Annotated in this window: 80 protein-coding genes and 2 pseudogenes; 33 read left to right on the top strand and 49 right to left on the bottom strand. The window is 75.3% G+C overall.

The window, feature by feature from the left end; genetic code table 11:
* Together ACFQH9_RS17195 and ACFQH9_RS17190 are read right to left on the bottom strand one after the other, a co-directional pair.
* Positions 1-1140: AAA family ATPase (locus ACFQH9_RS17195; RefSeq protein WP_379567146.1), on the bottom strand; the 1140-nt coding region annotated here is incomplete at its 3' end.
* A gap of 3 nt (positions 1141-1143) precedes the next feature.
* Positions 1144-2412, bottom strand: coding sequence for a metallophosphoesterase (locus tag ACFQH9_RS17190; protein ID WP_379567145.1), 1269 nt, complete (start codon positions 2410-2412; stop codon positions 1144-1146).
* A 210-nt stretch (positions 2413-2622) separates the two neighbouring features.
* Here ACFQH9_RS17190 and ACFQH9_RS17185 point away from each other — a divergent pair, with 210 nt between their 5' ends.
* Together ACFQH9_RS17185 and ACFQH9_RS17180 are read left to right on the top strand one after the other, a co-directional pair.
* Complete coding sequence (locus ACFQH9_RS17185; RefSeq protein WP_379567144.1) at positions 2623-2904, top strand: hypothetical protein; 282 nt, start codon at positions 2623-2625, stop codon at positions 2902-2904.
* Positions 2905-3105: 201 nt separating this feature from the next.
* The gene (locus ACFQH9_RS17180) at positions 3106-3768 is read left to right on the top strand and encodes an RNA polymerase sigma factor (RefSeq protein ID WP_379567143.1); all 663 of its coding nucleotides are present in this window, start codon (positions 3106-3108) and stop codon (positions 3766-3768) included.
* 98 nt (positions 3769-3866) lie between these two features.
* Here the strand turns inward: ACFQH9_RS17180 and ACFQH9_RS17175 are convergent, their stop codons facing one another.
* The 3 genes from ACFQH9_RS17175 to nhaA all read right to left on the bottom strand — a co-directional run bounded on the left by ACFQH9_RS17175 (position 3867) and on the right by nhaA (position 9709).
* A complete protein-coding gene (locus ACFQH9_RS17175; protein WP_379567142.1) occupies positions 3867-6920 on the bottom strand; it encodes a helix-turn-helix transcriptional regulator in 3054 nt (1017 codons plus the stop codon).
* A 217-nt stretch (positions 6921-7137) separates the two neighbouring features.
* Positions 7138-8373, bottom strand: coding sequence for an MFS transporter (locus ACFQH9_RS17170; protein ID WP_379567141.1), 1236 nt, complete (start codon positions 8371-8373; stop codon positions 7138-7140).
* Between the two features lie 55 nt (positions 8374-8428).
* Positions 8429-9709 (bottom strand): Na+/H+ antiporter NhaA, encoded by a 1281-nt coding sequence (gene nhaA, locus ACFQH9_RS17165; RefSeq protein WP_379567140.1) that lies wholly within the window; start codon positions 9707-9709, stop codon positions 8429-8431.
* A 148-nt stretch (positions 9710-9857) separates the two neighbouring features.
* On the opposite strand from nhaA, the gene ACFQH9_RS17160 reads away from it, so the two are divergent.
* On the top strand, positions 9858-11081 hold the full coding sequence (locus ACFQH9_RS17160) for an ROK family transcriptional regulator (RefSeq protein WP_379567139.1): 1224 nt from the start codon (positions 9858-9860) through the stop codon (positions 11079-11081).
* Here the strand turns inward: ACFQH9_RS17160 and ACFQH9_RS17155 are convergent.
* Entirely contained in the window at positions 11065-11781 is a 717-nt protein-coding gene (locus tag ACFQH9_RS17155) for a GNAT family N-acetyltransferase (RefSeq protein ID WP_379567138.1), read from the bottom strand. The genes ACFQH9_RS17160 and ACFQH9_RS17155 overlap by 17 nt on opposite strands.
* Positions 11782-11872: 91 nt before the next feature.
* Between ACFQH9_RS17155 and galT the strand changes: the two genes are divergently transcribed.
* Genes galT through ACFQH9_RS17140 form a run of 3 tightly spaced genes read left to right on the top strand, consistent with a single transcriptional unit; the run spans position 11873 to position 14488 of the window.
* Positions 11873-12973: a galactose-1-phosphate uridylyltransferase gene (gene galT, locus ACFQH9_RS17150; protein ID WP_379567137.1), complete on the top strand. Its 1101-nt coding sequence runs from the start codon at positions 11873-11875 to the stop codon at positions 12971-12973.
* The gene (gene galK / locus ACFQH9_RS17145) at positions 12970-14094 is read left to right on the top strand and encodes a galactokinase (protein ID WP_379567136.1); all 1125 of its coding nucleotides are present in this window, start codon (positions 12970-12972) and stop codon (positions 14092-14094) included. The genes galT and galK overlap by 4 nt, the downstream gene beginning before the upstream one ends.
* A 25-nt stretch (positions 14095-14119) precedes the next feature.
* On the top strand, positions 14120-14488 hold the full coding sequence (locus ACFQH9_RS17140; RefSeq protein ID WP_379567135.1) for a YchJ family protein: 369 nt from the start codon (positions 14120-14122) through the stop codon (positions 14486-14488).
* 75 nt (positions 14489-14563) lie between these two features.
* Here ACFQH9_RS17140 and ACFQH9_RS17135 read toward each other — a convergent pair whose 3' ends face one another.
* Together ACFQH9_RS17135 and ACFQH9_RS17130 are read right to left on the bottom strand one after the other, a co-directional pair.
* Positions 14564-15118 (bottom strand): Rv1733c family protein, encoded by a 555-nt coding sequence (locus tag ACFQH9_RS17135; RefSeq protein ID WP_465269533.1) that lies wholly within the window; start codon positions 15116-15118, stop codon positions 14564-14566.
* A gap of 183 nt (positions 15119-15301) precedes the next feature.
* The gene (locus tag ACFQH9_RS17130) at positions 15302-16513 is read right to left on the bottom strand and encodes a PucR family transcriptional regulator (RefSeq protein WP_379567133.1); all 1212 of its coding nucleotides are present in this window, start codon (positions 16511-16513) and stop codon (positions 15302-15304) included.
* Positions 16514-16717: 204 nt separating this feature from the next.
* Here ACFQH9_RS17130 and hpnC point away from each other — a divergent pair, with 204 nt between their 5' ends.
* The 8 genes from hpnC (at position 16718) to ACFQH9_RS17090 (ending at position 26628) form a co-directional block, all read left to right on the top strand.
* The gene (gene hpnC, locus ACFQH9_RS17125) at positions 16718-17692 is read left to right on the top strand and encodes a squalene synthase HpnC (protein ID WP_379567132.1); all 975 of its coding nucleotides are present in this window, start codon (positions 16718-16720) and stop codon (positions 17690-17692) included.
* Positions 17689-18738 carry a squalene/phytoene synthase family protein gene (locus ACFQH9_RS17120; protein ID WP_379567131.1) on the top strand — a complete coding sequence of 350 codons (1050 nt, stop codon included), beginning with the start codon at positions 17689-17691 and terminating at the stop codon, positions 18736-18738. Before hpnC ends, ACFQH9_RS17120 begins: the two co-directional genes overlap by 4 nt.
* Positions 18735-20150, top strand: a complete 1416-nt coding sequence (gene hpnE / locus ACFQH9_RS17115) for a hydroxysqualene dehydroxylase HpnE (RefSeq protein ID WP_379567130.1) — start codon at positions 18735-18737, stop codon at positions 20148-20150. Before ACFQH9_RS17120 ends, hpnE begins: the two co-directional genes overlap by 4 nt.
* Positions 20147-21187 carry a polyprenyl synthetase family protein gene (locus tag ACFQH9_RS17110; RefSeq protein WP_379567129.1) on the top strand — a complete coding sequence of 347 codons (1041 nt, stop codon included), beginning with the start codon at positions 20147-20149 and terminating at the stop codon, positions 21185-21187. The genes hpnE and ACFQH9_RS17110 overlap by 4 nt, the downstream gene beginning before the upstream one ends.
* Positions 21188-21230: 43 nt before the next feature.
* The gene (gene shc / locus ACFQH9_RS17105) at positions 21231-23141 is read left to right on the top strand and encodes a squalene--hopene cyclase (RefSeq protein WP_379567128.1); all 1911 of its coding nucleotides are present in this window, start codon (positions 21231-21233) and stop codon (positions 23139-23141) included.
* Positions 23138-24676 carry a 4-hydroxy-3-methylbut-2-enyl diphosphate reductase gene (gene ispH / locus ACFQH9_RS17100; protein ID WP_379567127.1) on the top strand — a complete coding sequence of 513 codons (1539 nt, stop codon included), beginning with the start codon at positions 23138-23140 and terminating at the stop codon, positions 24674-24676. The genes shc and ispH overlap by 4 nt, the downstream gene beginning before the upstream one ends.
* An 89-nt stretch (positions 24677-24765) precedes the next feature.
* The gene (gene hpnH / locus ACFQH9_RS17095; RefSeq protein ID WP_379567126.1) at positions 24766-25770 is read left to right on the top strand and encodes an adenosyl-hopene transferase HpnH; all 1005 of its coding nucleotides are present in this window, start codon (positions 24766-24768) and stop codon (positions 25768-25770) included.
* Positions 25771-25968: 198 nt separating this feature from the next.
* Complete coding sequence (locus tag ACFQH9_RS17090; protein ID WP_379567125.1) at positions 25969-26628, top strand: VC0807 family protein; 660 nt, start codon at positions 25969-25971, stop codon at positions 26626-26628.
* A gap of 77 nt (positions 26629-26705) precedes the next feature.
* Here the strand turns inward: ACFQH9_RS17090 and ACFQH9_RS17085 are convergent, their stop codons facing one another.
* Complete coding sequence (locus ACFQH9_RS17085) at positions 26706-27836, bottom strand: MGDG synthase family glycosyltransferase (protein ID WP_379567124.1); 1131 nt, start codon at positions 27834-27836, stop codon at positions 26706-26708.
* A 56-nt stretch (positions 27837-27892) separates the two neighbouring features.
* Here ACFQH9_RS17085 and ACFQH9_RS17080 point away from each other — a divergent pair, with 56 nt between their 5' ends.
* The 3 genes from ACFQH9_RS17080 to ACFQH9_RS17070 all read left to right on the top strand — a co-directional run bounded on the left by ACFQH9_RS17080 (position 27893) and on the right by ACFQH9_RS17070 (position 32138).
* Positions 27893-30280, top strand: coding sequence for a WS/DGAT domain-containing protein (locus tag ACFQH9_RS17080; protein WP_379567123.1), 2388 nt, complete (start codon positions 27893-27895; stop codon positions 30278-30280).
* A gap of 48 nt (positions 30281-30328) precedes the next feature.
* On the top strand, positions 30329-31273 hold the full coding sequence (locus ACFQH9_RS17075; RefSeq protein WP_379567122.1) for a DMT family transporter: 945 nt from the start codon (positions 30329-30331) through the stop codon (positions 31271-31273).
* 139 nt (positions 31274-31412) lie between these two features.
* Positions 31413-32138 carry an SDR family NAD(P)-dependent oxidoreductase gene (locus ACFQH9_RS17070; protein WP_379567121.1) on the top strand — a complete coding sequence of 242 codons (726 nt, stop codon included), beginning with the start codon at positions 31413-31415 and terminating at the stop codon, positions 32136-32138.
* A gap of 61 nt (positions 32139-32199) precedes the next feature.
* On the opposite strand, the gene nusB is transcribed toward ACFQH9_RS17070, so the two are convergent.
* The 3 genes from nusB to ACFQH9_RS17055 all read right to left on the bottom strand — a co-directional run bounded on the left by nusB (position 32200) and on the right by ACFQH9_RS17055 (position 34549).
* Entirely contained in the window at positions 32200-32619 is a 420-nt protein-coding gene (nusB, locus tag ACFQH9_RS17065; protein ID WP_037044388.1) for a transcription antitermination factor NusB, read from the bottom strand.
* Position 32620: 1 nt separating this feature from the next.
* Positions 32621-33184 carry an elongation factor P gene (gene efp, locus ACFQH9_RS17060; protein ID WP_379567120.1) on the bottom strand — a complete coding sequence of 188 codons (564 nt, stop codon included), beginning with the start codon at positions 33182-33184 and terminating at the stop codon, positions 32621-32623.
* 228 nt (positions 33185-33412) lie between these two features.
* Positions 33413-34549 carry a M24 family metallopeptidase gene (locus tag ACFQH9_RS17055; protein WP_379567119.1) on the bottom strand — a complete coding sequence of 379 codons (1137 nt, stop codon included), beginning with the start codon at positions 34547-34549 and terminating at the stop codon, positions 33413-33415.
* 24 nt (positions 34550-34573) lie between these two features.
* Between ACFQH9_RS17055 and ACFQH9_RS17050 the strand changes: the two genes are divergently transcribed.
* Complete coding sequence (locus ACFQH9_RS17050; RefSeq protein ID WP_379567118.1) at positions 34574-35284, top strand: MBL fold metallo-hydrolase; 711 nt, start codon at positions 34574-34576, stop codon at positions 35282-35284.
* Positions 35285-35336: 52 nt separating this feature from the next.
* Here the strand turns inward: ACFQH9_RS17050 and aroQ are convergent, their stop codons facing one another.
* From aroQ to ACFQH9_RS17025, 5 genes are all read right to left on the bottom strand, one after another.
* A complete protein-coding gene (gene aroQ / locus ACFQH9_RS17045; RefSeq protein ID WP_379567117.1) occupies positions 35337-35783 on the bottom strand; it encodes a type II 3-dehydroquinate dehydratase in 447 nt (148 codons plus the stop codon).
* Positions 35780-36922, bottom strand: coding sequence for a 3-dehydroquinate synthase (aroB, locus tag ACFQH9_RS17040; RefSeq protein ID WP_379567116.1), 1143 nt, complete (start codon positions 36920-36922; stop codon positions 35780-35782). Before aroB ends, aroQ begins: the two co-directional genes overlap by 4 nt.
* A 212-nt stretch (positions 36923-37134) precedes the next feature.
* On the bottom strand, positions 37135-37764 hold the full coding sequence (locus tag ACFQH9_RS17035) for a shikimate kinase (RefSeq protein WP_379567115.1): 630 nt from the start codon (positions 37762-37764) through the stop codon (positions 37135-37137).
* Between the two features lie 100 nt (positions 37765-37864).
* Complete coding sequence (gene aroC, locus ACFQH9_RS17030; protein ID WP_379567114.1) at positions 37865-39052, bottom strand: chorismate synthase; 1188 nt, start codon at positions 39050-39052, stop codon at positions 37865-37867.
* 12 nt (positions 39053-39064) lie between these two features.
* The gene (locus ACFQH9_RS17025; RefSeq protein WP_379567113.1) at positions 39065-39949 is read right to left on the bottom strand and encodes a prepilin peptidase; all 885 of its coding nucleotides are present in this window, start codon (positions 39947-39949) and stop codon (positions 39065-39067) included.
* Positions 39950-40137: 188 nt separating this feature from the next.
* Here ACFQH9_RS17025 and ACFQH9_RS17020 point away from each other — a divergent pair, with 188 nt between their 5' ends.
* Entirely contained in the window at positions 40138-41004 is an 867-nt protein-coding gene (locus tag ACFQH9_RS17020; RefSeq protein WP_379567112.1) for a spermidine synthase, read from the top strand.
* Positions 41005-41050: 46 nt separating this feature from the next.
* On the opposite strand, the gene ACFQH9_RS17015 is transcribed toward ACFQH9_RS17020, so the two are convergent.
* The 6 genes and pseudogenes from ACFQH9_RS17015 to shbA form a co-directional block, all read right to left on the bottom strand.
* Complete coding sequence (locus tag ACFQH9_RS17015) at positions 41051-42250, bottom strand: endolytic transglycosylase MltG (RefSeq protein ID WP_379567111.1); 1200 nt, start codon at positions 42248-42250, stop codon at positions 41051-41053.
* A gap of 129 nt (positions 42251-42379) precedes the next feature.
* The gene (gene ruvX / locus ACFQH9_RS17010; protein WP_379567110.1) at positions 42380-42793 is read right to left on the bottom strand and encodes a Holliday junction resolvase RuvX; all 414 of its coding nucleotides are present in this window, start codon (positions 42791-42793) and stop codon (positions 42380-42382) included.
* A gap of 49 nt (positions 42794-42842) precedes the next feature.
* Positions 42843-45503: an alanine--tRNA ligase gene (alaS, locus tag ACFQH9_RS17005; RefSeq protein WP_379567109.1), complete on the bottom strand. Its 2661-nt coding sequence runs from the start codon at positions 45501-45503 to the stop codon at positions 42843-42845.
* A gap of 53 nt (positions 45504-45556) precedes the next feature.
* Positions 45557-45865, bottom strand: a complete 309-nt coding sequence (locus ACFQH9_RS17000; protein WP_379567108.1) for a hypothetical protein — start codon at positions 45863-45865, stop codon at positions 45557-45559.
* Positions 45862-46263 (bottom strand): DUF948 domain-containing protein, encoded by a 402-nt coding sequence (locus ACFQH9_RS16995; protein WP_379567107.1) that lies wholly within the window; start codon positions 46261-46263, stop codon positions 45862-45864. Before ACFQH9_RS16995 ends, ACFQH9_RS17000 begins: the two co-directional genes overlap by 4 nt.
* 252 nt (positions 46264-46515) lie before the next feature.
* Positions 46516-47208, bottom strand: a pseudogene (gene shbA / locus ACFQH9_RS16990) (RNA polymerase sigma factor ShbA); the annotation flags it as partial.
* Between the two features lie 368 nt (positions 47209-47576).
* Here shbA and ACFQH9_RS16985 point away from each other — a divergent pair.
* On the top strand, positions 47577-48272 hold the full coding sequence (locus tag ACFQH9_RS16985) for a TetR/AcrR family transcriptional regulator (RefSeq protein WP_379567106.1): 696 nt from the start codon (positions 47577-47579) through the stop codon (positions 48270-48272).
* Positions 48273-48405: 133 nt separating this feature from the next.
* Positions 48406-49569, top strand: coding sequence for a DNRLRE domain-containing protein (locus ACFQH9_RS16980; RefSeq protein ID WP_379567105.1), 1164 nt, complete (start codon positions 48406-48408; stop codon positions 49567-49569).
* Here the strand turns inward: ACFQH9_RS16980 and rocD are convergent.
* From rocD to ACFQH9_RS16965, 3 genes are all read right to left on the bottom strand, one after another.
* Complete coding sequence (gene rocD / locus ACFQH9_RS16975; RefSeq protein ID WP_379567151.1) at positions 49556-50731, bottom strand: ornithine--oxo-acid transaminase; 1176 nt, start codon at positions 50729-50731, stop codon at positions 49556-49558. The two genes, ACFQH9_RS16980 and rocD, sit on opposite strands and share 14 nt — an antisense overlap.
* An 89-nt stretch (positions 50732-50820) precedes the next feature.
* Positions 50821-51657 (bottom strand): dimethylargininase, encoded by an 837-nt coding sequence (gene ddaH, locus ACFQH9_RS16970; RefSeq protein WP_379567104.1) that lies wholly within the window; start codon positions 51655-51657, stop codon positions 50821-50823.
* 148 nt (positions 51658-51805) lie between these two features.
* Positions 51806-52258, bottom strand: coding sequence for an Lrp/AsnC family transcriptional regulator (locus ACFQH9_RS16965; protein ID WP_379567103.1), 453 nt, complete (start codon positions 52256-52258; stop codon positions 51806-51808).
* A 28-nt stretch (positions 52259-52286) separates the two neighbouring features.
* On the opposite strand from ACFQH9_RS16965, the gene ACFQH9_RS16960 reads away from it, so the two are divergent.
* Together ACFQH9_RS16960 and ACFQH9_RS16955 are read left to right on the top strand one after the other, a co-directional pair.
* Positions 52287-53543 carry an arginine deiminase gene (locus tag ACFQH9_RS16960; protein WP_379567102.1) on the top strand — a complete coding sequence of 419 codons (1257 nt, stop codon included), beginning with the start codon at positions 52287-52289 and terminating at the stop codon, positions 53541-53543.
* A 138-nt stretch (positions 53544-53681) separates the two neighbouring features.
* Entirely contained in the window at positions 53682-54554 is an 873-nt protein-coding gene (locus tag ACFQH9_RS16955) for a S1 family peptidase (protein ID WP_379567101.1), read from the top strand.
* A gap of 124 nt (positions 54555-54678) precedes the next feature.
* Here the strand turns inward: ACFQH9_RS16955 and ACFQH9_RS16950 are convergent, their stop codons facing one another.
* Together ACFQH9_RS16950 and ACFQH9_RS16945 are read right to left on the bottom strand one after the other, a co-directional pair.
* Complete coding sequence (locus ACFQH9_RS16950) at positions 54679-56043, bottom strand: replication-associated recombination protein A (protein WP_379567100.1); 1365 nt, start codon at positions 56041-56043, stop codon at positions 54679-54681.
* A 55-nt stretch (positions 56044-56098) separates the two neighbouring features.
* Positions 56099-57661, bottom strand: coding sequence for a hypothetical protein (locus tag ACFQH9_RS16945; protein WP_379567099.1), 1563 nt, complete (start codon positions 57659-57661; stop codon positions 56099-56101).
* 259 nt (positions 57662-57920) lie between these two features.
* Between ACFQH9_RS16945 and ACFQH9_RS16940 the strand changes: the two genes are divergently transcribed.
* From ACFQH9_RS16940 to ACFQH9_RS16925, 4 genes are all read left to right on the top strand, one after another.
* Positions 57921-59144: an aminotransferase-like domain-containing protein gene (locus ACFQH9_RS16940; RefSeq protein ID WP_379567098.1), complete on the top strand. Its 1224-nt coding sequence runs from the start codon at positions 57921-57923 to the stop codon at positions 59142-59144.
* Positions 59145-59159: 15 nt separating this feature from the next.
* On the top strand, positions 59160-59648 hold the full coding sequence (locus ACFQH9_RS16935; protein ID WP_379567097.1) for an Lrp/AsnC family transcriptional regulator: 489 nt from the start codon (positions 59160-59162) through the stop codon (positions 59646-59648).
* Positions 59649-59658: 10 nt separating this feature from the next.
* Entirely contained in the window at positions 59659-60816 is a 1158-nt protein-coding gene (locus tag ACFQH9_RS16930) for an aminotransferase class I/II-fold pyridoxal phosphate-dependent enzyme (protein WP_379567096.1), read from the top strand.
* A gap of 82 nt (positions 60817-60898) precedes the next feature.
* Positions 60899-61117, top strand: a complete 219-nt coding sequence (locus ACFQH9_RS16925) for a hypothetical protein (RefSeq protein ID WP_379567095.1) — start codon at positions 60899-60901, stop codon at positions 61115-61117.
* Between the two features lie 22 nt (positions 61118-61139).
* On the opposite strand, the gene ACFQH9_RS16920 is transcribed toward ACFQH9_RS16925, so the two are convergent.
* The 5 genes from ACFQH9_RS16920 to ACFQH9_RS16900 form a co-directional block, all read right to left on the bottom strand.
* Complete coding sequence (locus ACFQH9_RS16920; protein ID WP_379567094.1) at positions 61140-61976, bottom strand: GDSL-type esterase/lipase family protein; 837 nt, start codon at positions 61974-61976, stop codon at positions 61140-61142.
* Between the two features lie 122 nt (positions 61977-62098).
* On the bottom strand, positions 62099-63307 hold the full coding sequence (locus tag ACFQH9_RS16915) for a hypothetical protein (protein WP_379567093.1): 1209 nt from the start codon (positions 63305-63307) through the stop codon (positions 62099-62101).
* Between the two features lie 11 nt (positions 63308-63318).
* Positions 63319-63555 (bottom strand): DUF389 domain-containing protein, encoded by a 237-nt coding sequence (locus tag ACFQH9_RS16910; RefSeq protein ID WP_379567092.1) that lies wholly within the window; start codon positions 63553-63555, stop codon positions 63319-63321.
* Positions 63556-63812: 257 nt separating this feature from the next.
* Positions 63813-65645 carry an aspartate--tRNA ligase gene (gene aspS / locus ACFQH9_RS16905; RefSeq protein ID WP_379567091.1) on the bottom strand — a complete coding sequence of 611 codons (1833 nt, stop codon included), beginning with the start codon at positions 65643-65645 and terminating at the stop codon, positions 63813-63815.
* A gap of 79 nt (positions 65646-65724) precedes the next feature.
* A complete protein-coding gene (locus ACFQH9_RS16900) occupies positions 65725-66804 on the bottom strand; it encodes an Rv2578c family radical SAM protein (protein WP_379567090.1) in 1080 nt (359 codons plus the stop codon).
* A gap of 85 nt (positions 66805-66889) precedes the next feature.
* Here ACFQH9_RS16900 and ACFQH9_RS16895 point away from each other — a divergent pair, with 85 nt between their 5' ends.
* The 3 genes from ACFQH9_RS16895 to ACFQH9_RS16885 all read left to right on the top strand — a co-directional run bounded on the left by ACFQH9_RS16895 (position 66890) and on the right by ACFQH9_RS16885 (position 70560).
* Positions 66890-67414 (top strand): gluconokinase, encoded by a 525-nt coding sequence (locus ACFQH9_RS16895; protein ID WP_379567089.1) that lies wholly within the window; start codon positions 66890-66892, stop codon positions 67412-67414.
* The gene (locus ACFQH9_RS16890) at positions 67411-68907 is read left to right on the top strand and encodes a GntT/GntP/DsdX family permease (protein ID WP_379567088.1); all 1497 of its coding nucleotides are present in this window, start codon (positions 67411-67413) and stop codon (positions 68905-68907) included. The genes ACFQH9_RS16895 and ACFQH9_RS16890 overlap by 4 nt, the downstream gene beginning before the upstream one ends.
* 162 nt (positions 68908-69069) lie before the next feature.
* On the top strand, positions 69070-70560 hold the full coding sequence (locus ACFQH9_RS16885; RefSeq protein ID WP_379567087.1) for a YibE/F family protein: 1491 nt from the start codon (positions 69070-69072) through the stop codon (positions 70558-70560).
* Between the two features lie 4 nt (positions 70561-70564).
* Here ACFQH9_RS16885 and ACFQH9_RS16880 read toward each other — a convergent pair.
* The 3 genes and pseudogenes from ACFQH9_RS16880 to ACFQH9_RS16870 all read right to left on the bottom strand — a co-directional run.
* Positions 70565-70924 (bottom strand): annotated as a pseudogene (locus ACFQH9_RS16880) (class I SAM-dependent methyltransferase); the annotation flags it as partial.
* Between the two features lie 163 nt (positions 70925-71087).
* The gene (gene hisS, locus ACFQH9_RS16875) at positions 71088-72368 is read right to left on the bottom strand and encodes a histidine--tRNA ligase (protein WP_379567150.1); all 1281 of its coding nucleotides are present in this window, start codon (positions 72366-72368) and stop codon (positions 71088-71090) included.
* Between the two features lie 5 nt (positions 72369-72373).
* Positions 72374-73084 carry an MBL fold metallo-hydrolase gene (locus tag ACFQH9_RS16870; RefSeq protein WP_379567086.1) on the bottom strand — a complete coding sequence of 237 codons (711 nt, stop codon included), beginning with the start codon at positions 73082-73084 and terminating at the stop codon, positions 72374-72376.
* Positions 73085-73177: 93 nt separating this feature from the next.
* On the opposite strand from ACFQH9_RS16870, the gene ACFQH9_RS16865 reads away from it, so the two are divergent.
* On the top strand, positions 73178-73990 hold the full coding sequence (locus tag ACFQH9_RS16865; RefSeq protein ID WP_379567085.1) for a peptidylprolyl isomerase: 813 nt from the start codon (positions 73178-73180) through the stop codon (positions 73988-73990).
* A gap of 75 nt (positions 73991-74065) precedes the next feature.
* On the opposite strand, the gene ACFQH9_RS16860 is transcribed toward ACFQH9_RS16865, so the two are convergent.
* The 10 genes from ACFQH9_RS16860 to ACFQH9_RS16815 all read right to left on the bottom strand — a co-directional run bounded on the left by ACFQH9_RS16860 (position 74066) and on the right by ACFQH9_RS16815 (position 84287).
* Positions 74066-76426 carry a RelA/SpoT family protein gene (locus ACFQH9_RS16860; RefSeq protein ID WP_379567084.1) on the bottom strand — a complete coding sequence of 787 codons (2361 nt, stop codon included), beginning with the start codon at positions 76424-76426 and terminating at the stop codon, positions 74066-74068.
* A gap of 70 nt (positions 76427-76496) precedes the next feature.
* Positions 76497-77012: an adenine phosphoribosyltransferase gene (locus ACFQH9_RS16855; protein WP_379567149.1), complete on the bottom strand. Its 516-nt coding sequence runs from the start codon at positions 77010-77012 to the stop codon at positions 76497-76499.
* Between the two features lie 50 nt (positions 77013-77062).
* Entirely contained in the window at positions 77063-78304 is a 1242-nt protein-coding gene (gene secF, locus ACFQH9_RS16850; protein ID WP_379567083.1) for a protein translocase subunit SecF, read from the bottom strand.
* Positions 78305-78308: 4 nt separating this feature from the next.
* On the bottom strand, positions 78309-80069 hold the full coding sequence (gene secD, locus ACFQH9_RS16845; RefSeq protein WP_379567082.1) for a protein translocase subunit SecD: 1761 nt from the start codon (positions 80067-80069) through the stop codon (positions 78309-78311).
* Positions 80070-80221: 152 nt separating this feature from the next.
* Positions 80222-80659, bottom strand: a complete 438-nt coding sequence (gene yajC / locus ACFQH9_RS16840; RefSeq protein ID WP_379567081.1) for a preprotein translocase subunit YajC — start codon at positions 80657-80659, stop codon at positions 80222-80224.
* Positions 80660-80834: 175 nt separating this feature from the next.
* Positions 80835-81851 (bottom strand): Holliday junction branch migration DNA helicase RuvB, encoded by a 1017-nt coding sequence (gene ruvB / locus ACFQH9_RS16835; RefSeq protein ID WP_379567148.1) that lies wholly within the window; start codon positions 81849-81851, stop codon positions 80835-80837.
* 35 nt (positions 81852-81886) lie between these two features.
* Positions 81887-82504: a Holliday junction branch migration protein RuvA gene (gene ruvA / locus ACFQH9_RS16830; protein ID WP_379567080.1), complete on the bottom strand. Its 618-nt coding sequence runs from the start codon at positions 82502-82504 to the stop codon at positions 81887-81889.
* Positions 82505-82629: 125 nt separating this feature from the next.
* The gene (gene ruvC, locus ACFQH9_RS16825; protein WP_379567079.1) at positions 82630-83232 is read right to left on the bottom strand and encodes a crossover junction endodeoxyribonuclease RuvC; all 603 of its coding nucleotides are present in this window, start codon (positions 83230-83232) and stop codon (positions 82630-82632) included.
* A 135-nt stretch (positions 83233-83367) separates the two neighbouring features.
* Positions 83368-83790, bottom strand: a complete 423-nt coding sequence (locus ACFQH9_RS16820) for a VOC family protein (RefSeq protein WP_379567078.1) — start codon at positions 83788-83790, stop codon at positions 83368-83370.
* Positions 83787-84287: a helix-turn-helix transcriptional regulator gene (locus ACFQH9_RS16815; RefSeq protein ID WP_379567077.1), complete on the bottom strand. Its 501-nt coding sequence runs from the start codon at positions 84285-84287 to the stop codon at positions 83787-83789. Before ACFQH9_RS16815 ends, ACFQH9_RS16820 begins: the two co-directional genes overlap by 4 nt.
* 38 nt (positions 84288-84325) lie before the next feature.
* On the opposite strand from ACFQH9_RS16815, the gene ACFQH9_RS16810 reads away from it, so the two are divergent.
* Together ACFQH9_RS16810 and ACFQH9_RS16805 are read left to right on the top strand one after the other, a co-directional pair.
* On the top strand, positions 84326-84910 hold the full coding sequence (locus ACFQH9_RS16810; RefSeq protein ID WP_379567076.1) for a molybdenum cofactor biosysynthesis protein: 585 nt from the start codon (positions 84326-84328) through the stop codon (positions 84908-84910).
* An 85-nt stretch (positions 84911-84995) separates the two neighbouring features.
* Positions 84996-86024, top strand: coding sequence for an NAD(P)-dependent alcohol dehydrogenase (locus ACFQH9_RS16805; RefSeq protein ID WP_379567075.1), 1029 nt, complete (start codon positions 84996-84998; stop codon positions 86022-86024).
* 68 nt (positions 86025-86092) lie between these two features.
* On the opposite strand, the gene ACFQH9_RS16800 is transcribed toward ACFQH9_RS16805, so the two are convergent.
* The 3 genes from ACFQH9_RS16800 to ACFQH9_RS16790 form a co-directional block, all read right to left on the bottom strand.
* The gene (locus tag ACFQH9_RS16800; RefSeq protein ID WP_379567074.1) at positions 86093-86695 is read right to left on the bottom strand and encodes a P-loop NTPase family protein; all 603 of its coding nucleotides are present in this window, start codon (positions 86693-86695) and stop codon (positions 86093-86095) included.
* A 128-nt stretch (positions 86696-86823) separates the two neighbouring features.
* The gene (gene polA / locus ACFQH9_RS16795; RefSeq protein WP_379567073.1) at positions 86824-89652 is read right to left on the bottom strand and encodes a DNA polymerase I; all 2829 of its coding nucleotides are present in this window, start codon (positions 89650-89652) and stop codon (positions 86824-86826) included.
* A gap of 82 nt (positions 89653-89734) precedes the next feature.
* Entirely contained in the window at positions 89735-92110 is a 2376-nt protein-coding gene (locus ACFQH9_RS16790; protein WP_379567072.1) for a galactose oxidase-like domain-containing protein, read from the bottom strand.
* Between the last annotated feature and the right edge of the window lie 184 nt (positions 92111-92294).

Below are 92294 nucleotides of genomic sequence, written 5' to 3'. Positions count from 1 at the left end.
CGCGGCGAGCGCGTCGAGGTCGGCGGCACGGTCGGCGGGGACGGTGAGCGTCTCCAGCCGGCGCCGCACGGCCCGGGGCTCGACGCCCGGCTCGATCCGCTCGAGCAGCTCCTCGGCGCGCCGGGTGCGGTCCGCGGCCTCGGCCCGCAGCGTGCCCAGCCGTTCGGCCTCGGCCTGCCGGGCCTGGCGCTCGCCGTCGAGCCGGTGGATGTGCTCGGCGTCCGCGGTCACCGCGTCGTCGACGTGGATCTCCGCCCGCTCGGCGCGCAGCCCGCGCAGCCGGTCCTCCAGCTCTGCGAGCGCCTCCTCCGCCCGGTCCCGGGCCTGCTGCGCGGTGTCGAACTCCGCGAGCCGGGTGGCGTCGAGCACCACCCCGGAGGCCGCGAGGGCGGCCAGGTCCGCCCGCAGCCGCGCCACGTCCCGCGCCGCCGGGTAGGCCCGCACCCGCTGCTGCGCCTCGGCCCCGGCGCGCCCCGCGCTCTCCCGGTCCCGGGCCAGCGCGGCGGCCCGGCGCTCCAGCCGGCCGATCTCCTCGGCCAGGGCCGCGACGTCCCCGGCCCGCGACATCTGCTCGGCGGCCGCGGCGTCGGCGTGCTCGTAGGCGGACAGCGCGCGGCGCAGCTCGACCTTCTGCGCGTTGCGGTGCTCCTTGTAGAGGCGATCCGCCTCCTCGTCGAGCTCCGCGAGGATCGCCCGGACGTCCCGGCCGCTGCGCGCGGTGAAGACCAGCTCGGCCAGCTCCCCGCCGCCCCGGCACAACCGGGCGCCGCCCTCGCGCAGCGCCTCGTGCCCGAGCCCGAAGCTCTGCTGCCAGGTCCGGCGGGCCTGCGCGCCGCCCGGACCCCAGGGCGCCTCGAGGGGCTCCTCGCCGGGGCCGAAGAGCCCGCGCGTGGTGCGCCGGACCGCCACCTCGCCGTGGGGCAGGGTGATCTCGGCGGCGATCGCGAGCCGGGCCGGCGAGGCGGCGTAGGCGTGCCGGACCGGCCGCGGGAAACCCCACAGCAGGTCCGAGACGGCGTCGAGCAGCGTCGACTTGCCCGCCTCGTTCGGCCCGGTGACCAGCGTGAGCCCGCGGCCGAGCGCGAGCACCCGGCCCTCGTGGGTGCCGTAGCGCTCGAGGGTGAGCCCGGTGATCCGCACCCGTCAGGCCGCCGATCCGCGCGCCGGGTCCGTGCCGGCGAGCCGGGCCCGCAGCTCCTCCTCCGCCCGCCGGGCCAGCTCGGCCAGCCCGGCCGGGTCGCGCAGGTCCAGCCCGGCCCCGCGCAGCCGCCGCCCCGCCTCGCGCTCGAGCACGGCCACGAGCTCGCCGGCCCGCTCCGGCTCGGCGACCAGGCGCGACGCGGCCACCGCCACCGCCCCGGCCAGTTCCTCGTCGACCGCCGCGACGGCCTCCGCGGGCAGGTCCTCCGGGCGGGGGCTCCGGGTGCGGTTGCGCACCATCTCGACCACCGCCCCGGACTTCTCGGCCACGATGTCGATCTCCGCGCGCAGCCAGTCCGCGTCGAGCAGGGCGGGCGCCGCCGGGGTGGGCCCGTCGAGCGTCACCCGCGCGGCGACGGGCCGGGAGCCGGCGGCCAGCCCGACCTCGCGCAGCGCGGCGTCGAGCGCCTCGAGCACCTCCTCCGGGTCCGCACAGGGGCTCGCGTCGAGCCGGACGTGGGTCCAGCGGGCGACGTCGCACACCTCGTGCCGCAGCGCGGCCCGTGCACCGGGGGCGACCTCGACGACCGTCGCGCCCTTCGCCCCGGGCTCGCGCGGGTGCCGGCCCTGCAGGTTCCCGCTGAACGCCGCGACGTGCTCGCCGTCGTTGACGACCCGCCGCTCGTGCACGTGCCCCAGGGCGAAGTACTCGTAGCGGCAGCGGGCGAGGTCCTCGGGGGTGCAGGGGGCGTAGCTGTCGTGGCCCTCGGCGCCCAGCACCGACGTGTGCAGCAGGCCCACGTTGACCAGGCCAGGGATCCGGTCCGGGTAGGCCGGGACCAGGTTCTCCAGCACGGCGCGGGTGGCGAAGCCCTGGCCGTGCACGGCCAGCCCGACGTCGTCGAGCACCACGGTCTCCGGGCGGTCGGTGGCGAGGCGGTGCACGTTCGGCGGCAGCCGCAGCGAGCGGGTGATCTCGCTCTCCGCGTCGTGGTTGCCGTTGATCAGGAAGACCGGGATCCCCTCGTCGTGCAGCCGGGACATCTGCCGGACGAAGAAGGCGCCGGTGGCGTAGTCCCGCCAGTCCCCGTCGTAGACGTCGCCGGCGAGGAGCAGCGCGTCGGCCCGCTCGGCCACCGTGAGGTCGACGAGGTTCTCGCACGCCCGCCGCGTTGCGCGGCGCAGCGTGTCGGCGAGCTCGGAGTCCTCGAGCCGGGAGAGCCCCAGCAAGGGGCTGTCCAGGTGCAGGTCGGCGGCGTGGACCAGACGCACTCGCGAACCTCCTGGCGGGCGAACTACAGACGTGCGATTCGTGCTGCGGCGAGCGTACAGCCGGCCTCCGACAATCCCGGGACGTGCGCGACGCCACCCCGTCCGACCTGGGGATCAGGGTTTCGGCGTGCCAGAATCGGGCAGATCCTGATCCGTTCCAGCCTCGCCTCAGCGCCGATCCGGGGCCGCAGCCCCGACCCTGGAGGCGAGTTGCCGATCCACCTGTGCGAGCGGTGCTACGCGCCCATCGACACCGCTCGCGAGCGCTACACCACCCTGGCGCACATCGACGGCGTGCTGCCCGACGGGACCGTCCGCTGGGTGCACACGGCGCTGCACGCCGACGCGTGCGGCTGGCCGGCCCGCGAGCGGTCCGCCGCCGAGCCGCCGGACACCGGCGAGTGGGACCCGGCCCGGCGCGGCCACTCCCCGGCCGCCGCCGAGCACGCGGCCCGGCGAACCGCGCGCAAGGACGTGCGCACCTCGCGCTGACCGCGCCCGGCGGGGGTAGTCCCCCCGCCGGACCGCGGCGCACCCTCGGGCGGCGGGGGTGGTCCCCCGCCGAAATAGGGGGGTCCCCGCGACCCTCCTAGGGGGTTGTCCAGACGCGCGCGAGGCCCTCCGGGCGGAAGTCTCTGAGGGGTCATCAGCGAGCCGGTGCCCCGGCCGCGCAGGACCCCCTCGGAGGCATCCATGCGCACGCCCGTCACACCCCCGTCCGGCACCGGTGCGCCCGTCCCGCCGCCGGCCGCCCCACCGCTCGCCCCCGACCTGCTGGCCCGGCTCGCCGCCGTCGAGCCGGCCGCGTGGCGCGAGGTCGTGACCCGGTACGAGCGGCTCGTCCGCTCCCGGGTCCGCGGCTTCCGGCTGCAGCCCGCCGACGCCGAGGACGCCGTGGCCGCCACCTGGCTGCGGCTGGCCCAGAACGCGGACCGGATCAACGACGTGGACCGGCTGCCCGGCTGGCTCTCCACCGTCGCCGGCCGGGAGTGCCTGCGGATCCTGGACCGCGCCGCGCACTCCGGCATCCCCGTCGAGGACGCCGGCGTCACCGTCCCGGAGGCGACGCCCGGGCCCGAGCAGCGCGCGGTCGACGCCGTCGTCGACCGGGTGCTGCGGGCGCTGGTCGCCGACCTGCCGCGCCGACGCCGGCTGCTCATCGCCGCCCTCTTCGGCGAGGACACCTGGAGCTACGAGCGGATCAGCCGGGTCACCGGCATCCCCACCGGCTCGATCGGCCCCACCCGGGCCCGCGCCCTCGACCAGCTCCGCCGGCTCGCGGTGGAGCGGGGCCTGGGCTCCGCCCACCCGGTCCTGCGCGGGCTCGCCCCCGCCGCCGGCACCGCGGCGGGCTGAGCGGGAACCGACGCGTCATGGCTCGGGCAACGCGTCGAAGCCCTGCTCCAGCAGGCGTCACGGATCCACGACGCGTCCGGGGCCCGGTCCGCCGCGCGTCACGGCTCCCTGACGCGCTCGGACGGGGCGGCGCGCAGGTAGACCGCCCCCGCCTGCACCCGGCTGCGCACCCCGAGCTTGGCCAGCAGGTGCGTGACGTGGATGCCCACCGTCTTCTCGCTGATGAACAACCGCTGCGCGATCTCCCGGTTGGTGTGCCCGGCGGCGATCTCCCCCAGCACCTCGACCTCGCGCGGGGTGAGCGAGGCGAGGACGTCGCGCCTGCCGGGGGTCCGGCGCGTCGGGACCCGGGCATCCGGGGACCCCGGCGCCGCGGCCCGGGTCGCGACGCCGGCGCGCTCCGACCCCACGACCCGGTCCGGGAGCCGGATCCGCGCCCGTCTGCCGAGGTCGCGGACCTCCTCCAGGAACGGCACGGCGCCCAGCTTCCCGGCGATCGCGTGCGCCTCGGTGAGCGCCTCGGCGGCCGCACGGCTGCGGGTACGGCGCGCCAGCAGCGCCTCCGCACGGCGCAGCTGCCCGTACGCCACGTTGTAGGGCTGGTCCCGGCGCCGCCACTGCGCGGCCACCTCGCCCCAGAGGTCGGGGTCGGAGTCGCCGTCCGCGCGGGTCACCTCGGCGTCGCACATCTGCGCGAACACCCCGACCAGTCCGGCGACCATCGGCACGGCCCGCCGGGCGCGCTCGTGCAGGCCGGCGCCGGACTCCCGGAGCCGGCCCACGACGTCGTCGGGGGGCGGGGGCCGGTCCAGCCGGACCGTCTCGGCGTGGGCGCGCAGCCCGTGCCAGATCAGCGGGGCCTCCAGCCAGACGTCGTCGTGCCCGCTCTCGACCACGTCGAGCCCGGCGACCGTGTGCCCCACCGCCCGCTCCGGCCGGCCGAGGAACATGTCCAGCCCGGCCCGCAGGGTGAGCAGCGGGACCCGGTAGCGGGCGCCGACGGTGTCGTGGGCCAGCATGGCGACGGCGTCGAGGTCCTCGGCGGCCCCGGTGAGGTCCCCGCGCCCGACCCGCATCCGCCCGCGCGAGAGCCGGATGTCCAGCGCCTCGCTGCCCGACGGCCGGGCCCGGAAGGCCTGGTCGATCACCTCGACGGCCTCGTCCCAGCGCCCGCAGCGGAACTGCCCGTTCGCGGCGAGCGCGAGTAGCCGGACGCCGTGGGTGCGCCCGAGGCCCAGCTCGGTGAGCCGCTCGGCGCCGGCCAGGGCGAGGTCGATGCCCTCGGACAGGGCGTTGAGCGGCCCGGAGAGCAGCTCGGCCCGCCGGTGGTAGGCGCTGCCGAGCACCGCGGGCGACCCGCTGGCCTCGGCCACCCGGAGCCCCTCCGCGAGGGCGGCCGCGCCGGCCTGGGTGTCCTCCAGGTAGGCCAGGCTGAACCCGAGCGTGACGAGCACGCGCGCCTGCTCGTCGAGGCTGCCCGCGCGCCGGGCGGCCTCGAGGGCGCGGGTGGCCTCGGCGCGGGCGTCGGCGAACCGGCCCGCGGCCTGCAGCGCCTCGGCGTGCCCGGCGAGCAGCCCGACGTGCGCCTCCCCGCCCAGCCGCAGGGCCTCCCGGTAGGCGCCCTCCGCCTCGACGCCGCGGCCCGCGGCGAGCAGGTAGTCCCCGAGCCGCGCGACCAGCGGGGCCCGGTGCGGGTCGGCGGGATCGGTGAGGGCGATCCGCTCCTGCAGCACGCTGACGGCGGCGTCGTGCTCGCCGGCCAGGTGCGCGGCCTCGGCCGCGCGTTCCAGGCTGGCGGGCCGGTCCAGACCGACCGCGGCGACCGGTTCGGGCCGGGGCTCGGGTGCCGGCCGGACCGGCGCGGACCGCCCCGCGACCAGGTCGGCGACCCGGCGCCAGTGCCGGTAGGCGTCGGCGTAGCCGTGCACCCGCTCGGCGGCGCTCGCGGCGTCCGCGGCCGCGGTGAGGGCCCGCGCGTCGTCGCCCGCCCGGTCCCAGTGGTGGGCCAGCAGCGCGGCCACGGCCGACCGGTCCTCGCCCGCCGTGAGCTCGGCCAGCGCCGCGGCGTACCGGCGGTGCAGGTCGCGACGCTCGGCGGGCAGCAGGTCCGCGGCCACGACGTCGACGGCCAGCCCGTGCCGCAGCCGGTACCCGTCGTCGCCGCCCTCGGCCCCGGGCCCGTCGAGCACGACCGAGCCCTCCTCGACGACGTGCCGGACGGCGGTGAGCAGCCGGTCCGGCGGCAGCCCGGTGACCAGCCGGGCGAGCTCGTGGGAGACGGGACCCTCCGCCACCGACAGGGCCCGGACCACCGTGCGGGCGTCCTCCGGCAGCGCCCGCACCCGGCCGAGCACGAGGTCGCGCAGGGTGCCCGACACCGCCATCGGGTCGTGGTCGCGCAGCGCCCGGACGGTCTCCTCGGCGATGAAGGCGTTGCCGCGGGAGCGCTGCCAGACCAGCTCCACCGGGTCCTCGACGTCCGTGGCGGGCAGCGGCTCGCGGGCCACCAGCTCGGCGATCGCGGGCCGGTCGAGCGGGCCGAGCGGGAGCGCGCGCACCCGCGGGTGCCGGCGCAGTCCGCCGAGCCCGACCTCGTCGAGCCCGGGCGAACCCCCGCCCTCGCGGTGCGTGACGACGACGAGCAGCCGGGCGTCGAGCATGATCGCCGTGAGGTAGGACAGCAGGTCCCGGGTGGCGCGGTCGGCCCACTGCACGTCCTCGACCACGAGCAGGACCGGCCGGTCCGCGGCGAGCCCGAGCAGGACCCGGCCGGCCGCGTCGAGAGGGTGCGGGACGGCCTGCGCGGCTCCGCCCGGCGAGGGCGGCAGCAGCCCGAGGGCCTCCAGCTCGCCCCGCCAGGGCTCGACGATCGCGCGCCCGGCGGGCTCGCGGGCCAGTGCGCGCACGGCGAGGGTGAGCGGCAGCAGCGGCGGGCTCTCCCCGACGTCGACCGCGGCGCCGGCGAGCACGACGGCCCCGGACCGCTCGGCCCGGGCCGCCAGCTCCGCCACGAGCCGCGACTTGCCGACGCCCGCCTCCCCGCAGACCAGCGCGACGCCCGGCGTGCCCGCGCGGGCCGCCTCGAACAGCTCGAGAAGGGACCGCAACTCGTCGGTTCGTCCGATCAGGGGCGGACGGGCCGGGGCGGTCACCCTGCGCACGGTATTCAGCCCGGGCCTCCTGGTCCAGCAGGTCGACCGGCCCGCGACGGGGCCGGGTCGTGGGAGCCCGACGGGCCGGGGCGGCCGCAGGCACGGGACCCCCGGCCCGCGTCTGCGCCACCCCCTCGGCCCCGGCCCGGCGGCACCCTCCCCCACGCCGGAACAGAGCGGGGCGGGCGGCCGCCGGATACGCCGGCCCGGAAAAGTCTCAGCCGGTGCGGCCGGAGGCCGCGAGACCCGCGGTGAACAGCACGAGCACGGCGGCGAGCACGACGAGCAGCGGCGCGGACCAGGCCCCGGTCGCCTCGTGCACCGCACCCACCACGGAGGGGCCGGTGGCGGCGACGGTGTAGCCGCCGCCCTGGACCAGCGCGGACATGCGGCGGTTCTCGACGAGGTCCCGGGCCCGCCGGACGACCAGCGAGAAGATCACGGTGATGCCGCCGCCCTGCGCCGCCCCGCCCAGCGCGCACCACACGACCCAGCCCTGCGGTGCGAGGAGCAGGCCCAGCGGCAGCGCGGCCCACGCCGCGCACACGACGGCCACGACGATCCGGGGCGAGGGGCAGGCCCGCAGCAGCACGGGCACGCCGAAGGCGCCGACGATCGCGGCGATCTGGAAGATCGACGAGCTGACGCCGGCCGCGGAGTCCGTCATCCCGAGCTCGTCGGAGAGCAGCAGCGGCAGCCACGCCGTCACGCCGTAGTAGGCGAAGGCCTGCCCGGCGAACGCGACGGTGAGGCCCCAGACGACCGGGCGGCGCCACCAGACCGGGCCGGCGGCGACGGCGGACCCGTCGGTCCCGTCGGTCCCGTCGTCGGCGGGCCCGGCCGGCGCGGCCTCGGGCAGCGACCGGGTCGCCCACCACCAGACGGCGGCGGCGACCAGCACCAGCACGCCCCACGAGGCGAGCGCGAACCGCCAGTCCGTGGCGCCGGCGATCGGCACGGTCAGCGACAGCGTGATCATCGACCCGACGTTGAGCGCCGCCGTGTACAGGCCGAGCACGGCACCGGCCTGCCGGGGCAGGTCGCGGCCGATCACCACCGGCACCGCCACGTTGCCGACGGTGATGGCGGCGCCGATGAGCAGGGTCCCGGCGACGGCGGCCGGCAGCCCGTCGAGGGAGCGCACGACGGTCCCGGCGAGCAGCACGCCCAGCGCGACCAGCACCCCGCGGCCGAGCCCGGTGCGGGCCAGCAGCGCCGACGCCAGCGGGGTCGCCAGCCCGAAGCACAGCACCGGGAGGCTGGTGAGCAGGCCCGCGGTGCCGGCGTCGATCCCGAGGTCGGCGCGGATCGCCCCGGTGACCGGCGAGACGGCGACGATCGGGCCGCGCAGGTTCAGCGCGAGCAGCAGGATCGCGGCGACGAGCAGCGCGGGCGCGACGGCCCGGGGCGGACTCTGGACGGGAGCATGCGGGGTTTCGTGCGTGGCGGTCACTGGTTCCATCCTTGCAGTACGAAACCCGGATCTCACGCGGTCGTGAGCGAGGGAACTACCGGTCCTCGCCACGCTCGTAGACGTCGGGGACGCCGTCGAGGTCGGAGTCGACCGCCTCCTCCGCCTCCATCCGTCGGTAGTGCGCGTTGCGGATGCGCAGGATCACGCTCGCGACCAGCGCCGACAGCACCGAGCCGGTGAGTACGCCGATCTTGACCTCGCCGTCGACCTCGGACCCCGCGCCGTAGGCCAGCTCGCCGATCAGCAGCGACACGGTGAAGCCGATGCCGGCGAGCACGGACAGCCCCAGCACGTCCCACCAGCTCAGCCCCTCGGCGAGCTCGACGCGGGTGAAGCGCTGCACCGCCCAGGTCGCGCCGAGCACGCCCACGGTCTTGCCCACGACCAGGCCGAGGACGGCGCCGAGGGCGACCGGGTGCGCGAAGGCGCCCACGCCGGCGTCGACCACGGACACCCCGGCGGCGAAGAAGGCGAAGACCGGCACGGCGACCCCGGCCGACAGCGGCCGGAACCGGTGCTCGAAGTGCTCGGCGAGCCCCGGACCGGGCCCCTCGGCGCGCCGGATCACCGGCACGGCGAACCCGAGCAGCACGCCGGCCACCGTGGCGTGCACCCCGGACGCGTGCACCAGCCCCCAGGTGAGGGCGGCGAGGGGCAGCAGCAGCCACCACGACCGGACCCGGCGCTGCACCAGCACGGTGAACACCGCGAGCGGGAGCAGGGCCAGCAGCAGCGGCACGGGGTGCAGCTCGTCGGTGTAGAAGATCGCGATGATGGTGATGGCCAGCAGGTCGTCGACCACCGCGAGGGTGAGCAGGAAGGTGCGCAGCGCCGAGGGCAGGTGGGTCGAGAGGACCGCGAGCACGGCGAGTGCGAAGGCGATGTCGGTCGCGGTCGGGATGGCCCAGCCCGCGGCGGTCCCGGCACCGAGGTTGAGCGCGGTGAAGATCACCGCCGGCACGATCATGCCGCCGACGGCCGCGAACACCGGGAGCGCGGCGCGTCGGGGCTCGCGCAGGTCCCCCGCCACGAACTCGCGTTTGAGCTCCAGCCCGGCCACGAAGAAGAAGATCGCCAGGAGCCCGTCGGCGGCCCAGGTCGCGAGGGTCAGGTCCAGGTGCAGCGCGGCGGGGCCGACGCGCACCGCGCCGAGCGCGGCGTAGGCCTCCCGCCACGGCGAGTTCGCCCAGACCAGCGCGAGGACCGCGGCGCCCACCAGCAGCAGCCCGCCCACCGTCTCGGTGCGGAGCAGGTCGCCGATCCGGCGCGCCTCGGGCCAGCTGCCGCGGGAGAAGAGCGCGGAGGGACGGTTCACGGGCAGGGCCTTTCGGTGTGCGGGCAGGGAGGACCACTCGCCGACCAGACTTCCCGGCACACCGTGGCCCACCCTACGGCACGGCTTGTGCACACGAAAAGCGAAAATGTGGCATCTTCGGTATCGACGCAGGTGAGGAGGCCACGTCATGACCGGTGCCGGCATCGGGTCCGTCCGCGGCCGCAGGCCGACGTCCGCCCCGGCCACCGCGGGCGAGATCTTCGCGCTCGTCCGGCAGGGCGCCGTCGCCACCCGGACCGAGATCGGCCGGGCGACGGGACTGTCCCGGACGGCCGTCGCCGCCCGGGTGGACCGGCTCCTCAAGGAGGGCCTGGTCACCGAGGTGCAGGGCGGTGCCGCGACCGGGGGCCGGCCCGCCGCCCGGCTCGCCTTCCACACCGCCGGGGGCACGGTGCTGGCCGCGTCCGTCGGCGTCAGCCGGACCTCCCTGGCGGTCTGCGACCTCGCCGGCACCGTGCTGGCCCAGGACTCGGTGCGGATGCCCGTGCGCAGCGGGCCGCACGCGGTGATGGAGGCGGTGGGCGAGCGGCTCGCCCGGCTGATCGAGGAGACCGGCACCGATCCCGCCCAGGTCCGCGGCATCGGGCTGTCGATCCCCGGCACCGTGGACTCGGTCGCCGGGTGCAGCATCGGCGTCCCGGTGCTGCCCGGCTGGGCCGAGGTCAAGCTGCCGCCGCTGCTCACCGACCGGTTCCCGGTGCCGGTGCGGGTGGACAACGACGTGAACGTCATGGCGATCGCCGAGCAGCACGCCCACCCCGGCATCGACGACCTGCTCGTGGTGAAGGTGTCGACGGGGATCGGCGCGGCCGTGGTGAGCGGGGGCGCGCTGCAGCGCGGCGCCCGGGGCTCGGCCGGCGAGATCGGCCACACCCAGATCGCCGACGGCCCGGGCACGCCCTGCCACTGCGGCAACCTCGACTGCCTGGAGATCCTGGCCAGCGGCAGCGCGCTGATCCGCGACCTCGCCGCGCGCGGGCGCACCGTCGACACCGTGTCCGGGGTCGTGGACCTGGTCCGCAGCGGCGACGCCGAGGCCGTCCGCCTGGTCCGGACCGCGGGCCGGCGGATCGGCGAGGTGCTGGCCTCGGCGGTGAACCTGCTGAACCCCGCGGTGATCACCGTGGGCGGCGACCTGGTCGGCGCCTACGAGCCGCTGGTCGCCGGCATCCGGGAGTCGGTGTTCAAGCGCTCGGTCGCCACCGCCACGCAGACCCTGCGGGTGGAGCCGGGCGCGCTGGCCGGGCGCAGCGGGGTCACCGGCTGCGCGATCCTCGTGCTGGACCGGGTGCTGTCCCCCTCGGCGGTGGACGACGTCCTGGCCCAGCACGACCTCACCCCGCCGGACTGACCGCCGGGGCCCGGTAGCCGACGAACTCCAGCTCGCGCGAGACCGTGAAGCCGAGGCGCTCGTAGAGCCGGATCGCGGTGGTGTTGGTCGCGGCGGCGTGCAGGAAGGGCCGCTCACCGCGCTCGCGGATCACCGCGCCGACGGCCCGGACGAGGCGGGCGGCCAGCCCCTGCCCCCGCGCGGCGGGGTCGGTGCACACCGCGGAGATCTCGGTGGCCCCGGGCACCCGCATCCGCTCCCCCGCCATCGCGACCAGCGCGCCCTCCCGGCGGATGCCGAGGTAGGTGCCCAGGTGGACCGTCCGCGGCAGGAAGGGACCGGGCCTCGTCCGCGCGACGAGGTCCAGCATCTCCGGCACGTCGGCGACCCCGAGCCGCACGGCCCCGGGGTCCGGGGCGACCTCCAACGCGTCGCCGGTCATCTGCACCCCGGGCAGCTCCATGCCGGTCTCCCAGCCCTCCGGCGCCGTGCGGCGCGGGCCCGCCAGCACCGCCGACCCACCCGCCCCGCTCAGCGCGGCGAGGTCCGCCCAGTCGCGGGCCGCGGGGTCCAGCGGCAACCCGGCGAACGGCGTGACGTCCGGCTGGTAGCGCGCGGCCCGGCCGCGCAGGTCGGCGAACCCGCGGTGCGGGCCGGTGAGGGCGGAGAGGACGGGGTTGGCGAGCGGGTCCGGTACGGCGTCGGGGAACGGGAGAGCCACGAGATCCATCCTGCACCGCCCGCGGGGAGTAGCGTGCCGACGGCTGCGCCCCGACGCGCACGGACGGCACGACCAGGTTGGAGCATCTCCCGTGACGCAGGCATCGACCCCCGCCGTCGTCGGCGGCCCGACCGTCCACCGCACCCGGGGGCGGCTGTCCGACGGCCGGGAGATCCTCTGGTACGACACCGAGCCCGGCCGGGTCCCCGGCACGGACGAGCGCGGCCTGCCCGAGGTGCACAGCGTCTCGCAGATCCGCTACGACGAGCTGCTCGACGAGTGGGTCGCCTACGCGAGCCACCGGCAGACCCGGACCTTCCAGCCCGCCGGCACCGCCGACCAGTGCCCGCTCTGCCCGACGATCCCCGGCCGGGCCACCGAGGTGCCCACCCCGGACTACGAGACGGTGGTGTTCGAGAACCGCTTCCCGTCCTTCTCCGGCGGGGTCGGGCGGGCCGAGGTGGTGTGCTTCACCAGCGACCACGACGGCCGGTTCGGCGCCCTGCCGCCCGACCGCGTCCGGCTCGTCGTCGACACCCTCGCCGACCGCACCGCCGAGCTGTCGGCGCACCCGGACGTCGAGCAGGTGTTCCCGTTCGAGAACCGCGGCCCGGAGATCGGGGTGACCCTCGCCCACCCGCACGGGCAGATCTACGGCTACCCGTTCGTCACGCCGCGGACCCGGCAACAGCTCGAGTCCGCCCGCCGCTACCGGAACCGCACCCGCGGCAACCTCTACGCCGACCTCCTCGAGCGGGAGCGCCGCGAGGCCGAGCGGGTGGTCACCGAGTCCGCGCACTGGACCGCGTTCGTGCCCAAGGCGGCGCGCTGGCCGGTCGAGGTGCACCTCTACCCGCACCGCGACGCCAAGGACCTCCCGGAGCTGACGGACGCCGAGCGCACCGACCTCGCCACGATCTGGCTCGACGTGCTCGGCCGCCTCGAGCTCTTCCACGGCCGCCCGCTGCCCTACATCGCCGCGTGGCACCAGGCCCCGGTGCGCACCGACCGCGACCTGGCGTGGCTGCACCTGGAGCTGTTCTCGATCCTGCGCGCGCCGAACAAGCTGAAGTACCTGGCCGGGTCCGAGTCGGGCATGGGCACGTTCATCAGCGACACCATCCCCGAGGACGTCGCCGCGAAGCTGCGCGCGCTGGGCCCGGGCGGCACCGCCGGCGGGGCCGGGGCATGAGCGTCGCCGCGCACTTCTCCGAGGCCTACGGCCGCCCGCCCGTCGCGGTGTGGGCGGCGCCGGGCCGGGTCAACCTGATCGGCGAGCACACCGACTACAACGAGGGCTTCGTGCTGCCCCTGGCGCTGGACCGGCGGACCCTCGTCGCCGCGGCCCCCGCCGAGGGCGCCACCACGGTCCGGTCGTCCCGGGAGGCCGAACCCGTCGCCTTCGCCGCCGCGACGGTCGTCCCGGGCGAGGTCACCGGCTGGGCGGCGTACGTGGCCGGGGTGGTGTGGGCCTTCCGCGAGGCCGGGCTGCCCGTCGTCGACCTCGACCTGTTCGTGGAGGGCGACGTGCCGGTGGGGGCCGGGCTGTCGTCGTCGGCCTCGCTGGAGTGCGCGGTGGCGGTGGCGCTCGCCGAGCTGACCGGCACCGCGCTCGACCTCACCGAGGTGGCCCAGCTCGCGCGCCGCGCGGAGAACGAGTTCGTCGGCGCGCCCACCGGCGGGATGGACCAGATGGCCGCGATGCACGGCGTCGCGGACCGGCTGGTCTTCCTCGACACCCGCTCCGACCAGGTCGAGCTGATCCCGTTCGCGCTGGCCGCGCACGGCCTGCGGCTGCTGGTGATCGACACCCGGGCTCCCCACCGGCTCGTCGACGGCCAGTACGGCGCCCGCCGCGCCGACTGCGCGAAGGCGGCGGAGCTGCTGGGGGTGCCGGCGCTGCGGGACGCGACCGCGGACTCCGTCGAGACCCTCGCCGACGAGCGGCTGCGCCGCCGGGCCCGGCACGTGGTGACCGAGGACGAGCGGGTGCTCGAGGTCGTCGACCGGCTGCGGGCGGGCAAGGACCCGCGGACGATCGGGCCGCTGCTGGCGGCCTCGCACGCCTCGATGCGGGACGACTTCGAGATCACCGTCCCGCACGTCGACGTGGCCGCGGCCGTGGCCGAGGAGGCCGGCGCGCACGGGGCCCGGATGACCGGCGGCGGGTTCGGCGGCTGCGTGATCGCGCTGGTCGACACGGAGACCGGCGACCGGGTGACCGACGCGGTCACGGGGGCCTACGCCGAGCGCGGCTGGGACGCGCCGGTCGTCTTCGACGCCGTGGCCGCCGACGGCGCGGGGCGCGCGTGAGGGCCGCTCCGACGGGCGCGGGCCGATGACGCCCTGCCCGTGCGGCTCGGGCGAGCCCTACGGGGCGTGCTGCGGCCGCCTGCACGCCGGCGAGCGCGCGGCGACCGCCGAGCAGCTCATGCGCAGCCGGTACGCCGCCTTCGCCCTGGGCGACGAGGCGTACCTGCGGCGGACCTGGCACCGGTCCACCCGGCCGCGGCGGCTGGTGCCGGACCCGACCGTGGAGTGGACGCGTCTGGAGATCGTGGACCGGGTGGCGGGCGGCCCGCTCGACACGGAGGGGATCGTGGAGTTCCGGGCCCACCACCGGGTCGGCGGGCGTGCGGGGGTGCAGGCCGAACGCAGCCGGTTCGTCCGCGAGGACGGGGCCTGGCTCTACCTCACGGCCGAGTGACCGCGTGATGCCGCGACGTGGTCCCGGTCCCGCGGGGTGGCCCCGCGCGCGGGGTGGTCCCGCGGGGTGGTCCCTTCAGCGGCCGGACCAGAGCGGCTCGTAGAGCGCCCACTCGCGCGCCCACGCCGCGTGGTTGCGGGCGGCGCAGCGCGCGTGGACGAGGGCCCGTAGCCCGAGCAGCACCAGGATCCCGACCAGCAGCACCAGCACCGCGCCGACGACGGCGGTGACCCCGGCCTGCAGCTCGTCGACCGGCGGCGGGGCGATCGCCCCGCTCGTGCGGTCGACCCAGACCGGCACGGTCGACCCGGCGGGCTGCGCGCCCAGGACCGGCACGGTCCCGGTGCGCGGGGTGCCGTCCGGCGCGACCCAGGTCGCCGGGGCGGTCACCTGCATGGCCCCCGCGGCGGTGTCGACGCCGATCGCGCCCTCCACCGGCTGGAGGAGCGTGGCGTCGACCGAGACCCGGTTGACCGCGTCGGCGCGCGCCTGCTCGACCCCGTTGCCGTGCAGCTGCATCCCGGTCAGCGCCGCCAGGGCGACGAGCACGAGGCCCAGCACGCCCAGGACCCAGGAGGCCGCCGACTCCACGCGGTCCGTCGTCCGGCGGGGGATCCGGTCGGTCCCCACCGCGGAGTACGGGTGGGGGCGGTCCGAATGATCCGAATTCCCTGGCCGGTGGGATCGCACGTCGGGGGTCCTCTCCACGTCGGTCCCTCCACGGTGCTCCGGGCTGCGGAGTCCGGCAACGCGAGTGAGACCCAGGAGACCGTGGGATCCGTCACGAGGGAGAAGCGGGCCGTCACCGACCGTTCACCGAAGGTCCTCGGCCTCCGGCGGCCTCGGAGCGCCCCACGCGAGCGCCAGCAGGAGCCGCGCCCGGTTCTCCGGGTCGTCGAGCTGGGGCCCGAAGAGCTCGTGGAGCCGCGCCAGGCGGTAGCGCACCGTCTGCGGGTGGACGTGCAGCTCGGCCGCCATCGCCTGCCGGTCACCCAGATGGCGCAGGTACGCGGAGAGCGTCTCGCACAGCCGCTCCCGCGAGGCGGGCGCCGAGGCCTCGAGCGGGCGCAGCACCTGGGCGCGCAGCACCTCCAGCAGCCGCGAGTCGCGGTGCACGATGATCGCGTCGAGGTGCTCCTCGGCGAAGACGGGGTCCTCGGGCAGCACGCCGGTGCGCTGCAGCCGGGCGGCCACCTCGGCGATGTGCAGGCTGGCCGGGAGCCGGTCCGGGGTCACCGTCGGGCCGACGACCGCGCGGGTGCCGCGCAGCATCGCGGTCAGCCGCTGCCGCCGCCCGGTCTGCGCCGGGTCCGGCACGATCGCCCCGGACAGCCGCGCCCGGTTGATCAGCAGCGAGGCGGGGTCGAACCGGGACAGCACCCCGTGCCCGAGCAGGCTGTCGTCCTGCACCAGCACGACGGCGACCTCCTGCGGCACCTGCCAGCCCGCGCGCGCCGCGGCGGCCTGCACCGCCCCCTCGGTCGCCCGGTCGGACAGCAGCAGCTCGACCAGCTCCTCGCGCAGCCGCTCGCGGGCCACCGCGGCCTCGGACTGCTCCAGCACGAAGCCGTGCGCCGCCGACGACGACAGCCGGTCCACGAACGCGAACACGCCCTCGGCCAGCCCGGCCAGGACCGCGGGCTCGAGCTGCAGGTCGACCGCCACCAGCGCGACGTGCCGCCAGAACACCCGCGCCCCGAGCTGGAAGGCCGACAGCAGCGTCGAGACGTCCCTTCCCTCCCGCCACTGCGTCCGGCCGATCTCCTCGAACAGCTCCTGCTCGCCGAACCCCGACGGGTGGTCCCCCGTGAGCTCCCCCGGGCCGTCGCCCTCGTTGCTGGCGGCGACCAGGTGGTGCAACGCGTGGTGCGCGGCCGCGGCCACCTCGACCCGATTCGCGTCGACGAACCGGGCGTAATCCGGCCATTCGGTCAACAATGCCGCACTGACCTCCTCCAGCACGGCGGGGACCCGCGCGAGCAGGGCGTCGACGAGGCCGTCCGTCCCGGTGCGCGGCGTGTCCACTCCGGAGTTGTACGCCCGGAGGGGCGACGACCGCACCCCTTTTGTACGTTCGTGACAATTCTCGACCGAAAGAATTAACGCGGGTTGAGGAGAGACCCACGGCCGTCCTGCGACACGATCAGCGCCGTGGGACGGGGGAACGGGACGCCCGGCGGGGCGTCGGGAGGCGCGCGCGCCGGTTCGGCGGAGGCCGGCCGTCCGTCCGTGTCCGGCCCGTCCACGGCGGGTCCCGCCGCCGACCCGACCGATCCCGTCGGTGCCGACCGGTTGCGCCGGGCCGAGGCCACCGAGAACTTCCCGGTCGCGATGCGCGTCCTCCCCGCGCGGTATCGCCGCAGGTTGCGGGCGGTGTACGACGTCGTACGGACGATCGACGACCTGGGCGACGAGGGCACCGGCACCCCGGCCGAGCGGATCGCGGCGCTCGAGGCCTTCCGCGCGGACCTGCACGCGGCCGCGCCCACGCGCCCCGCGCTGCGCCGGCTGGCGGCGGTCGCACCCGACCTCCCCGCCGAGCCGTTCGACCGGCTCCTCGACGCGAACGTCCAGGACCAGCGGACCGCGACCTACGACACCTGGGACGCACTCCTCGGGTACTGCGCCCTGTCGGCGGACCCCATCGGGCGGCTCGTGCTGGCGGTGTTCGACGTGCCGGCGGACGGCGAGCTCGAGCACGCCTCGGACGCCGTCTGCACGGCGCTGCAGCTGCTGGAGCACCTGCAGGACGTCCGCGAGGACCGCGGCCGGGGCCGGATCTACCTGCCCGCCGAGGACCGCGCCGCGTTCGGCGTGACCGAGGCCGAGCTGGACCGCGCGGTCGCCACGGACGCCCTGCGCGCCCTCGTCCGGCACGAGACGCGGCGCGCGGAGCAGCTGCTCGACGCGGGGACGCCGATCGTCGGCGCGCTCCGCGGCTGGCCGCAGCTCGCCGCGGCCGGGTACGTCGCCGGGGGCCGGGCGGCCGCCGACGCGCTACGCCGGGTGGACGGCGAGGTCCTGGGCCGGGCCGCGGAGGCCGCGCACAGCCGGAAAAGGGATGTGTTGCGGCACCTGCCCGCGGTACTCCTGCGCGAACGATCACCCCTGGCGGGGTCCGGCCGGGCGCGCCGGCCGGTTCCCGCGCGCCGGGACCGGCCCCGACCGGACCTCCCGCGCCCGACCCCCCGGAGCTGCCGATGACCGACCCCGCCCGACCGACCGTCACCACCGCCGCCACGCCCGACCGCTCCTCCGACCCGCACGCGTCCACCGGCCCCGGGACCGAGCGCCCCACCGACCGCACGCCCGTCGACTACTCCGCCGACCTCCCCGCCGCCTACGCCGCCTGCGAGGAGATCACCCGCCGCGAGGCCCGCAACTTCTCCTACGGGATCCGCCTCCTGCCGGCCCCGAAGCGCGCGGCGCTCTCGGCCGTCTACGCCCTCGCCCGCCGGATCGACGACATCGGCGACGGCGACTTCGACCCGCCCGGCGGGGTCGGCGCGGTCTCCTTCGCCCAGAAGTCCGCCGCGTTGGCCGAGGTCCGGGCGTCCGTGCAGGCGATGCGCGACCGGGTGCCCGACCCGACCGACCCCGTGCTGGTCGGCGTCGCCGATGCGGCCCGCCGCTACCCGATCCCGCTCGGCGCCTTCGAGGAGTTGGTCGACGGGGTCGAGGCCGACGCGCGGATGGACGACGAGGCGGCGCGAACCGGCGAACCGGCCCGCCCCCACGCGACGTTCGACGAGATGACGGTCTACTGCCGGCAGGTCGCGGGCTCGGTGGGCCGGCTGTGCCTGGGCATCTTCGGCTCCCGCCCGGACCCGCACGCCGCCGGGTACGCCGACCGGCTCGGCATCGCGCTGCAGCAGACCAACATCCTCCGCGACATCCGGGAGGACCTGCGCAACGGCCGCGTCTACCTGCCCACGGACGAGCTCGCGCGGTTCGGCGCCGCGCTGCGGCTGGACGCGTCCGGCGCCCTGGCCGACCCGGACGGCGCGCTCGCCGCCTACATCCGGTTCGCCGCGGACCGGGCACGCGGCTGGTACGCCGAGGGCCTGAAGCTGCTGCCGCTGCTCGACCGCCGCAGCGCCGCCTGCGCCGGCGCCATGGCGGGCATCTACCGGCGGCTGCTCGAGGACATCGCCGCCGACCCGCGGTCGGTGTACGCGCAACGGCGGTCGCTGTCGGGGGCGCAGAAGATCGGGGTGGCGCTGCGGGCCCTGGCGGGGCGGACCGCGTGAGGGGCGGGGCGCGGGTCGCGGTCGTCGGCGGGGGGCTCGCCGGCGTGGCCGCCGCGCTCCGGTGCGCCGACGCGGGGCTCACGGTCACCCTGCTGGAGTCGCGTGCCCGGCTCGGCGGCGTCGCGGGCTCGTTCACCCGCTCCGTGCAGGCGGACTCGGAGGCGGGGGAGCTGGCCGTGGACACCGGCCAGCACGTCCTCCTCCGCTGCTGCACGGCCTACCGCGATCTCGTCGCGCGGCTCGGCGCCGCAGACCTGATCCTGCTCCAGGAGCGGCTGGACATCCCGGTGCTGGCGCCCGGTGCCGCTCCGGCCCGGCTGCGCCGCACCGGCCTGCCCGCCCCCCTGCACCTGGGAGCCGCCCTGCTGCGCTACCGCCACCTCTCCGTCGCCGACCGGTTCCGGCTGGCCCGGGCCGCGCTCGCGCTCGGCCGGGTCGACCGAACGGACCCCGAGACGGACGCCCGGTCCTTCGGCGACTGGCTCGCCGCCCACGGGCAGGGCCCCCGGGCCGTCGACGCGCTGTGGGACCTGGTCGGCATCGCCACCCTCAACGCCCGAGCCGGCGAGGCCTCCCTCGCGCTCGCCGCCACGGTGTTCCAGCTCGGCCTGCTCACCGACGCCGCCGCGGGCGACATCGGCTGGGCCACCGCGCCGCTCGGCGCGATCCACGACGACGCCGCCCGCCGCGCCCTCGCGGCGGCCGGTGTGGAGGTGAGGCGGTCCGCGAAGGTGCGGGCGCTCGTGCAGGACGGGACCGACCCGGACGGCCGGTGGCGGGTCCTCGTGGGAACGACCGACGGAGAGGAGGAGCTCGTGACCGACCGGATCGTCTCCGCCGTGCCCCCGGGCCCGGCGGAGCGGCTGCTGCCCGCGGGAGCGCTCCCGCTGCCCGAGGGCTGGGCCGCGCGGCTGGGCAGCACCCCCATCGTCAACGTGCACGTCGTCTACGACCGGCGGGTGCTCGACTCCCCCTTCGCGGCGGGCGTCGGCACTCCCGTCCAGTGGGTCTTCGACCGGACCGCGCAGTCCGGTGCCGCGGCCGTCTACGGGCCGCGGGCCCAGTACCTCGCCGTCTCGCTCTCCGCGGCCGACGACCTCGCCCGCCTGCCCGCGGCCGCGCTGCGGGAGCGGTTCCTGCCGGCGCTCGGGGCGCTGCTGCCGGCCGCCCGGGAGGCGGTGGTCCTCGAGTCCTTCGTGACCCGCGAGCCGCACGCCACCTTCCGCGGTGCTCCGGGCCAGGCCGCCTTCCGGCCCGGCCCCCGCACCGCGCGGCCCGGCCTGTACGTGGCCGGCGCGTGGACCGACACCGGGTGGCCCGCGACGATGGAGGGTGCGGTGCGCAGCGGCGAGGCCGCCGCCGCGGCCCTGCTCGCGGACCGGGCGGACCTCCCCGCGGAGGTGGCCGCATGACCGCCGTCCTGGGTCGCCACGACACCGTCCCCGCCGGGCCGGACGTCCCCGCCCTGCTCGCGGGCTGCCGGGACGCCGTCACGCCCGCGCTGCAGGCCGCCGTCGCCCGGCTCGACACCGCCAGCCGCGAGCAGGCCGAGTACCACCTGGGCTGGGTCGAGCTCGACGGCTCGCCGGGCCGCGGCGGCGGCAAGGCAGTCCGGCCGGCGCTGGCGCTGCTGTCCGCCCGGGCCGCGGGGGCACCCGCCGGGACCGGGCTCGCGGGCGCCGTGGCGGTGGAGCTGGTGCACAACTTCTCCCTGCTGCACGACGACCTCATGGACGGCGACACCGAGCGCCGCCACCGGCCGACCGTCTGGGCCCGCTGGGGCGCGGCCTCGGCGATCCTGTGCGGCGACGCCCTGCTCGCCCTGGCCACCGAGGTGCTGCTGGAGGACCCGTCGCCGCACGCGGCCGAGGCGGCACGGCTGATCGCCACCACCACCCGGGAGCTGATCCGCGGGCAGGCCGAGGACGTCGCGTTCGAGGACCGCACGGACGTGGGCGTCGACGAGTGCCTCTCCATGGCCGCCGGCAAGACCGGGTCGCTGCTGGCCACCAGCGCCGCCATCGGCGCCGTCCTGGCCGGGGCGCCGCCCGCGACCGTCGCCGGCCTGCGGGACTACGGCGCGGCGGTCGGGCTGGCCTTCCAGCTCGTCGACGACCTGCTCGGGATCTGGGGCGACCCGGCCGTCACCGGCAAACCCGTGCTGTCCGACCTGCGCTCGCGCAAGAAGTCCCTGCCGGTGACCTTCGCCGTGCAACGGGGCGGCGCGGCCGGGCAGGAGCTGGCCGCGTGGCTGGCCCGGTCCGGGGAGCAGACCGAACCGGAGCTCCGCGNCCTCGTCGAACGCGGCGGCGGACGCGCGTGGGCCGCCGCCGAGGCGCGGCGGCAGATCGACCTCGCCGAACGGGCCCTCACCGGTGCCGGGCTCGCCGACGGCCCGCGCGCGGAGCTCGTCGCGCTCGGGCGCCACCTCACGAACCGCGACTTCTGACCCCGGCGACGCTGCCCGCCGATCCTTCACACAGGGAGAACTGGTGACCCTCACCGCACCGGAGAACCGCACGACCGAGGCGGGTGACGCCCGGCGGACGCTCGACGCGGCCGTCGGGTTCCTCAGGTCGATCCAGCACGAGCGCGGCTGGTGGCAGGGCGACCTCGAGACCAACGTGACGATGGACGCCGAGGACCTGCTCATGCGGGAGTTCCTGGGCATCCGCACCGCGCGCGAGACCGAGGAGGCCGCGCGCTGGATCCGCTCGCAGCAGCGTTCCGACGGCACCTGGGCGACCTTCGCGGGCGGCCCCGGCGACCTGTCCACCACCGTCGAGGCCTGGGTGGCGCTGCGGCTGGCCGGCGACGATCCCGGCGCCGGCCACATGCGGGCGGCGGAGAAGTTCGTCCAGGCCGAGGGCGGCCTCGAGCGCTCCCGGGTGTTCACCCGGATCTGGCTGGCCCTGTTCGGCCTGTGGTCCTGGGACGACCTGCCGAACATGCCCCCGGAGCTGATCTTCCTGCCGAAGTGGTTCCCGCTGAACGTCTACGACTGGGCGTGCTGGGCCCGCCAGACCGTGGTGCCGCTGACGATCGTCGCCACCCTGCGGCCCGTCAGGCCGCTGCCCTTCGCCGTCGACGAGCTGCGGTCCGGCGCGGCCCCGGAGCGGTTCGACGCGCCGTGGACCTGGTCCGGGGTCTTCCAGCGGCTCGACGTCGGCCTGCACGCCTACGCGAGGCGGCCGGTCGCGCCGCTGCGGCGGCTGGCGATGCGGCGCGGGGCGGAGTGGATCCTGGCCCGGCAGGAGGCCGACGGCGGCTGGGGCGGGATCCAGCCGCCGTGGGTGTACTCGCTGCTCGCGCTGCACCTGCTCGGCTATCCGCTCGACCACCCGGCGATGAGGGCCGGCCTCGCGGGCTTCGAGCGGTTCCTCGTCCGCCGGGAGACCCCGGACGGCACGATCCGCATGCTCGAGGCCTGCCAGTCCCCCGTCTGGGACACCTGCCTGGCCGTGACCGCCCTGCTCGACGCCGGCGTCCCCGCCGACGACCCCGCGGTCGTCCGGGCCTCGACCTGGATGCTCGACGAGGAGATCCGGGGCGTCCGCGGGGACTGGGCGGTCCGCCGCCCGGAGCTCCCCGTGGGCGGCTGGGCCTTCGAGTTCGACAACGACGGCTACCCCGACACGGACGACACCGCCGAGGTGGTGCTCGCCCTGCGCCGGGTCGACCACCCGGAGCCGGGGCGCCTGCGCGCCGCGGTCGACCTCGGCATCACCTGGAACATCGGCATGCAGTCGAGCGACGGCGGTTGGGGCGCCTTCGACGCGGACAACACGCGCGAGCTCGTCACCAAGCTGCCCTTCTGCGACTTCGGCGCGGTCATCGACCCGCCGTCGGCCGACGTCACCGCGCACGTGGTCGAGATGCTCGCCCACGAGGGCCTGGCCGACGGCGAGGCGTGCCGGCGCGGGGTGCGGTGGCTGCTCGACCACCAGGAGCCCGACGGCTCGTGGTTCGGCCGGTGGGGCACCAACCACGTCTACGGCACCGGCGGCGTCGTCCCGGCGCTGGTCGCGGCGGGGATCCGCGCCTCCGACCCGGCGGTCCGGCGCGCGGTCGCCTGGCTGGAGCGCCACCAGAACGCCGACGGCGGGTGGGGCGAGGACATCCGCTCCTACGCCGACCGGAGCTGGGTCGGCCGCGGCGAGTCGACCGCCTCGCAGACCGCGTGGGGGCTGCTCGCGCTGGTCGCGGCCGGCGAGGCGCGCTCCGCGGCGGCCCGCCGCGCCGTCGGGTTCCTCGCCGCCACCCAGCTGCCCGACGGCAGCTGGGAGGAGGAGATGTACACGGGCACCGGCTTCCCGGGCGCCTTCTACATCCGCTACCGGCTCTACCGGATGGTCTTCCCCGTCTCCGCCCTCGGGCGCTGGTGCCAGGAGGTGGGCGCATGAGTGCACCGCGAGCCGTACCGGCCCTGGGGCCGCCGGTCGTCTGCGCGCCGCTGGGCGTGGAACGGGCGGCCCTGCGCGGCGTGATCGGCGACGCGACCGTCGTGCGGACCGGGATGGGCCCGGTGCGCGCGCAGGCCTCGGCGGCGTGGATCGCCTCGGGCGGCCCCCGTCCGGTCCTGGTCACCGGCGTGGCCGGTGCGCTGGACGCCGCGGTCAGGGCCGGCGACCTGGTCGTGGCCGACGAGATCCGGTTCACGGACTTCCGCGCACCGGTGCCCGTCCCGACCGCGGCCCCGCTCGCCGCGGCGCTGCGCCGGCTCGGGCTGCGGGTGCACCTCGGCCCGGTCGTCTCCTCCCCGACGGTGGTCGACGGCGCGCGGCGCACCGGCCTGGGCCGGGAGGGCGCCCTCGCCGTCGACATGGAGTCCGGGCGGCTCGCCGACGCGGCCGCCGGCGGGCCGTTCGCGGTCGTCCGGGCGATCGTCGACACCCCGGAGGCGCCGCTCGTCCGGCCGGGCACCCCGGTCCGCGGCTTCACCGCCCTTCGGTCGCTGCGCCGCGCCGCCCCGGCGCTGCGGGAGTGGTTCGCCGCGGTGTGGACGGCACCCGCCGCGCGGGAGGTCGTGCTCGCCGAGCCGCGGAGCTTCTGCGCCGGGGTGGAGCGGGCGATCGACATCGTCGACCGCGCGCTCGACCGCTACGGGGCGCCGGTCTACGTGCGGCGGCAGATCGTGCACAACGCCCACGTCGTGCGGCGGCTGACCGAGCGCGGCGCGGTGTTCGTCCAGGAGGTCGAGGAGGTGCCGCGGGGCGCGACCTGCGTGCTCGCCGCGCACGGCGTGTCCCCCGCGGTCCGCGCCCAGGCCGAGGCCCGTGACCTCGCCGTGATCGACGCGACCTGCCCGCTCGTCGCCAAGGTGCACGCCGAGGTCAAGCGGAACACGGGCCGCGGCGAGACCGTCTTCCTCATCGGCCACTCCGACCACGAGGAGGTCGAGGGCACGGTGGGCGAGGCGCCCGCCGACATCGTCGTGGTCGAGGACGAGGCCATGGCCCACACGGTGACCGCACCCGACCCGGGCCGCGTCTCCTACGCGATGCAGACCACCCTCGCGGTGGACGAGGCCGAGCGGATCGCCGCGGTGCTGCGCGGCCGGTTCCCGGCGATCTCCGCCCCCCGCCGCGACGACATCTGCTACGCCACCACGAACCGTCAGCGCGCGATCCGCGCGGTGGCCGCCGGGACCGACCTCGTGCTCGTGGTCGGCTCGGAGAACTCGTCGAACTCCCGCCGGCTGGCCGAGGTGGCCGCCCGCGCCGGGACCCCGGCCCACCTCGTCGACGACGTCGGCGGGATCGACCTGACCTGGCTCCGCGGGGCCCGGCGGGTCGGGGTCAGCGCGGGGGCGTCGGCGCCCCCGGAGCTCGTCGACGAGGTCGTGTCCTGTCTCTCCGGCCTCGGCCCGGTCGCCGTCTCGACGACCACGACCGGGACCGAGGACGTCGTCTTCACCCTTCCCAAGGAGGTGAGCTGACATGGACGTCCCTGCGAGCGAGCTCGCGAGCGAACCCTCTGCGCCGGCACACCCCTCCCCTCGCGCTCACCTCGAAGGACAGTGATCCCATGGCCATGCCACTGCGCCAGTCGATCCGTCTCGGTTCGTACCTGCTGAAGCAGAAGATCAAGGGGACCGAGAAGTACCCGATCCTGGTCGAGCTCGAACCGCTGTTCGCCTGCAACCTCAAGTGCAACGGCTGCGGCAAGATCCAGCAGCCCGCGCACCTGCTCAAGCAGCGCATGCCGGTCGACCAGGCCGTGAACGCCGTCGTCGAGAGCGGCGCCCCGATGGTCTCCATCGCCGGCGGCGAGCCGCTGATGCACAAGGAGATCGACGTCATCGTCCGGCGGCTGCTGGACCTCGGCAAGATCGTGTTCCTGTGCACCAACGCGGTGCTGCTGCCCAAGCACCTGCACCGCTTCACCCCGCACAAGAACTTCGCCTGGATGGTGCACATCGACGGGCTGCGCGAGCGGCACGACGAGTCGGTGGCCAAGGAGGGCGTGTTCGACCAGGCCGTGGCCGCCATCCGGATGGCCCAGGAGGCCGGGTTCCGGGTCAACACGAACACCACGTTCTTCGACACCGACACCCCGCAGGACGTCATCGACGTGCTCGACTACCTCAACGACGAGCTCAAGGTCGACAACATGCAGATCTCGCCGGGGTACGCCTACGAGAAGGCCCCGGACCAGGAGCACTTCCTGGGCGTGCAGCAGACCCGCGAGCTGTTCAAGAAGGCCTTCGACGGCGGCCGGCGGCGGAGGTGGCGGCTCAACCACTCCTCGGTCTTCCTGGACTTCCTCGAGGGGCGCCGGGACCTCGAGTGCACGGCGTGGGCCATCCCCTCGTACTCGCTGCTCGGCTGGCAGAAGCCCTGCTACCTGCTCGAGGACGGCCACGTGAAGACCTACAAGGAGCTGATCGAGGACACCGACTGGGAGGCCTACGGGCGCGGCAGGGACGAGCGCTGCGCCAACTGCATGGCCCACTGCGGCTACGAGCCCTCGGCGGTGTTCGCCACGCTGGGGTCGCTGCGGGACACCATCCGCACCGCCGCGGGCGCCTGAGCGGGACCCGGGAGAAGGTCGGGGAGCAGATCGGGCAGGTCGGCACGGTGCCGGGGCGGGGACCCACGGGGAGGTCACAACGGGCAACCGGCCCGTTATCTCCCCGTGATCCCGCCCGCTACACTCCGGCACACGCGTTCGACCGAGAGCGCGGCCTGGTACCCCGAGCCGACAAGGACCTGCATGCCGGAGCACCGGATGACGACTCTGATCCACCTCCCCCCGGTCGGAGCCCTGCTGCGGCACGCCGGCCGTCCGCTGCTGGAGTCGACGCTCATCCCCCTCCTGCTGTTCTGGATCCTGTTCACCCACGAGGGGTTCGAGGCCGGGATGATCGGCGCGCTGGCGTGGTCGGCGCTGGCCATCGGCCGGCGGGTCGTCACCCGGCGGAAGATCCCGGCCGTGCTGTGGCTGAGCACGGTCCTGCTCGTCGCCCGCACCGTCGTCGGGCTGTGGAGCGGGTCCGCGTTCCTCTACTTCCTGCAGCCCACCGTGCAGAACTTCGTGTTCGCGGGGCTGCTGCTGGTCACGCTCGGGCTGGAGCGACCCCTGCTGGCCAAGCTGGCGGACGACTTCTGCGCCTTTCCGGACGCGCTGACCCAGCACCCGCGCATGAAGAGCTTCTTCAAGAAGGTCTCGCTGCTGTGGGCGGCGGTCTTCCTGGTCAACGGGATCACCACCCTCGCGGTGCTGGCCACGCAGACCGTCGGCGACTTCCTCATGGTGTCCACCGCCGGCTCGTACTCGCTGGTGGCGGTGGGCATCGGGCTCTCGCTGTGGTGGTTCCACCGCTCGCTGGCGGGCGAGGGCATCGGGCTGCGGATCGGCGTGCCGCAGCCGAAGCTGCGCGTGGGCTGACCCCGACCGCAGTACGGAGCCATGACGCGTACCAGCACCTGGCTCAGAGGGCGTCGTGGAGCCATGACGCGCTCGGCTCAGAGGCGGCGGGCCAGGTCCTCGAGCTCGGCGTCGAGGGTGCGCCGGGAGAACTCCCGGGCCCGCCGGCTCAGCTCTTCCCGGCCGCCGGGGTCGGCGCGCAGCCGTCGGACCGCCGCGGTGACGTCCGCGGGCCGCGGGCAGACCACCGCGAGCCCGGCCTCCTCGGTCATCCGGGCCCCGGCGCGGCCGTGCCCCGGCACGGGGTTCGCGAACAGCACGGGCGTGCCGACGGCGAGCGACTCGCTGGCGATCATGCCGCCCGCGGTGGTGAGCACCAGGTCCGCCGCCGTGATCAGCTCGGGCACCCGGTCGGTCCAGCCCAGCGCCGTCAGCCCCGGCGCGCCGCGGGCGGCCAGCCGGGTCCGCAGCCGTTCGTTGCGCCCGCACAGCACCACGGCCTCGACCGGGGGTCCCTCCCCCGCCCCGCCGGCCAGCACGGCGTCGACCACGCCCTCCATGCCCCCGAAGGCCAGCGAGCCGCCGGTCACCAGGACCACGAACGCCCCTGCGGGCAGACCGAGCGCGCGCCGGGTGGCCGCGCGGTCGCCGGGACGGAAGCGCTTGTCGACCGCCGCCGGCGCCACCCGCACCTCGGCCTCCGGGACCAGGCCCGCGGCCTGCGCGCGACTGGCGGGCAGCAGCGTCCAGGTCTCGTCGACGTCCGCCCACACCCAGAACGGGTGCACCGCGACGTCCGTGACGACCGCGACGCTGCGGGCGGGCAGCTGTCCGCGGCGGCGCAGCCAGGAGAGCCCGCCGCTGATCATCGGGTAGGTGGACACCACCAGGTCGGGGCGCTCCTCGCGCAGCAGCGGGGCCAGCGACCGGCCGAGCCGGGCGGCCGCCACGTGCTTGCAGAGCGCGGCGAACCGCGGATGGCGGACCAGCAGGTCGTAGCCCAGGCCGTACAGGCCGGGCGCCCAGCGCATGGTCACGGCGTAGGAGCGGCGCAGCACCGCGTCCCGCAGGCCGCTGCCACGCCCGCCGCTCGCGCTCTCCACCTCGTGCACCTCGGCCCCGGGCCACAGCTCGCGCATCCGCGCCGCGAGGGCGCGGGCGGCCGCCACGTGCCCCTCCCCCACCGGGGCCGAGAGCACCAGGACCCGGCGTGGCGCTGGACCGTCCATACAGGACACCCTACCCCCGTCCCCGCTCCCCGAATCACTCCCCAGGCAAGGACGACATGACCGATCCGCAACGGTTGCTGCTGGTCACCGGCAGCCTGGGCGCGGGCCACCACGCGGCCGCCCGCGCCGTCGAGGAGCGCGCCCGGCGGCTGTGGCCGGGCGTCGAGGTGACCTGGACCGAGACCCTCGACGGCATGGGCCGGCGGACCGGCCCGGTGTTCCGGGCCGTCTACGCCGGGTGCGTCCGGTACCTGCCCTGGCTCTACGCGCTGTACTTCCGCCTGCTGTGGCACGTGCCGTTCTTCCGGGCCGGCACCCGCGCGGTCGTCGGGCGGTGGAGCGGCCGCGGCCTGGAGCCGGTGCTCCGCGAGCACCGCCCGGACCTGGTCGTCGCCACCTTCCCCGAGGGCATCACCGGCCTGGCGTGGCTGCGCCGCCACGGGCGGTTGCCGGTGCCGTCGGTCGCGCTGGTCGCCCTGGTCAACGACCCCGCCCCGCACCCGCTGTGGGCCTCTCCGCTGCTGGACCTGCACCTCGTCAGCACCGAGGAGGGCGCCGCGCTGCTGCGCCGGACCGCGCCGGGCGCGGCGGTCCGGGTGGCCGCCCTCCCGGTGCTCTCGGCGTTCACCCCGCCCGAGGAGGCGCCCCGGGAGCGACCCCGCGCCCTGGTCTCCTGCGGCTCGCTCGCCTTCGGCGACGTCGCCGCGGCCTGCGCGGGCGCGCTCGACGCCGGCGCCGACGTGCTCGTCACCACGGGCCGGCTGCCCGCGCTGCGCCGCCGGCTGCAGCGGCTGGCCGGCAGCCACCCGCACGGGGCGCGGCTCACCGTCGTCGACTGGATCGACGACCCGGCCTCCGCCACCCGGGAGGCCGACCTGGTGATCACCAACGGTGGGGGGGCGACCGCGCTCGAGGCCCTCGCCTGCGCCCGGCCGCTGCTGCTCGCCGACCCGATCCCCGGGCACGGGCGGGCCAACGCCGAGGTGCTCGCCGCCGCGGGTCTCGCGCGGATCTGCCGCGGCCGGGCGGGCGTGGCGGAGGCGCTCGCGGACCTGCGCGACCCCGGCGCGCGGGCGGTCGCGGTCAAGGACCTGCGACGCCGGCTCGAGGCCCACGACCTGGACCGGGACGTCGCGGCGCTGGACGGCCTCGGCGCGGCCGGCCCGGTGGCGCCCGCCGAGCAGCGGCTGCGCCCGCAGGACGCGCTGTTCGTGCACGCGGCCACGCGGGAGGTCCCGCAGCAGGTCGGCGCCCGGATCACGGTGCAGGGCGCGCCGGCCGAGGGCTGGGTGGAGCACCTCGACGCCCTGGTCCGCGAGCGCGCGCCCGGCCTCGACCTGCTGAACCGGCGGCTGGCCACGGCGCGGCCGGGCCGGCCGCTGCGCTGGGTGCACGATCCCGCCCCCGACCCGGCGGCCCACGTCCGGCGCGAGGTCTGGCGGATCGGGCCGCGCGGCGACCACCCGAGCTGGGACGCGGCCGTCACGGCCTTCTTCGCCGACCCGCTCGACCCCGGGCTGGGCTGGGAGGTGCAGGCCGCCTGTGCCGACACCGGCGAGGCCGCCGTGCTGGCCCGGGTCCACCACGCGCTCGGCGACGGGCTGGCGGTCACGGACGGGCTGATCCGCCTGCTCACCGACGAGAACGCCGGCACGCCGGCCGCCCGGCTCGCCGCCGTCGGCCCCGAGGGCCGCAACGAGCGGCTCCGGCACGCCCTCACCGTCGTCCGGGGGATCGCGAGCCTCGCCACCGCCGGGCCCGCGGGGCGGTCGCCGCTGGTCGGGCGCTCGGCACCCGGACCGCAGCGGCTCTCCGTCGATCTCGACGGCGCCGCGGTGCGCCGCGCCGCGCGCGCCCACGGCGTCGGCACCACGGTGCTGGTCCTGGCCGCCCTCGCGCAGACGCTGCACGAGGAGCTCGACGTGCCGCCGCGGATCCGCACGATGGTGCCGATGACGACCCGCACGCGCGCGGGGGTCGGCAGCCGGGCCGGCGGGAACCGGACGGCCGCGGTCTCGGTCGACCTGCCGACCGGCCCGATGAGCCGGGCCGAGCGGATCGCGCGGGTGGACCGCGCGCTGGCCGCCGGCTCGTCGGCGGGCCAGCCGGAGGGGGCGGCGGCCGTGCTGGCCGCGCTGGGCCTGCTCCCCGGCCGCGTGCAGGCGCCGCTGGTCCGGTTCGTCTACGGTCGGCGCTTCTTCCACCTGCTCGCCTCGGTCATGCCGGGGGCGCGCCGCCCGTTGCACGTGCGCGGCGGGCTGATCACCACCGTGCAGCCGGTGCTGCCGCTCGCCGACGGCGTCGGGCTGGCCGTCGGGGCGCTGCACTGGGGTCGCCACACCTGCGTCGGGATCACCGTGGACCCCGCGGTCGTTCCCGTGATCGAGGGAATACCTGCTGGCCTGAGGCGGTCGTTGGGGAGTATGCAGCTACCCGAACGCTGAGCGGAGCTCACGGTGCGAAGATCAGCACCGATCGGGACCATTCGGGACGTGCGCACCGGGGGGGTGGGTATGGACGGCGACATGCTGATCGCGGTGCCTGCCGCCGTGCTCGGGGCGGCCGGGTTCGGGCTCGCCACCGCGGCCCAGCAGCGCGCCACGCACGAGGTGGAGACAGCCCCGACGCTGAACCCGCGGCTGTTCACCACCCTGCTGCGCCGACCGATGTGGCTGCTGGGGCTGGTGGCCACCGTCGTGGCGCTGTTGCTGCAGCTCATCGCGCTGGCGTACGGCGCGATCGCGGTCGTCCAGCCGCTGCTCGTCACCGGGGTGGTGTTCGCCGCGGCCTTCTCCTCGCTGATGTCCCGGCGCCGGCCCGACCCGCTGATCCTGCTCGGCGCGCTGCTCTGCGCCGCCGGGATCGCGGCGTTCCTGCTGCTCGCCCGTCCGGTGCCGGCGGACCAGGAGCATGTCGACGTCTGGGGCGGGCTGCCGCTCGCGATCGCACTGGCGGCCGCGGTGGTCGGGTCGATCGTGTACTCGTCGCTGGTGACGCACCCCACCCGGGTGCTGGCGCTCGCCCTGGCCACCGGGATCATGTACGGCGTCACGGCGGGGCTGATGAAGGTGGTCACGGGGCAGCTGCGGGTCGGGCTGCTCGAGCCCTTCCAGCACGTCACGCTCTACGCGGTGTGCGTGATCGGCCCGATCGGCTTCCTGCTGAGCCAGAACACCTTCCAGCAGGGGCGGATGGTGTCGCCGGCGGTCGCCGTGATCACGAGCGTGGACCCGGTGGTCGCGGTGCTCATCGGCGTGTGGTGGCTGGGCGAGCGGCTCGACAGCACGCCGACGCTGCTCGCCGGGCAGTGCGTGGCCGCGGCGGTGGTGATCGCCGGCATCGCCTTCATCAGCCTGCGCGGCAGCCACCTGCTCCACGAGCTCGACGCGGAACAGGCGGCCGCCGGGCGGGCGGGCCCGGACGTGGCGCCGGGCTGAGCCGCACCATGCCACCGTCCGTCGTCCGCGCCAGGCAACCGAACCGTCGGATCCCGCGTCCTCCGGTCGCGTCGTGGAACCGTGACGCGGATCTTCGCCGGTTCTCCGCGCGTCATGGATCCAGACTGCGGGGGGCGCGATGAGGGTGGCGGACCGGCTCGCGCTGGTGACGGGGGCGTCGTCCGGGATCGGGGCCGCGCTGGCCCTGCGCCTCGCGGGCGACGGCGCGCGGCTCGTCCTCACCGGGCGGGACCCCGAGCGGCTGCAGCAGGTCGCCGAACGGACCGGGGCGAAGGCGGTGGTCGCCGACCTCGCCGCGGGCGTCGACACGCTGCTCGACGCCCTGCCCGCCCGGCCCGCACTCGTCGTCCACTGTGCGGGGGTCGGGGCCGCCGGGCCGCTCGAGGAGCTCTCCCCCGCCCGGGTCGACGAGCTCCTCGACCTGAACCTGCGGGCTCCGGTCCAGCTGACCCGTGCCCTGCTGCCCGGCCTGCGCGCCGAGCGCGGGCACCTGGTGTTCGTGGCCTCGATCGCGGCCCTCGGGGTGGCCGGCGAGGCGGTCTACTCGGCCACGAAGGCGGGGCTGCGGGGCTTCGCCGACGCGGTGCGGATCGAGGCGCCCGAGGTCGGCGTGACCACGGTGCTGCCCGGTGCGGTCGACACGCCCTACTTCGGGCGCCGCGGCCGGGCGTACGACCGCCGGTTCCCGCGGCCGATCCGCGCCGACCGGGTGGCCGAGGAGATCGCCCGCGGGATCCGGCGCGGGTCCGTCGAGGTCGTCGTACCGCGCTGGCTCGCCCTGGGCGCAAAGGTGCACGGCGCGGCCCCCGCCCTGTTCGCCCGGGCCTCGCGCCGCTTCGGCTGAAGGCCGTGCACGAACGGCACACTCGCTCGCACCTGGTGAGCGACAGTGCCGTTCGCGCTGGTCAGAGGGTGGCGCGCAGGTGCTCGGCGATGTCGGCGATGCGGCCGAGCACGCCGTTGAGGAAGCGCGGCGAGTCGTCCGTCGACAGGGTCCGGGCGAGCTCGACGGCCTCCGTGATCGCCACCGGGTCGTCGATCTCGTCCACCCACAGCAGCTCGTAGACGCCGATCCGCAGCAGCGTGCGGTCGACGGCCGGCATCCGGGCGACGGTCCAGCCCTCCGCGTGCTCGGCGAGGAGCTGGTCGATCCGTTCCCGGTTCTCCACGACGCCGCGCACCAGGAGCGCGGCGTAGTCCGAGACGGGCGGCGCGTCGTCCGTCTCGCGGCGCTGGGTCAGCACCTCGAGCGGGTCGGCGCCGCGCGCCTCGGACTCGAAGAGGATGTCGAGGGCGCGCTTGCGGGCCTTGGTCCTGGCCCGCACGTCAGCTGCTGACGCGGCCGAGGTACCGGCCGTCGCGGGTGTCGACCTTCACCTTGGTGCCGGTCTCGAGGAACAGCGGGACCTGGATCTCCGCGCCGGTCTCCAGCGTGGCCGGCTTGGTGCCGCCGGTGGAACGGTCGCCCTGCAGGCCCGGGTCGGTGTGCGCGATGACCAGCTCGACCGAGGTGGGCAGCTCGACGAACAGCGGGGCGTCCTCGTGGAAGCTGATCTGCGCGACCTGGTTCTCGAGCAGGTAGTTCGCGGCGTCGCCGACCACGGTCTCCGGGATGGGGAGCTGGTCGTAGGTGTCGCCGTCCATGAAGACGAAGTCCGCGCCGTCGCGGTACAGGTAGGTCATGTCGCGGCGGTCGACCGTCGCGGTCTCGACCTTGGTGCCGGCGTTGAAGGTCTTGTCGACGACCTTCCCGGTCATGACGTTCTTGAGGGTGGTGCGGACGAACGCGCCGCCCTTGCCCGGCTTGACGTGCTGGAACGCCTGGACCGACCACAGCTGGCCCTCCAGGTTGAGCACCAAGCCGTTCTTCAGGTCGTTCGTGGTGGCCACGTGCGGGTCTCTCCTGGTTCGTCGGTGGTGCGGTGTCGTGCTCGAGGGGCGCGCGTGCCGACCGTGACGACGGAAGACGAACCGGTACGGCCGCACGCGGCGGATGTCGCTCTCGACGGCGGCGCCCGGACTTCTCGGAGGTCGGGCCCCGCCGAACCGCCGTCGAGGATACCGCCGCGCGCCCGCGCACGAGCGCGGCCCCGGGGTCCACGATCGAGGGCGAGCGCCTCAGACGATCTCGACGAGGTCCCTGGTGAAGCCGGTGAGGCTCTGGGCCGGTCCGGAACCCGGCACCACCAGCGTGTCCTCGATGCGGACGCCGCCGCGGCGGGCCAGGTAGACGCCCGGCTCGACGGTGATCACCATGCCGGGCTCCAGCACGTCCTTCGACGCGGCGGACAGGGCCGGGGCCTCGTGGATCTGCAGCCCCACACCGTGTCCCAGCCCGTGCAGGAACTCCGGGCCGCGCCCGGCCGCGGTGATCGGTTCGCGGGAGGCGGCGTCGACCTCCGCGGCGGGCACCCCGGCCTCGACCGCCGCGCACCCCGCGACCTGCGCCCCGAGCACCAGGTCGTACAGCTCGCGCTGCCAGTCCGCCGCGCGACCGAGCACCAGTGTGCGGGTCATGTCCGAGTGGTAGCCGCCGACGAGGGCGCCGAAGTCGAGCTTGAGCAGGTCCCCCGGGCGGAGCGCGGCGTCGGTCGGGCTGTGGTGCGGGATCGCGGAGTTCGGTCCCGCCGCGACGATCGAGTCGAACGACGGCCCGTCCGCCCCGAGCGCGCGCATCCGGAACTCCAGGTCCAGGGCGATCTCCCGCTCTGTCCGTCCGGCGCGCACGCCACCGGCGTCGATCAGGTCCGTCAGCGCGGTGTCGGCGAGGGTGCAGGCCCGCCGGAGGGCCTCGACCTCGACGTCGTCCTTGATCACCCGGAGCTGCGCGACCAGCCCGGGCGCCCGCACGAGGGTCACGCCCTCGGCGGCCGCGGCGAGGGCGGCGTGGACGTCGACGGTCACCGCGTCCGACTCGAAGCCCAGCCGCCGGATCCCGAGCGCCGGCGCCCGCGAGGCCAGGGCCAGCGCCGTCGACCGCTCGATCAGCGGCGGCAGGTCCGGCACCTCGGCCGCGGCCTGGGTCGTGTAGCGGCCGTCCGTGCCGAACCGGCTGCCCTCGTCCCCGTCGTCGGTCGCGGCGAGCAGCAGCGCGCCGTTCGAGCCGGTGAACCCGGTGAGGTACCGGACGTTCACGAGATCGGTGACCAGCAGCCCGTCGAGCCCCGCCTCGCGCACCCGGGCGCGCAGCGCCTCCCGGCGGGCGGCCTGCGGCCGGGCGAGGGAACGAGTGCTGGTCGAGGGGCCACCGGTCATACGGTTCAGCCTAGGCTTGGGCGCATGAGTGGGTCGGGGCTGTACTTCAGGCAGCTGCTGTCCGGACAGGACTTCGCGGTCGGGGACCGGGTCGCCACGCAGATGGTCAACTTCGCCTATCTCATCGGCGACGAGGAGACCCGGGAGGCCGTCGTCGTGGACCCGGCGTACGCCCCGGACGACCTGCTCGACGTGCTCGAGGCGGACGGCATGCGGCTGACCGGGGTGCTGGCCACGCACCACCACCCCGACCACGTCGGCGGCACGATGATGGGCTTCGACCTCGAGGGGCTCACCGGGCTGCTCGACCGCGCGCCCGTCCCGGTGCACGTGCAGAAGGCCGAGGCCGAGTGGGTCGCCAAGGTCACCGGGCTCTCCGCCACCGACCTGACCCCGCACGAGAACGACGACGTGGTGCACGTCGGCGACATCCCCATCCGGCTGCTGCACACGCCCGGCCACACGCCCGGCAGCCAGTGCTTCCTGGTCGACGGGCGGCTCGTCGCCGGCGACACCCTGTTCCTGCAGGGCTGCGGCCGGACGGACTTCCCGGGCGGCGACGTCGAGGCGATGTACCACAGCATCCAGCGGCTCGGGTCGCTCGCGGGCAACCCGGTGGTGTACCCGGGGCACCGCTACTCCGAGCAGCCGCACTCCCCGCTGCTCGACGTCCGCCGCTCGAACGTGGTGTTCCGGCCGCGGTCGGCGGAGGAGTTCGTGCTGGCGTTCGGCTGAGTCCGGGTCCTCGGTCGCCGGCCCTGTCCTCGGACCGGTCGCAGGTCCTGCGCTACCGGCCGGCGAGGTGGCGCAGGGCGAGCACGTAGCCCTGCACGCCCAGGCCCACGATGGTGCCGGTGGCGACCGGGCTGACGTAGCTGTGGTGCCGGAACTCCTCGCGCTGGTGCACGTTGCTGAGGTGCACCTCGATCAGTCCGCCGGTGAGCATCGCGCAGGCGTCGCGCACCGCCACGCTGGTGTGCGTCCACGCGGCGGGGTTGAGCACGACCGGGGTACCGGCGTCGGCGGCCTCGTGCAGCCAGCCGATCAGCTCGCCCTCGGTGTTGGTCTGCCGGACCTCGACCTCCAGGCCCAGCTCGGTGCCGGTCTTCTCGCAGAGCGCGACGAGGTCGGCGTAGGTCGTGTGGCCGTAAATGCCCGGCTCGCGCAGGCCGAGCCGGTTGAGGTTCGGGCCGTTGAGGACCAGGACCCGGGTGCTCTCGACGGGGGTGCTCACGCGCTCACCGTCGCATACGCCCGCTCCAGCAGCTCCGGGGGCGGGCCCTCGAGCCGGCCCGGCTTCGCGAGCCCGTCGAGCACCACGAACCGCAGCATCCCGGCCCGGGACTTCTTGTCGCCCTTCATCGTCTCGACCAGCTCGGGCAGCACGCCCGGCGTGTAGCGGGTCGGCAGGCCGATCGACTCGAGGACCCGGCGGTGCCGCTCGGTGGTGGCGTCGTCGAGGCGCCCGGCGGCGCGGGCGAGCTCGGCGGCGAAGACGAGCCCGACGCTCACCGCCGCACCGTGCCGCCAGGTGTAGTCCTCGCGGCGCTCGATGGCGTGGCCGAGGGTGTGCCCGTAGTTGAGGATCTCGCGCAGGTGGGACTCGCGCAGGTCGGCGCCGACGACGTCGGCCTTCACCTGGACGGACCGGCGGACCAGCTCCGGCAGGACCTTCCCGGCGGGATCCAGCGCGGCCTTCGGGTCCCGCTCGACGAGGTCGAGGATCACCGGGTCCGCGATGAAGCCGGCCTTGATCACCTCGGCCATGCCCGCGACGAGCTCCGGCTCGGGCAGGGTCTCCAGCGTCGCCAGGTCCACGAGCACCGCCGAGGGCTCGTAGAAGGCCCCGACCAGGTTCTTCCCGGCCGCGGTGTTGATGCCGGTCTTCCCGCCGACGGCCGCGTCGACCATCGCCAGCAGGGTCGTCGGCACGTGCACGACCTTCACCCCGCGCATCCAGGTCGCCGCGACGAACCCGGCGAGGTCGGTGGCCGCTCCCCCGCCGAACCCGATCACGACGTCCTGCCGGGTCAGCCCGATCTGCCCGCAGACCTCCCAGCAGAAGCCGGCGACGGCGAGCGACTTGCCCTCCTCCGCGTCCGGCACCTCCACGCGGTGCGCGTCGACGCCGGCCTCCTCCAGCTCCTGCCGGACCGCCTCGGCCGCCTCGGCCAGTGCGGGCTGGTGCACCAGCAGCGCCGTCCGCGACCCCAGCTCGCGCACGACGCCGGGCAGCCCGGCCCGCACCCCGCGCCCGATGATCACGTCGTAGGGCCGCTCGGCCGCCACGCGGATCGAGGTGGGCGCGTCGGCCGGTGTCCCGGCGGGCGCGGTCGAGGTGGGGCTCGGGTCGGAGGGGCCGGGCTGGGTCATGGGTCGACCCTAACGGCCCCGGTCGGACCCGCCGCAGGCCCTCGACGGCGGCGCCCCGGACGCCCCCCACCGCCTCGGTCGTCGGCGCACCACCGGCGCGTGTGGCGGGCGTCGACGGTCCGTTCGGGCCGGGTTCGCAGGCCGAGGGGCTCGGCCAGGTGCTCGGGTACCGAGGGTTGCGCGCGGTCTGCGGCCCGCGTCGTGCCGCCGGCTCAGGAGCCGGGGCGGCCGAAGACGGGGTCCGGGAGCGGGGCCTCGTCGGAAGGCGTGATCGCGTCGTCGGGGTCGCCGGGACGGGGGTCCGGGGCCGGGGAGGCGTCGGCGTCGAGACCCAGGGCCGCCAGCACCGCGGCGGCGACCTGGTTCGCGCTGCGCTTGACGGTGTCGATCTTCACGGTGGCGACCGCCTCGTACAGCGGCGCCCGGGCCTCGAGCAGCGCGCGGAAGGTGGCCCGCGGGTTCACCCCGGCCAGCAACGGCCGCGCCGTGGACATGCCGGTGCGACGGATGCCGTCGGCCAGCCCGACCTCGAGGTAGACCACGCGGTGCCCGACCAGCCGCGCCCGCGTCGACTCGGCCAGCACCGATCCGCCGCCGAGCGCGAGCACGCCGCAGTCCGTGGCCAGCAGCTCGGCGACGACCTCGCGCTCCACCGCGCGGAAGGCCTCCTCGCCCTGCGAGGTGAACATCTCCGCGATGGTGGTGCCGACCCGCGCCTCGATCTCGGTGTCGACGTCCGTGAACGGCACGGCCAGCCGGCGCCCGAGCACCCGCCCGACGGTGCTCTTGCCCGCCCCGGGGGGCCCCACCAGCACCAGCACCGGCCGCGTCGCGTCGCTCACGGGCGCGATGGTATCCGCCGTTCGCCCGGCGTTCACCGACCGCCCGGCGGCGCGGGCAGGTGCCGGCCCGGCCCGCGGAGGAGCCGGCCGGGGAGGACGGTCAGTGCGGGAAGCGGCGGGCGACGTCCTCCCGGTAGGCCGCCGCGTTGCGCCGGGTCTCGGCCAGCGAGTCTCCGCCGAACTTCTCCAGCGCCGCCTCCGCCAGCACCAGCGCCACCATCGACTCGGCGACCACCCCCGCGCGCGGGACCGCGCAGGCGTCGGACCGCTGGTGGATGGCGGTGGCCTCCTCGCCGGTCGTGGTGTCGATCGTGCGCAGCGCGCGCGGCACCGTGGAGATCGGCTTCATGGCCACCCGCACGCGGACGGGCTCGCCGTTGGTCATGCCGCCCTCGATGCCGCCGGCCCGGTTGGACAGTCGCTTCACCGGGTCGCCCGGGATCATCTCGTCGTGCGCCGCCGAGCCCCGGCGGTGCGCGGTGCGGAAACCGTCGCCGATCTCCACCCCCTTCATCGCCTGGATGCCCATGAGGGCCCCGGCGAGCTTGGCGTCGAGCCGACGGTCCGACTGCACGTACGAGCCCACCCCGACCGGCATGCCGTAGGCGATCACCTCGATGACCCCGCCGAGGGTGTCCCCGTCCTCGTGCGCCGCGTCGATCTCGGCCATCATCCGCTCGGCGGTGGCCTCGGAGAAGGCGCGCACCGGGCTGGCGTCGACGCGGTCGAGGTCGCCGGGTCCCGGGACCGGGTCGTCCTCGGGGGCGTCGACCGACCCGATGGCCACGACGTGCGACACGACGTCGACCCCGAGGGCCTGCTTGAGGAAGGCCTTGGCCACGGTGCCGAGCACGACCTTCGCCGCGGTCTCGCGGGCGCTGGCGCGCTCGAGGACCGGGCGGGCCTCGTCGAAGCCGTACTTGGTCATGCCCGCGAGGTCCGCGTGACCGGGGCGCGGCCGGGTGAGCGGCGCGTTGCGGGCCCGGTTCGCGATCAAGTCCGGGTCGACGGGATCGGCGGCCATGACCGTCTCCCACTTGGGCCACTCGGTGTTGCCGATCCGCACGGCCACCGGGCCGCCCTGGGTCACCCCGTGCCGGAGGCCGCCGATCACCTCGAGCTCGTCCGCCTCGAACGCCATCCGCGGGCTGCGCCCGTGGCCCAGCTTGCGGCGGCCGAGCTCGGCCTGCAGCTCCTTGGTCGTGATCTCGACACCGGCGACCATGCCCTCCAGCACGGCGACCAGCGCGGGACCGTGCGACTCCCCGGCGGTGATCCAACGCAGCACGGTCCGATTCTCTCACCCCCCGCCCACCGGCCCGACGGCACCGCTCGCGCCGCTCAGCAGGGCCGCCGCGAACACCACCAGCCACGCGCAGCCGAGCATGGGTGGGCCGAGCGGCAGCTCCGCCGCCGACCCCGCCGGGCCCCTCCGCCACCGCGCTGCTCCCGCCGGCGCGCGGGACCGTGTCGCGGCCGGACCGGACGGCGCGGGCCGCCCGGCGAGCACGCCCTCCGCACGCTCGCGCCGGTCCCGGACCGCGCGGGCCACGACGGCCCCGGCCAGGACCCCGCTCACGACCGCCGTCGCCGCGCAGCCGAGGAGCAGGGCGGGCCAGGAGGCGGCCGCGAGCAGGGCGCCCACCGGTGCCGCGAGCTTGACGTCGCCGAGCCCGAGCGCGCCCGGCGCGACCGCGTGGACCAGCAGGTACGCCCCCGCGAGCACCGCGGCGCCCGCGGCCGCCCGCCCGACCGGGGCGAGTCCGAGCGGCGCGGCGAGCAGCAGCGCAGCGGGCAGCGCGGGCAGGGTGAGGGCGTCGGGCAGGCGGTGGTGCCGCAGGTCCACGACGCTCGCCACCACCGCCAGCCACGCGGCGCCGAGGAGCAGCGGCGCCCACGACCACGGCAGCACCCCGGCCCCCGCCGAGCCCACCACCGCGGCCCACGGAACCCCGAGCGTCACCTCCAGCCAGGGCGGCGAGACCCCCGTGCCGCGGCGCAGCCGGCCCAGCAGCACCCGGCCGGCGGCCCCGGCGAGCATCCCGAGCCCGAACCCGAGGACCGCCCAGCCCACCTCGGGTCCGCCGGGCAGGAGGCCGCCCGGCACGACCCCGCCCGACGCGATCACCGCCGGCGCCGCCCTCACCACGGTCGACAGGACCTCCGTCACCACTCCGCTCGTCATGCCGCCGATGCTCGCCCGGCCCACCGACCCGCGCGGACGCCGGCGGGAAGTTGTGCACAGGCCCGCCGCACCGTGGATCGATCGCCATCCCCACCGCGCGAGCACCGGGCGATGTCGGGCCGACGTGGTAGTGCGCCTCACCGCGCGTTCGGCGGCGTCCGAGCCCTCCGGTGCGGAAGGATCGTGGGGTGCCCGACCGCGCCCGCCCCGAGCAGCCCCTCGCGCCCGCCGTGGTGCGTGCGGAGATCGACCACGGCCGGGCCGAGCTCGTCGGTGACCCCGACCGTCCCCTGGCCTGGACGCTGCTGGTCAACGGCACCGCGCAGTCCCACGTCGACCTCGCCGATCCCGAGCACCTGGAGTTCGAGTACGTCCGGCGGATGGGCCACGTGGTCGACACGATCGCGCCGCCGACGCAGCCGCTGCGCGCCGTCCACCTCGGTGGCGGGGCGTGGACCCTCCCGCGCTATGTCGCCGCCACCCGTCCCTTCTCGTCGCAGCTCGTCGTGGAGCTCGACGCGGCCCTGATCGACCTGGTCGCCGCCCGGCTGCCGGCCGACGGGACCGGCATCGAGGTGGTCAGCGGCGACGCCCGCGCCCTGCTGGCCACCCGCCCGGACGCCTCCGCGGACCTGCTGGTCCTCGACGTCTTCGCCGGCGCCCGCACCCCCGCGCACCTGACCTCGGCCGAGTTCCTCGCCGACGTGCGGCGGGTGCTCGCACCCGGCGGCGTCTACGTCGCGAACGTGGCCGACGGCGGCGCGCTGGAGTTCGCCCGCGGCCAGATCGCCACGGCCGCGGCCCGGTTCCCCGAGCTCGCGGTGATCGCCGCGCCGGACCTGCTCGCCGGCCGCCGGTTCGGCAATCTCGTCCTGGTCGCCTCCGACCGGCCGCTGCCGGTCGCCGATCTCGCCCAGCGCACCGCCGCGGACCCGTTCCGGGCGCGCGTCCTGGCCGGGCCGGCGGTCGCGGAGCTGGCCGGGCGCGCCGCCGTGCGGCACGACCGGACCACCACACCCTCGCCGGTCCCGCCACCGGGCTTCTTCGGCCAGTGAGTCGGCCGGGCGACGCGCCCGGCCCGCCGAGCCGCGGCCCGCCCTCCTAGAAGGCCCCGTTCCGGATCGCCTCGCCGACGTTGGCCTGGTGCTCGGCCAGCGACGTCGCGAAGCACGACGTGCCGTCCTTCTGACAGCGGACGAAGAAGGTCCACGGCCCCGCCTCCGGGGCGAGCGCGGCGGCGATCGCGTCCTTGCCCGGCGCCGCGATCGGCGTCGGGGGCAGCCCGGTGTTCTGGTACGAGTTGTACGGCCCCTTCGTGCCCCGGGCCTCGGCGGTGGTCCGCAACGCCTGCAGGTCCAACGGGTAGTTGACCGTGGAGTCCAGCTCGAGCCGCTGGTCGATGTCGAGCCGGTTCGTGATCACCCGGGCGACCTTGCCCATGTCCGGGGTGATCGCCTCCTTCTCGGCCAGCGAGGCGAGCACCAGGAGCTGGTACGTGGCCAGGCCGTCGTGGCCCGCGTCGGCGGTGAGGCCGCTGGCCTCGAGCTGCGCGACCGACACCGCGAACAGGGACTTCCAGACGTCCGTGGCGGAGGTGCCCGGGGCGACGTCGTACAGGCCCGGCACGATCAGGCCCTCGAACCTCCGGTTCGGCTCGGCCCGGGCCACGTCCTCGACGGCCCACGGCGGCACGCCGAGGGAGGCCGGGTCCGCGGTCGCCATGACCTGCCGCAGCTCCTCCGGGCTCACGCAGCGCCGCTGGCCGTCGATCCGCGCGCAGCTGGCCTGGGAGATCAGGCTGATGACGCCGGGCGCGACGGTCCCGTCCGGCGAGCGCGTGTCGTCGAGCTGGGTGCCGCCACGGATCTCCAGCCGCCCGACGCGCGAGGACGGGTCGATCATCGCGGCCACGGCCGCCTCGCCCGACATCTGCAGCCGCATCTGGTAGTAGCCGGGCTGGATGCCGAGGACCTTCTTCTCCTCGGCGGCGGCCTCGGTGAACGCCTCCGGGCTGGCGACGACGCCGCGGCGGGCCAGCATCGTGCCGATCTGCCGGGTGGAGTCCCCGTCGAGGACCCGGACGACGGCGTCGCCCTGGCCCTCGCCGTCGAAGTCGTCCGTGAAGAAGGCCGAGCCCACGAGGTAGGCGCCGCCGCCGAACACCGCACCGAGCAGGACCAGCGCGGCGAGCAGCACGAACAACCCGCGCCGGCGGCGCCTGCGGGCGATCTCGCGCAGCTCCGCCCGCCGCGCCGCGAGCTCCTCGCGACGGGTCAGGAAGGGACCGGTGGGCGGGTTCACGCCGCGCGGCCCGCCCGGCGGCGGTTGCCTCTGCGGCGATACGTCCCGTTCACAGCTCCGGAGGGTAACGGGTCGCCGGACGGGGCCGGCACGGGAGCACACCGGACCGGCCGCGGCGGCCCTTCGGCCTCACCGCCGGGTGTCGAGGTACCCCTGCAGGATCGCGACCGCGGCGGCCTGGTCGATCACGGCGCGCTGCTTGCGTCCCTTCACCCGGCCCCGCAGCTGCTGGGTCGCGACGACGGTGGTGAGCCGCTCGTCGTGCAGCACGACCGGGACCGTCAGCAGGGCCTCCAGCTCGACCTTGAACGCCTGCGCGGCCTCGGCCGCGGGCCCCTCGCGGCCGGCGAGGGTGCGCGGCAGCCCGAGCACCACCTCGACGGCCAGGTGTTCCTCGACCAGCTCGGCGATCCGGCGGGCCGCCCCCTGCCGGGGCACGGTCTCCAACGGCGTCGCGACCAGGCCGTCGGGGTCGCACAGGGCGACCCCGACGCGCACCGAGCCCACGTCGACGCCGAGCCGGCGCCCGCGCGGGTCGATCACCGTGCGACCGCGCCCGAGACCGACACCGACACCGACACCGACACCGGGATCAACCCCGGACCGCCTCGCGCAGCTTCTGGATGGCCGCGCCGACGCCGGACGGGTCCGTGCCGCCGCCCTGGGCGAGGTCCGGCTTGCCGCCGCCCCGCCCACCGACGGCCGGCGCGAAGGCCGGGATCAGCGTGCCGGCGGCCAGCCCCTTGTCGCGGGCCGCGGCGGTGGTGGCCACCACGAACGCGACCTTCGCGCCGTCGGTGGAGAACAGGGCCACGACGCCGGGCTTCGACCCGAGCCGGCCGCGGACGTCCGAGGCCAGGTTGCGCAGGTCGTTGCCGCCCAGGCCGGCGGGCGCCTCGACGGCCACCACGGACACCCCGTCGAGGTCCTCGGCCTGCTCGGCGAGGGTCCCGGCGGAGGCGAGCACGGCCTCGGCGCGGTGCTTCTCCAGGTCCCGCTCCGCGTCCCGCAGCCGCTCGACGAGGCCGTTGATCCGCTCCGGCAGGTCCTCCGGCTTGGCCTTGAGCTGCTCGGCCAGCTGGGAGACGAGCAGGTGCTCCTTGGACATGTGGTCGAACGCGTCGAGCCCGACGAGGGCCTCCACGCGCCGGACGCCGGAGCCGATCGACCCCTCGGACAGCACCTTGATCAGGCCGATCTCGCCGGTCCGGCCGACGTGCGTGCCACCGCAGAGCTCGCGCGAGTAGTCGCCCATGTCGACCACCCGCACGCGGTCGCCGTACTTCTCGCCGAAGAGCATCATCGCGCCGAGCCGCTTGGCCTCGTCCATCGAGGTCTCGTAGGCCTCGACCTCGCGGTTCTGCTGCAGCACCGCGTTGATCTCGCCCTCGACCTCGGCGAGCTGGGTCGGCGTGACGGCGCCGGAGGGCGAGGTGAAGTCGAACCGCAGCCGGCCCGGGGCGTTGAGCGAGCCGGCCTGCGCGGCCGAGGTGCCCAGCGCGCCGCGGACTCCCGCGTGCACCAGGTGCGTTCCGGTGTGGGCGCGGGAGATCGACGCCCGACGGGCCACGTCGATCTCGGCGACGACCGGCGAGTCCACCGTGGCCGTGCCGTTCGTGACGACGCCGCGGTGCACCCGCAGCCCGGCGACCGGCGACTGCACGTCGTCGACCCGGATCGTGAACGAGCCGGACCGCAGCTCGCCGGTGTCCGCCTGCTGGCCACCGGCCTCGGCGTAGAACGGCGTGCGGTTCAGGACGACCTCGACCGACGAGCCCTCGGGCGCGGCCGGGACCGGCTGCCCGTCGACGAGCAGCCCGACGATCGTGCCCTCGGCGGCCAGGTCGGTGTAGCCGAGGAACTCCGTGATGCCGTGGTTGTCCAGCACCGCGCGGTAGACCGAGGCGTCGCCGTGCCCGACCTTGCGGGAGGCGGCGTCCGCCTTCGCCCGGCTGCGCTGCTCCTGCATGAGCGCGGTGAACCGGTCCTGGTCGACCTCGAGCCCCTGCTCGGCGGCCATCTCCAGGGTGAGGTCGATCGGGAAGCCGTAGGTGTCGTGCAGCTGGAAGGCGCGGTCGCCCGGCAGCACGAGCCCGCCGGCCTTCTTGGTCTCCGCGACCGCGGAGTCGAAGATCCGGGAGCCGGCGGTCAGGGTGGAGAGGAAGGCCTCCTCCTCCGCCTCGACGACGGCCGAGATGCGCTCGAAGTCGGTGACCAGCTCGGGATAGGTCGGGGACATCTCGTCCCGCACCACCTCGGCGAAGGCGCGCAGCACCGGCTGGGTCACGCCGAGCAGCCGGGCCGAGCGGACGATCCGGCGCAGCAGCCGGCGCAGCACGTAGCCGCGGCCCTCGTTCGACGGGGTGACGCCGTCGCCGATGATCATCACGCCGGACCGGGCGTGGTCGGCGATGACCCGGAAGCGGGTGTCGTCCTCGGGGCTCGCCCCGTACCGGCGGCCGGACAGCGCCTCCGCCTGCGCGATCACCGGCCGGACCAGGTCGGTCTCGTAGACGTTGGCCACGCCCTGCAACAGGTACGCGACGCGCTCGACGCCCATGCCGGTGTCGATGTTCTTGCTCGGCAGCGTGCCGACCGGCGGGTGGCCGAGCTTCGGGCTCAGCTCACCGCGCTCGTCCTGCATGAAGACGAGGTTCCAGATCTCGAGGTAGCGGTCCTCGTCCGCCTCGGGGCCGCCCTCGCGCCCGTACTCCGGGCCGCGGTCGTAGTAGATCTCCGAGCAGGGACCGCCGGGACCGGGCACGCCCATGTCCCAGTAGTTGTCCTTGCCGCCGCGGCGCTGGATCCGCTCCTCGGGCAGCCCGGCGATCTTCTTCCAGAGCGCGATCGCCTCGTCGTCGTCCTGGTAGACGGTGACCCAGATGCGGTCGGGGTCGAACCCGAACCCGCCCGACGCGAGGTCCCCGGTCACCAGGTTCCAGGCGTGCTCGATCGCCCCGGCCTTGAAGTAGTCGCCGAAGCTGAAGTTCCCGGCCATCTGGAAGAAGGTGTTGTGCCGGGTGGTCCTGCCGACCTCGTCGATGTCGCCGGTGCGCACGCACTTCTGGATCGACGTGGCGCGCGGGTACGGCGCCGGCACGTCGCCGAGGAAGTACGGCTTGAACTGCACCATCCCGGCGTTGACGAACAGCAGGTTGGGGTCGTCGAGGATCAGCGACGCGCTCGGCACGGAGGTGTGCCCGGCCTTGACGAAGTGCTCGGTGAAACGACGGACGATCTCGTGGGTCTGCACGGGTGTCTCTCTCGCGGAGGGTTGGGACGACGGCTCGGTGCGGCAGGGACCGCTCAGGCCCCTGCCCGGCGCGCTCGTCCGCGCGCGCGGGCCGGCTCGTCCTCGGCCACCGCCTCACTGTAGGACGGGACGTGCCCGCCCGTCCGCCGCTCGACGAGGTCGGTCAGCTCCTGCTCGCGGGTGGCCATCCCGGCGCGGACCTCGGCGCCGAAGGCCCCGAGGCCGGCCCCGAGCTCGCGCAGCCCCTCGGCGAGGTCCGCGCCGATGCCTTGCGGGGTGAGCCGCTGCTTCGTCTCGGTGAGGCGGCGGGTGACGTAGGCGCCGGCGGCCGCGCCGGCGCCCAACCAGAACAGCCGCCTCACGTCGCCCTCCCCCGGCGACGGCCGCGCGAGTGCGCCCCGCCGTCCCGGCCGGCGCGGCGGGCCTTGATCGCCTTGTTGAGGCCGTAGGAGAAGGCCGCGGCGCGCACCAGCGGGCCGCCGAGGGTCGCCGTGAACAGCGAGGTCAGCACCGAGACGTTGCTGGTCACGGTCTTGGCGTTCGAGGTGATCCCGTCGACCCGCTCGAGCTGGGTGTTCACGCTGTTGAGCGTGGTGTGCGCGTCGACCAGCAGCGGGGCGCTGCCCTCGTGGGCCTTGCGGATCGCGACGGTCGCCTCGTCGAGCGTCCGACCGAGCTTCAACAGCGGGATCGCGAGCAGCACGACGAGCACCACGAACGCGATCGCCGCGATGAGCGCGGCGATCTGACCAGCCGACACGGACCCCTCCAGCGATCTTGGACTTCCGACCGCCACGGGCGTGGAGATCGGCGGTCAGGCTACTCCCCCGACCACCGGTCCCCACGTCCGGATCAGTCCGGATCAGCCGGTGGTGTCCTCCGGCTCCTCCCCGGTGACCCCGCCGGTCACGACCCCGCCGACGACCCCGCCGACGACCCCGACGACGACCCCGCCGTCCACGGCCCCCGCGACCGCCTCGGCGACCTCACGGGGCAGGCCGCCGGTGACGAGCTGGCGCAGCCGGGCGAGCGCCCGGTGCTGGGTGACGCGCACGGCGCCGGGGGTGGAGCCGACGGTCTGCGCGGTCTCCTCGGCGCTGAGCCCGACGACCACGCGGAGCACGAGGACCTCGCGCTGGCGCTCGGTCAGCACGCCGAGCAGCCCGCCCAGCCGCTGGTTGAGCTCGGCGGTGAGGGCCAGGTGCTCCGGCCCGTCGAGCACCACGCCGGTGTCCGGCACGTCGGCCACGGGCTCGGAGCGGTTGCGGCCGATGGCCCGGAAGGTGTCCGTGACCTTGTGCGCGGCGATGCCGTACACGAAGGCGCGGAACGACAGGCCCTTGACGGTGTAGCCGGGCAGGGCGGCGAGGACGGCGACGCAGACGTCCTGGGCGACGTCCTCGGCCGAGCCGATCACCGTCTCCTGGCGGCCGAGCCGGGCGCGGCAGTACCGCAGCACCAGCGGGCGGATCTCCTCGAGGAGCCGCTCACGGGCCCGCGGGTCGCCCTCGACGGCGGCGGCCACGTACTGCTCGAGCACCGACGGCGCCGGGACCGACCGGCTCCGCCGGCCCTTCGGGGCCCCGACGACGGTGAGGTGCGGGCCCTGGGCGCCTGCGGGCGCCGGGCCGGTGGCGAGCTCCTCCGGCTCGGCGAACGCGGCGCCGAACGGATCCGGGGGCTCGAAGGCGGCCGCGGCGGTCATCGGACCGGTTCCGAGGCAGCGCGGACGAAGGCGTGCATGGGTTCCCCTCCCCTGCGGCGCAGGGGGACCCGCCCACTCCGGCGGACGATGCCCCTCCGCGCCGTGCGCGGTAGTGAGCGGCCGGGGCCCGATGTGCCCGTCGAACCCTGGCCGCGTTGCTCCGGACGGAGCGACCGTGCGACACCCGCCCGGTCGCGCGAGGCGACCCCCGACGGGCCGGTGCCCGTACCCTCCTCCGGACGGCTGTTCGCGGGGCCGTGCCCTGCCTCGCGAGACCGTTTCAGATTCAAGTACGTGGTCACCATCTTGGGTGATCCTCGAAATGGAGTCAAGCCCAACTCGGCGCGTTTCGACTACCGTCCGTCGATGTGACCTCCGGCGGAAGCGGCCGTTCGAGCGATGCTCGGGCGAGGGCGGCGCGGACCAAGCGCGCCCGCACCCGCCGCGCCCTGCTGGACGCCGCCGAGGCCAACTTCGGCGCGCGCGGCTGGAACCGCACGCGCATGGAGGACATCGCGGCCACCGCGGGCGTGAGCCCTGCGACCGCCTACAACCACTTCCCGAGCAAACACGCCCTCATCGGCCACGTCTACGCTCCACTGGTCCATTCACTCGTGCAACAGGCGGAGCAGGACCGGAGGGCCGGACGGCCGGTGCACGACGCACTGCGCGACCAGATCAAGGCCCTGACCAGGACGAGTTGGCGCTACCGCGGCCTGACCGCCGCGTTCTGGTACGCCATCCAGGACTACGTGGGCACGCGCGTCGGCGGGCCGCCGGACCCGGCCGACCTCGGCGACCCGCGGACCCTCGCCCCGGTGCCGGACACGATCCTCGGCCTCCTGCAGGACGGGCAGGCCGCCGGGGAGCTGCGCCCCTACCCCCCGGCCCTGGAGATCAGCGGGATGATCGTCAACCTCCTGCTCATACGCGCGGTGAACCGGCCGCACGAGCCGCCGGAGCAGACGGCCGAGCTGTTACTCACCGTGCTCTTCGGGACACTCAAGCCCGAGCTGCTGTGCGCCGCCACGGCGGACGAGCGGCCGTTCGCCAGCGACCACTGAACGGCCTCACGGGACGGGCGGCCGTCCGGGCACGACGAACGGTCCCGAACGGGTGTATCCGATCCCCCGCTGCGGGCGCGGTCCTTGCCGTACCCCACACGGGGTCGTACCTGTACCGATCATGGAACGTCGCGTGGTGTCCCGCACCGCCACCCTGCTGTCCCTCGCACTCTCCCTCGGCACGGCCGTCGTCCTCGCCGCCGCCCCGGCGGCCGCCTCTCCGGCCGGGCCGACACCCGGTCCCGCAGCTCCCTCCACCCCCGGCTCGACCGGGGCCGGTCCCGGAACCGGCGCCACCGCTTCAGCCGCGTCCGGGTCCGTCGTCCGGCCCGACGGCGCCCGCACCGTCACGCTCTACTCCGGCCCCGTCCGGGTCCGGCGCGACGCGGAGTGGCAGCCGGTCGACCTCACCCTGCGGGCCGGGTCCGACGGCGTCGTGCGGCCCGTCGCGTCCCCGCAGGACCTCACGCTCACGCCGACCGGCCCGTCGGTGCGGTACGCCGGCGGCGGCTCGGCCGCGGTCGTCTGGCCCACTCCCCTGCCCACGCCGCAGCTCGACGGGCCCAGGGCCGTCTACCGACAGGTCCGGCCCGGGTACGACCTCGAGGTCGAGGCGACCCGCGCCGGGTTCGTCGCCTCCGTGCGCAAGGCCGGGACGCCGACCGGCCCCGCCCCGGAGCTGCGACTGACCGGGAACGCCGAGGCCGTGCCGGACGGGTCCGCCCCGCTCACCGAGGCCGAGTCCGCCGTCAGCCGGGTGGTCGCGGCCGCCCCGGTCACCACCGACGCGCCGGTCCCCTTCGACACGACGGCCCAGACCACCGTCCGGAACACCGACACCTCCGGAGACCCGGACCTGCGGCTGGGCAGCTACGACGGGAAGGAGGTCGCCCGCAGCTACCTCACCTTCGCCCTCACCGAGGCCGGGTCGGCGACCGTGCGGTCGGCGACCCTGGACCTCTACCAGACCTGGTCGGCCTCCTGCCGACCGCGCGCCTGGGAGGTGTGGACGCTGCCCGCGGGCACCACGATCGGGCCGAAGCTGCGCTGGGCGAACCAGCCGCAGGGCGAGCGCCTGCGCGCGACGAGCACGGACACCCGGGGCAACGCCGCCGCGTGCGCGCCGGGCTGGAGCAGCGTCGACGTCACCGAGCTCGTGAAGGAGTGGACCGCCGCCGGCGCCACCACCGGCACCGTGATGCTCAAGGCGGCCGACGAGACGGACCCGCTGTCCTGGAAGCGGTTCGCCTCGGCGGAGACGGCGACGGTCCCGCACCTCACCGTCACGCTCGGCTGAGGACCCCCTCCAGGGTGTCGAGGGCCAGGTGCAGGTCCTGCTCCTCGACGACGAGCGGCGGGGAGAGGCGCAGCGTCGGGCCGTGGGTGTCCTTGGTCAGCACCCCGGCCCGCGCGAGCCGCTCGCCCAGCTCGCGCCCGGTCCCGAGCACCGGGTCGACGTCGATCCCGGCCCACAGCCCCACCCCGCGCACGGCGGTCAGGTGCGGCATCGCGCGCAGCCGCGCCTGCAGCACCTCGCCGAGCGCGCGGGTGTGGGCGAGCACCCCGTCGTCGCGCAGGATCCTGATCACCGCGCGGCCGACCGCGCAGGCCAGCGGGTTCCCGCCGAAGGTCGAGCCGTGCTGGCCGGGCCGGAGCACGCCGAGGACGTCCTCGTCGGCCACCACCGCCGAGATCGGCACCACCCCGCCGCCGAGCGCCTTGCCCAGCAGGTAGACGTCCGCCTGCACGCCGCCGAGCCCGCGGGTCGCCAGGACGTGCCCGGTCCGGCCCAGGCCGGACTGCACCTCGTCGGAGATCCAGAGCACCCCGGCGTCCGTGCAGATCTCCCGCACCGCGCGCAGGTAGCCCTCCGGGGGGACGATCACGCCGGCCTCGCCCTGCACCGGCTCGAGGAGCACCGCCACGGTCTCCGGGGTGATCGCGGCGCGCAGGGCCTCCGCGTCGCCGTACGGGACGACGTCGAAGCCCGGGGTGAACGGGCCGAACCCGCCGCGCGCCTCCGGATCGGTGGAGAAGGACACGATCGAGATCGTGCGGCCGTGGAACGCGCGGGCCGCCACGATCACGCGCGCCCGGTCCGCGGGCACGCCCTTGACCTCGTAGCCCCACTTGCGGGCGACCTTGAGCCCGGACTCGACGGCCTCGGCGCCGGTGTTCATCGGCAGCACCATGTCCTTGCCGAGCAGCGCGGCGAGCTCGGTGCAGAACGGGCCGAGCTGGTCGTTGCCGAAGGCCCGGCTGGTCAGCGTCATCCGGTCGAGCTGGGCGTGCGCGGCGGCGAGCAGGGCCGGGTGGCCGTGACCGAAGTTCAGGGCGGAGTAGCCCGCGAGGAAGTCGAGGTAGCGGCGGCCCTCGACGTCGGTCACCCAGGCGCCCTCGCCGGTGGACAGCACGACCGGCAGCGGGGCGTAGTTGTGGGCGGAGTGCTCCGCGAGCATCCGCTCGTGGTGCGCGGTCGCGGACTCGCGCCCGACGGGGGGCTCCGCCTCGGCGGTCGGCTTCGCAGGCTTCGCCTCCGACGTGAGGGTCATGCGCGCACCTCCAACGTGCAGCACTTGGGTCCGCCGCCGCCCTTGAGCAGCTCGGACAGGTCGACGCCCACGGGCTCGTACCCGCGGTCGCGCAGGGCGGCGGCCAACGCGGCCGCCGCGGCGGGGAGGACGACGTGCCGGCCGTCCGACACGGCGTTGAGCCCGAGCACCGCCGCGTCGACCGGCGAGGCGAGCACCGCGTCGGGATAGCGGCCGGCCAGCACCCCGCGGGAGCGCGGCGTGAAGGCCTCGGGCAGGTAGGCGATGTCGTGCCCGGAGAGCACGGCGAGCGCGGTGTCGAGGTGGTAGTAGCGCGGATCGACGAGCTCGAGGCCGAGGACCGGCCGACGCAGCACCCGGGCCGCCTCGGCGTGCGCCCGTGGGTCGGTGCGGAAGCCGCTGCCGGCCAGCACGACGTCGCCGGCCACGAGGAGGTCCCCCTCGCCCTCGTTGACGTACGCCGGCTCGGCGTACGGCCCGATCTCGACCAGCGCCTTGCGGAAGAGCTCGGCCTCCGGGGCGCGCTGGTGATGGCGGAACCGGGCGCCGTAGACCCGGCCGCCGACGACGGTCGCGGCGTTGGCGGCGTAGACCATGTCCGGCAGCCCGGGCTCGGGCTCGACGACGGTCACCTCGTGGCCCAGCGCGAGGTAGGTGCGGCGCAGGGCGTCCCACTGCGCGAGCGCCAGGTCGCGGTCGACCGGAGTGCCCGGGTGCATCCAGGGGTTGATGGAGTACTCGACGGCGAAATGGGTGGGCGGGCACATCACGTAGTGCCGCCGGGTCGGTGTCCGGTCCGGGCTCGCCTCCGGCCGGGTGAGAACGCTGGTCACGGGCCCCCCTCGTCGCGCCGGGAGTCACGTCCTCGGGACTCCCTGCAACGGTAAAGAGGCCTGCGTCACGCCGACAAGCGCGGTTCATTGCCCATTCGCGACGGATCGTTGCGCGATCCGTGGCGGAAACGGCGTTCCGGTGCGTGAGTCAGTGGACGGTCGGCGGCGGCCTGCGGATGAGCGGCGAGAGCACCAGCACGGACTTGGTCCGCTCCACGAACCCTTCGGCGCCGATCTGCTCGAGCACCCGCTCGAAGTGCTGCATGTCCGCGGCGAGGATGCGGACCAGGGCGTCGGCGTCGCCGGAGACCGTGCTCGCGTCGACGACCTCGGCCAGCCCGGCGCAGGCGCGGCGGATCGCCGCCGGCGGGGTCGACGGGCGGCAGTACAGCTCGACGTAACCCTCGACCGCCCAGCCCAGTGACGCCGGGTCGAGGCGCACGGTGAAGGCCGTGATCACGCCGTCGGCGCGCAGCCGGTCCACCCGCCGCTTCACCGCGGAGGCGGACAGCCCGACCTCGGCGCCCAGCTCCGCGAAGCTGCGGCGCGAGTCGGCGACGAGCAGCGTCACGATCTTCTCGTCGAGCGGGTCCCAGCGCACGCGCCCATCTTCGGCCACGATGGCGCCCATGCACCCCACGGACTCGCCGCTCGGGTCCCCGGTCGGCTACCGGGTCGACTCCGAGGTCGGGCGCCTGCGGCAGGTCCTGCTGCACCGCCCGGGCCTGGAGCTCAAGCGGCTCACCCCGGGCAACAAGGACCAGCTGCTGTTCGACGACGTCCTGTGGGTCCAGCGCGCCCAGGAGGAGCACGACGGCTTCGCCGCCCTGCTGCGCGAGCGCGGGATCGAGGTCCACCTGTTCGGCCGGCTGCTGCGCGAGACCCTCGAGCTGCCCGAGGCGAAGGCGTATGCGCTGGACCGCATCTTCGACGACCGGATGTACGGCCCGCTGGCCGTCGACGCCCTGCGCAACCTGTTCGACGCCATGGACGTCGACACCCTGACCGGGTACATGATCGGCGGCATCACCAAGCGCGAGGTGCTCGACCGGATCGACGAGCCGCGCTCGATCGCCTTCCACATCCTCGGGCCGGACGACTTCGTGCTCGAGCCCCTGCCGAACCACCTCTACACGCGCGACACCACGGCCTGGATCCACGGCGGCGTCGCGATCAACAGCATGCGCAAGCAGGCGCGGATGCGCGAGACCGTGCACTACGAGGCCGTCTACCGCTGGCACCCGCTGTTCGCGGGGGCGGAGTTCGACGTCTGGTCCTCGGGCTCGGTCAACGGGCCCGCGACCGTCGAGGGCGGCGACATCCTGGTCCTCGGCGACGGCGCGGTGCTGGTCGGGATGAGCGAGCGGACCCGGCCCGCGGGCGTCGAGCGGCTGGCCCGGTCGCTGTTCGCCGGCGGCGAGGTGGACCGGATCGTCGCGCTGCGGATGCCGCACGGCCGGGCGCTGATGCACCTCGACACCGTGCTGACCATGATCGACCGCGGGACGTTCGTGAAGTACGCGGGGCTCGGGATGCTGCCCTCGTACACGGTGCGGCCGGGCGACTCCGAGAAGGAGATGGTCATGACCGACCATCCGCCGGAGGACATGCACGCCGCCGTCGCCGCCGTCCTCGGGCTGGACTCGATCCGGGTGCTGACCGCCGAGCAGGACGTCCACTCCGCGGAGCGCGAGCAGTGGGACGACGGCTGCAACCTGCTCGCCGTGGCGCCCGGCGTGGTGGTGACGTACGAGCGCAACGTCACCACCAACACCTACCTGCGCAAGCAGGGGATCGAGGTGCTCGACATCCCCGGCGGCGAGCTCGGGCGTGGCCGCGGCGGGCCGCGGTGCATGAGCTGCCCGATCCTGCGCGACCCGGCGTGAAACCCGTCGGGGTACGGGCGAATACGGAGCGTGTAACTACTCCGTCCGGGTGACGCACGCGCGGGTGGACGCGCGGTCCGGAGGCAACGCCCCCCTCGTTGGCGGGGCGTGGCCGCCCTCGACGGACAGCGCACTGAGGTGCGCCTCCCCGGATTCCGGACCGTGCTCCGCGCCCTGCTGGTTCTCGCGGCCGTGGCCGCCCTGACCGGTGCCGGGGTGGCGGCCGCGTCACCGCCGGAACCGAAGGCCGCCGCACCGCTCGCCGCGCCCGCCGCCGTCATGGCGTTGCTCGACGCGCGGACCGCGGCCGGCATGCCCGCCGGACTCGCCGACTACGGGATCGACGGCGAGGTCGTCGACGTCCGGCTGGTCGGCGATCCCTCGCCCGAGGTGACCGCGCTGCTCGCCGGCATCGACCCGGCCCTGCTGCGGGTGGCGACCGGCGCGGGTGTGCCGCACCACCAGGACCTGCGCGGCGGCCAGCGGATCACCGGCGGCACCACCCGGTGCACCCTCGGCTTCTCCGCCGGTGCGGGCGCCCAGGACTGGATCGTCACCGCCGGGCACTGCACCCGGGAGTCCGACGAGTGGCTCGACGACCGCGGGCAGCTCATCGGGGACGGCGCGCGAACCGCGGGCGGGGGGGTCGACGTCGGCGCCGTGCCCGTCACGTCGGACTCGGCGGCACTGCCCGAGGTGGCCTCGGTGCCGGTGCGCGGCACCGTGCCCGCCCCCATCGGCTCCGCGGTCTGCCTCTACGGCAGCACCAGCGGCAAGACCTGCGGCACCGTGACCGCCCGCAACCGCACGGTGAACTTCGACGGCCAGCAGCAGCGAGGGATGGTCGTGGCCTCGATCTGCACCGCCCAGGGCGACTCCGGCGGGCCGTACATCACCGCCGACGGGCAGGCGCAGGGCGTGCACAGCGGTGCGGGCGACGGCTGCACCGCCTACTTCACCCCGATCGACCAGGCACTGAGCTCGCTGGGCCTGACCCTGCGCACCGCCTGAGCCCCCGACGGATCACATGATGGTTCCACAACGCGCAGAAAGGGGGCTTGTGAGCGCGTCATGGTTCGACAACGTGAGTGAGACGGGCTCCTGAGCGCGCTGTGGTTCCGTACTGCGGCCGAGGTCAGCGGCCGCGGACGGCGCGGCGGAGCTTGGGCAGGCGCTCGGCCAGGACCCGCTCGGCGCCGTGCGTCGTGGGCTCGTAGTAGTCCTTTCCGACGAGCTCGTCCGGCGGGTACTGCTGCGCCAGCACCCCGTCCGGCGTGCTGTGCGGGTAGCGGTAGCCCACGGCGTTGCCCAGCTTCTGCGCTCCGGCGTAGTGCCCGTCCCGCAGGTGCGCCGGCACCGCGCCGACCGCGCCGCCCTTCACGTCCGCCATCGCGGCGTCGATCGCCGAGATCACGGCGTTGGACTTCGGCGCGGTGGCGAGGTGCACCGTGGCCTGCGCCAGGGCGAGCCGGGCCTCCGGCATGCCGACGAGCTGCACCACCTGCGCCGCCGCGGTGGCCGCCTGCAGCGCGGTGGGATCGGCGAGCCCGATGTCCTCGCTCGCGTGCACCATCAGCCGCCGCGCGATGAACCGCGGGTCCTCCCCCGCGACGATCATCCGGGCCAGGTAGTGCAGCGCCGCGTCCGCGTCCGACCCGCGGATCGACTTGATGAAGGCGCTGATCACGTCGTAGTGCTGGTCGCCGGCGCGGTCGTACCGGACGGCGACCTCGGTGACCGCCCGCTCCACCGCGGCGAGGTCGACGACCCCGGTGCCGTCGGCGAGCACGCCGTCCGCCGCCGCCTCGAGCGCGGTGAGGGCGCGGCGCGCGTCCCCCGCGGAGAGCCGGACCAGCGCGGCCTCGCCGTCCTCGGCCAGGGTCACCGCGCCGTTCAGGCCCTGCGGGGCGCCGACCGCCCGGCGCAGGACCTCGCGGACCTCGTCCTCGTCGAGCGACTGCAGCTGCAGCACGAGCGAGCGCGACAACAGCGGCGAGACGACCGAGAAGGACGGGTTCTCCGTGGTCGCCGCGACGAGCAGCACCACCCGGTCCTCGACCGCGCCGAGCAGCGCGTCCTGCTGGGTCTTGGAGAAGCGGTGCACCTCGTCGATGAACAGCACGGTGGAGCCGCCGTGGTAGTCCCGGCGGCGCCGCGCGTCGTCGATCACGGCGCGCAGCTCCTTCACCCCGGCGGACAGCGCGGACAAGGCGACGAAGTGCCGCTCGCCCGCCCGGGCCATCAGCCGGGCGAGCGTGGTCTTGCCGGTGCCGGGCGGCCCGTAGAGCAGCACGGACGCCGGTGCGCCGCCCTCGAGCAGCCGGCGCAGCGGGGCGCCCGGCTTGAGCAGGTGCCGCTGCCCGACGACCTCGTCGAGCGAGCGCGGCCGCATCCGCACGGCGAGGGGTGCACCCGGGGCCGGGCGCGCCTCCTCCCCGGCGGCCTCGGAGGACCCGAGGGGCTCGCCGATGTCGAACAGACCGTCGGATGCAGCACTCATCGGTGTCCAGGGTGCCACCCGGCACCGACGGTTCCGGCACGAGCCGGGGCGCGTGTCAGGACTGCAGCTCCTGCACCAGCGTCGGCGTGCCGACCTGGGGGTTCTCCCTGTTGCGCAGTGAGGCGTAGGTGACGACGGCGACGCCCGCGGCCGCCAGGGTCACGGGCAGGGTCAGGATGTTGACGATGAGCGACCGCGCCACGCTGTCCGGCTGGGTGAAGGTGCTGACGATGGCGTTGATGATCCCGCTGTAGACGGCCGCCGCGATCGCGAAGGTGAGCAGCCTGCCGAACGTGCCCCAGAACTGGCGGTTGACCAGCTCGAACGTGCGGCCGATCCCGGCCCGCTCGTACATGATCACCCCGGTCAGCGCGGCGACGAACACCACGCTCAGGTAGATGCCCGGGATGATCAGCAGCAGGAACCCGATGAAGATCAGGATGCCGGCGAGGATGCCCCAGCCGAGCAGCGGCAGGGCGCGCCGGGCCGCGAACGACAGCGCCTCGCCGGCACCGACCGGCTGTTCGGCGGCCTGCCGGGTCACGACGTAGACGGAGGCTCCCTGCGCCAGCAGGGACACGGCCACCACGATGATCAGCGAGAGGCCGCCGCCGACCGCCACCCCGACCCAGCCGCCGCCGGCGGCCACGATGACCGCGATCAGCGCGCCGACGATGAGCGCCGGCAGCGCCGTGGCGATCTGGATCAGCAACAGCGGCTGCCAGCTGCGCCGCAGCACCGCGAGGACCTTCGTCCACCAGTCGGAGAAGTCGGCCGCGACGAGCGGGTCCGCGAGCGGGGCGGGCGCCCCGCCCGGATACTGGGCCGGCTGACCCGGCCCGTAGCCGTAGGGCTGCTGCCCGTACCCCTCGGGTCCGTATCCCTGCTGCCCGTAGCCCTGCTGCCCGTAGCCCTGCTGCCCGTAGCCCTGCTGCCCGTAGCCCTGCTGCCCGTAGCCCTGCTGCCCGTAGCCCTGCTGCCCGTAGCCCTGCTGCCCGTAGCCCTGCTGCCCGTAGCCCTGCTGCCCGTAGCCCTGCTGCCCGTAGCCCTGCTGCCCGTAGCCCTGCTGCCCGTAGCCCTGCTGCCCGTAGCCCTGCTGCCCGTAGCCCTGCTGCCCGTAGCCCTGCTGCCCGTAGCCCTGCTGCCCGTAGCCCTGCTGCCCGTAGCCCTGCTGCCCGTAGCCCTGCTGCCCGTAGCCCTGCTGCCCGTAGCCCTGCTGCCCGTAGCCCTGCTGCCCGTAGCCCTGCTGCCCGTAGCCCTGCTGCCCGTAGGCGGGCTGGCCGTATCCCTGCTGGCCGTAGCCGGCCGGTGGCGGGTAGCCCTGGCCGTACTGCCCCTGGCCGGACTCCCCCTGGCCGGGCGCCTGGCCGTACTGTCCCGCGCCGGGCGCCTGCCCGTACTGGCCGGACTCGGGCCCGTACCCCGGGGTCGCCTGGCCGGGCCGGGGCGCGCCGTAACCGCCCTCTCCGTACCCCCCCGGTGGCGGGGCGCCCTGACCGGCGGCGGGCGGGTGGCCGCCGGGCGGCTCCTGCCCGGCCGGCTGGGGCGGGGCGGAGCCGGGCTGCGGGGCGCCCTGCTCGCCGTGCTGGTGGCGGTCGTCGCCCGGCGGGTTGCTCATACCGGGCAAGGTAGAGGGTTCGCCCACGTCGGTCACCGGGCCGGAAGTCCCGTGATCGATTCGCAATCAGACTCCTTCTCCCACCATCTGAGAAGCGGGTTCCGCATCGCAGGACAGAAGGAGCAGTATCGGTACGGGCGCCGGTCCACCCTGCCGCGCCCGCGCTCCGCGGACGACCCCGCGGGACGGCCCGGCCTCCCGGCCACCACCCGGGAGTGCCCGGCCCCCGCCCCTGCCCCCACCTCTCCGCGAGGCCACCATGACCAGCACCGATCTCCGTCCCACTCCGACCAGGACACCCCCCGTCACGCTCGCCTCCCGGCTCGCCGCGCTCCGCGGCTCGGCCATCCGCGACCTGCTCACCCTCACCGCGCGCGACGACGTGCTGAGCCTCGCGGGCGGGCTGCCCGCCGCCGACCTCATGCCGCGGGAGCGCATCGCCGCGGCGGCCGACCGGGCGCTCCGCTCCCCCGCCGCCGTGCAGTACTCCGAGACGGCCGGGCTCGCCCACCTGCGCGAGGTCGTGGCCGCGCACGAGTCCGGACGGACCGGGCGGCCGGTCGCGCCCGGCGAGGTCGTCGTGACGAGCGGGTCCCAGCAGGCCCTGGACCTGCTCGCCCGCGCCCTGCTCGACCCGGGCGACCCGGTGGCGGTCGAGGACCCGGTGTACGTCGGGGCGCTGCAGGTCCTGCAGGCCGCGGGCGCCGCCGTCCACCCGCTCCCGCTCGACGCCGAGGGGATGCGTGTCGACCTGCTGGCCGAGCGGCTCGCCGCCGGCTTCCGGCCCCGGCTGGTGCACACCGTGTCCAGCTTCCACAACCCGCGCGGTGTCACGATGAGCCAGGAGCGCCGCCGCGCCCTGGCCGGGCTCGCCGAGCGGTACGGCTTCCTCGTCGTCGAGGACGACCCGTACGGCCTGCTGTCCTTCGACGGTGCGCCACCCCGCCCACTGGCCGCGCACGGCGAGCACGTCGTCCGGTTGGGCAGCGCGTCGAAGGTGCTGGCCCCGTCGTTGCGGGTCGGCTGGCTGGTCGCGCCGCCGGTGCTGGCCGCGGCCGTCGAGCGGCTCAAGCAGTCGACGGACCTCTGCGGCTCGTCGCTGACCCAGATGATCACCGCCGAGCTGCTGGCCGACGAGCCGTGGTTCGCCGCGCACGTCGCGGGCGTCCGGCGGGAGAACCGGGGCCGCGCCGCGGCGCTGACCGCGGCCGTCGACGCCGAGTTCGGGTCCGCCGTCACCCGGTCGACACCGACCGGCGGCATGTTCTGCTGGCTGGAGTTCGCCGACGGCACCGACACGGCGGCGCTGCTGCCGCACGCGCTCGAGCACGGGGTCGGCTACGTGCCGGGGAACGCCTTCGCGGTCGACGGCGGCACCGGCCTCCGTTCGGCGGCCCGGCTCTGCTTCGCGACCTACCCACCCGATCTGCTGACCGAGGCCGTCCGGCGGCTCGCCCGCGCCTCCCGCCGGCGCGACTCCTGAGTAGGGTCGGGGACCGTGCGCGAGATCCTGGAGCTGCTGGAACGGGACGCGTCGCTGAGCCACGACACCCTGGCCACCATGGTCGGTCGGCCCGTCGCCGAGGTGTCGGCGCAGATCGCGGCGTGGGAGGAGGCCGGCGTGATCCGCCGGTACAAGGCGGTGGTCGACTGGGAGAAGGTCGACGGCTCGGAGGCCACCGAGGTCACCGCGTTCATCGACGTCGCGGTGGCGCCCGCCCGCGGCGTCGGCTTCGACGACGTCGCTGAGCGGATCTCCCGGTTCGACGAGGTCCGCAGCTGCTACCTGGTCTCCGGCGGGCACGACCTGCGGTGCACCGTCGTCGGGTCGAACATCCGGGCGGTCAGCGACTTCGTCAGCCGCAAGCTGTCCACGATCGACCGGGTCACGGCGACGGCCACGCACTTCGTGCTCCACACGCACAAGCGCGACGGCGACACCTTCTTCGAACCCGAACCCGACCACCGGCTGCGGGTGACCCCGTGAGGGCCGCCCGATGAAGCCGCTCAACGACGTCATCGCCGCCTGCCCGCCGTCGGGCATCCGGCGGTTCTTCGACATCGCCGCCGAGATGGACGACGTGATCTCCCTCGGCGTGGGCGAGCCGGACTTCGTCACCCCGTGGCGGATCCGCGAGGCGGGCATCTACGCCCTCGAGCACGGCTACACGACCTACACCTCGAACGCGGGCCTGCCCGAGCTGCGCCGGCTGATCTGCGCGGATCTGGAGAAGCGGTATGCCGCGCGGTACGCGTGGGACACCGAGTGCCTGATCACCACCGGGGTGTCCGAGGGGCTGGACCTGGCGCTGCGGGTGCTGCTCAACCCCGGCGACGAGGTGGTCGTGCCGGAGCCCTGCTACGTCGCCTACGAGCCGTGCGTGTCCTTCGCCGGGGGCACCCCCGTCCGCGTCGCCACGCGGTGGGAGGAGGACTTCGCGATCGACCCGGCCGCGGTCGAGGCGGCGATCACCCCGCGCACCAAGGCGATCCTGATCGGCTCCCCCGCGAACCCGACGGGCGCGGTCCAGCCGCGGTCGGCGCTGGAGGGCCTGGTCCGGCTGGCCGAGAGGCACGACCTGTACCTGATCTCCGACGAGATCTACGACCGGCTCACCTACGACGACACCCACGTCTGCCTGGGCGCGCTGCCGGGCGCCCGGGAGCGGACCGTCGTGCTCGGCGGGTTCTCCAAGGCCCAGGCGATGACCGGCTGGCGGGTCGGCTGGATCTGCGCACCGCGGGCCGTGGCCGAGCTGTGCGTGCGGGTGCACCAGTACACGATGCTGTGCGCCCCGCACGTCTCGCAGATCGCGGCCGTCGAGGCGCTCGAGGAGGCCGACGGGGACGTCCGGGAGATGGTCGCCGACTACGACCGCCGGCGCCGGGTGTTCGTGAAGGGCCTGCGGGAGATCGGGCTGGAGTGCCCGGAGCCGGGTGGCGCCTTCTACGCGTTCCCGTCCATCCGGTCCTCCGGGCTGGACTCGGAGACCTTCGCCGAGCGGCTGCTCCACGAGGAGAGCGTGGCCGTGGTGCCCGGCAACGTGTTCGGCCCCTCCGGCGAGGGCCACATCCGGTGTTCGTACGCGACGGCGTTGCCGCAGCTGGAGGAGGCGCTCGTCCGCATCGACCGGTTCCTCGGCTCGCTGCGGTGAGATCACGACCGTCGCCCGATCGCAACACTGTGCGGCGTGGCGTTCACAGCACGGCAACGCGTTCGGGGCATCCTTCGGTGGCATGGACGACGGCAAACCTGTCACCGCCTTCCCCACCCACTCCTGCACCGCGTGCGCCTGCCCCCGCACGCCGGGCGACGTCCGCGGCCTCGCCTGGAGCAGCCACCACGTCGGCGGCGTGATCCGCTGGGTCTGCGGGCCCTGCACCCGCGCCCACCTGTTCGAGATCGAGACGGGGCAGCCGGTCGTCGCCCCGGCCGCCCTTCCCCGGTCCGCCTAGACCGGGCCCTGCTCACGGGCGGTCAGGCGGCCGGCGCCCGCCCGCCCGTGAGCAGGCCGTGCAGGATCACCGGGCCGAGGTCCCGCCCGCGGCGCACCAGCCAGGGCGTGCCGCGGACCACGATCCACGCCGCCCGGTGGAACGCGGTGATCTCGCGCCCGCCCCCGCAGGCGATCGGCACGGGCTCGGGCACCGCGAAACCCGAGCCCGCGAGCAGGTCGCCGGCGGCGCGGGCCAGCAGGCGGTGCCCCAGCTCCGAGGGGTGCAGCCGGTCGACGCTCCAGGCCGCGCGCTCGTAGCCGCCGGGCAGCAGGTGCAGGTCGAGCACCCCCATGGCGTGCCCGTCCGCGGTCGCCTCCGCGATCGCCGTGTCGATCGCCGTGTTCAGCGCCGTCACCCGGTTCCGCAGCGCGGCCCGCAGCCGCCCCGGCAGCCGGAACACGCGGGTGTGGTCGTGGTAGCGCAGGACCACCGGGAAGCTGCCGGCCGCGCCGAGCTCCCCCAGGGTCGCGGCCAGGTCGGTGCGGATGCCGGCCGGGTCGAAGTCCGAGCGCAGGGTGTCGTTCATCCCCGCGCAGATCACCGCCGCCTCGGGCCGCGCGGGCAGGACCGCGGCGAGCTGGGCGCCGCGGACCTCGGCCATCCGGGCGCCGGTGCGGGCGGGGTTCAGCAGCCGGGTGCCGGGGCCGAGGGCGTCGCGGAGCAGCACGGGGAACCCCCGCCAGCCGCCGCCGGGCAGCGGGTCCCCCAGCCCGACGGCCGTCGAGTCGCCGAGGGTGGCCAGGGTGGTGACGGTCCGCGGCGGGAGGGTCGCGGGGGTCGGGAGGGCACGGACGGGTCGCACGCTCTGCACGGACACGAGCGCATGATCGGGTCGCGGGGCTCCGAGGCGGTGTGCGCGTGGTGACGGGTCGCCGACGGCTCCGCGAACACCCGCCCCCGGGCCGCGTCAGATCCCTCCTGCGGCCCTTCCGGCGCCGCTCAGACGCGGCTGCGGAAGGCGGGGTAGACCGGCAGCCGGCCGGCGCCGTTGTCCGAGGGGTCCTCGAACCGGTGCTGCAGGGCGCCCGCCATCCGCTCGGCCAGCTCGACCGTGGCGGGCCGGCGCCCGCCCTCGGCGGCCGCGCTCGCGAGCCGCCGCCAGTAGTCGGCCAGGGCGGCCCCGATCCGCGGCGACCGCCCGGGGTCGACGCCGATGCGCGTGTCGCCCGCGGCGACCCGCGGCAACAGCCACCAGGTGCACAGCCAGACCCACAGCAGCTGGGCGTCGAGCAGCCGGGCCCGCAGCAACGCAGGGTCGTCGAGGTCCGGCCAGACGGTGGCGATCTCGTTGCGCCAGGCCTCGAGCATGGCGTCGGCCATCCCGTCGGGCAGCGCGAAGCTGGACTCGCAGGCCGGGAAGGGGACGCGGAAGTAGGCGGCGTCGAGCGCGACGTCCCGGAAGCAGCCCCACTCGAAGTCGACGAACCGCACCCCGCGGCCGGTCACGAGATTGTTGTCCGGGCAGGTGTCCGACGGGCTGAAGGCGCGGTAGCGCGTCCCGCCCAGCAGCCGCGCGGTCTCCCGGGCCTCGGTCTCGGCGGCCGCGCTGACCGTCACGCCCAGGATCCCGGCGACCATCTCGGGCACCCCGGCGAAGGCGGCCCGCGCCTCGTCCGCGATCGGGTCCCGGCGGGCCTTCTCCCCCAGGCGGCGCAGCAGGGCGCCGAAGTCGTTCTCCCGGCCCGCCGTGGCGGCCTGCATCCGGCCGAGCGCCCGGGCCCAGCTCAGCAGGCAGCGTTGTGCGGCGACCGGGTCGGGCGCGAAGAGCATGTCGGCCAGGGTGGAGCTGCGGCCCAGGTCCTCCAGCACCAACAGCCGGGTCGACGGGTCGTGCGCGATGAGCACCGGGCTGGGCCGGGTGTCGGCCGGGAGCGCGGTGAACAGCTGGCAGCTCGCGACCTCGAAGTGGAAGGGATCGGGGCGCGCCGGATCCGGCTCCCCCACGTACTGCTTCACGACGAGGGTGCGCGGCAGCGAGAACGGGTTGCGCGCCACCCGGGCGCGCGCCACCACCGACCGTTCGCTGCCGCCGAGGTCCTCGGGATCGGCGAGGACCACGGTGGCCCCGGCCCGCCGGGTGAGCAGGCGTTCCGCCGCGGCCAACGCGGTGAGCACGGGCCTGGGGAAGTCGGCCAGGTCACGTGACATCGTCATCGACCCTACCCCGAGGACAGGGCCCGGCCGGCGTCCCTGCGCCGTCGGGAGCGTCGCGCCACGAGCAGCACGAGCGCGGCCGCGACCACGATCCCGACCAGGTTCACCGCCAGCTGCAGTGCCGACAGCCCCGACTCGCGCCAGCGCCCCTCGACCGCCGCGACCGAGGCGAACGCGGCCGCGGGCACGGTGGTGACCGAGATGAACACCCGGCGCGGCCGCCTCGGCCGCGTCCGCGGCATCGCTCAGGACGGTGTCGAGGACCTCGAGGGTCACCGCACCGTCGTGGTCCAGCCCGAGGTCGCGCAGCCGACCGAGCAGGGCGTCGGCGCACTCACGGGCGACATCGGCTTCGAGGACGTCGCCCGCCGGGCGCACCGCCGCGCCCGGCAGGACGATCAGGTGGGCGACGCCCGGATCCGCCGCCAGCACCGCCCGGACGTCGGCCGTCCTGGCCGCCGGGCACAGGATGCGCAGGTGGAGCACGACCCGGCCCGGGTCAGGCCCCGCCGCCCTCGGCGTCCTGCGCCGCGGCCTTCCGGTCGGAGGTCGCGGCAGCGACCGCCGGCTTCGGCGGCACCGCGTCGACCCCGGCCTCCTTGCGCTGCTCGGGGGTGATCGGGGCGGGCGCCGCGGTGAGCGGGTCGTAGCCGCCGCCGGTCTTCGGGAAGGCGATGACCTCGCGGATCGAGTCCTCGCCGGCCAGCAGCGCGGTGATCCGGTCCCAGCCGAAGGCGATGCCGCCGTGCGGGGGCGGCCCGAACGCGAAGGCGTCGAGCAGGAAGCCGAACTTCTCCTGCGCCTCCTCCTCGGTCAGGCCCATGATCTCGAAGACCCGCTTCTGCACGTCCGCCCGGTGGATACGGATGGACCCGCCGCCGATCTCGTTGCCGTTGCAGACGATGTCGTAGGCGTAGGCCAGCGCGTTGCCCGGGTCGGACTCGAACTTGTCGATCCAGTCCGGGGTCGGCGAGGTGAAGGCGTGGTGCAGTGCGGTCCACCTGCCGTGCCCGACGGCCACGTCGTCCGTCTCGTCGGCCGCCTCGAACAGCGGGAAGTCGACGACCCAGACGAAGGACCAGGCGTTCTCGTCGATCGCCCCGATGCGGCGGGCGATCTCGCCCCGGGCGGCGCCGAGCAGCGCGCGGGCCTCGTTCGGCCGGCCGGCGGCGAAGAAGATGCAGTCGCCGGGGTTCGCCCCCACGGCGGCGGGCAGGCCGGCCCGCTCCTCCTCCGACAGGTTCTTGACGACCGGGCCCTTCTCGGAGACGGTCCCGTCCTCGTCGACCAGGACGTAGGCCAGCCCGCGGGCGCCACGCTGCTTGGCCCACTCCTGCCAGGCGTCGAGCTGCTTGCGCGGCTGGCTCGCGCCGCCGGGCATCACGACCGCGCCGACGTAGGGGTTCTGGAAGACCCGGAAGCCGGTGTTCGCGAAGTACTCGGTGAGCTCGGTCAGCTCGATCTCGAAGCGCAGGTCCGGCTTGTCCGAGCCGTAGCGGCTCATGGCCTCGGCGTAGCTGATCCGGCGAATCGGCCGCGGCAGCTCGTAGCCGATCAGCGCCCACTCCGCCGCGAGGATCTCCTCGGAGAGGGCGATCACGTCGTCCTGCTCGACGAAGCTCATCTCGATGTCGAGCTGGGTGAACTCGGGCTGCCGGTCGGCGCGGAAGTCCTCGTCCCGGTAGCAGCGCGCGATCTGGTAGTAGCGCTCCATGCCGCCGACCATGAGCAGCTGCTTGAACAGCTGCGGGCTCTGCGGCAGCGCGTACCAGGAGCCGGGCTTGAGCCGCGCCGGCACCAGGAAGTCTCGCGCGCCCTCGGGCGTGGAGCGGGTCAGTGTGGGCGTCTCGATCTCGACGAAGTCGTGCGCGTCGAGCACGGTCCGCGCGGCCCGGTTCACCCTGCTGCGCAGCTTGATCGCCGCGGCCGGGTCGGGGCGGCGCAGGTCGAGGTACCGGTACCGGAGGCGCACCTCCTCGCCGACGCCGGTGTGCTCGTCGATCGGGAAGGGCAGCGGCGCGGACTCCGACAGCACGACGAGGTCGGTGACCGTGACCTCGACGGCGCCGGTCGGCAGCTCCGGGTTCTCGTTGCCCGCGGGTCGCGCGACGACCTCGCCGGTCACCTGCAGGCAGAACTCGGCGCGCAGCCGGTGCGCGCGCTCGGCCATCTCGCCCTCGCGGAACACGATCTGGGCGGTGCCCGAGCTGTCCCGCAGGTCGACGAAGATCACGCCGCCGTGGTCGCGGCGACGGGCCACCCATCCGGCGAGGGTCACGGTCTGGCCGGCGTGCTCGGCACGCAGGGTGCCGACGGGGTGGGTTCGCATCACGGGGGCCAAGGCTATCCGCCCCACCCCGAGGCCCGGCCAGCAGGTTTCCACCACCGGAGGGGCCGCCCTCCGGGTGGTGTCAGAGCAGGGTGAGCTGCTCGGCGACGGGCGCGGCGAGCTGCTCGGCCGGCGGCGCGGTACGGGTCGGCACCGCCTCCTCCGCGGGGCCGTGCGGGAACCCGTCGCCTCCGGTCCGGCGCACGCCCGAGCTGCGGTCGAGCCCGTGCCGACGCAGCAGCGGGCCGACCCGCTCGGCCAGCGCCCGCCGGTAGTCGGGGTCGACGTACGCCCCGCGCCGGTAGAGCCGCGCGTAGGCCGGCACGAGGGCCGGGTACTCCCGCGCGAGCCAGGCCATGAACCACTCCCGCGTGCCGGGGCGCAGGTGCAGTGCCAGCACGCTCACCCCCGACGCGCCCGCCGCCCGCACCCGCTCGAGCAGCGTGTCGAGCGCTTCCACGGAGTCGGTGAGCAGCGGGAGCACCGGCGCGACCATCACGCCGCAGTCCAGCCCGGCGTCGGCGATCCGCCTCACCAGGTCGAGCCGGGCCTGCGGGGACGGCGTGCCCGGCTCGAGCCGGGCCTGCAGCTCGCGGTCGGCGAGGGCGAGCGAGACCCCCAGCCCGACGGGCACCTCCCGCGCGGCGGCCGCGAGGTCCGGCAGGTCACGGCCGAGCACGGTGCCCTTGGTGAGGATCGAGAACGGGGTGCCCGAGCCCGCGAGCGCCCGGACGATCTCCGGCATCAGCCGGTACCGGCCCTCGGCGCGCTGGTAGGGATCGGTGTTGGTGCCCATCGCCACCGGCTCGCGGGTCCAGCGCGGGCGCGCGACCTCCCGCGCCAGCACCCGCCCGACGTTCACCTTCACCACGATCTGGGAGTCGAAGTCCGCGCCGGCGTCGAGGTCGAGGTAGGTGTGGGTGTTGCGGGCGAAGCAGTAGACGCACGCATGGGAGCAGCCGCGGTAGGGGTTCACCGTCCAGCGGAAGGGCATCGGCGAGCTCCCGGGCACCCGGTTCAGCGCGGACCTCGCCTCGACCTCGTGGAACACGGTCCCGGCGAACTCCGGCGTGCGGACCGAGCGCAGCAGGCCCCGCAGGCCGGGCAGGGCCGTGGCCCCGCCCACCCCGTCCGCCAGGACCTGCTGCCCGCTCCACCGCACCAGTAGAGTCGAACACATGTTCGAGACTTGCGCAAGTTCCGGCGCTCGTCCGGCGGAACCCGCCGGCGTCCGCGACCCTGCCCCCATGAACGGGAAGACGACGACGCTGGTGGTGATGGGGGTGTCGGGGGTCGGCAAGTCGACCGTCGCCGCCGAGCTCGTGCGGCGCACCGGCTGGCCGTTCGCGGAGGGCGACGACCTGCACCCCGAGCCCAACCGGCGGAAGATGGCGGCCGGCCACCCGCTGACGGACGACGACCGGTGGCCGTGGCTGCGTCTGGTCGCCGGGTGGATCGGCGAGCAGGAGGCGGCCGGCCGCGACGCGGTGGTCACCTGTTCCGCGCTGCGCCGCCGCTACCGGGACGTGCTGCGCGACGGGCACCCGTCCGTCCGGTTCGTGCACCTGCAGGCCGCGCCGGGGGCCATCGCGGGCCGGCTCGCCACCCGCCGCGGGCACTACATGCCCGCCTCCCTGCTGCAGAGCCAGCTCGACACGCTCGAGCCGTTGGAGCCCGACGAACCGGGTATCACCGTCAGCGGCGAGGGCGATCCGGGCGCCGTCGTCGACCGGGTGCTCACCGAGCTGACCCCCACCGGAGGTGCCGCATGACCGCACTCGCGCTCTCCCTCGCCCAGTCCCAGGAGACGGCCCCCGCCGCCGGGGGCACGCAACTCGTCGTCGCCGCCCTCCTCGGCATCGTGGCGATCGTCCTGCTCATCACCTGGCTGCACGTCCACCCGTTCCTGGCGCTGATCGCCGGTGCCGCGGTGCTCGGGATCGTCGGCGGGCTCGGGGCGGACAAGACGATCGAGAGCTTCACCAAGGGCGTCGGGTCCACCGTCGGCTCGGTCGGCGTGCTGATCGCGCTCGGCGCCATGATCGGCGGGTTGCTGCGGGACTCCGGCGGCGCGGACCGCGTGGTCGAGGCGGTGACGCGGCGGGTCGGCCCGCGCGGCATGCCGTGGGCGCTCGCGGGCGTGGCCGCGCTGATCGGCATTCCGCTGTTCTTCGAGGTCGGCGTGGTGCTGCTGGTGCCGGTCGTGGTGCTGGTGGCCGCGCGGACCCGCAGCTCCGTGATCGCGATCGGCATCCCGGCGCTCGCCGGCCTGTCGGTGCTGCACGGGCTGGTCCCGCCGCACCCGGGGCCGCTGGTCGCGATCGACGCCCTCGGCGCCGACCTGGGTCTGACCCTGCTCTTCGGGCTCCTGATCGCGATCCCGACCGTGATCGTGGCGGGGCCGCTGTTCGGCCGGCTCGCCGCCCGCTGGGTCCCGCTGCCCCCGTCCACCGAGGGCGGGACCGCAGCGGTGGCCGGCGGCGCCGGCGGGAACCGGGACGACGACGGCGGCCCCGCCGGTCCGTCCGGTGGGTCCGGTGCGACCGATGCGGGGGCCGGCACGACCCGCGTGGCGGCCCCCGAACGGACGCGGCGGCGACCGGTCCGCGTGGGCGCCGCGGTCGCGGTGATGCTCACCCCGGTCGTCCTCATGCTGATCCGCGCGATCGCCGAGATCGCGCTGCCCGACGGCAACCCCGTGCGCGCCGCGCTGGAGGTCCTGGGCGAGCCCGTCGTGGCGCTGCTCGTCGGCGTCGTGGTCGCCATGCTCGCCCTCGGCCTGCCCTCCGGAATGGGCCGCCGCGGGCTGACCGACTCCGTCGGCGGCGCGCTGCCCGCGATCGCCGGGATCCTGTTGATCGTCGGCGCGGGCGGCGGGTTCAAGCAGACGCTGGTCGACGCGGGCGTCGGCACCCTCATCGGGCAGTGGGCGGGCGCGGCGTCGCTCTCGCCGCTGATCCTGGGCTGGCTGGTCGCCGTCGCGATCCGGGTGGCGACGGGTTCGGCCACGGTCGCGACCATCACCGCGGCGGGGATCGTCGCGCCCCTGGCGGCCGGGCTGCCGGCGGCCACGGTGGCGCTGCTCGCCCTCGCCGTCGGCGCCGGGTCGCTGTTCTTCTCGCACGTCAACGACGCCGGGTTCTGGTTGGTCAAGGAGTACTTCGGGCTCACGGTCGGGCAGACGATCAAGAGCTGGTCGGTGATGGAGACGATCATCTCGGTCGTCGGGCTGCTGCTGGTGCTGCTGGTCTCGGTGTTCGTCTAGGACCCTCCTGCGCGGGCCGGGTGCGGGGCGCGTGGGCCGACCCGTGAGGATGCCGGAGTGGCTCCCCGCGACCGGACCTCCGACAGCGGGCGGCACCGCGCCCCCGTCCGCCCGGTGCCTGCCCCCGTCGGTGTCCCGGCTCGCGCACCTCTCGCGGCCACGGTGCCACCGGAGACGGACGCCGAGCGCACCACCCCGCTCGCACCCGTGCCGGCCGGGGTCGTGCCCTCGGCCCCGCAGCGCGTGCCGGACGCCGAGCGGGGCCCGGACCAGGGGCCCGGCCGGGGTCACGGGCAGGCTGACGTTCAGGGTCACGTTCAGGGTCACGGGCACGAGGCCGGGCACGGCCACGGGCACGGGCCCGCCACCCCCGCCGGCCGCCGCGTCCGGATGCTGCTCGTCGGCCTGCTGGTGCCCTGCGCCCTGGCCACCCTCGTCGGGCTGGTGCTGCTGTGGCCGAGCGGTCCGCTGCCCGGCAGCACCCAGCCCGGCCAGCAGGTGTTCGACGCCGAGGTGGTGGCGGGCGCGGCCGCCGACTGCTCCCCCGGCTCCGGCGACGGCGGCTGCGCCGGCCTGACCCTGCGGATGGACGGCGGACCGCTGCCGGGCCGGGACCTCGTGCAGATCGTCCCGGTCGAGCCCTCGACCCCGCGGTTCGCGGTCGGCGACCGGGTCCGGGTCGCGTACTCGGGCGGTGCGGCGACCGACCCCGGCTCCTACCAGGTCGTCGACTTCCAGCGGTCGGGCCCGCTGGTCGCGCTGGCGGTCGCGTTCGCGCTGGCCGTGCTGCTGCTGGGCCGGTGGCGCGGGCTGGCCGCGCTGGTCGCGCTGGGCATGAGCCTGGTCGTGCTGGTGCTGTTCGTGCTGCCGGCGATCCTCGGCGGGGCCGACCCGGTGTGGGTGGCCGTGGTCGGTGCCTGCCTGATCATGTTCGTGGTCCTCTACCTCACCCACGGGCTCTCGGCGCGGACCTCGGCCGCGGTGCTCGGCACCCTGGCGTCCCTGGCGCTGATCGCGCTGCTCAGCGCGGTGTTCTCGGCGCTCACCCGGCTCACCGGGCTCGACGACACCACGGCCAGCCTCATCGCCACGCTCGGCGCGCCCGTCGACGCCCGCGGCCTGCTGCTCGCCGGGATCGTGATCGGCGCGCTCGGCGTGCTCGACGACGTCACGGTCACCCAGACCAGCGCCGTCTGGGAGCTGCGGGCGGCCAACCCCGCCCTGGGCGCCCGCGCGTTGTTCGCCGCCGGGATGCGGATCGGGCGGGACCACGTGTCGTCCGCGGTCAACACCCTGGTGCTCGCCTACGCGGGCGCGTCCCTGCCGCTGATGCTGCTGTTCACGGTGGCCGGCCGCGGCCCGGGCGAGGTGCTGACCTCGCAGGACGTGGCGACCGAGATCGTCCGCACGCTCGTCGGCAGCATCGGGCTGGTCGCATCGGTGCCGATCACGACCGGGCTGGCCGCCCTGGTCGCCAGCCGCGAGGCACCGGGTCGGCCACGGTCGCGCCTCAGGGCCGGCGGGCCAGCAGCGTCGCCTCGCCGCCACCCTCCCGGTGGTCGAGCGTCTGGAGCTGCGGGAACGCCTGCGCCAGCTCCCCCGGCGCGGCCCGGAAGCGGCCGCCCTCGTCGCCGACCTCGGACAGCACGGTGAGCACGAGCAGCCCGCCGGGCGCGAGCGCGGCCGCCAGCGCCGGGTAGAGCGCGGGCGCGCGGTAGCGCTGGCAGACGACCAGGTCGTACGGCCCGGTGACCGGCAGCCCGGCGTCGAGGTCGGCCTCCACGACGTGGACCGCGGTCCCCTCGCCGGCGGCCAGCGCCCGGGTCGACGCGAGGCCGACCCCCGAGACGTCCACGGCGTCGACCGCGAAGCCCCGCTGCGCCAGCCACACCGCCACCGCGCCGCGCCCGCAGGCGACGTCGAGCGCCCGCCCACCCGCGGGCAGGCCGCGCCGGTCCCCCGGCTCGGCCCCGCCCGGCAGGAGCGCGAGCCGGCCCCGCAGCCCGTCCGGCGGCATCGGCGTGCCCGGCCCCACCGCGGCGTGCCGGGCGTCCCACCGCTCCCGGTCCGCCCCGCTCAATCCCGCCCCCCGCGGAGCCGACGGCACTCTCGCTCACACCGGACGAACGAACGGCGCCCCCGCTCGTACCTGGTGAGCGAGAAAGCGGTTCGTGCGGGCATCAGGCCAGCTTCGCGACGAGCTCCGTGACCACGGAGTCCAGCGGCACCTCACGCTGGTCGCCCGAGGCCAGGTCCTTGACCCCGACCGTGCCCGCCTCGAGGTCCCGCTCGCCCAGCACCAGCGCGTACCGGGCGCCCGAGCGGTCCGCGGACTTCATCGCCCCCTTGAGGCCGCGCCCGCCGTAGGCCAGGTCCACCCGCACCCCGGCCCTGCGCAGCTCGGCGGCGATCACGACGAGCCGGCGCCGGGCCGTGTCGCCCAACGGCACGCCGAACACCTCCGCGCGGGCCTCCGACCAGGGCTGCACACCCTCCGCGCGGCAGGCCAGCAGGGTGCGGTCCACGCCGATGCCGAACCCGACGCCGGACAGCGGCTGCCCGCCGAGGGTCTCCATCAGGCCGTCGTAGCGGCCGCCGCCGCCGATCCCGGACTGGGCACCCAGCCCGTCGTGCACGAACTCGAAGGTCGTCTTGGTGTAGTAGTCCAGCCCGCGCACCATCCGCGGGTTGATCGTGTACGCCACACCGAGGTCGTCGAGGTGCGCGAGCACGGCGGCGTGGTGCTCGGCCGAGGCCTCGGACAGGTGGTCGAGCAGCAGCGGCGCGCCCTCGAGCTGCCTGCGCACCTCGGGCCGCTTGTCGTCGAGCACCCGCAGCGGGTTGAGCCGGGCCCGGGCCCGCGTCGGCTCGTCGAGGTCCAGCCCGGCCAGGAACTCCTGCAGCCGCTCGCGGTAGGCGGGCCGGCACTCGGCATCCCCGAGCGAGGTCAGCTCCAGCCGGTAGCCGGTGAGCCCGAGCGCCTTGAACCCCTCGTCGGCGACGACGGCGGCCTCGGCGTAGAGCGCCGGGTCGTCGATGCCGACGGCCTCCACGCCGACCTGCTGCAGCTGCCGGTACCGGCCGGCCTGCGGCCGCTCGTAGCGGAAGAACGGGCCGGCGTAGCGCAGCTTCACCGGCAGCCCGGCGCGGTCGAGGTTGTGCTCGATCACCGAGCGGACCACACCCGCGGTGCCCTCCGGCCGCAGCGTCACGGACCGGTCGCCGCGGTCGGCGAAGGTGTACATCTCCTTGCTCACCACGTCGGTCGACTCGCCGACGCCGCGCGCGAACAGCGCCGTGTCCTCGAAGACCGGCAGCTCGACGTACCCGTACCCGGCCCGCTCGGCCGCCCCGGACAGCGTGTCCCGCACGTGCACGAACCCGGCGGACTCCGGCGGGTAGTACTCCGGGATGCCCTTGGGCGCCGCGAACGCGGTGGCGCGCGGGGTGCTGTCCTGCACGGCGCTCACAGCCCACGCCCCGGGGCCGGGGCGGCGGTGCCCGCCGGGGCATCGGTGAGGCCCTGCAGGAACGGGTTGGACGTCCGCTCCCGGCCCACCGTCGTCGTCGGGCCGTGGCCGGGCAGGACGACGCCGGAGTCGGGCCGGCCGAGCAGCCGGTCCCGGATGCTCTCCAGCAACCGGCGGTGCGAGCCGCCGGGCAGGTCCGTCCGCCCGATCGAGCCCGCGAAGAGCGTGTCGCCCGCGAGGATCACCTCGGTCCCGTCCTCCGTCTCCGTCGTGAACACCACCGACCCGGGAGTGTGGCCGGGCGTGTGGTCGACCCGCAGCCGCATTCCCGCGAGCTCCAGGTCGCCCCGGTCGGTCAGCGTGCGGACCTCGCGCGGCTCCCGCAGCTCCAGCCGGCCGCCGAAGAACGCGGCGGACTCCGAGGAGATGCCCTTCATCGGGTCGGCGAGCAGCTCGCGGTCGTCGGGATGGATCCACGCCGGGATGTCCGAGCCGTCGCACACCGGCTGGACGCTGAAGGTGTGGTCGAAGTGACCGTGGGTCAGCAGCACCGCGACCGGGGTGAGCCGGTGCTCGGCGAGCACGGCCTCCAGCGGTTCGACGGCGTCCTGCCCGGGGTCGACGACCACGCACGCCTCGCCCGCCTCCCGGGCGACGACGTAGCAGTTGGTCTGGAACGCTCCTGCGGGGAATCCTGCGACGAGCACCGGACCAGCCTAGACGTGCCTGCACACGGGCCTCTCAGGAACGGTCGATACCCTCCCCCCGCGATCGGAACGACCGGGAGGACGACGCACACCGTGGCCACGAACCAGATGCGGCGGGAGGCGGCCAAGCGCAAGCTGGCCAATCAGCAGGCGCGGCGGGCCGAACGGGCCCGCCGGCAGAAGCGGGTCGCCGTGATCAGCTCCGCCGCGGCCGTGGTGGTCGTGGTCGTCGCCGTGGTGCTGCTCACCACCGCCCCCTGGAAGTCCGACCCGGCGCAGCCGGCGGCCCAGGCCGCCGCCCCGCCCGGCACCGTGAACTGCCAGTACCCGGCCGACGGCGCCGCGGCGAAGCCGGCGAACCCGCCGCAGGCGGACGCGGTGAGCAACCAGGGCACCGTCCCGGTCTCGCTGACGACCTCGGCGGGCGCGATCGGGCTCACGCTGGACCGGGCCGAGGCCCCCTGCACCGTGAACAGCTTCACCTCGCTGGCGAGCCAGGGCTACTTCAACGACACGCCCTGCCACCGGCTCACCACGAGCGAGGGCCTCAAGGTCCTGCAGTGCGGCGACCCGAGCGGCCAGGGCACCGGCGGCCCCGGCTACACGATCGCCGACGAGCCGCCCGCGAACCTCGCGCCCGCCGGCCAGAGCGGCGCGGTGATCTACCCGCGCGGCACGGTCGCGATGGCCAAGACCTCGGCCCCGAACTCGGGCGGCAGCCAGTTCTTCCTGGTCTACGCCGACTCGACGCTGCCGCCGGACTACACCGTGTTCGGCACGATCGACGAGGCCGGCCTGGCCACGATCGACAAGGTCGCCGCCGCGGGCACGGACGACAGCAACGGCCCGGGCGACGGCAAGCCGAAGACCCCGGTCACCATCCAGACCGCCACGGTCGCGGCCTGACCGCTTGATCACCGGGAGCTGAGGGCTCCGCCGGACCTCCGGCGGGGCCCTCGCCCCCTTCTCGGTGCGGCGGGCTCAGCTCGCGCTGGTGACCCGGTAGACGTCGTAGACGCCCTCCACGTTGCGCACGGCGTGCAGCACGTGGCCGAGGTGCTTCGGGTCGCCCATCTCGAAGGAGAAGCGCGACACGGCCACCCGGTCCCGCGAGGTGGTGACCGACGCCGAGAGGATGTTGACCTTCTCGTCCGCCAGCACCTTGGTGACGTCCGACAGCAGGCGGTGCCGGTCGAGCGCCTCGACCTGGATCGCCACCAGGAACACCGACGCCGGCGACACCGACCACGCCACGTCGACCAGCCGCTCGCTGCGGGCCTTGAGGTCCGCGGCGTTCGTGCAGTCCGTGCGGTGCACCGAGACGGCGCCGCCGCGGGTGACGAACCCGAGGATCTCGTCGCCGGGCACGGGCGTGCAGCAGCGGGCGAGCTTGCAGTAGACGTCGCCCAGCTGCTTGCCGTCCTCGCCGGTCAGCACCACCCCGGCGTCGCCGGAGGGCCGCCGCACCCGCACGGTCGACGGGGTGGCCCGCTCCGCGAGCTCCTCCTCGGCGTCCTCCATCCCGCCGAGCAGCGCGACCAGCCGCTGCACGACGTGCCGGGCGCTGGCCTGCCCCTCGCCGATCGCCGCGTACAGCGCGGAGATCTCGGGGTAGTGCATCTCCCGGGACAGTGCGGCCATCGCGTCGGCGGACACCAGGCGCTGCAGCGGCATGCCCGTGCGGCGGGCCTCCCGCGTGATCGCCTCCTTGCCCTCCTCGATGGCCTCCTCGCGGCGCTCCTTGGCGAACCACTGCTTGATCTTGTTCTTGGCCCGCGGCGACTTGACGAAGCCCAGCCAGTCCCGACTGGGCCCGGCGCCCTCGGCCTTCGACGTGAAGATCTCGACGACGTCGCCGGACTCCAGCGTGCGCTCCAGCGCGACCAGCCGGCCGTTGACCCGGGAGCCGATGCAGCGGTTGCCGACCTCGGTGTGCACGGCGTAGGCGAAGTCGACCGGGGTGGACCCGACCGGCAGCGTCACCACGTCGCCCTTGGGGGTGAAGACGAACAGCTCCTTCGCGGCGAGGTCGTAGCGCAGCGACTCCAGGAAGTCCCCGGGGTCCGCGGCCTCGCGCTGCCAGTCGAGCAGCTGCCGCATCCAGGACATCTCGTCGATCTCGACGGTGGAGCCGGTGTTGTTGTGCCCCCGGGTCTCCTTGTAGCGCCAGTGCGCGGCGATGCCGTACTCGGCGGTGCGATGCATCTCGTGCGTGCGGATCTGCACCTCGAGCGGCTTGCCGTCCGGCCCGATCACGGTGGTGTGCAGCGACTGGTACACGCCGAACCGCGGCTGGGCGATGTAGTCCTTGAAGCGGCCGGGCATCGGCTGCCACAGCGCGTGGACCATGCCCATCGCGGCGTAGCAGTCCCGCACCTCGTCGACCAGCACGCGCACGCCGACCAGGTCGTGGATGTCGTCGAACTCGCGGCCCTTGACGATCATCTTGCGGTAGATCGAGTAGTAGTGCTTGGGCCTGCCCTCGACCGTGCCGTTGACCCGCGCGGCCTCCAGCTGCCGCGACACCTCGTCGATGACCTGCTTGAGGTAGGTGTCCCGGGAGGGCGCACGGGTGGCGACCAGCCGGACGATCTCCTCGTACTTCTTCGGGTGCAGGATCGCGAAGGACAGGTCCTCCAGCTCCCACTTGATCGTCGCCATGCCCAGCCGGTGTGCCAGCGGCGCCATGACCTCGAGGGTCTCGCGCGCCTTCTTGGCCTGCTTCTCCGGCGGCAGGAAGCGCATGGTGCGCATGTTGTGCAGCCGGTCCGACAGCTTGATCACCAGCACCCGGGGGTCGCGGGCCATCGCGACGACCATCTTGCGGATGGTCTCGGCCTCCGCGGCCGTGCCGAACTCGACCTTGTCCAGCTTGGTGACGCCGTCGACGAGGTGTGCGACCTCCTCGCCGAAGTCCGTGCTGAGCCGCTCGAGCGAGTAGTCGGTGTCCTCGACGGTGTCGTGCAGCAGCGCCGCGACCAGCGTGGTGGTGTCCATGCCGAGCTCGGCGAGGATCGTGGCCACGGCCAGCGGGTGGGTGATGTACGGGTCCCCCGACTTGCGCTTCTGCCCGGCGTGCTTCTCCTCCGCGACGTCGTACGCGCGCTGCAGCAGCACCAGGTCGGCCTTGGGGTGCAGCGCCCGGTGCACGCTCGCCAGCGGCTCCAGGACGGGCTTGACGATGGCCACCCGCTGCGGGGTCATCCGCCGGGCGATCCGGGCCCGGACCCGGCGCGTGGCCGAGGGGCGGGCCGGATCCTGGGCGGGGTTCTGGACGGCGGTCCGCGCGGCGCCGACGGGCGCCTCCGCGGGTGCGGGCGCGTTCTGCTGGACGTCCGTCACCGGGCCTGCTCCGCTCCTGTCACCACCTACCGAAGGATAACCCTCCGGTAGGTCTCCGGGATGGTCACGTCTAGTACGTCAGCAGTGCGTGCACCTCGATGCCCGCGAGCTTGTCCCGCCCCTTCAGCGCCGCCAGCTCGACGACGGCGCCGAAACCGGTGACCTCGGCCCCGACGTCGGCGAGCAGCCCGCAGGCGGCCGCCGCCGTACCCCCGGTGGCCAGCACGTCGTCGACGACGAAGATCCGGGTCCCGGGCTCGACGGTGCCGGCGGGCAGCTCCAGGGTGGCCGTGCCGTACTCGAGGTCGTAGGTCCGCGAGCCGGCGACGGCGGGCAGCTTGCCCGCCTTGCGCACGGGGACGACGCCCGCTCCGGCCACCAGGGCGACCGCCGCGCCGATCAGGAACCCGCGCGCCTCGACCCCGGCGATCAGGTCGGGCGCGCCCGCCGAGGCGGCGAGCTCGGTCGTCAGGATGGCGAAGGCCTCCGCGTCGGCCAGGGCCGGCGTGAGGTCGCGGAACAGCACCCCGGGCTCCGGGTAGTCCGGCACCGCCCGCACCAGCTCCCGGACCTTCTCGAGCTCCAGGACGGACTCGTCGACCCCGATCGGCTCGGCGGGGCCGTCCGACGCGGCGCTCACCGGCGCCGCTTCCCGCTCGGCCGGCCGGTCGTGGCGCGGTTCCGGCCCGTCTCGCTCTTGCCCTGGGGACGGCCCGGCCGCACCCGGTCCGGCGCGCTGGCCGCCGCGGCGAGCGCGCGCTCCCGGCGCAGCTCGCGGGCGAGGGCCTCGTCGTCCGCGGTGTCGAGGTCGTCGTCGGAGAGGTCGCCGGCCTGCGCCGCGGCCGCCCGGGCCCGGCGGGCCGCGACCCGCTCGGCCTGCTTGCGGAACCGCGGGTCGCGCATCTTGAGGTCGACCAGCAGCGGGGTGGCCAGCAGCAGGGAGGACAGGGCCCCCGCGACGATGCCGACCAGCTGCACCAGCGCCAGGTCGGCGAGGGTGCCGACGCCGAGCAGCCCGACGCCGACCACCATCAGCCCGATCACCGGCAGCACCGCGATCAGCGACGTGTTGATCGAGCGCATCAGCGTCTGGTTGACGGCCAGGTTGGCCTGCTCGCCGTACGTGCGGCGGGTCAGGTTGAGCAGCCCGCGGGTGTTCTCCTTGACCTTGTCGAACACCACGACGGTGTCGTAGAGCGAGAAGCCGAGGATGGTCAGCAGGCCGATCACCGTGGAGGGCGTGACCTCGAAGCCGATCAGCGAGTAGATGCCCGCGGTGACCACGACGTCGTGCACCAGCGCCACGAGCGCCGCGATCGCCATGGCCCGCTCGAAGTAGAAGGCCAGGAAGATCGTGACCAGCACCAGGAACACGGCGAGCGCGATCAGCGCCTGGCGGGTGATCTCCCCGCCCCAGGTGCCGCTCACCGCGCTGTCGCTGATCACCTGTTCGGACGGTCGTCCGTCGGCGTCGAGCGGCTGGAGCTGCTGGAAGACCGCGTCCTTGAACGCGGCGATCTGCGCCGGGTTCAGCGGTTCCGACCGGACGAGGATGGTGGCCGAGCCGCCGGCGCCGGCCGACTGCGTCGAGGCCGGTTCCTCGCCGACCGAGGAGCGGAAGACGTCCTCGACCTGCTGGGTGGTGATCGTGCCGTTGGCGCCCGCGGCGGGCATCTGGAACTGCGAGCCGCCGGTGAAGTCGATGCCGAGGTTGAACCCGCGGATCACGATCGACAGCACGCAGATCAGGACCAGGACGCCGAAGCCGACGTACCAGAGCTTGCGCCTGCCGACGACGTCGAACGCGCCCGTGCCGGTGTAGAGCCGGCTGAGCACCCCGCGCTTGGGCGCGGTGCTCGGGGTGGACGTGGTGCTCACTGCCTCAGGCCCTCCTGCTCGTGCCGGACCCGCTGCCGGCGGTCTCCCGCGGTTGCCGCCGCCGTTGCGCGCCGATCTTCGCCACGGCGCCCAGGCCGGACAGCGCCGGGCTGCCGAAGACCTTCGAGTTCGACGCCAGCGCGACCAGCGGGTGCGTGACCAGGAAGACCACGACCAGGTCGAGGACGGTCGACATGCCGAGGGTGAACGCGAAGCCCTTGACCTGTCCGACGGCCAGGACGTACAGCACCGCGGCCGCCAGGAAGCTGACGGCGTCGGCGGTGAGGATCGTGCGCCGCGCACGCACCCAGGCGCGCGGCACCGCCGAGCGGAACGAGCGACCCTCGCGGACCTCGTCCTTCAGCCGTTCGAAGAAGATCACGAACGAGTCCGCGGTGATGCCGATCGCCACGATGAACCCGGCGACGCCCGCGAGGTCGAGGGTGAAGCCGATCCAGCGCCCGAGCAGCACCAGCACCGCGTAGACCACGAGGCCGGACAGCACCAGCGACAGGATCGTGAGCACGCCCAGCACGCGGTAGTAGAAGAGGCAGTAGACGAACACCAGGACCAGCCCGATGGCGCCCGCGATCAGGCCGGCCTCCAGCGAGGCGAGCCCGAGCGTGGCGGACACGGTCTGCGCGTCGGACGCCTCGAAGGACAGCGGCAGCGAGCCGTACCGCAGGATGCCGGCGAGGTCCTGCGCCTGCTGCTGGTTGAAGTTGCCGCTGACCTGCGTGTTGCCGTACAGCGCGCCCTGGATCGTCGGGGCCGAGACGACCTCGCCGTCGAGCACGAAGGCGGCCTGCTCGCCGATGTGCGCGGCGGTGTAGTCGCCCCAGGCCTTCGACCCGTCCGCCTTGAAGCTCAGGTCGACGACGTAGCCGACGCCCTGCTGGTTCTGGGAGGCCTGCGCCGAGGCGATCTGCGTGCCCTCCACGACCGTGGGCCCGAGGACGTACTTGGCGGTCCTGTCCTGGTCGCAGGTCACCAGGGGCAGCGACGAGTCGTCGTAGCCCCGCAGGGGGTCCGGGGCGTTGCAGTCGAGCGCGAGCAGCGCCTGCTGCTGGACGGCCGGGTCGGTGCTCTGCCGGGTGGCCTTGGCCTGGGCGATCGCGGCGGCCTTGGCCGGGTCCTCGGCGCCACCGCCGGGCGGCGGCTGCTGGGCCGGGGCGAGGGAGGTCGAGTAGGCGACCGGGGCGACCGCACCGTCGACGACGGGGCCGGCCCCCATCCCCTGCGGCTGCGCGCCGCCGCCGGACGGGGCGGGGGCGGTGCTCTCGCCGGCCGGTGGGGTGGCGCCGCCGGTGTCCTGCCCGGCCGGTGGGGTGGCGCCGCCGGCGTCCTGCCCGGCGGGCGGGGTGGCCGGAGTGGCCGGGGTGGCGGCGATCGGCTGGCCGACGACCGGGCGGATGCGCAGCTGCGCGGTCTGGCCGAGCGACCGGGCCTGCTCGCCCTGGTCGCCGGGCACCGTGATGGTGATGTTGTTCCCGTCGAGCACCACCTCGGCGCCGCTCACGCCCAGCCCGTTGACGCGCTGCTCGATGATCGACTGCGCCTGGACCAGCTGGTCGCGCGGCGGGACCTGGCCCGACTCCGTGCGCGCGGTCAGGGTGACCCGGGTGCCGCCCTGCAGGTCGATGCCCAGCTTCGGGGCGAAGGACCGGTCGCCGGTGAAGGCGACCAGTGCGTACAGCACCACGACGATGCCCGCGAACCCCGCGAGGTACCGCCAGGGGCGGATCCGCCCCGGGGTCGTTGCCACTCTCTCTGCTCTCCCGGCGTCACGGCCCGGTCACGCGTCGGCGGACGGCCTGTCCAGTCCCGTCCGCGGCGTGGCCGCGGCCCGGTGTTCCCGCACGATGCTGCACCATCCGGCGCAGCGGGCCGACGGCGGCCCCGCCACGGGCCCTCCGGTTACTTCTTCTCCTCGGCGGTGGTGTCCGCGGGGGTGTCCGAGACCGTCCCGTTGGCGCTGGACGTCCCGTTCGCGCTGGTGGCGCCGCCCGCCGGGAGCTCCGTGCCGGCGGTGGTGGCGGTCGCGGCCGGGGTCTCGTCGGCGTCGGCGTGGTCGGCTGCGTGGTCGGCGGCGTGGTCGTCCTGCGCGACCTTGTCCCGGACCGCGGCACGCAGCCAGGTGGTGACGACGCCGTCGGCGATCTCGAGGTCGATCGTGTCCTCGTAGGAGGCGTCGACGACCGTGCCGCGCAGCCCCGAGGTGGTGGTCACGACGTCGCCCTCGGTGAGCGCGTTCTGCATCGCCTGGGTCTGCGCCAGCTGGCGCTTCTGCTTGCGGCCCGACAGGAAGATCGGGATGAAGAGCAGAAGGATGAGGATCGGGAACAGCAGGCTCATGTCCATGGTGTCGTGTTTCTCCGTTTCTCGGGCAGGTCGGACGGCCGAGTCTGCCAGTCGGGTCCGACACCCGGTCGGTCGACCCGGCGTCGAGACGGCCCCGTGACGTGCGGTTTCCGTGCGGGGCCCGCCGGATGCGCCGCCGGTACCGCTCCGCACCCGATCGAGACCGCGTTCAGAACAGTGCCGGCGGCCCCGCGCCACCGGACTCCGCCGGCGGCCGCAGGCCGAGATGGCTCCAGGCCGCGGGCGTGGCGACACGGCCGCGCGGCGTCCGGGCCAGCATCCCGGCCCGCACCAGGTAGGGCTCGCAGACCTCCTCGACGGTACCGGGTTCCTCGCCCACCGCCACTGCCAGCGTGGACACGCCCACCGGGCCTCCCCCGAACGTTCGTACCAGTGCGCCCAGCACGGCCCGGTCGAGGCGGTCGAGGCCGAGCTCGTCGACGTCGTAGACCGCGAGCGCGTCCCGCGCCACGGCGCGGGTGACGGCCCCGTCGGCGCGGACCTCCGCGAAGTCCCGGACCCGGCGCAGCAGCCGGTTCGCGATGCGGGGCGTGCCGCGCGAGCGGCGGGCGATCTCGGCGGCCCCGTCCGGCCGGAGGTCGACGTCGAGGATCTGGGCGGCGCGGCGCACCACCAGCTCGAGCTCCTCGGGCTCGTAGAACTCCATGTGCGCGGTGAAGCCGAAGCGGTCCCGCAGCGGGCCGGTGAGCGCGCCGGCCCGGGTCGTGGCCCCGACCAGCGTGAACGGTGCGATGTCGAGCGGGATCGACGTGGCGCCGGGCCCCTTGCCGACCACGACGTCCACCCGGAAGTCCTCCATCGCGAGGTACAGCATCTCCTCGGCGGGCCGGGCGATCCGGTGGATCTCGTCGATGAACAGCACGTCGCCCGGCACGAGGTTCGACAGCATGGCCGCGAGGTCCCCGGCGCGCTCCAGCGCGGGCCCGCTCGTCAGCCGGATCGCGGCGCCGAGCTCGGCCGCGACGATCATCGACAGGCTCGTCTTGCCCAGCCCGGGCGGGCCGGAGAGCAGGATGTGGTCCGGCGGGTCGCCGCGCCGACGCGCGCCCTCCAGCACGAGCTCCAGCTGCTCGCGCACCCGGGCCTGCCCGATGAACTCGCTGAGCCGGCGGGGGCGCAGCGAGTTCTCGACGTCGAGGTCCTCGGGGACGGCCTCGGCGGCCACCTCGCGGAGCTCCTCCTCGGCGCCCACCGGACCGCTCACCTGCTCCGGCCGAGGCCCGCCAGGGCCGCGCGGAGCAGCTGCGAGGCCTCGGCCCCCGGCGTGTCGGCCAGCACCGCATCGACCGCCTGCTCCGCCGGCTTGGGCGTGAACCCGAGGCCGACCAGGGCCTCGACGACCTGCTCGCGGACCGGGGAGGTGCCGTTGGCGGCGACCGCGGAGGCGGCCGGACCGGCGGGCGCCGCGGGGCCGGGCGGGACCACGACCTTGTCCCGCAGCTCCACCACGAGCCGCTCCGCGCTCTTCTTCCCGACGCCCGGGATGCGGGTCAGGGTGGCCAGGTCGCCGTCGTGCAGGGCGCGGCGCAGCACGTCCGGCTCCAGGACGGCGATGGTGGCGAGTGCGAGCCGCGGCCCGATCCCGCTGACGGTCTGGAGCAGCAGGAACAGCTCGCGCTCGTCCGCGTCGGCGAAGCCGAACAGGGTCAGCGACTCCTCGCGCACGATCAACGTGGTGGACAGCCGGGCCTCGGTGCCGCGGCGCAGGCCCGCCAGCGTGGCGGGGGTGCAGAACACCGCCAGCCCGACGCCGCCGACCTCGACCACGGCGTGGTCCAGTCCGATCTCCAGCACGGGCCCGCGCACGGACGCGATCACGGCACTCCCCCGCTCCTGCGAACAGTCGTTCGAGGACGGAGGCTACCGGGGCGCCCCGACAGCCCTGTTCGCTCCCCCGACCGTCGGCGTGTCCACGCGGCGTCGTGCCGAGGCGCGGGACGAGGTCAGCGCCGGCGGGCGGCCTCGGCGAGCCGCTGCTGCGTCTGCCGCTCCTTCTGGGCGGCGGCCAGGCGGGCCTTGTGCGCCTTGGCGATCTCGGCGGCCCGGCGCTCCGCCTCGGCCATCCGCGTCATCATCGGGGCGCGCCAGCAGTGGCAGATGGCGAGGGCGAGCGCGTCGGCGGCGTCGGCGGGCCGCGGCGCCTCGGCCAGCCCGAGTACGCGGGTCACCATCGTGGTGACCTGCGCCTTGTCCGCGCGCCCGGCCCCCGTCACGGCGGCCTTCACCTCGCTCGGCGTGTGGAAGGCCACCGGCAGCCCGGCCCGGGCGGCGACGAGCGCGACCACGCCGCTGGCCTGCGCGGTCCCCATCACGGTCCGGACGTTGTGCTGGCTGAACACCCGCTCGACCGCCACGACGTCCGGCCGGTGTCGCGCGATCCAGCGCTCCACCTCGTCGGCGACGACCACGAGCCGCCGGTCCACCGGCAGGTCGACGTCACTGCGCACCACGCCGACGTCGACGCACGCCACCTGGCGCCCGCCGTCGCCGTCGACCACGCCGAGGCCGCACCGGGTCAGCCCCGGGTCGACTCCGAGCACCCGCACACGCGCTCCCCTCACCGGCCCGCGCCGCACGCTACCGGCGCGGGCCGCGGGCCCGGGTGGTGGCGCGCCGCCCGGGCACGAGAGGAGCACCACGGTCGTCGAACCACGACCGCGGTGCGTGTCCGGGCCGGGCGGTCAGGCGGGGTGCCGCTGGGTGAGGCTGAACCAGTTGCCCGAGTCGTCCACGAAGACCGCCTCGATGCCGTACGGCCGCTCGGCGGGCGGCTGCAGGAACTCGACCCCGCGCGCGGCGAGCTCGGCGTGGGTGGCGTGGCAGTCGTCCGTCGCCATCACGCCCGTGCCGAGCGCACCCTTCGCGACGAGCTCGCGGATCTGGTCGGCCGTCGACGGGTCGTGGCCCATCGCGGGGTCGGCGAGGATCAGCTCCTGGTCGGGGCGGCCGGGCGGGCCGACCGTCAGCCAACGGATGCCGCCCTCGGACTCCGGGCCCATCACGACGTCGGTCCGCACCTCGAAGCCCAGCTTCTCGGTGTAGAAGGTCCTGGCCGAGTCCTGGTCCAGGACCCAGATGGTGGTGTGCGACAGGCGGTCGATCACGGTGTTCCCTCCTCGGCGGGTCGTTCGGGGGAACCGTAGGTCCGCGCGCGGGCCGGGGGCTTCTCCGTGCTTGCGGTGTCCGGCGCGGGTGGGGTGGGCGGTCGGGTCCAGCTCATCAGGAAGCAGCCGGGGATCGGGGGCGGCCCGCCGCGGCGCACGTGCTCGTCGCGGTAGGCGGTGGGGCTGAGCCCCACGAGCTCGGTGAAGCGGCTGCTGAACGAGCCGAGGCTGGTGAACCCGACGAGGTGGCAGATCTCGGTGACCGTGAGGTTGGCCGAACGCAGGAGGTCCTTGGCCCGCTCGACGCGCCGCCGGGTCAGGTAGGCCGCCGGGGTCTCGCCGTACGCGGCACGGAAGGCGCGGGCGAAGTGGAAGCGCGAGAACCCCGCCGCCGCGGCCATGGCGCCCAGGTCCAGCGGCTCGGCGAAGTCGCGGTCGACGAGGTCGCGGGCCCGCCGGAGGTGGGCGACCGCGGGCCGGGAGGTGCCGCGGGTCATGCCGCCATGGTGGCAGGCCGGACGGGCATCATCGGGGGGTGCAGGAGGAGACCGCGGAGGACGCCGGCGCAGCCCGGCGGATCCCCGTCGAGATCGTCGCCCTGGTCGCCTCGCCGGTGCACGCCTACGAGGGCCGCCCGGCCGACGGGCCGAGGCCCGACCCCGAGGACCCGCGGAAGGACCGGATCGAGGTGCGGTCGGGGCTCGGCGTGGTCGGCGACCGCTACTTCGACCACCCGGCGCACCGCCGGGCGTCGGTGACGCTGCTGTCGGCGGAGGCGCTCGACGGCGTCGCGGCCGGGCTCGGCGTGCCGCCGTTCGACCCCGTGCTGGCCCGGCGGACCGTGGTCCTGCGGGGCGCGGCGGTCGACGCCCTGGCCGGGTCCGGCGCCGAGTTCGCGCTCGACTCCGGCGACGGTCCCGTCCGCTTCCGCGCGCACCGGGCGGCGCACCCCTGCCGGTGGATGGACGTGGTGCTGGCACCGGGCGCCTTCAAGGCCCTGCGCGGCCGCGGCGGCGTGCGGTGTGAACCGCTCTCCGACGGTGTGCTCCGACGCGGGCCCGCCGTCCTCATCGTGCCGGTCGAGCCGGCCACGGCGATCGCCCCGGCACGGCAGCGCTGATCGCGAAGTACGTCGAACTGCGTACTACCGGTGCCCGACGACGAGTGTGACGCTCCACATATTCATCCCGTCCCCGGAGGTCGCGATGCGAGCCGTGCGGCTGCACTCCTACGACGAGTCACCCCAGCTCGACCAGGTCGCGGAGCCCGACCTCACCGGCCCGCACGACGTCCTGGTCCGGATCGCCGGCGCCGGCCTCTGCCGGACCGACCTGCACATCCGGGACGGCTGGTTCGCGCCGGCCGTGCCGACGGAGCTGCCGCTCACGCTGGGCCACGAGAACACGGGCGTGGTCGAGGCGGTCGGGCCGGAGGTGGGGGCGGTCGTCCCGGGCGACACCGTCATCTGCCACCCGCAGCAGAGCTGCGGCACGTGCGCGGCCTGCCGCGTCGGCGACGACATGCGCTGCGCCCGCGGCCTGTCCTTCACCGGCCTCAACCGCGCCGGCGGCTTCGCCGATCTGCTGCTCACCACCGAACGCGGCGTGCTCCCGCTGCCCGAGGGCCTGGACCCCGTCGACCTCGCCCCGCACGCGGACGCCGGCCTCACCGCCATGCACGTCGTGCGCAAGGCCGTGCCCCTGCTCGGACCGGGCACCACCGTCGCGGTGGTCGGCGTCGGCGGGCTCGGCCACATCGGCATCCAGTGCCTGCGGGCCCTGACGGCCGCCACGATCGTCGCGGCCGACCCCGATCCCGAGGCCCGCGCGCTCGCGACCGAGTCCGGGGCACACCACGTCCTGCCGGTCGACGGCAGCGAGGTCGATGCCCTCCGCGACCTGACGGACGGGGCGGGCGCCCACGCCGTGATCGACTTCGTCGGCGAGGGCGAGGCCGTCGGCACCGCGCTGTCGATGGTGCGACCGCGCGGCACGTACTTCGTCGTCGGCTACGGCGGCGAGCTGCGGGTTCCGACGTTCGCCCTGGTCCTGCCCGAGATCAGCGTGGTGGGCAACGCCGTCGGGACGTTCGACGACCTGCGCGAGCTGGTCGCGCTCGCGGCGGCGGGCGGGGTCACGGTGCGGACGCGCCGGTATCCGCTGGAGGCGTTCGCCGACGCGTTCGCGGACCTGGAGAACGGCCGGATGCACGGGCGCGGGGTGCTGGTGCCCTGAACCCGAGCGCGACCCGCGGTGCCGGAACTCCCGACCCGCGGTGCCGGGACTCGCGACTCGCGGTGCGGTCAGTGGTTGCCGGTGTGCTCGGTGGTGCGGGCGTCGCCCGGGGCGAGGGCCGCGACCGGGCCGCCGAGCCAGCGCCGGACCTCGCGGCGCGAACGCAGCCGCACGACGGGCAGCGCGGGCCGGCGTTCCCGTGCCTGCGCCACCCGCACGGCGACCTCGCCGTGGGTCCGCCACGCCCACCGGACGATGTGGTCCGGGTCGGTGAGGAACTCCCGGAAGGGCGGCTCGACGTTGCCGTTCCACAGCTCCTGCCGGCGGACCCGCCGCGCGACGGTCCGCGGCACGACCTGCCGCATCACGGTCGCGCGCGGCAGGTCGAGCCACACCAGCAGCTCGGCCCGCGGCAGGACGAGCGGCCGGGCCAGGGAGTACCCGTACTCCGTGATCCACTCCTCGCCCGCGGCCAGTGCGGCGACGTCCGCGGCGAACTCGGGTCGCGGCACCCAGCCCGGCCCGTGGTAGAGCCCGTCGAGCTCGATGTACGGCAGGCCCAGCCGCGTCTCGAGCGACCGGCCGAGGGTCGACTTGCCGGCGCCGGAGCAGCCGGTGACGAGGATGCGGCGGGGCCGCACGGGCAACGGGTCCGACGGGCCGAGCAGCACCGCGCCATCCTGCTGGGCCCGCACCCGGTCGTCACCCGGTTTCCCGGCCCCGGCCACCGCACGGTCGCCGTCGACACCCGGTCACGCGGAGACCGGCCACGAGGGGACCGGTCACGGGTAACGGCGGCTCAGTGCGCCGCGTCGTCCCAGCTGCGCCCGTAGCCCACCGACACCTCGAGCGGCACCGACAGCGTCTCGGCCGCGCCCATCTCCCGGCGCACCAGCTCCTCGACCGCCTCGCGCTCCCCCTCGGCCACCTCGAGCACGAGCTCGTCGTGCACCTGGAGCAGCATCCGGCTGCGCAGCGAGGCCGCGGACAGCGCGGTGTGCACGTTGAGCATCGCGACCTTGATGATGTCCGCCGCGCTGCCCTGGATGGGGGCGTTGAGGGCCATCCGCTCGGCCATCTCGCGGCGCTGCCGGTTGTCGCTGGTCAGGTCCGGCAGGTACCGGCGGCGACCCAGCATGGTCGCGGTGTAGCCGTCCTTGCGGGCGACGTCGACGATCGAGCGCAGGTAGTCCCGCACCCCGCCGAAGGTCTCGAAGTAGTCCTCCATCAGCGCCCGGGCCTCCTCGGTGGAGATCCGCAGCTGCCCGGACAGGCCGAACGCCGACAGCCCGTAGGCCAGGCCGTAGTTCATCGCCTTGATCTTGGCGCGCTGCTCCGGGGTGACCTCGTCGGCCGCCACGCCGAACACCTTCGACGCCGTCTCGGAGTGGAAGTCCCGCTTCGAGTTGAACGCCTCGATCAGCGCCGCGTCCTCGGACAGGTGCGCCATGATCCGCATCTCGATCTGGCTGTAGTCGGCGGTCATCAGCTCGCCGTAGCCCGCGCCGACCACGAACGTCTCGCGGATGCGGCGGCCCGCCGCGGTGCGGATCGGCACGTTCTGCAGGTTCGGGTCGGTCGACGACAGCCGGCCGGTCGCCGCGATCGTCTGGCTGTAGGTCGTGTGGATCCGCCCGTCGGCCGCGATCGACTTGAGCAGCCCGTCGACCGTGACCTTCAGCCGCGTCGCGTCCCGGTGCTGCAGCAGGTGCATGAGGAACGGGTGCTCGGTCTGCTCGTACAGGCTCTGCAGCGCGTCCGCGTCCGTGGTGTAACCGGTCTTGGTGCGCTTGGTCTTCGGCATGCTCAGCTCGTCGAACAGCACGACCTGCAGCTGCTTCGGCGAACCGAGGTTGATCTCCTTGCCGATCACCTGGTAGGCGGCCTGCGCCGCGTCCCGGACCTGGGCGGAGAACTCGGCCTCGAGCGACTCCAGGTGCTCCCGGTCCACCGCGATGCCGGCGGCCTCGAGGTCGGCGAGCACGAACGCCAGCGGCTGCTCCAGCTCGAGCAGCAGCCGGGTCTGCTCCTTCTCGGCCAGCTCGGCGCCCAGCGCGTCCGCCAGTTCGGCCACCGCCGACGCCGACACCATCTCGGTCTCGGCGTGCTTCGCGTCGGCCTCCTCCTCGCCGCCGAGCAGGGACAGCTGGCCGTCGCCCTCGCCGCCCTCGAGCGCGAGCTCCCGGCGCAGGTAGCGCAGGGCCAGGTCGGCGAGGTCGAAGCTGCGCTGCCCGGGCCGCGCGAGGTACGCCGCGAGGGCGGTGTCGCTGGTCAGGCCCGCGAGCGTCCACCCACGGGCGCGCAGCGCGTGCAGCACGGCCTTGACGTCGTGCGAGGCCTTGGGCACCGACGGATCGGCCAGCCACTCGCCCAGCGCCGCCTCGTCGTCCGGCTCCAGCTGCCGCACGTCCAGGTACCCGGCCACCGGCACGCCCGCCTCGGCGGGTGGGCGGGAGCTCAGGCCGGCGCGGTCCTCCAGCGTCGGCTCGCCGGTGGCCAGCGCGATCCCCGTGAAGTCCCGCTCGGTGATCCCGCCCGTGACCCCGGAGAACGCGACGCCGACCCGCCGACCGTCCCGCGCGTGCTCGGCCAGCCAGCTGCGCACGGTGCCGGGCGCGACGACCCCGCCCTGCACGTCGAAGCCGGACTCGGCCTCGGGCTCGGCGCTCTGCAGCGTGGCGAACAGCCGCTCGCGCAGCACCCGGAACTCCAGCTCGTCGAACAGCCGGTGCACCGCGTCCCGGTCCCAGGGGCGCACCTCGAGCTCGGCCGGCACGGTGTCCAGCGGGACGTCCCGCACCAGCTCGGTGAGCTGACGGTTCATCAGGACGTTGGCCAGGTTGGCGCGCAGCGCGTCCCCCGCCTTGCCCTTCACCTCGTCGACCCGGTCGGTGAGCTCGCCGAGCGAGCCGAACTCGCGGACCCACTTCGCCGCGGTCTTCTCCCCCACGCCGGGGATGTTCGGCAGGTTGTCGCTGGGGTCGCCGCGCAGCGCCGCGAAGTCCGGGTACTGGGTCGGGGTGAGCCCGTACCGCTTGTCGACCTCCGCCGGGTCGATCCGCCCCAGGTCCGACACGCCGCGTTTCGGGTAGAGCACCGTGACGTTGTCCGTGACCAGCTGGAACGCGTCCCGGTCCCCGGTGGTGATGAGCACCTCGAAGCCCTGCTCCTCGGCCTGCGTGGCCAGCGTGGCGATGATGTCGTCCGCCTCGAAGCCCTCGACCGCGAACACCGGGATGTTCAGTGCGCGCAGGACCTCCTTGATGAGGTCGACCTGGCCGCGGAAGTCGTCCGGCGTGGTGGTGCGGTTGGCCTTGTAGTCCGCGTACCGCTCCGCCCGGAAGGTCTTGCGCGAGACGTCGAACGCCACGGCGAGGTGCGTCGGCTGCTCGTCCCGCAGCTGGTTGATGAGCATCGACGTGAAGCCGTAGACCGCGTTCGTGGTCTGCCCCGTGCCGGTGCGGAAGTTCTCCGCGGGCAGGGCGAAGAAGGCCCGGTAGGCCAGGGAGTGACCGTCGAGCAGCAGCAGGCGCCTGCCCTCCGGACGGCCGGGCGTGCCGGACCGCCCGGTGCTCGCGGCGGGCTTCCCGGCGGCCGGCGTGGCGGGTGACTTCGTGGCGGGGCTCATCGGGGGCGAGTCTAGGACCGGGCACCGACAGTTCCCGGCGAGCCTCCGGCAGCGCCCGGCACCGTCCCCGATCGGGCGGATCTCATCCCAGCCGCACCCACTCCCCCCGCGAGGGCAGGCCCGCGTCGGACAGGAGGAACAGCAGGTACCAGCCCGGCGGCGCGTGCCGGCGCTCCGGCAGCCGCACGGTCAGCCGGACCGTGCCCCGGGCGACGACGGGCAGGTCGACGAGCCGCTGCTCGACGTCCGCGGAGTGGGTGGTCGCGCCGGGCCGCAGCAGGGCGGCGGAGGCGATCGCGCCGGGGTCCCCGGTGGCGACGTCCACCGTCCCCCCGAACGCGACGTCGGTCTCGGTGGGCAGGCAGCCCGGGGGCGTGCCCCGGAACAGGTACGGCGGCCAGTAGACCTCGATCCGCAGCTCCTCGGTCTTCCGCGCCGGGTTGGAGCCCGCGGTGACCACCCGGCCGTCGGGCATCAGCAGGGCCACCGAGTGGTAGAGCCGCGGCACGCGCGAGGTCGCGCCCCTCGCCCACGTGCCGCTCGCGGGGTCGAAGATCTCGGCGTCGAGCGCGGCGTGCGCAGCCGACTCCTCCATCATGGCCCCGCCGTTCACCAGCACGGTCCGGTCCGGCAGCAGGGTCGCGCACAGGTGCATGCGCGGCACCGCCAGCGACGCGGTGGCCACGTACCGGGGGGCGACGGCCTTCAGGTCCACGATCGCCGCCGAGCCCGTCGCGCCGGTCATGTCGTGCATGTCCCACGGTCCGCCGCCGACGATCATCACCCGCTGGTCCTGCACGGGCGGCAGGAGCACGCTCGCCGCCTGGTTCCTGGCCTGCGGCACCGGCAGGCCCGCCACCGGCACCGTCGCGTTCGTCGCGAGGTCCCAGACCGCCGGGCGCTCGCCGTTGTTCGGCCCGTACTGGCCGCCCGAGTAGAAGACCCGGCCGTCCTCGAGCAGGAAGAGATGCGCGTACATCGGCCAGTTCGGCGAGTTCGCCGACGTGGTCCAGCCCGCGCCGTCCCGGTAGGTCTCGGGGTGCGTGTTGAGCTGCGAGGTGCCGTCGAGCCCCGAGACGGCCAGGACCCGCCCGTCGGCGAGCGTCACCAGCGTCGGGTACCAGCGGCCGCCGGCCATGTCCGGCACCGCCTCCCACGCCCCGGTCGTCCCGGTCGGCGACCCGGGGTCGGGCGGCCCCTCGTCCGGCTCGAACACCACGGCCTGGCGCAGGCCCAGGAAAGGGTCGTAGCGCTCCGTCCCGCCCGCGGCGAGCAGCCGGCCGTCGGGCAGGAAGGCGTGGCCGCAGCAGAACAGGTCGATCGGCGTGGCCGGACGGCTGATCGCGGTCGACGGGTAGTGCCAGACCGCCGTGCCGAACCGGCCCGCGGCGGCGTTGTCCGGATCGTTGCTCGAGCCGGCGAAGAACGCGACGGAGCCGGTGTGCAGCAGCGCGGCGTGCACCGCGAGCACCCCGGAGTCCCGTTCGAGCAGCCGCCAGACGCCCCTCTCGGCGCCCGTGTCCCGGTCGGTCCTCGGGTCGAGCACCCGGTACCAGCCGCTGCTCCCGCCCACCGGCGCGTCGGCGGCCAGCGTGACCAGGTGCGGCATGCCGGCGGCGCCCACCGGCACGACGGCCAACGCGGCGTCGGAGTTCTCCCAGAACCTCCAGCCGGGCAGGCGCTCCCACGGACCCCAGCCGTCGACGCTACGGCCCTCCTCGAGCCGCCACCCGACGCCGACGTACCCCACGTTCTCCCCGGCCGGGTTGTCGACGGCGAGGACCACCAGCTCCGGCCGGCCGTCCCCGTCGAGGTCGGCGACGGCCACCCCGGCGCCCTGGTTCTCCCAGCCCCACCAGGCCGGGACCTCGGCCCAGCCCCGCCACCCGGTGACGACGCCGTCGGGCCCGAGCGGGCCACTGCGGTAGAGGCCGCGGTTCTGCCCCTCGGGTGCGTCGACGCACAGCACGACGAGATCGAGCCGGCCGTCCCCGTCGACGTCGGCGACGGCGATGTCCGCGCCCGCGTTCTCCCAGGAGGGCCAGTCCGGTACCGGGGTCCAGCCGGTCCAGCCACCGGTCACCACGCCGTCGGCGTCGAGGTCCCGGCCGATCCGGTAGAAGCCACCGTTCGGCCCGGCCGGTGCGTCGACGGCGAACACGACCAGGTCGAGCGCGCCGGTGCCGCCGACGTCCGCGAGCGCGATCCCGGCGCCCTGGTTCTCCCAGAACCCCCAGTCCGGCACCGGCTGCCACGGGCCCCACGGCCCGGACACCCGGCCCTCGTCGTCGAACCCGTGGCCGACCCGGTACCAGCCGGCGTTCGCCCCCGGCGGCGCGTCGACCATGAGGACGACGAGCGAGCGGCCGCCGTCGCGGGCGAGGTCCCCGACCGCGACCCCGGCCCCCGCCGAGGCGCCCGCGAACCAGTCCGGGACCGCGGTGAAGTCCGTGTCCACGTGCCCTCCCGGGGTCGTGATCCGGAGGAACCGGCCACGGGAGGTGATACCGCGAGAACGACGGCGGCGCCGCCCCCGTACGGGGGACGGCGCCGCGCGGACGGCGAGGGAGGGTCAGCCGACCTCGGCCATGACCGCGTCGGAGACGTGGAATCGGGCGCAGCCGCGGACGCGGACTTCGACG

This window comes from Pseudonocardia lutea, assembly GCF_042658055.1.
In the GTDB taxonomy this organism is placed as follows: Bacteria; Actinomycetota; Actinomycetes; order Mycobacteriales; family Pseudonocardiaceae; genus Pseudonocardia; species Pseudonocardia lutea.
This window is presented reverse-complemented; position numbering and strand designations above follow the sequence as displayed.

Coding starts and splice junctions, on each gene's coding strand:
- ACFQH9_RS17180 (WP_379567143.1), top strand. CDS start 3,106: ATGCGCACGCCCGTCACACCCCCGTCCGGCACCGGTGCGCCCGTCCCG.
- ACFQH9_RS17160 (WP_379567139.1), top strand. CDS start 9,858: ATGACCGGTGCCGGCATCGGGTCCGTCCGCGGCCGCAGGCCGACGTCC.
- galK (WP_379567136.1), top strand. CDS start 12,970: ATGAGCGTCGCCGCGCACTTCTCCGAGGCCTACGGCCGCCCGCCCGTC.
- ACFQH9_RS17140 (WP_379567135.1), top strand. CDS start 14,120: ATGACGCCCTGCCCGTGCGGCTCGGGCGAGCCCTACGGGGCGTGCTGC.
- ACFQH9_RS17120 (WP_379567131.1), top strand. CDS start 17,689: ATGACCGACCCCGCCCGACCGACCGTCACCACCGCCGCCACGCCCGAC.
- ispH (WP_379567127.1), top strand. CDS start 23,138: ATGAGTGCACCGCGAGCCGTACCGGCCCTGGGGCCGCCGGTCGTCTGC.
- hpnH (WP_379567126.1), top strand. CDS start 24,766: ATGGCCATGCCACTGCGCCAGTCGATCCGTCTCGGTTCGTACCTGCTG.
- ACFQH9_RS17090 (WP_379567125.1), top strand. CDS start 25,969: ATGACGACTCTGATCCACCTCCCCCCGGTCGGAGCCCTGCTGCGGCAC.
- ACFQH9_RS17085 (WP_379567124.1), bottom strand. CDS start 27,836: ATGGACGGTCCAGCGCCACGCCGGGTCCTGGTGCTCTCGGCCCCGGTG.
- ACFQH9_RS17080 (WP_379567123.1), top strand. CDS start 27,893: ATGACCGATCCGCAACGGTTGCTGCTGGTCACCGGCAGCCTGGGCGCG.
- ACFQH9_RS17070 (WP_379567121.1), top strand. CDS start 31,413: ATGAGGGTGGCGGACCGGCTCGCGCTGGTGACGGGGGCGTCGTCCGGG.
- ACFQH9_RS17055 (WP_379567119.1), bottom strand. CDS start 34,549: ATGACCGGTGGCCCCTCGACCAGCACTCGTTCCCTCGCCCGGCCGCAG.
- ACFQH9_RS17050 (WP_379567118.1), top strand. CDS start 34,574: ATGAGTGGGTCGGGGCTGTACTTCAGGCAGCTGCTGTCCGGACAGGAC.
- aroB (WP_379567116.1), bottom strand. CDS start 36,922: ATGACCCAGCCCGGCCCCTCCGACCCGAGCCCCACCTCGACCGCGCCC.
- ACFQH9_RS17025 (WP_379567113.1), bottom strand. CDS start 39,949: ATGACGAGCGGAGTGGTGACGGAGGTCCTGTCGACCGTGGTGAGGGCG.
- rocD (WP_379567151.1), bottom strand. CDS start 50,731: ATGCTCGCGGAGCACTCCGCCCACAACTACGCCCCGCTGCCGGTCGTG.
- ACFQH9_RS16960 (WP_379567102.1), top strand. CDS start 52,287: ATGCACCCCACGGACTCGCCGCTCGGGTCCCCGGTCGGCTACCGGGTC.
- ACFQH9_RS16950 (WP_379567100.1), bottom strand. CDS start 56,043: ATGAGTGCTGCATCCGACGGTCTGTTCGACATCGGCGAGCCCCTCGGG.
- ACFQH9_RS16945 (WP_379567099.1), bottom strand. CDS start 57,661: ATGAGCAACCCGCCGGGCGACGACCGCCACCAGCACGGCGAGCAGGGC.
- ACFQH9_RS16940 (WP_379567098.1), top strand. CDS start 57,921: ATGACCAGCACCGATCTCCGTCCCACTCCGACCAGGACACCCCCCGTC.
- ACFQH9_RS16930 (WP_379567096.1), top strand. CDS start 59,659: ATGAAGCCGCTCAACGACGTCATCGCCGCCTGCCCGCCGTCGGGCATC.
- ACFQH9_RS16925 (WP_379567095.1), top strand. CDS start 60,899: ATGGACGACGGCAAACCTGTCACCGCCTTCCCCACCCACTCCTGCACC.
- ACFQH9_RS16915 (WP_379567093.1), bottom strand. CDS start 63,307: ATGTCACGTGACCTGGCCGACTTCCCCAGGCCCGTGCTCACCGCGTTG.
- ACFQH9_RS16910 (WP_379567092.1), bottom strand. CDS start 63,555: ATGCCGCGGACGCGGCCGAGGCGGCCGCGCCGGGTGTTCATCTCGGTC.
- ACFQH9_RS16895 (WP_379567089.1), top strand. CDS start 66,890: ATGAACGGGAAGACGACGACGCTGGTGGTGATGGGGGTGTCGGGGGTC.
- ACFQH9_RS16890 (WP_379567088.1), top strand. CDS start 67,411: ATGACCGCACTCGCGCTCTCCCTCGCCCAGTCCCAGGAGACGGCCCCC.
- yajC (WP_379567081.1), bottom strand. CDS start 80,659: ATGAGCCTGCTGTTCCCGATCCTCATCCTTCTGCTCTTCATCCCGATC.
- ACFQH9_RS16815 (WP_379567077.1), bottom strand. CDS start 84,287: ATGACCCGCGGCACCTCCCGGCCCGCGGTCGCCCACCTCCGGCGGGCC.
- ACFQH9_RS16805 (WP_379567075.1), top strand. CDS start 84,996: ATGCGAGCCGTGCGGCTGCACTCCTACGACGAGTCACCCCAGCTCGAC.
- polA (WP_379567073.1), bottom strand. CDS start 89,652: ATGAGCCCCGCCACGAAGTCACCCGCCACGCCGGCCGCCGGGAAGCCC.